General features: G+C 36.8%; 118 protein-coding genes and 3 tRNA genes (2 of these 121 only partly in view). 79 read left to right on the forward strand and 42 right to left on the reverse strand.

What is annotated here, in order from left to right; genetic code table 11:
• The 11 genes from FW768_RS17290 to FW768_RS17340 all read right to left on the reverse strand — a co-directional run.
• Positions 1–815 carry the 5' portion of a retropepsin-like aspartic protease gene (locus FW768_RS17290; RefSeq protein WP_153397559.1) on the reverse strand. 298 nt of this gene lie to the left of the window's left edge, so the window shows 815 of its 1,113 coding nt (coding positions 1–815); it begins with the start codon at positions 813–815; its stop codon lies off the left edge, out of view.
• 82 nt (positions 816–897) lie between these two features.
• Positions 898–1,284 (reverse strand): hypothetical protein, encoded by a 387-nt coding sequence (locus tag FW768_RS17295; protein ID WP_153397561.1) that lies wholly within the window; start codon positions 1,282–1,284, stop codon positions 898–900.
• A 349-nt stretch (positions 1,285–1,633) separates the two neighbouring features.
• Complete coding sequence (locus tag FW768_RS17300; protein WP_153397561.1) at positions 1,634–2,020, reverse strand: hypothetical protein; 387 nt, start codon at positions 2,018–2,020, stop codon at positions 1,634–1,636.
• Positions 2,021–2,369: 349 nt separating this feature from the next.
• Entirely contained in the window at positions 2,370–2,756 is a 387-nt protein-coding gene (locus FW768_RS17305; protein ID WP_153397561.1) for a hypothetical protein, read from the reverse strand.
• 349 nt (positions 2,757–3,105) lie between these two features.
• Complete coding sequence (locus FW768_RS17310; protein WP_153397561.1) at positions 3,106–3,492, reverse strand: hypothetical protein; 387 nt, start codon at positions 3,490–3,492, stop codon at positions 3,106–3,108.
• Positions 3,493–3,952: 460 nt separating this feature from the next.
• Positions 3,953–4,024 (reverse strand) — tRNA-Glu (locus FW768_RS17315).
• Between the two features lie 67 nt (positions 4,025–4,091).
• A tRNA-Glu gene (locus FW768_RS17320) sits at positions 4,092–4,163 on the reverse strand.
• A 10-nt stretch (positions 4,164–4,173) separates the two neighbouring features.
• Complete coding sequence (rpsT, locus tag FW768_RS17325; protein WP_153397563.1) at positions 4,174–4,428, reverse strand: 30S ribosomal protein S20; 255 nt, start codon at positions 4,426–4,428, stop codon at positions 4,174–4,176.
• Positions 4,429–4,495: 67 nt separating this feature from the next.
• A complete protein-coding gene (locus tag FW768_RS17330; protein ID WP_153397565.1) occupies positions 4,496–4,816 on the reverse strand; it encodes a hypothetical protein in 321 nt (106 codons plus the stop codon).
• A gap of 11 nt (positions 4,817–4,827) precedes the next feature.
• A tRNA-Glu gene (locus FW768_RS17335) sits at positions 4,828–4,902 on the reverse strand.
• A 468-nt stretch (positions 4,903–5,370) separates the two neighbouring features.
• On the reverse strand, positions 5,371–6,660 hold the full coding sequence (locus tag FW768_RS17340) for an N-acetylmuramoyl-L-alanine amidase family protein (protein WP_153397567.1): 1,290 nt from the start codon (positions 6,658–6,660) through the stop codon (positions 5,371–5,373).
• Between the two features lie 53 nt (positions 6,661–6,713).
• On the opposite strand from FW768_RS17340, the gene FW768_RS17345 reads away from it, so the two are divergent.
• The 3 genes from FW768_RS17345 to FW768_RS17355 all read left to right on the forward strand — a co-directional run bounded on the left by FW768_RS17345 (position 6,714) and on the right by FW768_RS17355 (position 10,208).
• Entirely contained in the window at positions 6,714–9,299 is a 2,586-nt protein-coding gene (locus tag FW768_RS17345) for a putative LPS assembly protein LptD (protein ID WP_153397569.1), read from the forward strand.
• Between the two features lie 73 nt (positions 9,300–9,372).
• Positions 9,373–9,753, forward strand: a complete 381-nt coding sequence (locus FW768_RS17350) for a RidA family protein (RefSeq protein ID WP_062700765.1) — start codon at positions 9,373–9,375, stop codon at positions 9,751–9,753.
• Positions 9,753–10,208 carry a hypothetical protein gene (locus FW768_RS17355; protein ID WP_153397571.1) on the forward strand — a complete coding sequence of 152 codons (456 nt, stop codon included), beginning with the start codon at positions 9,753–9,755 and terminating at the stop codon, positions 10,206–10,208. Before FW768_RS17350 ends, FW768_RS17355 begins: the two co-directional genes overlap by 1 nt.
• 63 nt (positions 10,209–10,271) lie before the next feature.
• Here FW768_RS17355 and FW768_RS17360 read toward each other — a convergent pair whose 3' ends face one another.
• The gene (locus tag FW768_RS17360) at positions 10,272–11,807 is read right to left on the reverse strand and encodes a trypsin-like peptidase domain-containing protein (RefSeq protein ID WP_153397573.1); all 1,536 of its coding nucleotides are present in this window, start codon (positions 11,805–11,807) and stop codon (positions 10,272–10,274) included.
• 337 nt (positions 11,808–12,144) lie between these two features.
• On the opposite strand from FW768_RS17360, the gene trhO reads away from it, so the two are divergent.
• A complete protein-coding gene (gene trhO / locus FW768_RS17365; protein ID WP_153397575.1) occupies positions 12,145–13,500 on the forward strand; it encodes an oxygen-dependent tRNA uridine(34) hydroxylase TrhO in 1,356 nt (451 codons plus the stop codon).
• Between the two features lie 127 nt (positions 13,501–13,627).
• Positions 13,628–14,173, forward strand: coding sequence for a 5-formyltetrahydrofolate cyclo-ligase (locus tag FW768_RS17370; protein ID WP_317163075.1), 546 nt, complete (start codon positions 13,628–13,630; stop codon positions 14,171–14,173).
• On the opposite strand, the gene FW768_RS17375 is transcribed toward FW768_RS17370, so the two are convergent.
• Positions 14,122–14,709, reverse strand: coding sequence for a hypothetical protein (locus FW768_RS17375; RefSeq protein ID WP_153397579.1), 588 nt, complete (start codon positions 14,707–14,709; stop codon positions 14,122–14,124). The genes FW768_RS17370 and FW768_RS17375 overlap by 52 nt on opposite strands.
• Positions 14,693–15,859 (reverse strand): hypothetical protein, encoded by a 1,167-nt coding sequence (locus FW768_RS17380; protein ID WP_153397581.1) that lies wholly within the window; start codon positions 15,857–15,859, stop codon positions 14,693–14,695. The genes FW768_RS17375 and FW768_RS17380 overlap by 17 nt, the downstream gene beginning before the upstream one ends.
• A 183-nt stretch (positions 15,860–16,042) precedes the next feature.
• Between FW768_RS17380 and FW768_RS17385 the strand changes: the two genes are divergently transcribed.
• Positions 16,043–16,384, forward strand: coding sequence for a hypothetical protein (locus tag FW768_RS17385; protein WP_153397583.1), 342 nt, complete (start codon positions 16,043–16,045; stop codon positions 16,382–16,384).
• 226 nt (positions 16,385–16,610) lie between these two features.
• On the opposite strand, the gene FW768_RS17390 is transcribed toward FW768_RS17385, so the two are convergent.
• Both FW768_RS17390 and rmuC read right to left on the reverse strand, forming a co-directional pair.
• Complete coding sequence (locus FW768_RS17390) at positions 16,611–17,378, reverse strand: TrmH family RNA methyltransferase (protein WP_153397585.1); 768 nt, start codon at positions 17,376–17,378, stop codon at positions 16,611–16,613.
• Positions 17,379–17,455: 77 nt separating this feature from the next.
• The gene (gene rmuC / locus FW768_RS17395; RefSeq protein ID WP_153397587.1) at positions 17,456–18,961 is read right to left on the reverse strand and encodes a DNA recombination protein RmuC; all 1,506 of its coding nucleotides are present in this window, start codon (positions 18,959–18,961) and stop codon (positions 17,456–17,458) included.
• 135 nt (positions 18,962–19,096) lie between these two features.
• Here rmuC and FW768_RS17400 point away from each other — a divergent pair, with 135 nt between their 5' ends.
• From FW768_RS17400 to FW768_RS17420, 5 genes are all read left to right on the forward strand, one after another.
• Positions 19,097–19,771, forward strand: a complete 675-nt coding sequence (locus FW768_RS17400) for a response regulator transcription factor (RefSeq protein WP_153397589.1) — start codon at positions 19,097–19,099, stop codon at positions 19,769–19,771.
• 2 nt (positions 19,772–19,773) lie between these two features.
• Positions 19,774–21,135: a sensor histidine kinase gene (locus FW768_RS17405; RefSeq protein WP_153397591.1), complete on the forward strand. Its 1,362-nt coding sequence runs from the start codon at positions 19,774–19,776 to the stop codon at positions 21,133–21,135.
• Between the two features lie 481 nt (positions 21,136–21,616).
• Positions 21,617–22,891 (forward strand): TolC family protein, encoded by a 1,275-nt coding sequence (locus FW768_RS17410; protein ID WP_231128721.1) that lies wholly within the window; start codon positions 21,617–21,619, stop codon positions 22,889–22,891.
• A gap of 9 nt (positions 22,892–22,900) precedes the next feature.
• The gene (locus FW768_RS17415) at positions 22,901–24,016 is read left to right on the forward strand and encodes an efflux RND transporter periplasmic adaptor subunit (protein ID WP_153397594.1); all 1,116 of its coding nucleotides are present in this window, start codon (positions 22,901–22,903) and stop codon (positions 24,014–24,016) included.
• Positions 24,016–27,114 carry an efflux RND transporter permease subunit gene (locus FW768_RS17420; RefSeq protein WP_153397596.1) on the forward strand — a complete coding sequence of 1,033 codons (3,099 nt, stop codon included), beginning with the start codon at positions 24,016–24,018 and terminating at the stop codon, positions 27,112–27,114. Before FW768_RS17415 ends, FW768_RS17420 begins: the two co-directional genes overlap by 1 nt.
• A gap of 61 nt (positions 27,115–27,175) precedes the next feature.
• On the opposite strand, the gene FW768_RS17425 is transcribed toward FW768_RS17420, so the two are convergent.
• From FW768_RS17425 to FW768_RS17450, 6 genes are all read right to left on the reverse strand, one after another.
• A complete protein-coding gene (locus FW768_RS17425; RefSeq protein ID WP_153397598.1) occupies positions 27,176–27,931 on the reverse strand; it encodes a DUF5995 family protein in 756 nt (251 codons plus the stop codon).
• Positions 27,932–28,031: 100 nt separating this feature from the next.
• Positions 28,032–28,283 (reverse strand): hypothetical protein, encoded by a 252-nt coding sequence (locus FW768_RS17430; protein WP_153397600.1) that lies wholly within the window; start codon positions 28,281–28,283, stop codon positions 28,032–28,034.
• Positions 28,284–28,439: 156 nt separating this feature from the next.
• Positions 28,440–29,591, reverse strand: a complete 1,152-nt coding sequence (locus tag FW768_RS17435) for an alpha/beta hydrolase-fold protein (RefSeq protein WP_153397602.1) — start codon at positions 29,589–29,591, stop codon at positions 28,440–28,442.
• A 52-nt stretch (positions 29,592–29,643) separates the two neighbouring features.
• A complete protein-coding gene (locus FW768_RS17440) occupies positions 29,644–30,114 on the reverse strand; it encodes a YciI family protein (RefSeq protein ID WP_153397604.1) in 471 nt (156 codons plus the stop codon).
• Positions 30,115–30,181: 67 nt separating this feature from the next.
• Positions 30,182–31,360 (reverse strand): nicotinate phosphoribosyltransferase, encoded by a 1,179-nt coding sequence (gene pncB / locus FW768_RS17445; protein WP_153397606.1) that lies wholly within the window; start codon positions 31,358–31,360, stop codon positions 30,182–30,184.
• A 92-nt stretch (positions 31,361–31,452) separates the two neighbouring features.
• Positions 31,453–31,929, reverse strand: a complete 477-nt coding sequence (locus tag FW768_RS17450; protein ID WP_153397608.1) for a Dps family protein — start codon at positions 31,927–31,929, stop codon at positions 31,453–31,455.
• A gap of 172 nt (positions 31,930–32,101) precedes the next feature.
• On the opposite strand from FW768_RS17450, the gene FW768_RS17455 reads away from it, so the two are divergent.
• From FW768_RS17455 to FW768_RS17500, 10 genes are all read left to right on the forward strand, one after another.
• On the forward strand, positions 32,102–33,733 hold the full coding sequence (locus FW768_RS17455) for a hypothetical protein (RefSeq protein WP_153397610.1): 1,632 nt from the start codon (positions 32,102–32,104) through the stop codon (positions 33,731–33,733).
• 109 nt (positions 33,734–33,842) lie between these two features.
• Positions 33,843–34,256, forward strand: a complete 414-nt coding sequence (gene rpsL / locus FW768_RS17460; RefSeq protein WP_002983146.1) for a 30S ribosomal protein S12 — start codon at positions 33,843–33,845, stop codon at positions 34,254–34,256.
• Between the two features lie 23 nt (positions 34,257–34,279).
• Positions 34,280–34,756, forward strand: a complete 477-nt coding sequence (gene rpsG, locus FW768_RS17465) for a 30S ribosomal protein S7 (RefSeq protein ID WP_034677991.1) — start codon at positions 34,280–34,282, stop codon at positions 34,754–34,756.
• A 6-nt stretch (positions 34,757–34,762) separates the two neighbouring features.
• Complete coding sequence (gene fusA / locus FW768_RS17470) at positions 34,763–36,880, forward strand: elongation factor G (RefSeq protein ID WP_153397612.1); 2,118 nt, start codon at positions 34,763–34,765, stop codon at positions 36,878–36,880.
• A 16-nt stretch (positions 36,881–36,896) separates the two neighbouring features.
• A complete protein-coding gene (gene rpsJ, locus FW768_RS17475) occupies positions 36,897–37,202 on the forward strand; it encodes a 30S ribosomal protein S10 (RefSeq protein WP_002661363.1) in 306 nt (101 codons plus the stop codon).
• A gap of 135 nt (positions 37,203–37,337) precedes the next feature.
• A complete protein-coding gene (locus FW768_RS17480) occupies positions 37,338–38,165 on the forward strand; it encodes a GLPGLI family protein (protein ID WP_153397614.1) in 828 nt (275 codons plus the stop codon).
• A 141-nt stretch (positions 38,166–38,306) separates the two neighbouring features.
• Positions 38,307–40,526, forward strand: a complete 2,220-nt coding sequence (locus FW768_RS17485) for a TonB-dependent siderophore receptor (protein WP_153397616.1) — start codon at positions 38,307–38,309, stop codon at positions 40,524–40,526.
• A 17-nt stretch (positions 40,527–40,543) separates the two neighbouring features.
• Positions 40,544–41,161: a hypothetical protein gene (locus tag FW768_RS17490; protein ID WP_153397618.1), complete on the forward strand. Its 618-nt coding sequence runs from the start codon at positions 40,544–40,546 to the stop codon at positions 41,159–41,161.
• Positions 41,162–41,343: 182 nt separating this feature from the next.
• Positions 41,344–42,537, forward strand: a complete 1,194-nt coding sequence (locus FW768_RS17495; RefSeq protein WP_153397620.1) for a PepSY-associated TM helix domain-containing protein — start codon at positions 41,344–41,346, stop codon at positions 42,535–42,537.
• Between the two features lie 291 nt (positions 42,538–42,828).
• A complete protein-coding gene (locus FW768_RS17500) occupies positions 42,829–43,329 on the forward strand; it encodes a low affinity iron permease family protein (RefSeq protein ID WP_153397622.1) in 501 nt (166 codons plus the stop codon).
• Positions 43,330–43,421: 92 nt separating this feature from the next.
• Here the strand turns inward: FW768_RS17500 and FW768_RS17505 are convergent, their stop codons facing one another.
• The 7 genes from FW768_RS17505 to FW768_RS17535 all read right to left on the reverse strand — a co-directional run bounded on the left by FW768_RS17505 (position 43,422) and on the right by FW768_RS17535 (position 53,331).
• Positions 43,422–46,145, reverse strand: a complete 2,724-nt coding sequence (locus tag FW768_RS17505) for a hypothetical protein (RefSeq protein ID WP_153397624.1) — start codon at positions 46,143–46,145, stop codon at positions 43,422–43,424.
• A gap of 76 nt (positions 46,146–46,221) precedes the next feature.
• Positions 46,222–47,193 carry a hypothetical protein gene (locus FW768_RS17510; protein WP_153397626.1) on the reverse strand — a complete coding sequence of 324 codons (972 nt, stop codon included), beginning with the start codon at positions 47,191–47,193 and terminating at the stop codon, positions 46,222–46,224.
• Between the two features lie 82 nt (positions 47,194–47,275).
• Positions 47,276–48,442 (reverse strand): T9SS type A sorting domain-containing protein, encoded by a 1,167-nt coding sequence (locus FW768_RS17515; protein ID WP_153397628.1) that lies wholly within the window; start codon positions 48,440–48,442, stop codon positions 47,276–47,278.
• Positions 48,443–48,649: 207 nt separating this feature from the next.
• Entirely contained in the window at positions 48,650–49,450 is an 801-nt protein-coding gene (locus FW768_RS17520; RefSeq protein ID WP_153397629.1) for a TorF family putative porin, read from the reverse strand.
• Between the two features lie 18 nt (positions 49,451–49,468).
• Positions 49,469–50,200, reverse strand: coding sequence for an MIP/aquaporin family protein (locus FW768_RS17525; RefSeq protein ID WP_153397632.1), 732 nt, complete (start codon positions 50,198–50,200; stop codon positions 49,469–49,471).
• Positions 50,201–50,225: 25 nt separating this feature from the next.
• Positions 50,226–51,722: a glycerol kinase GlpK gene (glpK, locus tag FW768_RS17530; RefSeq protein WP_153397634.1), complete on the reverse strand. Its 1,497-nt coding sequence runs from the start codon at positions 51,720–51,722 to the stop codon at positions 50,226–50,228.
• 10 nt (positions 51,723–51,732) lie between these two features.
• Positions 51,733–53,331, reverse strand: coding sequence for a glycerol-3-phosphate dehydrogenase/oxidase (locus FW768_RS17535; protein WP_153397636.1), 1,599 nt, complete (start codon positions 53,329–53,331; stop codon positions 51,733–51,735).
• Between the two features lie 116 nt (positions 53,332–53,447).
• Here FW768_RS17535 and FW768_RS17540 point away from each other — a divergent pair, with 116 nt between their 5' ends.
• The 30 genes from FW768_RS17540 (at position 53,448) to FW768_RS17685 (ending at position 69,673) form a co-directional block, all read left to right on the forward strand.
• Positions 53,448–54,212: a DeoR/GlpR family DNA-binding transcription regulator gene (locus FW768_RS17540; protein ID WP_153397638.1), complete on the forward strand. Its 765-nt coding sequence runs from the start codon at positions 53,448–53,450 to the stop codon at positions 54,210–54,212.
• A gap of 471 nt (positions 54,213–54,683) precedes the next feature.
• Complete coding sequence (rplC, locus tag FW768_RS17545; RefSeq protein ID WP_034678007.1) at positions 54,684–55,310, forward strand: 50S ribosomal protein L3; 627 nt, start codon at positions 54,684–54,686, stop codon at positions 55,308–55,310.
• Positions 55,301–55,930: a 50S ribosomal protein L4 gene (rplD, locus tag FW768_RS17550; protein WP_153397640.1), complete on the forward strand. Its 630-nt coding sequence runs from the start codon at positions 55,301–55,303 to the stop codon at positions 55,928–55,930. The genes rplC and rplD overlap by 10 nt, the downstream gene beginning before the upstream one ends.
• Positions 55,931–55,933: 3 nt before the next feature.
• The gene (gene rplW / locus FW768_RS17555; protein WP_153397642.1) at positions 55,934–56,224 is read left to right on the forward strand and encodes a 50S ribosomal protein L23; all 291 of its coding nucleotides are present in this window, start codon (positions 55,934–55,936) and stop codon (positions 56,222–56,224) included.
• Positions 56,225–56,246: 22 nt separating this feature from the next.
• Positions 56,247–57,068, forward strand: a complete 822-nt coding sequence (gene rplB, locus FW768_RS17560; protein ID WP_062700831.1) for a 50S ribosomal protein L2 — start codon at positions 56,247–56,249, stop codon at positions 57,066–57,068.
• A gap of 2 nt (positions 57,069–57,070) precedes the next feature.
• Positions 57,071–57,349: a 30S ribosomal protein S19 gene (gene rpsS, locus FW768_RS17565; RefSeq protein ID WP_002983209.1), complete on the forward strand. Its 279-nt coding sequence runs from the start codon at positions 57,071–57,073 to the stop codon at positions 57,347–57,349.
• Positions 57,350–57,351: 2 nt separating this feature from the next.
• Positions 57,352–57,750, forward strand: coding sequence for a 50S ribosomal protein L22 (gene rplV / locus FW768_RS17570; protein WP_002983214.1), 399 nt, complete (start codon positions 57,352–57,354; stop codon positions 57,748–57,750).
• 7 nt (positions 57,751–57,757) lie between these two features.
• On the forward strand, positions 57,758–58,507 hold the full coding sequence (gene rpsC, locus FW768_RS17575) for a 30S ribosomal protein S3 (protein ID WP_153397644.1): 750 nt from the start codon (positions 57,758–57,760) through the stop codon (positions 58,505–58,507).
• Between the two features lie 98 nt (positions 58,508–58,605).
• Positions 58,606–59,031: a 50S ribosomal protein L16 gene (rplP, locus tag FW768_RS17580; RefSeq protein ID WP_062700835.1), complete on the forward strand. Its 426-nt coding sequence runs from the start codon at positions 58,606–58,608 to the stop codon at positions 59,029–59,031.
• Positions 59,032–59,043: 12 nt separating this feature from the next.
• Entirely contained in the window at positions 59,044–59,229 is a 186-nt protein-coding gene (gene rpmC, locus FW768_RS17585; RefSeq protein ID WP_062700837.1) for a 50S ribosomal protein L29, read from the forward strand.
• 12 nt (positions 59,230–59,241) lie between these two features.
• The gene (gene rpsQ / locus FW768_RS17590) at positions 59,242–59,496 is read left to right on the forward strand and encodes a 30S ribosomal protein S17 (protein ID WP_042720938.1); all 255 of its coding nucleotides are present in this window, start codon (positions 59,242–59,244) and stop codon (positions 59,494–59,496) included.
• A gap of 2 nt (positions 59,497–59,498) precedes the next feature.
• Positions 59,499–59,867 carry a 50S ribosomal protein L14 gene (rplN, locus tag FW768_RS17595; RefSeq protein WP_007839504.1) on the forward strand — a complete coding sequence of 123 codons (369 nt, stop codon included), beginning with the start codon at positions 59,499–59,501 and terminating at the stop codon, positions 59,865–59,867.
• A 21-nt stretch (positions 59,868–59,888) separates the two neighbouring features.
• On the forward strand, positions 59,889–60,215 hold the full coding sequence (rplX, locus tag FW768_RS17600) for a 50S ribosomal protein L24 (RefSeq protein ID WP_047427597.1): 327 nt from the start codon (positions 59,889–59,891) through the stop codon (positions 60,213–60,215).
• Between the two features lie 13 nt (positions 60,216–60,228).
• Positions 60,229–60,780, forward strand: a complete 552-nt coding sequence (gene rplE, locus FW768_RS17605) for a 50S ribosomal protein L5 (protein WP_062700841.1) — start codon at positions 60,229–60,231, stop codon at positions 60,778–60,780.
• A gap of 3 nt (positions 60,781–60,783) precedes the next feature.
• Entirely contained in the window at positions 60,784–61,053 is a 270-nt protein-coding gene (gene rpsN / locus FW768_RS17610) for a 30S ribosomal protein S14 (RefSeq protein ID WP_002983233.1), read from the forward strand.
• A gap of 146 nt (positions 61,054–61,199) precedes the next feature.
• Positions 61,200–61,598 carry a 30S ribosomal protein S8 gene (gene rpsH, locus FW768_RS17615; protein WP_153397646.1) on the forward strand — a complete coding sequence of 133 codons (399 nt, stop codon included), beginning with the start codon at positions 61,200–61,202 and terminating at the stop codon, positions 61,596–61,598.
• A 17-nt stretch (positions 61,599–61,615) separates the two neighbouring features.
• The gene (gene rplF, locus FW768_RS17620; protein WP_153397648.1) at positions 61,616–62,161 is read left to right on the forward strand and encodes a 50S ribosomal protein L6; all 546 of its coding nucleotides are present in this window, start codon (positions 61,616–61,618) and stop codon (positions 62,159–62,161) included.
• Between the two features lie 15 nt (positions 62,162–62,176).
• Positions 62,177–62,530 (forward strand): 50S ribosomal protein L18, encoded by a 354-nt coding sequence (gene rplR / locus FW768_RS17625; RefSeq protein WP_027371711.1) that lies wholly within the window; start codon positions 62,177–62,179, stop codon positions 62,528–62,530.
• Between the two features lie 20 nt (positions 62,531–62,550).
• Positions 62,551–63,072 carry a 30S ribosomal protein S5 gene (gene rpsE, locus FW768_RS17630; protein ID WP_034703137.1) on the forward strand — a complete coding sequence of 174 codons (522 nt, stop codon included), beginning with the start codon at positions 62,551–62,553 and terminating at the stop codon, positions 63,070–63,072.
• 11 nt (positions 63,073–63,083) lie between these two features.
• Positions 63,084–63,260 carry a 50S ribosomal protein L30 gene (rpmD, locus tag FW768_RS17635; RefSeq protein WP_029297759.1) on the forward strand — a complete coding sequence of 59 codons (177 nt, stop codon included), beginning with the start codon at positions 63,084–63,086 and terminating at the stop codon, positions 63,258–63,260.
• A 19-nt stretch (positions 63,261–63,279) separates the two neighbouring features.
• Entirely contained in the window at positions 63,280–63,729 is a 450-nt protein-coding gene (rplO, locus tag FW768_RS17640) for a 50S ribosomal protein L15 (RefSeq protein WP_153397650.1), read from the forward strand.
• A gap of 9 nt (positions 63,730–63,738) precedes the next feature.
• Positions 63,739–65,118, forward strand: coding sequence for a preprotein translocase subunit SecY (gene secY, locus FW768_RS17645; RefSeq protein ID WP_153397652.1), 1,380 nt, complete (start codon positions 63,739–63,741; stop codon positions 65,116–65,118).
• Between the two features lie 3 nt (positions 65,119–65,121).
• Positions 65,122–65,337 carry a translation initiation factor IF-1 gene (gene infA / locus FW768_RS17650; protein WP_034684855.1) on the forward strand — a complete coding sequence of 72 codons (216 nt, stop codon included), beginning with the start codon at positions 65,122–65,124 and terminating at the stop codon, positions 65,335–65,337.
• A 114-nt stretch (positions 65,338–65,451) separates the two neighbouring features.
• Entirely contained in the window at positions 65,452–65,568 is a 117-nt protein-coding gene (gene rpmJ / locus FW768_RS17655) for a 50S ribosomal protein L36 (protein WP_007839480.1), read from the forward strand.
• A gap of 9 nt (positions 65,569–65,577) precedes the next feature.
• Positions 65,578–65,955 carry a 30S ribosomal protein S13 gene (gene rpsM, locus FW768_RS17660; RefSeq protein WP_002983260.1) on the forward strand — a complete coding sequence of 126 codons (378 nt, stop codon included), beginning with the start codon at positions 65,578–65,580 and terminating at the stop codon, positions 65,953–65,955.
• Between the two features lie 12 nt (positions 65,956–65,967).
• Positions 65,968–66,357: a 30S ribosomal protein S11 gene (gene rpsK, locus FW768_RS17665; protein WP_153397654.1), complete on the forward strand. Its 390-nt coding sequence runs from the start codon at positions 65,968–65,970 to the stop codon at positions 66,355–66,357.
• Positions 66,358–66,376: 19 nt separating this feature from the next.
• Complete coding sequence (gene rpsD / locus FW768_RS17670) at positions 66,377–66,985, forward strand: 30S ribosomal protein S4 (protein WP_062700853.1); 609 nt, start codon at positions 66,377–66,379, stop codon at positions 66,983–66,985.
• Between the two features lie 33 nt (positions 66,986–67,018).
• Positions 67,019–68,014, forward strand: coding sequence for a DNA-directed RNA polymerase subunit alpha (locus FW768_RS17675; protein WP_045491108.1), 996 nt, complete (start codon positions 67,019–67,021; stop codon positions 68,012–68,014).
• A 6-nt stretch (positions 68,015–68,020) separates the two neighbouring features.
• Complete coding sequence (gene rplQ, locus FW768_RS17680; protein WP_068940268.1) at positions 68,021–68,542, forward strand: 50S ribosomal protein L17; 522 nt, start codon at positions 68,021–68,023, stop codon at positions 68,540–68,542.
• Between the two features lie 306 nt (positions 68,543–68,848).
• Entirely contained in the window at positions 68,849–69,673 is an 825-nt protein-coding gene (locus FW768_RS17685; protein ID WP_153397656.1) for an N-acetylmuramoyl-L-alanine amidase, read from the forward strand.
• Positions 69,674–69,729: 56 nt separating this feature from the next.
• On the opposite strand, the gene FW768_RS17690 is transcribed toward FW768_RS17685, so the two are convergent.
• The gene (locus FW768_RS17690) at positions 69,730–70,164 is read right to left on the reverse strand and encodes a hypothetical protein (RefSeq protein WP_153397658.1); all 435 of its coding nucleotides are present in this window, start codon (positions 70,162–70,164) and stop codon (positions 69,730–69,732) included.
• A gap of 181 nt (positions 70,165–70,345) precedes the next feature.
• Between FW768_RS17690 and FW768_RS17695 the strand changes: the two genes are divergently transcribed.
• The 9 genes from FW768_RS17695 to FW768_RS17735 all read left to right on the forward strand — a co-directional run bounded on the left by FW768_RS17695 (position 70,346) and on the right by FW768_RS17735 (position 81,443).
• A complete protein-coding gene (locus FW768_RS17695; RefSeq protein ID WP_153397660.1) occupies positions 70,346–70,978 on the forward strand; it encodes a response regulator in 633 nt (210 codons plus the stop codon).
• A 6-nt stretch (positions 70,979–70,984) separates the two neighbouring features.
• Positions 70,985–71,695, forward strand: a complete 711-nt coding sequence (locus FW768_RS17700; protein ID WP_153397662.1) for a hypothetical protein — start codon at positions 70,985–70,987, stop codon at positions 71,693–71,695.
• A 627-nt stretch (positions 71,696–72,322) separates the two neighbouring features.
• Positions 72,323–73,117: a sensor histidine kinase gene (locus FW768_RS17705; protein ID WP_185152001.1), complete on the forward strand. Its 795-nt coding sequence runs from the start codon at positions 72,323–72,325 to the stop codon at positions 73,115–73,117.
• A 24-nt stretch (positions 73,118–73,141) separates the two neighbouring features.
• Entirely contained in the window at positions 73,142–73,747 is a 606-nt protein-coding gene (locus FW768_RS17710) for a hypothetical protein (protein ID WP_153397666.1), read from the forward strand.
• Positions 73,748–73,934: 187 nt separating this feature from the next.
• The gene (locus FW768_RS17715) at positions 73,935–74,966 is read left to right on the forward strand and encodes a YEATS-associated helix-containing protein (RefSeq protein WP_153397668.1); all 1,032 of its coding nucleotides are present in this window, start codon (positions 73,935–73,937) and stop codon (positions 74,964–74,966) included.
• A gap of 200 nt (positions 74,967–75,166) precedes the next feature.
• Positions 75,167–76,459, forward strand: a complete 1,293-nt coding sequence (gene eno, locus FW768_RS17720; protein ID WP_153397670.1) for a phosphopyruvate hydratase — start codon at positions 75,167–75,169, stop codon at positions 76,457–76,459.
• 81 nt (positions 76,460–76,540) lie between these two features.
• Positions 76,541–77,827, forward strand: coding sequence for a citrate synthase (locus FW768_RS17725; protein WP_153397672.1), 1,287 nt, complete (start codon positions 76,541–76,543; stop codon positions 77,825–77,827).
• A 311-nt stretch (positions 77,828–78,138) separates the two neighbouring features.
• Positions 78,139–79,197, forward strand: coding sequence for a helix-turn-helix domain-containing protein (locus FW768_RS17730; RefSeq protein ID WP_153397674.1), 1,059 nt, complete (start codon positions 78,139–78,141; stop codon positions 79,195–79,197).
• A gap of 80 nt (positions 79,198–79,277) precedes the next feature.
• Positions 79,278–81,443, forward strand: coding sequence for an outer membrane beta-barrel family protein (locus tag FW768_RS17735; RefSeq protein ID WP_153397676.1), 2,166 nt, complete (start codon positions 79,278–79,280; stop codon positions 81,441–81,443).
• A 38-nt stretch (positions 81,444–81,481) separates the two neighbouring features.
• Here the strand turns inward: FW768_RS17735 and FW768_RS17740 are convergent, their stop codons facing one another.
• The 3 genes from FW768_RS17740 to FW768_RS17750 form a co-directional block, all read right to left on the reverse strand.
• A complete protein-coding gene (locus tag FW768_RS17740; protein ID WP_153397679.1) occupies positions 81,482–81,649 on the reverse strand; it encodes a hypothetical protein in 168 nt (55 codons plus the stop codon).
• 261 nt (positions 81,650–81,910) lie between these two features.
• Entirely contained in the window at positions 81,911–82,402 is a 492-nt protein-coding gene (locus FW768_RS17745; protein ID WP_153397681.1) for a hypothetical protein, read from the reverse strand.
• 157 nt (positions 82,403–82,559) lie between these two features.
• The gene (locus FW768_RS17750; RefSeq protein WP_153397682.1) at positions 82,560–83,057 is read right to left on the reverse strand and encodes a hypothetical protein; all 498 of its coding nucleotides are present in this window, start codon (positions 83,055–83,057) and stop codon (positions 82,560–82,562) included.
• Between the two features lie 288 nt (positions 83,058–83,345).
• Here FW768_RS17750 and FW768_RS17755 point away from each other — a divergent pair, with 288 nt between their 5' ends.
• The 4 genes from FW768_RS17755 (at position 83,346) to FW768_RS17770 (ending at position 88,419) form a co-directional block, all read left to right on the forward strand.
• The gene (locus FW768_RS17755) at positions 83,346–84,260 is read left to right on the forward strand and encodes a dimethylarginine dimethylaminohydrolase family protein (protein WP_153397684.1); all 915 of its coding nucleotides are present in this window, start codon (positions 83,346–83,348) and stop codon (positions 84,258–84,260) included.
• A gap of 48 nt (positions 84,261–84,308) precedes the next feature.
• The gene (locus tag FW768_RS17760; RefSeq protein ID WP_185152002.1) at positions 84,309–85,598 is read left to right on the forward strand and encodes a hypothetical protein; all 1,290 of its coding nucleotides are present in this window, start codon (positions 84,309–84,311) and stop codon (positions 85,596–85,598) included.
• 3 nt (positions 85,599–85,601) lie between these two features.
• Positions 85,602–86,525: a citrulline utilization hydrolase CtlX gene (gene ctlX / locus FW768_RS17765; RefSeq protein WP_153397687.1), complete on the forward strand. Its 924-nt coding sequence runs from the start codon at positions 85,602–85,604 to the stop codon at positions 86,523–86,525.
• Positions 86,526–86,664: 139 nt separating this feature from the next.
• A complete protein-coding gene (locus tag FW768_RS17770; RefSeq protein ID WP_153397689.1) occupies positions 86,665–88,419 on the forward strand; it encodes a discoidin domain-containing protein in 1,755 nt (584 codons plus the stop codon).
• Between the two features lie 88 nt (positions 88,420–88,507).
• On the opposite strand, the gene FW768_RS17775 is transcribed toward FW768_RS17770, so the two are convergent.
• The 6 genes from FW768_RS17775 to recJ all read right to left on the reverse strand — a co-directional run bounded on the left by FW768_RS17775 (position 88,508) and on the right by recJ (position 97,420).
• Positions 88,508–89,368, reverse strand: a complete 861-nt coding sequence (locus FW768_RS17775) for an alpha/beta hydrolase (protein ID WP_153397691.1) — start codon at positions 89,366–89,368, stop codon at positions 88,508–88,510.
• 181 nt (positions 89,369–89,549) lie between these two features.
• A complete protein-coding gene (locus FW768_RS17780) occupies positions 89,550–91,856 on the reverse strand; it encodes an outer membrane beta-barrel family protein (protein WP_153397693.1) in 2,307 nt (768 codons plus the stop codon).
• A 46-nt stretch (positions 91,857–91,902) separates the two neighbouring features.
• Positions 91,903–94,158 (reverse strand): outer membrane beta-barrel family protein, encoded by a 2,256-nt coding sequence (locus FW768_RS17785; RefSeq protein ID WP_153397695.1) that lies wholly within the window; start codon positions 94,156–94,158, stop codon positions 91,903–91,905.
• A gap of 461 nt (positions 94,159–94,619) precedes the next feature.
• On the reverse strand, positions 94,620–94,964 hold the full coding sequence (locus tag FW768_RS17790; RefSeq protein ID WP_153397697.1) for a DUF3817 domain-containing protein: 345 nt from the start codon (positions 94,962–94,964) through the stop codon (positions 94,620–94,622).
• 79 nt (positions 94,965–95,043) lie between these two features.
• Positions 95,044–95,628: a nicotinate (nicotinamide) nucleotide adenylyltransferase gene (nadD, locus tag FW768_RS17795; RefSeq protein ID WP_153397699.1), complete on the reverse strand. Its 585-nt coding sequence runs from the start codon at positions 95,626–95,628 to the stop codon at positions 95,044–95,046.
• Between the two features lie 79 nt (positions 95,629–95,707).
• Positions 95,708–97,420, reverse strand: coding sequence for a single-stranded-DNA-specific exonuclease RecJ (recJ, locus tag FW768_RS17800; protein WP_153397701.1), 1,713 nt, complete (start codon positions 97,418–97,420; stop codon positions 95,708–95,710).
• A 107-nt stretch (positions 97,421–97,527) separates the two neighbouring features.
• On the opposite strand from recJ, the gene FW768_RS17805 reads away from it, so the two are divergent.
• Together FW768_RS17805 and FW768_RS17810 are read left to right on the forward strand one after the other, a co-directional pair.
• Positions 97,528–98,340, forward strand: a complete 813-nt coding sequence (locus FW768_RS17805; protein WP_153397703.1) for a M48 family metallopeptidase — start codon at positions 97,528–97,530, stop codon at positions 98,338–98,340.
• 193 nt (positions 98,341–98,533) lie between these two features.
• Positions 98,534–100,249 (forward strand): T9SS type A sorting domain-containing protein, encoded by a 1,716-nt coding sequence (locus FW768_RS17810; protein ID WP_153397705.1) that lies wholly within the window; start codon positions 98,534–98,536, stop codon positions 100,247–100,249.
• Positions 100,250–100,320: 71 nt separating this feature from the next.
• Here the strand turns inward: FW768_RS17810 and FW768_RS17815 are convergent, their stop codons facing one another.
• The gene (locus FW768_RS17815; protein WP_153397707.1) at positions 100,321–101,943 is read right to left on the reverse strand and encodes an ABC-F family ATP-binding cassette domain-containing protein; all 1,623 of its coding nucleotides are present in this window, start codon (positions 101,941–101,943) and stop codon (positions 100,321–100,323) included.
• A gap of 121 nt (positions 101,944–102,064) precedes the next feature.
• On the opposite strand from FW768_RS17815, the gene smpB reads away from it, so the two are divergent.
• From smpB to FW768_RS17845, 6 genes are all read left to right on the forward strand, one after another.
• Positions 102,065–102,523 carry an SsrA-binding protein SmpB gene (gene smpB, locus FW768_RS17820; protein WP_153399965.1) on the forward strand — a complete coding sequence of 153 codons (459 nt, stop codon included), beginning with the start codon at positions 102,065–102,067 and terminating at the stop codon, positions 102,521–102,523.
• Positions 102,524–102,600: 77 nt separating this feature from the next.
• Positions 102,601–104,094, forward strand: a complete 1,494-nt coding sequence (locus FW768_RS17825) for an OmpA family protein (RefSeq protein WP_153397709.1) — start codon at positions 102,601–102,603, stop codon at positions 104,092–104,094.
• A 94-nt stretch (positions 104,095–104,188) separates the two neighbouring features.
• Positions 104,189–104,929 (forward strand): YebC/PmpR family DNA-binding transcriptional regulator, encoded by a 741-nt coding sequence (locus FW768_RS17830; protein WP_153397711.1) that lies wholly within the window; start codon positions 104,189–104,191, stop codon positions 104,927–104,929.
• Between the two features lie 139 nt (positions 104,930–105,068).
• The gene (locus tag FW768_RS17835; RefSeq protein WP_153397712.1) at positions 105,069–105,893 is read left to right on the forward strand and encodes a UDP-2,3-diacylglucosamine diphosphatase; all 825 of its coding nucleotides are present in this window, start codon (positions 105,069–105,071) and stop codon (positions 105,891–105,893) included.
• Complete coding sequence (locus FW768_RS17840) at positions 105,894–106,871, forward strand: glycosyltransferase family protein (RefSeq protein WP_153397714.1); 978 nt, start codon at positions 105,894–105,896, stop codon at positions 106,869–106,871.
• Between the two features lie 161 nt (positions 106,872–107,032).
• Entirely contained in the window at positions 107,033–107,638 is a 606-nt protein-coding gene (locus FW768_RS17845) for a TetR/AcrR family transcriptional regulator (protein ID WP_153397716.1), read from the forward strand.
• Positions 107,639–107,675: 37 nt separating this feature from the next.
• Here the strand turns inward: FW768_RS17845 and FW768_RS17850 are convergent, their stop codons facing one another.
• Both FW768_RS17850 and FW768_RS17855 read right to left on the reverse strand, forming a co-directional pair.
• Positions 107,676–107,966, reverse strand: coding sequence for a GNAT family N-acetyltransferase (locus FW768_RS17850; protein ID WP_153397718.1), 291 nt, complete (start codon positions 107,964–107,966; stop codon positions 107,676–107,678).
• 104 nt (positions 107,967–108,070) lie between these two features.
• Positions 108,071–108,820, reverse strand: a complete 750-nt coding sequence (locus FW768_RS17855) for an RDD family protein (protein ID WP_153397720.1) — start codon at positions 108,818–108,820, stop codon at positions 108,071–108,073.
• Positions 108,821–108,848: 28 nt separating this feature from the next.
• On the opposite strand from FW768_RS17855, the gene FW768_RS17860 reads away from it, so the two are divergent.
• The 7 genes from FW768_RS17860 to FW768_RS17890 form a co-directional block, all read left to right on the forward strand.
• Positions 108,849–109,832: a stage II sporulation protein M gene (locus tag FW768_RS17860; protein WP_153397722.1), complete on the forward strand. Its 984-nt coding sequence runs from the start codon at positions 108,849–108,851 to the stop codon at positions 109,830–109,832.
• Complete coding sequence (locus tag FW768_RS17865) at positions 109,816–110,781, forward strand: DUF4013 domain-containing protein (RefSeq protein WP_153397724.1); 966 nt, start codon at positions 109,816–109,818, stop codon at positions 110,779–110,781. Before FW768_RS17860 ends, FW768_RS17865 begins: the two co-directional genes overlap by 17 nt.
• A complete protein-coding gene (locus tag FW768_RS17870; RefSeq protein ID WP_153397725.1) occupies positions 110,774–111,574 on the forward strand; it encodes a DUF4129 domain-containing protein in 801 nt (266 codons plus the stop codon). Before FW768_RS17865 ends, FW768_RS17870 begins: the two co-directional genes overlap by 8 nt.
• A gap of 15 nt (positions 111,575–111,589) precedes the next feature.
• Positions 111,590–112,747, forward strand: a complete 1,158-nt coding sequence (locus FW768_RS17875) for a DUF4350 domain-containing protein (protein WP_153397727.1) — start codon at positions 111,590–111,592, stop codon at positions 112,745–112,747.
• A 120-nt stretch (positions 112,748–112,867) separates the two neighbouring features.
• Entirely contained in the window at positions 112,868–113,899 is a 1,032-nt protein-coding gene (locus tag FW768_RS17880) for an AAA family ATPase (RefSeq protein WP_153397729.1), read from the forward strand.
• Positions 113,900–113,941: 42 nt separating this feature from the next.
• Positions 113,942–115,264: a DUF58 domain-containing protein gene (locus FW768_RS17885; RefSeq protein ID WP_153397731.1), complete on the forward strand. Its 1,323-nt coding sequence runs from the start codon at positions 113,942–113,944 to the stop codon at positions 115,262–115,264.
• 45 nt (positions 115,265–115,309) lie between these two features.
• Positions 115,310–115,343 carry the 5' portion of an OsmC family protein gene (locus tag FW768_RS17890; protein ID WP_153397733.1) on the forward strand. Its footprint extends 386 nt past the window's final position, so the window shows 34 of its 420 coding nt (coding positions 1–34); the start codon lies at positions 115,310–115,312; its stop codon lies off the right edge, out of view.

The raw sequence follows: 115,343 nt of genomic DNA on the forward strand, positions 1-115,343 counted from the left end.
TTATTGATAAAATCAAGGGTTATCAAATAATTCTGCATAAATCGAGTGCCTATAAGATTTCTTGCACTGGTACTGCTGTCTATTATTTGATTGCCAAATGAGGTATTATTCATTTCAACTTCCATTAGATCCACTTGTCGCTCACCTTTACTTACACTGTTAATAGATTGTGCCAAAAATCCTTCAAAAATTAAAAAGTTATCATCTTTTACTAAATTGTATGTCTGCTGGTTTAGCGTAAGTCCCATGCCGGAGCCGGAATCAAATACATATTCTATGTTCTGGTTTCTTATTGTAAGATTAACTTTCGGAACCTCTGTAAAACTTTCCGTAATAAATGGAAATGCTGTTGTGTTTGAATAAATGCTGTTATCCGCTTTATCAAAAGTTACAATTTTCTTATTTTTAAAATCAAGCTGCCATATCTTATCTTTCATCAGATTAGCCCCGAAAATTCCGCTTATTTTCATGCAGGCACGAGAGCTTATCCAACCTATATCAGCAAATGAAAAGTTTGCCTCTTTGATATTTAAATTAGAGACCTGTATATTTTTTATTGAAAAGACATCCATCTTTGATTTTACATTGTTTCCGTCTATCCCTTCAAAAATAATTTTGGTTTTCTTTGAAGCAATCTTGTCTCTAAGCTCTGACGATATAATCGTGAAAGCACCTGTGTCAAAAACAAAATTATGAAGCTCGTTTTCAATGGTTACTTTAATAACCATTTTGCCTTCTATCATTTCAAAAGGTATTGTTGCTGCTTTTAAAAAGAAAGGTAAAAGGAAAGTGATGATAAAAAGATATTTTTTCATTTTTAGGTTATTACATATAACAAATATAATACATTAAAAAAAGACTGCCTAAAGGCAGTCTCTGAATGGGTTTAAATAATTGTTACCACTCCCAGGTATAAGATATATTACCACCTACAGTAGTAGCACCTGTTTGAGGATTTGTCGTCGTGGTGATACCGACTGAAAGTTTCTTTTTCTTCTTACCTCTGGCAGCAAATGCTGAAGGAGGCGTGGTGTCCTGCATTTCAATAGGAACTTGTCCTAAAAGTCCAATTGCTAAACTAAACCCAGTGATTCTTAAATCTGCAATTTCAAGAGAAGACAGGTATTCGTTTTGTTCGTCGGTTAGTTCGAAGTTTTCTCGGATGAATAAAGCTGGGTCTTTCGCTACATTATCAGAAATCATAAGTCTTTCCTCAAAAGGTAATTCGTTAATTTCTGCTTGTTTTGCTTGTACTCCTTCCGGAGTGAATGGCATTCTTTCCATAATAAATAATAGTGTTAGGTTAATTGGTTAAAAAAGTAAATAACAGTGAGCGCTATCCTGTTGTTTTCTAAAGCAAAGATATTGCTGCGCAGCGACAGAACTCGTCGTATTAAAATTGATTACAAGAAAAAATAAAAAATTATTGAAAGATTTGCTGTAAGGTGAATATGATTGCGTATTGCAATAATTTGAATTGACACATTAAAATATATTAATGTAAAAATGTCCTAAAACCTATCCGCTGTACACCTCTTGATGCCAAATGAAACCTCTGATTTCCACATCAAAAGTATTTTGTATTCTGAAAAAGACTGCCTAAAGGCAGTCTCTGAATGGGTTTAAATAATTGTTACCACTCCCAGGTATAAGATATATTACCACCTACGGTAGTAGCACCTGTTTGAGGATTTGTCGTCGTGGTGATACCGACTGAAAGTTTCTTTTTCTTCTTACCTCTGGCAGCAAATGCTGAAGGAGGCGTGGTGTCCTGCATTTCAATGGGAACTTGTCCTAAAAGTCCAATTGCTAAACTAAACCCAGTGATTCTTAAATCTGCAATTTCAAGAGAAGACAGGTATTCGTTTTGTTCGTCGGTTAGTTCGAAGTTTTCTCGGATGAACAAAGCTGGGTCTTTCGCTACATTATCAGAAATCATAAGTCTTTCCTCAAAAGGTAATTCGTTAATTTCTGCTTGTTTTGCTTGTACTCCTTCCGGAGTGAATGGCATTCTTTCCATAATAAATAATAGTGTTAGGTTAATTGGTTAAAAAAGTAAATAACAGTGAGCGCTATCCTGTTGTTTTCTAAAGCAAAGATATTGCTGCGCAGCGACAGAACTCGTCGTATTAAAATTGATTACAAGAAAAAATAAAAAATTATTGAAAGATTTGCTGTAAGGTGAATATGATTGCGTATTGCAATAATTTGAATTGACACATTAAAATATATTAATGTAAAAATGTCCTAAAACCTATCCGCTGTACACCTCTTGATGCCAAATGAAACCTCTGATTTCCACATCAAAAGTATTTTGTATTCTGAAAAAGACTGCCTAAAGGCAGTCTCTGAATGGGTTTAAATAATTGTTACCACTCCCAGGTGTAAGATATATTACCACCTACAGTAGTAGCACCTGTTTGAGGATTTGTCGTCGTGGTGATACCGACTGAAAGTTTCTTTTTCTTCTTACCTCTGGCAGCAAATGCTGAAGGAGGCGTGGTGTCCTGCATTTCAATGGGAACTTGTCCTAAAAGTCCAATTGCTAAACTAAACCCAGTGATTCTTAAATCTGCAATTTCAAGAGAAGACAGGTATTCGTTTTGTTCGTCGGTTAGTTCGAAGTTTTCTCGGATGAACAAAGCTGGGTCTTTCGCTACATTATCAGAAATCATAAGTCTTTCCTCAAAAGGTAATTCGTTAATTTCTGCTTGTTTTGCTTGTACTCCTTCCGGAGTGAATGGCATTCTTTCCATAATAAATAATAGTGTTAGGTTAATTGGTTAAAAAAGTAAATAACAGTGAGCGCTATCCTGTTGTTTTCTAAAGCAAAGATATTGCTGCGCAGCGACAGAACTCGTCGTATTAAAATTGATTACAAGAAAAAATAAAAAATTATTGAAAGATTTGCTGTAAGGTGAATATGATTGCGTATTGCAATAATTTGAATTGACACATTAAAATATATTAATGTAAAAATGTCCTAAAACCTATCCGCTGTACACCTCTTGATGCCAAATGAAACCTCTGATTTCCACATCAAAAGTATTTTGTATTCTGAAAAAGACTGCCTAAAGGCAGTCTCTGAATGGGTTTAAATAATTGTTACCACTCCCAGGTATAAGATATATTACCACCTACGGTAGTAGCACCTGTTTGAGGATTTGTCGTCGTGGTGATACCGACTGAAAGTTTCTTTTTCTTCTTACCTCTGGCAGCAAATGCTGAAGGAGGCGTGGTGTCCTGCATTTCAATGGGAACTTGTCCTAAAAGTCCAATTGCTAAACTAAACCCAGTGATTCTTAAATCTGCAATTTCAAGAGAAGACAGGTATTCGTTTTGTTCGTCGGTTAGTTCGAAGTTTTCTCGGATGAACAAAGCTGGGTCTTTCGCTACATTATCAGAAATCATAAGTCTTTCCTCAAAAGGTAATTCGTTAATTTCTGCTTGTTTTGCTTGTACTCCTTCCGGAGTGAATGGCATTCTTTCCATAATAAATAATAGTGTTAGGTTAATTGGTTAAAAAAGTAAATAACAGTGAGCGCTATCCTGTTGTTTTCTAAAGCAAAGATATTGCTGCGCAGCGACAGAACTCGTCGTATTAAAATTGATTACAAAAAACTTTTAAAAAATTTTTGAAAGAATTGCATCAGATATATCAAAAAAAAAATTATTATCATAGTAATTCTTTTACTTAAATATCAGTTCAAATAAATGGGTAAAAGAAGAAGTATTCTCAACCGACAGAAATGCCTAGGTAATTGATGTTTACAATAATAAAAGAGTATAACTTTCCTTATATTAAGTATTCTTGGAACGCGAAGAGTTCTAATATCAGATAGGGATTCTGTTTCAAAAAGGAAAGGTGATTCCAATTGAAAAAACCAGAATCAATGGTATTTTTAAATAAAAAAACAGCTTCTGATGTCAGAAACTGTTTTTTATTAATTTGTAGCCCGTAGGGGAATCGAACCCCTCTTACCAGAATGAAAATCTGAGGTCCTAACCGATAGACGAACGGGCCCTCTATCTTCCACTACCGAAGTAATGTGTTAGTTTTTGTTTTTATAAGTATCAACTCTTAATATTTGTAGCCCGTAGGGGAATCGAACCCCTCTTACCAGAATGAAAATCTGAGGTCCTAACCGATAGACGAACGGGCCTACTATAGTATTACGCTAATTTATTAACGTGTTTTGTCAATTTGCTTTTCAAGTTAGCCGCTTTGTTCTTGTGGATAATGTTTTTCTTAGCTAATTTATCCAATAATGCGATAACTTTTGGCAGTTGCTCTGTAGCTACAGCTTTGTTTTCTTCACTTCTTAAAGCTTTCAATGCTGTTCTAGCAGTCTTGTGATAATATCTGTTACGAAGTCTTCTAGTTTCGTTTTGTCTGATTCTCTTTAATGCTGATTTATGATTTGCCATATCGTTCAAATGTGAGTGCAAAACTATAAACTTTTTTTCAAACTACCAAATTTATTTTCAGAAATTTTTAATTTTCTTCTGACAGGTACTTTCTGAGTTTATCTATTGCTTGTTCTATTTTTAAATTTTCCTGTTCTTTTTCTATTTTTTTGATTGTGTTTCCCAACATAATCAAAGCATTGTTCCATTCTCCAGTAGTATTGGTGAAAGTAAGGTTATCTATTGCTACTTCAAAAGCAACCCTTTCTCCGGTCCTGTAAAGTCTGAAACTTATTTTATCATCCCTGCCTGTAATCCCGTCTTCATTGATTTGTAAATCATAACTTTTTGGGTTAGAGTGGATTTTCTTAAAAAGCAATTTCGCTTCTTGTATTTTTAAATCCGGCATGATATCAAATTTGGTAGCCTATAGGGGAATCGAACCCCTGTTGCAAGAATGAAAATCTTGAGTCCTAACCACTAGACGAATAGGCCAAATTTTGAGGTTGCAAAAGTAATGATTAAGTTTTTAACTTCAAAATTATTTTTAATGTTCATTGTATATTTTATGAGTGATAATTTATAAATAACTGATGTTGATATTGTTATGTTAAATGCTTTTTTACAAGGGAACCAGCCTTTTCTTAGAGCGGTAAAAAGCCCGCAAAAGACTGGCGCCATGTTAAAGTATAAATTTATAAAGAATTTTGAATTAAAAGATCTTTAATCCGGAGAAAATAACTTTAAATAACCTGAAATCAAATTAGCTAAAAAAGATGGCAATCTATTATTGATGAGTTTCAAAACTTCCCTCTTCCAGCTTCCGAGTTCTATAAATTCAACAATTCTTATCCCTCTGAGGTTACATAATTTTAATCTTTACATTAAAGAATGGGGGTCAATAGCAAAGCGGCCATACTTTATAGCCGCTTTGTTATATTTTCATTTGAAAAAGAGATTATATTACTTATACACCTTTTGTATCACCGTATTCTTTATTCCTTTTGCATCAAGGTCTTTCTGAAGTTTTACAGCATCTTCCAGAGTGTATACTTTTCCGTAAGTATAGTAGAATATACCGTTATCTTTATTCCTTTCGACATCTTTAAGTGTCTGAAGGATAAATGAATTTCCGTTCAGTTTTTCGCCGGTATAGACTTCTATTGTATAATAGCCTGTAAGAAGTTTCTGGTTCGGCATAAATCCTACTGCAAAAGCATTTCGGAAGCCTGCATCTTTGGCTGTTCTGAGGTTGATGTCTTTTACAGAAGCCATATTGGTTACTCCGTAATAGTATTTATATTGTCCGTTTTCTTTAAGAGGAAGAATATAGTTCAGTCCCTTTAAAGCCGGATCTCCGTCGTTGTATTTAGTTGGAGAGCTCATCAGTAATATTCTGAAGTCATTTTTCAATGGAGACTCTGCGGGTCTTTCAGGTTCTGGTTTTTTGGTAACAACAGGTCCTCCTGATTTTCTATCGAGAGCTTTTTTATAATTAATAACCGCATTGTAGATGTTTTCTGCAACTTCGTCTTTTCCTTTGTCAGAATTCAGATATTGGGCATCATCATAATTGTTAACAAATCCTGTCTCGATTAATACAGACGGCATGGCACTTCTTCTTAAGATGTGAAGATTTTCCTGCTTTACCCCCCTTGAAAAACGTCCGCTTGCCGCGAAATTGGTTTCAATAAAGCTTCCAATAGTCAAACTGTTTTCCAGATATTTACTTTGCTGAATTTTAAGAGCAATTAACGATTCCGGAGAAGAGGCATCATAAGAGGCAAAGGTTTCCTTATCCCTTTCATCAAGGTAGATTACATTGTTTTCCTGCTTCGCTACTTCCAAGTTTTCTTTATTTTGTGCAGGCCCCTGAACAAAGGTTTCCGTTCCTTTTGCTGTAGCCGATTTGCTTGGTGAAGAATTAACATGCACAGAGATAAATAAATCAGCTTTGTTTCTGTTGGCAATATTGGTTCTGTCCGTTAATGATGGGTATTCATCAATCTTACGGGTATATATTACTTTGAAATCTCTGTTTTTTTCAAGCATGGCTCCCAGTTTAAGAACAATGCCTAAAGTAACATCCTTCTCCATTACCAATCCTATATCAGAATAATTCCTGGTAGCTCCATGATCACCTCCCCCGTGTCCGGCATCTAAAACGATGATAAATTTCTTTTGCGAAAAAATAAAAGTGCTGGTAAGGATAAGGAGAAATGATAAAATTATTTTAAAATTTTGTTTGTGCATCTTACAGTTTTAAAAATTATATTAATTTTGAGCCTTAATTATATAGAATAAAATTGGCCAAAACCGTCCTCAAAAATATATTACAAATTTTAATTATCCTAATTTTTAACAATTTTTTAGCACAGAAAACGTCTGAAAAGTTGCCTAAAAATGCGGTTAATGATACTATTTCCAAAAAGGATACCATAGTTGTAAAGAAAGAAGCTTTAGAAGATGTTCTTCGTACAAAAGCCGATGACCAGAGAAGAGATGTTCCTAAAAAAATGACATTTCTGAACAGAAAAGCCCAGGTGAAATACCAGGATATGCAGATTGATGCAGATTATATTTCTATTGATGATAATAAAAATGTGATCTATGCCCGCGGAAAACTGGATTCATTAGGGAAAATCATCGAACCTGTAATAACCATGCAGGGCGGAAAAAAATATGAGACCAACGAATTCAGTTATAATACTAAAACCAGACAGGCTATTGCCTACAATGCCAGAACTGAAGAAAGCGAAGGGGTAATTACCGCACAGAAGACTAAAAAGTATAACGATTCTGTGTTCGCCATGAGGAATGCAGATTATACAACCGATGATTATTATATCAAGAAAAAAGATACGGTATCGGATTATTTTATGAGGGCTTCCAATATTAAGCTGATCAAATCCAAAGAAAAATCTCAGATCGTTACCGGTCCTATCCAGATGTATATAGAAAAGGTTCCAACACCTTTAATCCTGCCGTTTGCCGTTCTTCCGTTTTCAGCAAAAAGAGCTGCCGGAATCCTGATTCCGAGTTTTGGGGAAAGGGAAGATGTAGGATTCTTTCTTAACGGACTTGGATACTACCAGCCGATTGGGGAACATTTTGACCTTAAAGTACTCGCAGATATCTATACCAAAGGAAGCTGGAATATACGTCCACAAATGAATTATCTGAAAAAATACCGGTATTCCGGAAGTTTTACGGCAGATGTTGGAACAATGATCAGAGGAATTAAGGGACTGGATGATTATACCAAAAACAGTACCTATAGAATTACCTGGAATCATTCACAGGATACAAAAGCCAATCCATTCCTTACATTCAGTGCTTCTGTGGATATTGTAAGTACCAAGTTTTATAATAATCCGCTGAACAATAACTATATTTTCAACCAGAACGTGCTGAATACACAGCAGAACTCAACGGTAACCCTTACCAAGAGATTCCTGAAACTGCCTATGACCATTACGGGAACAGCTTCTTATGCCCAGAATTTTGCAACGGGACTGTCAGACCTTCGTCTTCCTCAGATGAACGTGGCTATTAACCAGTTTTACTTATTTAAATCTAAAACAGGAGTAAGACAGGGACTTCTTGAAAATATTACCGTAAATACAGGCTTTAACCTGACTAATTTTGTCAACACTCAGGAAAATGAGCTTTTCACTAAAGCGATGTGGGATAAAATGCAGACAGGACTTAAAAATAATATTGCGTTAGGAACCAATACAACCCTGGCAAAATATTTTACATTCAGTTTAAGTGCGAATATTGATAACGCATTAACGACAAAAACCCTGAACAAATATTATGACCCTGTAAAAAATGTTGAAGTAGACGAAATACAGAAGAATGTTGCAGGGTATTCCACTTTCTCTACAACAGCCAGTCTTCAGACAACATTGTATGGTGGAATGAAGTTTAAAAAAGGATCTGCTATACAGGCGATAAGACATATGATGACACCAAGTATCGGGTTTACTTACTCTCCGGATTTCGGAAGTCCGAACTTTGGATATTATAAAAACTTTTACAATGCGCAGGGAGCTCTTACCCCATATTCCATCTTCGAAAAAGGAATTGTAGGAACGCCTCCAAGCGGAATGCAGGGAGCTCTGGGATTGAGTATCGGGAACAACGTCGAGATGAAAGTAAGGTCTAAAAAAGATTCTACGGGAGTAAAAAAGGTTAAGATCTTTGAATCTTTGAATTTCTCCGGAAGCTATAACTTTGCAGCGAAAACACACCCATGGTCTGTATTTACATTCAGCGGACAGTCTTCTTTCTTTAACAACAAACTTAGCGTTAATACAAGTCTTGCTTTAGAGCCGTATAGAATTGCTTTTGCTCCGGGAGAAAATGTTGGGGTCAGAACAGAAGATTTTGGACATTTCAGTGTACAGGGCTTCAATGTTCAGATGTCGTATCCTCTAAGCAGCGAGCTGTTCGGCGAAAAGACAGATTATGCTAAAAAGTATGCCTCAAAAGGAGAAGTAAGAAATGAGAATTATTATTTTGATGATGATAATTACGCTCATTTTGATCAGGCGTGGACTTTGAATGTTAACGCCAATTATGCTTATTCAAAAGGGACTTCAAGATTAGGAAATAAAATCGCTTCCATAGGACTTGACGGAAGTATCAAGCTTACTCCTTACTGGAATATCAACGGAAGTACACACTACGATCTTGTATCCAAAGAACTGGCCTATACAAGGATTGGATTTTCAAGAGACCAGCGAAGTTTTACAATTAATTTCAACTGGGTTCCTTTCGGACAGTATAAAGTATATGATTTCTTTATCGGAATCAAAGCCAATATCTTAAGCGATGCACTGAAGTACAAAGACAGAAGCTTCACGCAGCCTAATGCCCCTTTCTAAGATCGGATTGGCATTTGAAAATATAAATTTTATATTTGCATCCAGATAAAATTCTAATAAAAATAAATTCTAAATGAAACAAATAATCAACACAGTGAACGCGCCTGCAGCTATCGGACCTTATTCACAAGCTAATATGGCCAACGGAGTATTGTATATCTCCGGACAGATTCCTGTAGATCCTGCAACTGGTAAATTGGTGGAAGGAATTGAAAAAGAAACGCATCAGGTAATGAAAAATCTTGAAGCGATCCTTACGGAAGCCGGAATGACTTTTAAAAACGTTGTAAAGGCTACTATCTTCTTAAAAAGTATGGATGATTTTGCTGTAATGAATGATATTTATGCATCATATCTGGATGCAGACAGCTACCCTGCACGTGAAACGGTACAGGTATCATGTCTGCCTAAGAACGTTGATATTGAAATTTCTATGATTGCACATCAGGATTAATGAATTTTATAAGAAATACAATTGCGGTGCTCGTAGGCCTTGGTATAGCTGGGCTTATTATTACTCTTGGTATAAGAGCGTTTCCGCAATGGATCACTTTCGATGCTTTTGCTCCGTTTGAGCACTGGCAGCATTTTCTTTACAGTATGAAGGATGATAATGCCTTCTTTGGGTTCCTGCTTTTTATTTCAGGATTGGGAACTACCATTGGAGGTGTGGCTACAGCACTCATTGTGAAGTATGCTAAGGTAGCATATGCCATCCTTATCGGCTTTATTATGCTTTTCATCGCTATGCTGGATGTTATCATATTTCCTTATCATCCTACCTTTTATAAGATCTCTATTTTCCTTACGTTTTTCCCGTTCTCATGGGTAGGGGGAAAAATTGTAGAAGTAATTTATGAGCGGAATAAAAAGAAAAGAATCGCTGAGAAAATGAACAAAAACAAATAAAAAAACGCTGCATCAACTGCAGCGTTTTTTTTATTAATATGAAAAGACTATTGTCTGTATTGATTAAGGCATTTTGAATCCTTTGGTATAGATTCTTCCATAGTCGTCTACAAATTTCACCTGTACATTCCCCTGATACTTATCCAGGATTTTTTCTATATCCTTTTGTGAATTGACCGGTTTTCCGTTGATCTCTATGATGATATAATTATCTACGATACCTATTTTGGCCATTTCACCGCCTTCTGCTACAGCTTTGGCAACTACACCGCTGTTCAGTCCGTATTCTGTTTTAAATCTTTCGGTAAGCGGATCAAACTCAGCACCAATCTTTTCAGTTACGCTAAGGTCTGCTTTTGTTCTGGTGGAAGTTCCTCCTTTCTGATCTCTTAGAGTAACACTGGTCGTAGCTTCTTTACCATTTCTTGAATAAGTTACCACAACTTTATCACCAGGACGCTTGCTTCCGATTGACATTGAAAGATCGGCAAAATCTGTGATGGCATAAGTGTCTATTTTAGTAATGATATCTCCTTTTTTCAGACCGGCATCTTCTGCTCCGCTATTCTCCCCAAATCCTAAAACATATATTCCGGATCCTACCTTCAGAGTGGTTTTATTTTGCTTGTTATAAGCTGCAACTTGCTGATCATTCGATAGGTCTAATGATGAAACGCCTAAGAATCCTCTCTGTACAATTCCGAATTTCTTGATGTCCTCAACAATCTTTCTTGCCAGATTAGCTGGAACTGCAAATCCATATCCCTGATAATACCCTGTTGTAGACTGAATGGCAGAGTTGATCCCGATAAGGTCTCCAGCTACATTTACCAAAGCTCCTCCTGAGTTACCCGGGTTGATTGCGGCATCAGTTTGAATAAAGCTTTCAATAGGATTGGCTGCTTTCCCCTGGCTTCCCAGAATTCCGATTCCTCTTCCTTTTGCTGAAACAATCCCTGCAGTCACGGTAGAGTTAAGCCCAAGCGGGTTTCCTACAGCAAGTACCCATTGTCCTACCTCAATATTGTCTGAATTGGCAAAATTAAGATAAGGAAGTCCTTTTTCTTCAATTTTTAGTAAAGAAATATCTGTATTAGGGTCTGTCCCTACAAGTGTGGCGATGTATGATTTTTTGTTGCTTAATACAACTTCCAGTTTATTGGCACCTGCTACAACGTGATTGTTCGAAATGATGTATCCGTCGGGAGAAATAATCACCCCTGAACCCATTCCTGAAGGCATATTGTCCGGAGCCTGCTGCTGCCTTTGTTTCTGCTGGCCTCTACCTCCACCTCCAAAAGGATCTCCGAAGAAGAAATCAAACAGGTCCTGCTCAGAAGCTCTGCTGCTCGTTCTGCTCTGATAATTTTTGATCGTTACCACAGCCGGAACCGTAGTCTTGGCTGCTTTTACAAAATCATCACCCACAGCTCCCGTATTCATTCCTACAAATGATGCAGTAGGTGCTGCTGTTGTGAAAAAGGACTGGTCGCCGTTGTTATTATGCTGTCCAAAATATTGTATTGTCCCAACGGTAGTAGCTCCAGAGACAACTCCCACTACTGCAAATGGTAATAGTTTTTTTAAAGTACTCTTCATTGTATATCTTTCTTTTTTTATGTATTAATTTCTGTTTTATTGTAAGCAAATTTAATGCTAAATAAGTATGCAATTAATGCTAAGTGTTTCAATTTTAACTAAAATTTAACGGCTATTGTGTGATTTTATATATTATGTCATAATTGCAGCCGCTCCAATTAACAAAACTTAAAAATTTATTAAAGATAAAGTGGACGATATGTCCTGTACAAGGTACGATGTAAAAATATAATGACAAAATGATCCTCTGTAAAAGGCTGCTTGTTCCTCCATCATTACTTTACCGGAAAATGATTATCTTTGCAAAAATATTTTTCTCACTTAAAACGTTTATAGCATGCAACTGTATAACACCTTAAGCGCAGAAGAAAGAGCTCAACTTATTGATGAAGCCGGTAAAGACCGTCTTACTTTGTCTTTCTATGCGTATGCCAAAATTGAAGACCCAAAAAAATTTCGCGACGAATTATTTATAGCCTGGAATGCCCTTGATGCACTCGGCCGTATTTATGTTGCTCACGAAGGAATTAATGCTCAGATGAGTGTTCCCGCGGATCAGTTTGAGGCTTTTCGCAATACGCTGGAATTTTATGATTTTATGAAAGGAATTCGTCTGAATGTAGCCGTTGATCAGGACAATTACTCTTTTTTAAAATTAACGATAAAAGTTCGGAACAAAATTGTTGCAGACGGTTTGAATGACGATACTTTTGATGTTACCAATAAAGGAATTCACTTAAAAGCAAAGGAGTTCAATGATCTGCTTGAAGATCCTAATACGATTGTAGTAGATTTCAGAAATCATTACGAAAGCGAGGTAGGTCATTTTGAAGGCGCTATTACTCCCGATGTTGAAAACTTCAGAGAAAGCTTACCAATCATCAATGATCAGTTACAGGATTATAAAGAAGATAAAAACCTATTGATGTACTGTACAGGCGGGATCCGTTGTGAAAAAGCCAGTGCCTACTTCAAACATCAGGGCTTTAAAAATGTATATCAGCTGGAAGGCGGAATTATCGAGTATACCCGCCAGATTAAAGAAGAAGGTATAAAAAGTAAATTCATCGGAAAGAATTTTGTATTTGACCACCGGTTAGGAGAAAGGATTACAGACGATATTATTTCACAGTGCCACCAATGTGGTAAGCCTTGTGATAATCATACCAATTGTGCCAATGATGCCTGCCATTTATTATTTATCCAATGTGATGAATGTAAAGCAGCCATGGAAAACTGCTGTTCTACAGAATGTTTAGAAACCATACATCTGCCTTTAGAAGAGCAGCTGAAATTAAGAAAAGGACTGCAGGTTGGGAATAAAGTGTTCAGAAAAGGGAAATCAGATGCTTTGAAGTTTAAAAATTCTGGAGACTTACCAACAAAACCTCTGGCAAAAGCTGAAACAAAGAATATCCGCCAGAAAATTGCTGTTAAAAAAACTTTAATCGGCAAGGCAGAACACTATTATTCAAAATCAAAAATCGCCCAGTTTTTACTTGAAAACAGTGAACTTTCAGTAGGGGATAAAGTATTGATTTCAGGACCAACGACTGGTGAACAGGAAGTTGTCATTACAGAAATGTATGTGCAGGGAGGACCTTGTAAGACTGCGAAACCAGGAGATCAGATCACTTTTGAACTTCCGTTCAGAGTTCGTCTGTCTGATAAATTATATAAGATTTTATCCTAAAGACCCTCATTATGTCCGGAATTATTTCTTTGGTTCAAAGATATAGACGGTAATAAGATATTGGTCCGTGATTAATGAATGATTATTTGATGTCATTATGCAAAAATCTGAACTAAGAAAAAAATACATGCAAAAAAGAAAAGCCTTGTCTTCCGATGAGGCTTTCGTGTTATCAGAAAATATATTCAGCAGATTTTTAGATTATTTCAATCCGAAGGACGGTCAGAAAATACATATTTTCATTCCTATTGAGAAGTTTAATGAGATTAATACACAAATCTTCATTACTTATTTTTTTGAACAAAATATCAGGGTTTATGTGCCTAAAATTGTTGAAGATAAACTTATTGCTATTGAGATTTTTGAAGATTCAGCCTTTGAAACCAATAACTGGGGAGTTTCAGAGCCTGTTTCTAATGAAGATTCGGGAGAAACTAATTTTGATTTTGTGGTTACGCCTTTACTGTATTGTGATCCTAATGGAAACAGAATTGGGTACGGAAAGGGATTTTATGACAGCCTTTTTCAAAATATTTCGCACAATGCAAAAAAAATCGGGGTCAATTACTTTAACCCCGACGAATATGTGGATGATATCTGGGAAAATGATATCCCTTTAGACTATTTGGTGACGCCTGAAGAAGTACTGTCTTTCTTCAGCGGGGCAGAGTAGAAATCCAGGAAATAGAATTTAAACTCTTTCTGCATTTTAGACGGAGTTAATAACAGAATATACTGGGCATTTTTTTCAAAAGTTCCTAATGATTTCTTTTTGTCATCGAAATATTCCACATTGAATCTGGCATAATCTAAGGTGTCTTTTTTATAAAACTCTTTATAAACATTCAGGTTATTTACTTTTATCGATTTTACTTTCAGACTATCTAATTCTCTGAACAGTTTTTTAAATGTCAAAGAATCCGGCTTGTGAAAATAGCTTTCCATCTGGGAGTAAATGGCGGTGTCTATTTCCGTATTTCTGTTTCCGGTCAGATAAAGAGTGGAGAGGTCAAGAAGTTCCTGTACTTTTTGCTGAGTAATGGAGTTGATGATCTGCATACTGTCTATCTGTACAGCAGGGTAGCTTTTAGTATTGTTGCTGTTTCTTAATTTATCAAGATCGCTGACTGATTCTGTTTTTTTGTTATTGCAGGCAGCCAATGCAATAATAAGTACTGCTAGAAGTAAAAAGTTATTTATTTTTTTCATCTGTGGATGCAATTTTAAATTTGATAGATATTATTTTTCCTTTTTTATCCTTAATCATTTCTATAAGATTCAGGTTTTTTAAAGAAGTAGTAGGAGTGGTTACCAACGTGATATACTTTTGTTTGTCAAGTCTTTCAATCCCGTAAATATTATTATCATAAATCTGATAAATGACCGCGGTATTGCTGATCAGGTTTTCCAGCTGGCTTCTTTTCTGTTTAAGCAGTTCCGGGTTTCCTTTGGCATCTTTTACCGAGAAATAATAAGCCGCCATTTTATAATCATCCGGTTTCAGCTCTATACGCTCTTCTTCCGGAGCATTTTCCAGGCTTCTGGTTACAGTAAGTGGCTCATACAGGGGAGAGGTGATTACCATTTTCAGGTTTTTATCCTTTGTGGAATAATAAAAGCACTCATTAGGTTTTATTTTATACAGGATGGGAGATTCATTGTCTTTCATCACCATAATATTAAGAGTATTGATCGCAGAAGTTCCCCTGTCCTTATCTACAAAACAATATTTATAGGTTTTGGAAAAAATTTCATCTTTAAAACCAAGAAGTCCTGTAATCGTAATTAAAACTGAAGAGATAATAGCCCAAACATGTTTTTTAAAGAAATTTTTCTTTGGTAATGCTTGTGTTGTTTCAGTATTTTCAGTTGTTGATACTTTTTGATTAACTGGTTGATTTTCAGTATTGTGTTTTTGTAAATCAGTGTTTTCCTGAGGTTTGCTTTCTGTTTTTTGAGGCTGAATTTCAGTTTTTGGAAGTTCCGGAGCATTTGTAACTGTTTTTTCCAGTTCATTGATTTCTTCTTCCTCAGTTTCTTCATTTTCCTGAAGCAATTCACCGGCAAAAAGATGCTGTTTTTTGAACTCGTACCATGAATCATATCCCGCATAAATACTCAGTAAATTGAGCATATCAATTCTCGGTAATTTGGTTACAGGTGAGTTTTTGAAATAAGTGTAAAATGACTTCTCACTGATGTTGCCTTTCGCTTTTTTGCGCAGGTCTTCCTGGAAATAGATAATGTCAATCCCCTTCCATTTTGAAATATCATCATGGGAAGGAGTGTATTCTTTTAAATATTGTGCCTGAACGTCCTTTTTAAGCTGTTCAAAATGCAATAGATCTAAATCTGTCAATTTTTTGTTTAATAATTAATTTGTTGATTATCAGTTATGTTTTTTTGTAAAACTATTTTACAAAGGTATTACAATTATTTTTCATAAACAACTTTTCTATCTGCTATACCTTTGTCTTGTTCAAATAACAGAACAGAAGAAAATTTTATAAAACAATATTAACAAAATTAAATTTAATTTATTATGAAAAAGTCATTATTCGTAGCTGCTATCGCTGCAATCTCTCTAGTTGCTTGTAAAAAAACTGAAGCTACTGCTACTGAAGGAACAACTGATTCTTCTGCAGCTGCTACTACTGATTCAGCTGCTAACGTAACTGATTCAGCTGCTAAAGTAATCGATTCAGCTGCTACTGCTGGTGTTGAAGCTACTAAAGATGCTGCTGCTGCTACAACTGCTGCTGGTGCTGATGCTGCTAAAGCTGACGCTAAAGGAGCTGCTGATGCTGCTAAAGGAGCTGCTGCTGATGCTAAAGGAGCTGCTGATGCTGCTAAAGATGCTACAAAAGAAGCTGCTAAGAAATAATTTTAGCTTAAGCTTAAATAATAAAAGAACCGTTTCACCCAGTGAGACGGTTTTTTTATGCTTTGTTGTTATTTATCTTTGTTTAACAGTGTGGCTAAAAAATAATTTCTTTTAAGTTTTACGCCTGATGTATTGTTATGGGGAAATTCTTAAAAGAAGCAGCCAGTTTTTATTCCTCAGGCTGATACAACTTCTTCCACCATCCATCTTCCTTCCTTTCTGAAATTTATCCTTTCTTCTGTCTTAAAGATTCATAACACGTTATGGCTACGGCATTGCTCAGGTTCAAAGAATCGATGCTTCCTGCCATTGGAATCAGGGTGTTTTTTCCTTTTCCGATCCAGAAATCACTTAATCCGGAATGTTCAGTGCCAAATAATACAGCAGAACGTTGCGTGAAATCTCTTTTATAAAGATCTTCAGCGGTTTCATCCATAAGAGTAGTGTAGATATTGAAGCTGTTTTTCTTAAGAAATTCAAGAGTTTCCTCATTTTCAGCCTGGTAAACTTCCATTCCGAAAAGACAGCCTACGCTGGATCTGATGACATTTGGGTTGTAAAAATCGGTTTTTCCGTCTGCTACAATCAATGCATCAATACCGAAAGCTTCACAGCTTCTTAAAATAGCCCCTAGGTTTCCCGGTTTCTCTACACCTTCCACGATAATAATCGTAGCATTTTCTTTCGGACTAAATGAAGATAAAAGGGTTTCTTTCGCCATATAAATTCCTATGATTCCCTCAGAAGTTCCTCTGTAAGCTATTTTTTCATATACTTTTTCACTGACGTAATGAATTTTCGCATCAGGAAGTTTTCCTTTAAAGATATTTTCACAGATGAAAAACTCTACAGGTTCAAAACTGTAGGTTAATGCCCTTTCATTTTCCTGCTTTCCTTCTACAACAAAAACTTTTGATTTTTTACGGAAACGGTTGTCAGCTAAGAGTTTAGTGACATTTTTTATTTTATCGTTCTGAAAGCTTTCTATCAACATTCCGCAAAATTATGCAAAATTTATGATTGATGCAGGCTAGCTTTATAAAAAGAATCTTTCAGGCTCAATTATGGTTTTTATAATTGTGGGTTATCTGTTTCTACAATATTACCGTTATCAATAAGGCTTGGCGGAAGGTCTTTTTTATTTTTAATCCCCAATGATTTCAATTTCTGGGTCTGGATGATCAGATTGTCATTGCCGGTGTGAAGCTGCTTGTAAGCATCATTATAGACATTTTTGGCCTGATCGAGGTTTCTCCCCACCTTTTCGAGGTTTTCCACAAAACCTACAAACTTATCATAAAGTTTGGCCCCTCGTTCAGCAATTTCCAATGAGTTTTTGTTCTGATATTCACGTTTCCAGAGATCTGCAATAAGTTTCAGAGAAGTAATCAGATTGCTTGGATTTAGCAATAAGATCCTTTTTTCATAAGCATAGTTCCAAAGATTTTGATCGGCCTGCATGGCTGCAATATAAGCAGGTTCACTTGGGATGAACATCATAACAAAGTCCAGAGACTTTCCGTAATCATCATAAGCTTTCTGGCTCAGCTGCGTAATATGGTTTTTAATGGAAGCGAGGTGCTGGCTCAGTTTGATGTTGTACACATCCGGATCACTCTCGTCAACAAGATCTGTGAAAGCGGTCAGAGATACTTTGGAGTCAATGATTACATTTCTTTCGTCGGGATATTTTACAACAGCATCAGGACGCATTTTTTTTCCGGAAAACTCAGAAAAGAGAGCATTATTGTCTTCATCGCGCAGCTCATGTTCCAGAAAATATTCCCTTCCTTTCACCAACCCTGATTTTTCAAGAATACTTTCCAGAATCATTTCACCCCAATTCCCTTGGGTTTTGCTTTCACCTTTCAAAGCACGGGTTAATTTTTTGGCATCATCAGAGATCTGCTGGTTAAGTTCTGCAAGCTCTTTTACTTTTTCAGCCAGAGAAAAACGTTCTTTATTTTCTTTTTCATAGGCTTCATTAACTTTGTTCTTTAAATCCGCTATTTTTTCCTGAAAAGGTTCAAGAATGTTTTTTAGGTTATTTTGATTAAGTGTTGTAAATTTTTCTGTCTTTTCTTCTAAAATCTTATTGGCCAGATTTTCAAACTGTAGTTTAGATTCTTCCTGAATTTTTATAATCTCTTCCTTTTGGGTTTCCAATGATTGCTGAAGGCCTTCATTTTTGGCTGTAAGCTCTGCATTTTTAGCAAAAATGTCCTGCTTTTCAATGGCCAGTGTTTCTATATGAGATGTTTGCCTGATGTTAAGCTGTTTTAGTTCCAGAAATTGGGTATTTAGTGAAGTATGTTCTGCGGAGAGTCTGGCAAATTCATTTTTAAGGTCATTCAGCAGATCCTGGTTGAGCAGATGCTGTTCTTTTTCTTTAGCATTTTCTTCGTTCAGTTCCTTGATCTTCTGAAGAGCATTAGTAAAATCAGCAGTGCTTTTAATATATAAATTATTTAGCTCGTCATAGGAAGTTCTGGAAACCGATGATGATTTCAAAACAAAATATAAAATCAAGGCACCCAGCAGGCCGCCGGTAATACATCCGATAATTAAATAGGTCATCTCCATTTTTCAAAATTATGAAAAAAGGGCGGATGTTGGAGATGAATGCACAGAGCTTTAAAATGGGTTTGGTTTTATTTCTGATTTTTGTTCTAAAGCCAGAATGGTTATATTTATGGGAAATTTCAGAAACACATGAATATTTTATTGGTAGAAGATGATCAGAGAATTAGTAATTTTCTTATAAAAGGACTTTCGGAAGCGGGATACCATATCACCCTTGCAGATTCCGGGGAAAAAGCAAGAGAAGTTCTTACTACTTATGATTTTGACATTATACTGATGGATATTATGCTTCCCGGGCTGGATGGGATACAGCTTACCCAGATGATTCGGTTTAAGGGAAATTATACTCCGATTCTCGTGTTAAGCGCATTGAACAGTCCGGATGATAAAATTAAAATGCTGGATCTGGGTGCTGATGATTACTTATCCAAACCTTTTCATTTTGATGAGCTTATTTCAAGAATTAAAGCATTAACCAGAAGAAATAAACTGAGTTATCAGAAGGAAAACCAGCTTTTGTCATGCGGCAGTGTTGTTATTGATACAGATCTGCATAAAGTAACCCAGAATGATAAGGAAATTGAACTGTCTCCTACAGAATATAAGCTCTTTACATTCCTGATGGAAAATAAAAACAAAGTGCTGAGCAGAACGCAGATTCTCCATAATGTGTGGGGAATTGATTTCGATAATGCAACGAATATAGTGGATGTTTATATTTCTTATGTCCGCAATAAAATTGATGAGACCGATCAGAAAATTATCCACACCGTAAAAGGAACAGGATATTTAATTAAAGACTGAAAATGACCCTCAGAAACCGGTTTACCCTTATTTCAAGCCTTTCTTTCGGCATCGTTTCTATTGTCACATTTGTGGTGATATTTTTTGCCTATTACGACAGTACGAAGATCTTTTATTTTGAAAAGCTTAGGAATACAGCACTTATTTCTGCTATTTATTACCTTGAAAAGGATGAGCTGCCGAAAGACAGACACGCACAGATCAAAAAAGAATATAATCATCTTATTCAGAATAACAGAGTAGCGGTTTATAATGATAATAACGAAGTTACCTTCGGGCATAATCTGAATGATCAGAATATCAAATCCCGGCATTTACAGACTGCCAGAAATAATAAAGGCGTGCAGTTTATGGCTGACAACAGCTTTTATTCGGGAATCTTTTATCCGGATAATCAGGGAAATTTTGTTGTTTTTGTGAAATCTTCAGACGATTCATTCCGGTCTCAGATGATCAGGCTTTCTGTAATTATGCTTTCCGTACTTGTGCTGGGACTGCTGGCTATTTATTTTCTGAGCAGGTATCTTTCAAAAATTGTTTATAAACCGGTTTCCAATGTTGTGGAACGCATCAGTAATGTGGATTATAATAATATTTCAGCAGCCATTACTTCTACGAATACCAATGATGAAATAGAAGAGCTGATTAAATCGTATAACAAATTATTAAGCCGGATTTCAGAAAGCATGCTCCTGCAGCAGAACTTCATCAATTATGTTTCCCATGAATTTAAAACTCCTTTGGCTGCTATTTCCGGAAACCTTGAAGTGTTCGCCCAAAAGGACAGAAGCCCTGAAGAATACAGAAAAGTTGCTAAAGAATCTCTGGATAATGTCTATGAGATTGAAAATATCCTCAATAATCTTTTACTGATGTCCGGAATGGCTAAACTTGAAGCTTCCCATCAACAGGTGAGAATGGATGAGCTTGTCTGGAAAATTTATGCAAAACTGGAGTCTAAAGCCAAAGAAAAGCAGTCATCCATTACCATACAGCTTCAGGTTACCCAGCCTGCTCTGTTGGAAATTCCGGGAAATGAAACCCTGCTGTACCTGGCTTTGTATAATATCGTGGAAAATGCGGTTAAATATTCTCAGCATGCTCCTGTTGTCATTATTTTATCAGAGGAGAATAATCATCTGGTTATTGAAGTAAAAGATGAAGGAAGAGGAATTCCGCAGGATGATCTCGTTAAAATCACCGAAACCTTCTACAGAGGTAAAAATGTGGATAATATTAAAGGCAGCGGCATTGGTTTATCATTATCTAAAAGTATTTTTGACCACCATCATATTGAGATGAAAATAGATTCTAAAGTAAATGTAGGAACCCGGGTTATTCTTTTGTTTCCGGCAAATGCCTAAAAACATCTGCCTACTCTAAGATCCGTAGGAGATTTGATTTATATTAATTCTTTATATTTTTTGGAACGCAAAGTTCTATGATTAATGCTATTGATTTTAGGAAGCTAAGTGTAGAATCAACTCCGTTGATCCGATGAAGCTGCTGACTAACCTTTGGTTCTTGTGATCCTTGAAATAGATGATCACAGGATTAAAAAAAAATGCTGAAAATCCTGGATTTTCTTGCGCCTTAAAACAGCGTAATGCTTTAAATATTTGCGTCTTTTGCGTTTTTCCAATAAAAAATCTGCTCAATCTGCCCGATTTGCGAGAATATAAAAAATGTCCGTTTAAATCTATGGAATCTTAAAAATATGAGTATTAATCATATTGAAAGAACATTCTAATCAAACTCTAATGTTGGACTAACCGAATTCTAATTCCATTCGAAATTGGGTCTAATCTTACACCGATAATTTTGTGGTCTTAAATAATAAGACCCTTGAAGAAATTTATTTTTACCCTATTGTATATTCACTGCTTCAGTTTCTTTTCGGCACAAATCTCCGATACGGTGAGCATTTCCCGAAAGGAAGCCGAAACCATCTTTCTGGATAAAAACCTTGATCTTATTGCTCAGAAGCTGGAGATTTCCAAAGCTGAAGCCCGTGCTGTTCAGGCTAAATACTGGCCGAATCCAAAATTAAGCATCAGTGAAGTCAACTTATGGAGAACGTATGATATTGAGGAACAGCCTGCCCTTATCGGGAACTGGGGGAAAAACAGTCAGATCTCAGCGGAAATTGAACAGGTTATTCAGACTGCAGGAAAGAGAAGGAAAAATATTGAGCTCCAGAAAATAGAAGTGGAAGGAGAGAAGTATGAATTACAGGAAGTGCTGCGTGAGCTTAAAAAGACTTTAAGAAATACAATGACGGAGATCCTGTATAATCAGGAACAGCAGAAGATTTATCAGGGCCAGATTTCCTCTATTGAGAAATTAACAAAGTCCTATAACAATCAGCTAAATCTAGGAAACATCAGCAAAGCAGAATATGTCCGCCTTAAAGCACAGGAAATCGAATTTAAGAAAAAACTGATCTCATTGAGACAGGAAATTGAAGACCAACAGGCAGAGTTGAAAGCCTTATTAATGATGCCTGCCCATTCTTATCTCGTCATTTCAGATCCATTTGCCATGCTGGATAAAGAACTTTCAGAACTGGAACTTTCCCAGTGGCTGGAAAAAGCAAAAGAAAACCGTCCGGATATTCTGATCTCTAAAAACAAAGAAAAACACGCTGAAAAAAATCTGGAAATCCAGAATGCTATGAAAACTCCGGATATAGCAGTTTCCATTGGCTATGACCGGGGCGGAAATATCATGAAAGATTTTATAGGTCTGGGTGTTTCTGTTGATCTTCCCGTCTTCGACAGAAATAAAGGAAACATTCAGGAAGCCAGGCTGGAAATTCAGAAAATGAAAAATGAAACTCAGAAGAATCTTTTGAAATCTGAAAATGAGATTGTTTCTGTTTTCAGGAATTATCTCCGGACACAGCAGGTCTCTGAAGAGATTGATGATACCTATGAATCTACACTGGATAGCTTATTAGTGAGCCATGAGAAGAACTTCCGACTGAGAAATATCAGTATGCTGGAATATATGGACTTTCTGGATACCTATATCAGCAATAAAATGATCATACTGGATACCAAAAAAGAACTTAATCAATACTACGAAAACCTGCAGTATGCTGTGGGACAGGACTTATAATATTTACCAATGAGAATGAATACGACCAGATATATCGCCGTTTTTTATCTATCTGCTTTAGTTGCCCTTACAGGTTGTAAAGATCAGCAGGAGAATAAAGAGGAAGACAAAAGCTACTGCATCAGCAAAGAACTTAAAAAAGATATTCAACTTGTAAAAGCTGAAATCCGTCCTATAGAGGAAAGCATTACACTGACCGGGGAAGTGGAAAGCAATTCAGATAAAACCGTTCCTTTTGTAAGCCTTGTGGACGGAGTGGTTACCGATACTTACTTTTCTTTGGGAGATTATGTGAAAAAAGGGCAGGTGCTGGCCAGTATAAAAAGTACGGCTGTTAATGAAATGCAGGATGATACCCAGACGCTACAGGCCCAACTGGCTGTTGCCAAAAGAAAACTTTCCTCTGTAGAAGCGATGTATAAAGATGATATTGCTTCCCAGAAAGATTTACAGGAGGCAAGATCGGAAGTAGCGATTTTACAGTCCAATATTTCCAAAACTCAGAAAAATATGCAGCTGTATTCGGCGGGAGGAAATACCATTCAGATTAAAGCTCCTGCTGATGGGTATGTTATTTCAAAAAATGTTTCCAAAGGAATGCCTGTTACCGCTGGCGGAGATCAGCTTTTTACGATTTCCAATCTGGATAAAGTCTGGGTAATGGCGAATGTGTATGCTACCAATATGAGAAATGTATACGTAGATCAGCCGGTAGTGGTGAGAACGTTGGCGTACCCGGATGAAAGTTTTTCAGGAAAGATCAATACGATTTCACAGGTTTTTAACGAAAATGAAAGAGTACTGAAGGCGAAAATTATCATGGATAATAATGGAATGAAGCTCAGACCGGGAATGTCCGCGGATATAGTTTTACCTATTCATTCACAAAATAAAAGCGCATTGGCTATTCCTGTTAAAGCCTTAATCTTTGACAATAATCAAAGTTATGTTGTGGTGTATAAAAAAGACTGTGAGCTGGAAATCAGACCTGTGACAGAAGTCGCATCCAACAGCCAGTATATTTATGTGGAAGGAAATCTGAAACCGGGCGAAACCATCATCGCATCCAATGGACTGCTGATTTATGAGAGTCTGAAAAATCAACTAAACAAAGGCGGGAAATAATGCGAAAATTTGTACAGAATATAGTTTCCTTCTCCTTAAAAAACTCACTGATTGTTCTTTTGGGAACTTTCCTGCTGCTGGCCGGAGGAATTTATTCCTATATCCATACCCCGATTGAAGCATTTCCGGATGTTACCAATACCAGAGTAAGAGTGATCACCCAATGGCCGGGAAGAAGTGCCGAAGAAATAGAAAAATTCGTCACTCTGCCGATTTCCAAGGAAATGAATGCGATCCCGAATAAAACATCAGTAAGATCTATTTCTTTGTTCGGGTTATCGGTTGTTACCGTGATTTTTGATGATCATGTTGACGACTTTTATGCCCAGCAGTATGCTTCCAATAAATTAGGGAATGTACAGCTTCCCGGCGGAGCAGAATATAGTATAGAACCTCCATCCGGAGCTACGGGAGAAATTTATCGGTACATCATCAAAAGTAAGCTGCCTATCAAAGAAGTTACTGCTATCCAGGACTGGGTGATCGAAAGAGAATTATTGGCGGTGCCCGGGGTGGCTGATGTGGTGAGTTTTGGAGGAGAAGAAAAAACTTACGAGATAAAGATCAATCCTACGGAACTGCATAATTATGACCTTTCCCCTCTGGATGTGTATGAAGCCGTCTCTAAAAGTAATATTAATGTAGGTGGAGATGTAGTATCGAAAGGAGATCAGGCTTATGTAGTGCGGGGGATCGGTCTTTTAGAAAGTAAAGAGGATATTGAAAACATTCAGATTGAGGTAAAAGGTTCTACACCCATTTTGGTAAAACATGTTGCTGAAGTTAAGGTGTCTGCCAAACCAAGGTTAGGACAGGTAGGATACAACAAAGAGAATGATGTGGTAGAAGGAATTGTGATCATGCTTCGTGGCGAAAACCCGAGTGAAGTGATTGCAAAACTGAAAGAAAGAATAGAACAGCTGAACGGAGGGGAACTTCCCGGAGATGTCCAGATTGAACCAATCATCGACCGTACAGAATTAGTGAATACAACTGTTCATACCGTTTCCAAAAACCTGATTGAAGGAGTAATTCTGGTTTCCGTTATCGTCTTTATATTCCTGTACAACTGGAGAACGACATTTATTGTAGCTTCGGTGATCCCTCTTGCTTTCCTGTTTGCTATTATTATGCTGAGAATTCAGGGACTTCCGGCTAACCTTATCTCCATGGGAGCATTGGATTTCGGATTGCTGCTGGAAGGAACGCTGGTTATTGTGGAACATGTCTTTGTAGCCCTCGAACATAAAGCTAAGAAAATTGGTCTCCGGCGGTTTAATAAAATTTCAAAACTTGGAATCATTAAAAGAAGCGCAGGAAGTGTGGCCAGTTACATTTTCTTTGCATTACTGATCCTTATTGTGGCTCTGATGCCGATTTTCTCCTTCCAGAAAGTAGAAGGAAAAATGTTCTCTCCACTGGCATTTACATTAGGATATGCATTGTTAGGATCATTGATTTTGAGTCTGACGTATGTTCCGGCAATGTGTAAGCTTTTGCTGACGAAAAATATAGAAGAAAAGGAAAACTTTATTTCAAGATTCTTCAGAGTGAATATCTACAGGATTTATGAGTTCAGTGACCGTCACAAAAAAGGATTTATCATTGGATTTGTAGCTTTACTGGCAATTTGCGGATGGAGATTTTCCAACTATGGCTCTGAATTTTTACCAAAACTGAATGAAGGCGCCATTTACGTTCGTGCTACCCTTCCCAACAGTGTTAATCTGGATGAGTCAGTACGTCTTACCAAAGAGATGAAGGAAGCTTTGATGAAATATGATGAAGTAAAATTCATCATGACCCAGACCGGGCGCCCGAATGACGGAACAGATCCTACAGGTTTCTTTAATATTGAATTTAATATCCAGCTGAAACCGGAAAACGAATGGAAGAAAAAAATATCCAAAGAGGAGCTGCTGGAACAAATGAGAATTTCTCTTGAAAAATATCCTGGAATGAACTTTGGTTTCAGTCAGCCGATTCAGGATAATGTGGAAGAATATGTGGCAGGCGTGAAAGCTCCGCTGGTGATCAAGATTTTTGGGAATGATTTATTTCAGCTTGAAAATTATGCTAATCAGGTGGCCAACTCCATCAGAACGGTTCCCGGAATTTCAGATGTCAATGTTTTTAAAAATATTGGGCTTCCGGAACTCAGAATTCAGCTTCATGATTCCAAGATGGCCAAATACGGAGTTTCTACAGCAGATGCACAAGCCGTTATCGAAATGACAATTGGAGGGCAGGCTGCCACCAAGTTCTATGAAAACGAGAGAATGTTTGATGTCATGCTGAGATTTGAAAAGCAATACCGCGATACTCCGGAAAAAATGGGCGATATCCTGATTCCAACCCAGGATAATAAAAAAGTCCCATTGAAAGAAATTGCGACGATTGATTATCATACCGGACCGTCATTTATTTACCGTGAAGGAAACAGCCGGTATATCGGGGTAGGATTTAACATTGAAGGCCGTGATCTGGGAAGTACAATCAAAGAAGCGAAGGCTAAAGTTGAAAAAGAAGTGAAGCTTCCGAAAAGTCATAAAATGACGTGGGCCGGAGAATTTGAAAGTAAGGAAAGAGCTGCAAAACAGCTGGCAATGGTTGTTCCTATTTCTTTGGTTCTTATTCTGATGCTGTTGTATTTCAATTTTGGAAATGTAAAAGATACGCTGATTTCTTCCATAACCCTGGCATTTGCATTTATCGGAGGATTTTTATCGCTCTGGTTTACCGGAACTATTTTCGGAATCTCTGCGGGAATTGGTTTTATTATTCTTTTTGGAGTAGCTACCATTGACGGTATCGTTCTGATTGGGGTGATGAAAGAAAATCTGCAAAACAGAATGTCTCTTAAAGAATCCATTGCCCAGGGAGTACAGAGCAGAATCCGTCCGGTAGTGATGATCGCTTTAATGGGATCGATGGGATTGTTGCCGGCAGCCATGTCTAACGGGATGGGATCAGAAATTCAGAAACCGTTAGCCATTATGATTGTAGGTGGTTTGATCATCTGTATGTTATTATCCTTTACCATACTGCCGATTATTTTTCATTACGCTTATCGTAAAAAGCATAAGGAAACCCTATAGTTTCTTTTATTTTGTTCATTCTTTGGCCGGAATCCGTGAGGAAGATTCCGGCCTTTTTATTTTATCCCTTTTTTGTGGATTCCAGGATTTCAATATTTTTAACAATATCACTGCTTTCACATTTTTTAAGCTCCTTTAGAAGAGCCGGAGTAAGAATCTTAGGATTTAAAATCTGTGAGGCTACCTTTGCCGCAGCATAATCTACAATATTAATCACCGATTCTCTAAGGAACAGCGGCGTATTGCAGGTTACCACAGCGGTTGCCCAGGAAGTTTCTCTTGCTTTTGAAATGGCGAAATCCAGAACTGCATTATCTTTTCCATTAGATAGTTTATCAATAAGATCTACGGGATAACATATTTTATTTAAAGAATCCTGAACGTTCTGGTTAATGGAAGCGATAATTATATTGATGGTGTCAAAATCTTTCTTCAAAGGATTGATTTTCCGGTAGGGCATAATGGAAGCCGCAGAAATCCCGAGATCCAGATTGATATGGGCATTCATCCCCAGAAAAATATGCTGTAAAATTAAAAGATTTTTGTTTTTAGACGCTTCAAATGCAGTATACCAGGCATTGGTACATTTCTTTCCTTTCCTGTAGCTTTCCCAAGCCTCCAGATACCTTTGGGCGAAAGCAATGTCAAGAAGAGTCATCCTTGGACCGTCTTCAAACTTTTTCTGTTGGATGCCTTTCAGAACCTGTGCGGTCATAGCCCGGTAGGTGCAGGCAAAATATCCGGCAGGACTTTGATTTTCCTTGCACCAGATGATAATTTCATCCAGTTTTTTCAGAACTTCTTCAATGGTTTTCATGGTGTGGTTTTTATCCGATTAAAGATAATGAAAAAGATAAATACAGAAAGTAAAAAAGCCATCCGTTGGGATCGCTTTCTATATTGGTTTTAATAAAATTCTATGGAAACAGAGGTAGTGGATCAATAGTTCCGATAGGCTCCAGAACCCGTGGCTTACAGTATCCGGTATTGACTTCACATCTTCCGTTGACGCATATATAATCAGTCATGGTGGTTGATCCGTCAGGACATCTGATCATGGCTTCACCGTGGCATCCGCCGTTACACAATATAGGATATAAATACCCTCCGCCTCCGGATATTTCTTTCAGTTCAGTTCTCGAAAGTTTAGATACGTTCATTTTTTTCATGGGATCATTTTTATGAGGTTGTTTTGTATGGTGTTGAAAATGAACATCTAATATAGTTAAAATAAATCACAATTGTGTTATATAATATATTTTTTTGATGCTTTTAAGAGGCAAAAGGCTATTTTTTCCAAATAAGAAAACCCATGTTAGTTGATGTTATTTTGTTATTTCCTGTAATTCTGTTTCTAATTCCTGCTTTTCTTTTTCTGTATACAGTTCAGAATTCACCAAAGAAGTCTTAAATTTTTCAACTGTTTGAAGATAGTTCTGTTTTAGTTGAATTTGAGCTTTTATGATATATAAAAAACCTTGTGAGAAATTGGGGTAAGTATCCAACAATATTTGCCAGGCTTGAATGGCTTTGTCGTATTGTTTTTCATTATAAAAAAACCATCCCTTACCATTTAAGACTCCAATTGAAAAATTGAGTTTGGTTCCGTAGCTGGATACTATTTTTTGCTCAAGAGATTTTTTAATACTTAAATCTTTTTGCCTAGTGGATAAATATTCTGCCTGAATAGCAGACCATTCTTCAAATAGATCATAAAGTGCAGTATTTATTAATAAACCAGGCGTTGCATTGTGATCAGCTGCTTTAAAGCGATACCCTTTAATATCTAAAAAAGGATTAGGAATATTCTTTTTTATAACAGAATCCATCTTAGCAAAATCTTCAGGATAATCGTTACCAATTCCGAAGCGATAATATTTTTTGGATGTATATGAAAGACTGTTCATTTTGCTTATTGAATCCGTTAAATCAATATTTTTCTGAAAGAAAAAAGGGCTCATTGAAATTACACCGTTCAAATCATTGATCCTTGTACTAAAAAGGGAAGTTGTGAAATAGCCATATCTTGAATGACCAATTAATATCCTGAATTTTGAAGCCTTGTACTCTTTTTCGGCAAAGGGGATAAGTTCCTCAAAAATGAATTTTTCATTTTCAAGCGCAAGTCCATTTGAATCAGAGGTTTTGTACTGTGTTTCATTATAGCGGTAACGTTGTTCAGATTCCACGCTGATTATTACAGATGATGGCATCTGTTCATTACTTGTAAGATAATCAATGGTATTGATGATATAATTATGACTTCTTTTGTTTTGCCTGTCGAATACAATAATTAATGGGAAATTGTTTTTTATTCCATTTTGCCACTCTACCGGAACGGTTATAGAAACTTTTTTTCCAAATCCAAGATTTTTTGAGTGGATGGTTGTGTCTTTCAGCTTTTTATATCTTTCATAGTTTTGCGCAAATAGGGTGGTGGTAAATAAAATAAAAAGTAAGGCAAATCTTTTTGGCATCTCAGTTTAATTTGAATAGTTAGATGAATCCATATTAATGAAGTCTGGGTTCTTATGGATTTTCCTTCGAGATTTCCTCATGATGCTTCAGGTATAAAGGCAGCGCTGCAGAACCATACCATGGAAAAATCTCATAACTGAAAACACCGGCCTGTACCGCGGGATCTGTTTTCACCCATTGCTCAGCTTCTTCTTTAGATTTGGTGTTGAAAATAAACATACCGCGATAGTTTTCTTTATTCTTTTCTAAAAAAGGTCCTGCCACAACAATCTTTCCTTCATCGGCAAGTCTGGTGATATTTCCCATGTGTCCTTTCATCAGTTCTCCCATTTTGGCTTTGTCTTCAATTTTAGCGGTTCCCGTGGTCAGCATAACAATGGTATAGGCCTTCATCCCGTATTGGTCCGCGCCTAAAGAAGTTGCCAATTCCTGATTGAATTTTACTTTTTCTTTATTCTTCTCCTGAGCGAAGGATAAGGTAGTCATCAAAATACTAAGGGTTATAAAAAATTTTAATTTCATAGATGTTTAATTATAATGTGAATAGCTGAAATCTGGCATCTTATGTCTGAAATCTAATATCTAAGTTCTAATCTTTTATTCTCAAAAATTCTTTGGCCAGTTCAATCATTTTCGGATCTCCGGTGTATTTTCCGTGTTCATCGGATAATTTTACCGTAGGAATCCACTCCTGGTTGGGAGCCTGAACGCCGATCAGTTTCATAACGATATTCATTGGTTTTAGACCAACATCATTAGTAAGATTCGTTCCTATTCCGAAAGAGATTCCTATTTTCCCTCTGCAGTAGTTGGTAATTTCTGCCACTTTTTCAAGATTCAGGGCATCTGAGAAAATAATGTATTTAAACATAGGATTGATGCCGTTTTTCTGATAATGGGCAATGGTTTTATCTGCAAATTCCAACGGATCACCGCTGTCGTGGCGTACCCCATCAAACAGTTTTGCAAATTTCTTGTCAAACTGCTGGAAGAATACATCCGTAGTGTAAGTATCAGACAGTGCTACTCCAAGATCACCTCTGTACACATCTACCCAATGTTCCAGAGCCAGTTCATTCGCCATTTTAAATCCGTATTCTGCGGCGTGAAACATAAACCATTCATGAGCGTGGGTTCCGATGGGTTTTACTCCGTATTTCATCGCAAAATGAACGTTTGAACTTCCGATAAATGTAGAGTCTCTTTTCTGCGTCAGGGCTTCCATAACCAGATTCTGTACCTTATAAGAATGTCTTCTTCTTGTCCCGAATTCGGCAAAAGTTACTCCAAGTTTTCCCAGTGAATCTGCTTTCTCAATGGTTTTGCTCATCACTTCTTCGTTGGAATCTCTTTCCATGTGGTTCATCTCATAATGAAGTTCGCTGATCAGAGCTAATAACGGAACTTCCCAGAGAATAGTTCTGTACCATAGCCCTTCAACGGTTACGCTGAGGTCATTTCCTTCCTGATGAATCTTTACTTCAGATGGATCATAATGGTAGCCTTCCAGAAAATCGAGGTAAGGAAGGTCAATGTACGGGCAGGTCTTTGCCATGAATTTTTTTTCGTCTTTTGTCAGCTTTAATTCTGCCATTTTATTGACGGCTTCTTTCAGTGCTGCATCAAAGCCCGGCGGGAAATGATGTTTTCCCCTGTTGATGAATTCATATTTTACAATGGAATTCGGAAATAATTTTACCACCGCATTCTGCATGGTTATTTTATAGAAATCGTTATCTAAGATAGAGTTTAATCGAACGTCGTGCATAATATGTGTAATTTTAACGCAAATATAATCATTAAAAATAAAAATCGTCTAAATGTAAGACGATTTTTTATTATTCGGATGATTTTTGCAGGTTACTTCCCTAAATAAGAGTTGTACATCCATACTTCTTTTTCCTGTTCTGTGATGTAGTCGCTCATCTGGGAATTAGTTCCTTCATCTCCTGCTTTATCCGTAATATCCAGAAGCTCTCTCTGAAGATCAATAACCACTTTGAATGAATTTAAGATAAGTTCAACGCTTTTTGCTGCATAAGTCACTTCTTTGCTTTCTTTAATAGTAGCCACTTTAAGGTAATCGGAATAATTATGAGCAGGAGTTGCACCCAGTGTAAGGATTCTCTCCGCGATCTCATCGATCTTTAATACCAGGCTGTTGTAAAGTTCCTCAAACTTCGGGTGAAGGGTAAAGAACTGATCTCCTTTGATATTCCAGTGCGAACCTCTTGTATTCTGATAAAATACGGAATAGTTAGCTAAAAGGATATTTAATTTTTCTGAAATGTTTTTACAGTCGGCTTCTTTCAGGCCGATAATGCTTGCATTTTTCATACGTTTATTTTTTATACTAACAAATTTAGAAAATATTGTGCCGAAAAGCCCTTATTACCAATAGATGATAACTATAAGAAAATGTTTTAAAATAGTTTGGAAATATGAGCCGAAAAGAAAAAGACAGAGGTAAGGAGAAACAATTTCTTTCTTAAATATCAGTTTACACCACATGATGCTTATCTTTGATGACTTTATACCTGGTTTTAAAATGAAATCATTCCGAAATATAGGATTACGAAGCTTTCTGATGTCTTTTGCTGTCTTTTTTACGGTCTCTTTACTGTACTATATCAGTTCAGTTCTGAAAACAGACGGACATTATGTATATCTTCTGGATGATGCTTACATTCATCTTGCAATGGCGAAGAATTTTGCATTGTATGAAGTCTGGGGAATGACCAGGTATCAGTTTTCCTCCACTTCTTCATCGCCTCTTTTTACCTATATGCTTAGTGTTCTGATTGAGATTTTTGGAGACAATGATCAGATTCCTTTGTACTTTAATGCAGCTTTCAGTATTGGTATCCTTTATTTTCTTTCCATATATTATGGGGATATTCTCAAGGAGGTAAAAAGAACCGTTTTAGCGGTACTCTTTACTGTATTTTTCATTGTTCTTCCGCTGCATTTCCTTTCGGGAATGGAGCACGTCTTTCAGATATTCCTTTTTGTAATTAATATTTTCTGCTTTTATCGTCGGGACCAGAACAAGGCTGCGGAATACGGCTTTTATTTCAGCCTTTTATTGATGGGACTGATCCGTTTTGAAAGTATGTTCTATTTTGTGATTCTGGCTGTTATGTTTGCTGTTATAAAGAAGTGGAAGGAGGTGGTGCTGGTTTTAGTGTTGGGATTAATGCCTATTACTGTATTTTGTGCTTTCAACTACCAGCAGGACGGCTACTTTTTCCCCAATTCCGTGATTGTAAAAGGAACAAAGTTGAGTTTTGATTCCAATATAGTGTACCAGCTTAAAGTCATTCTGCTGGATAATTTTCTGCTGAATATCAGTTTTTATAAAGTGGGTGTTTTCCCTGTTTTACTGTCCCTTATTTTTATTTACAGGGATTTCAAAACGAAAACATTTAAAAAAGTATTGGAAGATAACTTCCTTCTGATTGTATTTTCCCTGCTAATGATTTGTCACTCCATGTTTGCAGATCTGAAAGGGCTTTTCCGTTATGAAGCCTATATTCTTACAGGATTCTGTATGGTTCTGATACCAAAGCTTAAAGGATTGTTTTTCGATTTTACCCATTATATTAAAAAAGAAAGGATAATCAGTGTATTCATTGCTGCAAATGCTGTACTTCTTATATATAAAGGAAGTGTTGCCCATAAAGTGATGAATAACGGAGGGAAGAATATTTATGAACAGCAGGTGCAGTCTGCGAAATTTCTGAATCTGTTTTATAACAGCTCTAAAGTGGTTGCTAATGATATTGGCGCGGTAAGCTATTATACGGATATTCATTTGCTGGATATTGCCGGACTCGGGTCAGTGGAAACCGTTCCTTTTAATGAAAACAAAGGAAAGTTTGACAAGAGGTTTGAAGATTTTCTTGCCCGATATTGTTTTGAGAATAAATATGATCTTGCAATAGTATATGAAGGCTGGCTTCAAGGGCATGTTCCTCCACACTGGAAAAAAGCAGCGGTCCTGAAGATAGGAGAGAAGATAACCGTAGCAAGACAGGAAGTATCTGTTTATTCTATCAATGAAAAGAATCTGGTACAGCTGAAACAAAATATCAGAAAATTTAACTGGAATAAAAACGTTACCGTCACAATCACCGAATAAATGTAAGTGTCTGTTAATTAATTTTTAATAAAAAAGATTATTTGCAGATAACTGCTTGTTAATTAAAAAAAAATTATTATTTTTGCACCCTAAAATAAAAAGCAATTAAATGCCTACTATTCAACAATTAGTAAGAAAAGGAAGAGCCACGCTTGCCAAGAAGAGCAAATCGGCTGCCCTTGATTCTTGTCCACAAAGACGTGGTGTATGTACGAGAGTATATACTACTACACCGAAGAAACCTAACTCTGCACTTAGAAAAGTAGCAAGGGTAAGACTTTCTAACGGTAAAGAAGTGAATGCCTATATCCCGGGCGAAGGACATAATCTTCAAGAGCACTCGATAGTATTGGTTAGAGGCGGAAGGGTGAAAGACCTACCGGGAGTACGTTACCACATCGTAAGAGGTGCATTAGATACCGCTGGTGTAAATGGAAGAACTCAGAGAAGATCTAAGTACGGAGCTAAGAGACCTAAACCAGGACAAGCAGCTGCTGCTCCTGCAAAAGGAAAGAAAAAATAATCATTAAATAAGGTACAAAAGCAATGAGAAAGACAAAAGCGAAAAAAAGACCGTTGTTACCAGATCCAAAGTTTAATGATCAATTGGTAACGAGATTCGTAAACAACTTGATGCTTGACGGTAAGAAGTCAATCGCATTCAAAATATTCTATGATGCATTAGATATCGTAGAAACTAAAAAAGGAGAAACGGAAAAAACTGCCCTTGAAATCTGGAAAGATGCACTTACAAATGTAATGCCTCACGTAGAAGTACGTTCTAGAAGAGTAGGTGGAGCTAACTTCCAAATTCCTATGCCAATCAGAGCTGACAGAAAAATTTCTATGGCAATGAAATGGTTAATTAGCTACTCTAAAAAGAGAAATGATAAGTCTATGGCTTTGAAATTAGCTAATGAAGTAGTAGCTGCTTCAAGAGAAGAAGGTGCTGCTTTCAAAAAGAAATCTGATACTCACAAAATGGCGGAAGCTAATAAGGCTTTCTCACACTTTAAATTCTAATTAGAAATGAGTAGAGATCTTAAATTTACAAGAAATATTGGTATTGCCGCTCACATTGATGCTGGTAAAACTACTACTACAGAAAGAATCTTATTCTATACAGGTGTAAACCATAAAATTGGAGAAGTTCACGATGGTGCTTCTACAATGGACTGGATGGAGCAGGAAGCAGAAAGAGGGATTACTATTACTTCTGCTGCAACTACTTGTTCTTGGAACTTTCCAACAGATCAGGGAAAACCTGTTGCAGACACTAAACCTTACCACTTCAACATTATCGATACACCGGGACACGTTGACTTCACTGTAGAAGTAAACAGATCTTTAAGAGTATTGGATGGATTGGTATTCTTATTCTCAGCAGTAGATGGAGTAGAGCCTCAGTCTGAAACAAACTGGAGACTTGCTGACAACTACAAAGTTGCTAGAATGGGATTCGTAAACAAAATGGACAGACAGGGTGCTGACTTCCTTAACGTGGTAAACCAGGTTAAAGATATGTTAGGATCTAACGCGGTTCCAATCGTTTTACCAATCGGTGCTGAAGAAGATTTCAAAGGTGTTGTTGACTTAATTAAAAACAGAGCGATCATCTGGGATGAAGCAGGACAAGGAGCTACTTTCGAAGTAGTGCCAATTCCTGAAGACATGAAAGATGAAGTTCTTGAATATAGAGAGAAACTTGTAGAAGCTGTTTCTGAGTATGACGAAACTTTGATGGAGAAATTCTTTGAAGATCCGGATTCAATTACAGAAGAAGAAATCAATGCTGCATTGAGAGCTGCTACTATCGATTTATCTATTATCCCAATGACTTGTGGTTCTTCATTCAAGAACAAAGGAGTACAGTTTATGTTGGATGCAGTATGTAAATACTTGCCTTCTCCATTGGATAAAGATGATATCAAAGGTACTGATCCAAGAACTGACGCTGAAATCACAAGAAAACCATCTGTAGATGAGCCTTTCGCAGCTTTAGCATTTAAGATTGCTACTGACCCGTTCGTGGGAAGATTAGCATTCTTCAGAGCATACTCTGGAAGACTTGATGCAGGTTCTTATATCTTGAACACGCGTTCAGGAGATAAAGAAAGAATCTCAAGAATCTATCAGATGCACGCTAATAAGCAGAATCCAGTAGAATATATTGAAGCTGGTGATATTGGTGCTGCGGTAGGATTCAAATCTATCAAAACTGGTGATACAATGTGTGACGAGAAAAACCCAATCGTTCTTGAATCGATGGTTTTCCCTGATCCGGTAATTGGTATCGCTGTTGAGCCTAAAACTAAAGCTGACCAGGATAAAATGGGTAACGCTCTAGCTAAATTGGCTGAAGAAGATCCAACGTTTACAGTGAGAACTGATGAAGCTTCTGGACAAACAATTATCTCTGGTATGGGTGAGCTTCACTTGGATATCATTGTAGACCGTATGAGAAGAGAATTCAAAGTTGAAGTAAACCAAGGACAACCTCAGGTAGAGTACAAAGAAAACTTAACAAAAGTTGCCAGCCACAGAGAAGTTTACAAAAAGCAATCTGGAGGTAAAGGTAAATTTGCTGATATTGTATTTGAACTAGGACCTGCAGACGAAGGTAAAGTTGGTTTAGAATTCATCAATGAGATCAAAGGTGGTAACGTTCCTAGAGAATTTGTTCCTGCCATTGAAAAAGGCTTTAAAGCTGCAATGAAGAACGGTCCTTTGGCTGGTTTCGAAGTTGAAGGTATTAAAGTGGTTCTTAAAGACGGATCTTTCCACGCGGTGGATTCTGATGCTCTTTCCTTTGAAATGGCTGCTAAGTTAGGATTTAAAGAAGCGGGACGTGCTGCTAAGCCAGTAATTATGGAGCCTATTATGAAACTGGAAGTTGTAACTCCGGAAGAATATATGGGTAACATCATTGGTGACCTTAACAAGAGAAGAGGTACCATCAGTGGTCAGGAAGAGAAAAATGGAGCTATTGTAATCAAAGGTTCTGTTCCACTTTCTGAAATGTTTGGATATGTAACAACTCTAAGAACACTTTCATCAGGAAGAGCTACCTCTTCTATGGAATTAGAGAAGTACCAGGCTACTCCACAAAACGTTGCTGAAGATATCATCGCTAAAGCAAAAGGTTAATTTTTAAATTAAAGAAATGTCACAAAGAATCAGAATAAAACTAAAATCTTACGATTACAACTTGGTAGACAAGTCTGCTGAGAAAATCGTAAAAACGGTAAAGGCTACTGGTGCTGTTGTAAACGGACCAATTCCATTGCCAACGAATAAGAGAATCTTCACAGTGTTGAGATCTCCGCACGTAAACAAGAAAGCAAGAGAGCAGTTCCAGTTATCAGCTCACAAGAGACTAATGGATATCTACTCTTCTTCTTCTAAGACTGTTGATGCTCTAATGAAATTAGAACTTCCTTCAGGTGTAGATGTAGAAATTAAAGTGTGATAACTGCATACTTTGCAATGATTATAGAATCCGTTCCTTTTTAGGAACGGATTTTTTGCTTCCAATTTTTAAAAAGATTCTTATATCTTTAGCGGGATTCATAAATTATCGATATTTTTGGCTCAAACTTTTACCGTGAAAAAACTCTTCTTCTTATTATTTCCTTTACTGTTTAGTGCACAGACACATCGCTTTGTTTACCTGTTTCAATATAAAAAAGATTCATTGGCACAAGATTTTACTAAAGCCAATATGATTCTGGACGTTAATCCTGATGATGTCAAATTTTATCCTTACTCTTACGCTCAAACAGATTCTCTGAATACTATCCGTGGCCAGAAAAGATCAAGATGGGATGATGATCTTCCTGCCATTATCAGGAAGAAGGATTCTTTTGAAAATACTTCATTGATTTTGCTGAATGATTTTTTTTCTTTAAAATCAACGGATAAAATGAACTGGAAGCTTTTAAGTGATACAAAAGTTGACGGACAGTATAATTTGCAGAAAGCAACCACAAATTTTGGAGGCAGACAATGGATCGCTTGGTTCTGCAAAGACATCAATTTAAGCGAAGGACCCTATAAGTTCCGTGGGCTTCCGGGGCTCATCTTTGAAATAGAAGACAGCAACAGGAATTATATTTTTAAACTGGCTAAAAGTATGAAGTTTCCCAAGACTTATGAAACCCCGTTCCTGGAGAGTTTTATTGGAAAGAAACCTCTTCTTGTGACGGAGAAGATCATTGCAAAAAAGCAGCTGGAACTCTACAATGATCCACTGCATGATGTTGCAGAAGCATTCAAATCAAATACCAATCCCGACAATACATTTTATGTTTTAGGAGTACAGATCAAAAGTTTGGACCAGTTAAAAGGAATGTCTGATGAAAGAAGAAAAATGATGCTCAAAGAAAACAATCCCATCGAAATTGATAAAGCCGTAAAATATCCTTTGAATTAAAGAAAATAGAAATACCCGATTACAACCCTCCTTTTCACAGGAGGGCTTTTTTATGCCGAAATATCTGAAAAGTGAGATATATCAGATTGAATTGTTTATTTAGAATTAATAAAAATAACTAAATTCGCCAAAAATTATCAGATGAATAAAGTAGTATCCTTTTCTCTGCTTGTACTGGGTGGGGTTTTTGTAAACGCACAGCAAGTGAATGATTCTATTAAAAAATCAAAAGAAATTGACGAGGTAGAATTGTTCGGTGAAAAAAAGAAACAGCCGGCAGGACTTGAAACGGTAACCAGGCTCCCTTTGAAAACCAGAGATCAGATCCAAAGTATTTCTGTTATTTCCCATAAGGCCATTGAAGAATTAGGAGCACTTACGGTAACTGATGTTGCCAAAAATGTACCGGGTGTTACCCTATTTTCAAGCTATGGTGGAGGAAACGAAAGTATGTCAATTAGAGGTTATAGAGGAGTTCCTGTTTTAAAAAATGGAGTTCAGATGGATTCTGACTTCCGTACTGCAGGAATGATTACCGATATGCAGGGAGTTGAGAATATTCAGGTTCTGAAAGGTTCGGCAGCAGTTACCCAGGGAATAGGTGACGGGCTGGGATCAGCAGGAGGGGTAATCAATGTAGTAACAAAGAAACCTAACTTTATCAATAGCGGTAATATCGGTTTTAGATATGGAAGCTGGGATTTTTACAGACCGACTGTAGATGTTCAGAGGGTTTTAGATTCTCAGGGAAGAGTTGCTGTAAGATTTAATGGTGCCTATCAGAATAATAACTCTTTCAGATCTCATGTAGAAGGTGAAAGAATTTACATTAACCCATCAGTCGCTTTCCGTCCGGATGATAAAACTCAAATTGTTGTTGAGCTGGATTATCTTCACGATAAACGTACACCGGACAGAGGAACCATCAATCTTGCGGACGCTAATGTGGAAGCTCTTTATAAGATGCCTAAAGGAGCATTCCTAGGATATACAACCGACTTTACAAAAGTTCAGTCATTTAACTTTTCTACAACAGCAGAAAGAAAACTTACTGACAAATTGAAGCTGAGAGCAGCTTTTATTTCAGCAGAAAGAGAGGTAAACAGTGAAGCTTCATCTATTGCCCATGCCAAAAATACTCCCTGGACAGAACGTTACAGAACAATTGGGAAAAGCAGAAGCATTGATGCTAATAAAGTATTTCAGGCAGATTTCATAGGACAGGATATTCAGACCGGATTTATTAAACATACATTCCAGGTTGGGGTAGATTGGAAAGAAAGTGAAGTAACGACCTACGCCTTTAATGCCTATAAAAACTCTATAACAGCAGCAAACATTATTAATGCTGGTAATCCGCTTGATTCTTTTGATGTAATGCAGGGGATTTCAAATACTTTACCTGTCAATGTATTGTATCAGCAGTCTAAAGATCCGGGAGTGGTGAAAACACCAACTTTTGGGGCTATGGCACAGAATGTAATGTCTTTTGGTAAATATTTTAAAGCGCATGCCGGTATCCGATATAGCATGGTAAACGGATCTGATAAAAGTACAAGTAACGCATGGAATCCATCATTTGGATTAATGTTCTTCCCTATGGAAAACCTTAATGTTTTTGGATCATATACTACCACTACATCATTGAGAACAGTTAACAATGTTCTTTTATCCGGAGGAACAGTAGGTCCTTCTACAACTAAACAGTGGGAAGCCGGAATTAAATCAGACTGGTTTAATGAACGTCTTAGATTCAATGTTACCCTATTTGATATTAAGACAGATCATCTTTCATTTACAATTCTTGATGAAAACTATAACCCTGTTGTAATCGACAAACAGACCATGTATGGTCTGGCAGGAAACCTTAGAAGAAAAGGAGTTGAAGTAGAGCTTATCGGTAGAATTTTACCAAACCTTCAGGTAATGTCCGGATGGGCTTATCTGGATGCTCAATATGAAGACAGCCCGGCTTACGTTAATGGGTCTGCACCAATGAATGCACCTAAGCATACTGCGAACGGTTGGTTAAATTATAAATTCAATACAGGAGCTTTAACGGGGCTTGATGTAGGAGCAGGAATTTACTATGTAGGTAAAAGACCGGTTGATGAATGGACGCAAAAAACCTTTACTGCAGGCCATGCAAATAGTGTAAAGCCAGGGGAAAAACCTTTTGATATGCCGGAATATACTACGGTAGATGCTCAGGTGGGTTATACCCTTAAAAATGGTATTGGTATGAGGGTATTCTTCAATAATATCTTTGATGCAGTAGGATATAGCTCTTACTTCAGAGGAGGATATATCGATCAGATTCAGCCTAGAAACTTTGCCGTTCAGGTCAACTATAAATTCTAATCAAAAAATCATCTATTATGAAAAATATGAAAACTTTATTATTCGCATTTGTTATCGGAGCAGCAGTTATTTCTTGTTCCGGCGACAAAAAGAAAGGAATTGATTACAACCAGTTCAAAACAGAAGTGAAACTTACGGCTGAACAGGAAAAGAGTTTTGACGAGATTACTAAAAAATATCAGGACCTTCAGGAGCAGAATTATCAGGCTGCCAAAGCTCAGGGTGGAAATATGGACAGAGTGGCTTTAAGCATCAAGAACGAAGAGCTCAGAGCACAGCAGTCTCTTGAAATGGCTAAAGTTTTAGAGGCTCCACAAATGGAGAAATTCAACAAATTTGTTGATGAAAATTCAAGGAAAAGGCCAAGATATGACAATGCTCTTTTAGAAAGAATTAAAACTGAAGCTCAGCTTTCAGAAGAAGAATTCAAAGTGGTGAATGCCGCTAATGATGCCTTTGAAAAAGCATTCAATGATGCTCATGATGTATACCACGGAAACAATGACCTGGCTAAAGAATACTGGGAAAAGTTTGATGCCCAGAGAAAAGCTGCCATTGAGAAAGCGTTAACGCCGGAACATTACGCGAAATTCCAGGAAATCGTAAAAGATGTTCAGTTCAAAGGAAGAAAGTAATTTCTGAGACTTAAAGCTGGAAGAGGTAAGCCGAAAGTAATATGAAATTAAGGGATCTGATGCCTAAACTTCATCATCTATCTTCATTTCCACCTCTCTCAAATCAAAAACATTCATTTCAAATTTTAATAAAAAACATTAAGACGGCATCCCTGTCTTAATGTTTTTGCTGTTAAACCATTATGAAACCATTATTTAAAAGTCTTTACCGGAAAAAGAGAAAGAATGAATCATTCACAAAATACCTGATGTGGCTCATCCATCTATGGCTAGGACTTTTGTCAAGCATCATTGTTTTTATAATGTGTCTTACCGGATGTTTATATGCCTTCAAAAATCAGATCACCGATCTTTACAATAAAGATAAAGTGTATATAACAGCTGGTACGGAAGCTAGAAGCCCGGATCATATTCAGACCGAATTATCAAAAAACGGTAAAGAACTTACTTCCCTGCTCATCCCTGAAAGTAAAAGCAGAAGTTATGTAGTTTCCTATCGGGAAAATCAGCTTGATAAAAGTGCTTATTACAATCAGTATACCGGTACAATTCTCGGGCAGGCAGATACAGGGGCCAATCATTTTTTTGAAGTGGTACTTGATATTCACCGGAACCTGATGATGGGAAATGCCGGACGCCAGATCGTAGGGGCCTCCGTCTTGATGTTCTGCGTACTGCTGATCTCCGGGCTGATTCTCTGGCTTCCCAAAAAACTGAAATTTTTAAAACAGGGGCTGACGGTAAAATTCAAAGCTAAATTTCAGCGTGTCAATTATGATCTACATAACACTCTTGGATTTTATACCTTTTTAATGCTGTTTTTCATAGCGGTTACCGGATTGTATGTAACCTATCCCTGGGTGAAAAACGGACTCATTGTAAGTCTTGGAGGATCTTCAATAGACAATATTGCAAAAGAAAAAGATAATGGTGATGATCCTTTCGGAGGACTTCTGGAAGATATGCTTCAGAAGCAGGATGAAAAGAAAAATCTCAAAGATGCTTCGTCTGCTTCTATTGATAAAATCCTGAAAATGGCAGATCAGCATCTTCCATACACCGCAGTTACCAGTATTGAACTCCCAAATAAAGACAATCCAAGATATGTAGTGATCAAAACCAATACGCAGAACTTTTTAGGGATGATGCTTCCGGATGAAGTTACTTTTGATAAAACCGGAGTTTTAAAAACAAAAGAATTATTTTCCGACAGACCTTTAAATAAACAGTTCACTGCTCTGGCTAAACCGCTCCATACCGGTGAAATTATGGGACTTCCGAGTATTATTCTATATTTCATCATATCGCTTATCGGATGTTCATTTCCCATTACCGGATTCCTGATCTGGTGGCATAGGTTTAAGAAAACGAAATAACAAGGAAGGAGGAAAGAAAGGAAGATGGAGGCTGGAAGAGGGAAGTTTAAGCAGTGTGTAATATGAAATTTCAGCTTTGATGATGAATAGTTGAGTGAGATAAATATAAATTCAGATCATAAGTTTTCTGATATTTTTATTGAATAGAAGAACTATTGTAATAGACTTAACCGTTTACACTTCCATCCTCCCTCTTCCAGCTTCCATCCCTAAAAACAACTCCCATCTTAAAATCATTCCATTGCCGGTTCATACTAATTTTATACATTTATATATAAAAGAATCTACAGTATGAGCGATAAAAATCATAGTTTTTTTGAAAAATTTTCAGACTGGGCCACCAAATTTACAGGAAGCTCTTATGCTTTTATCGGAGCAGTGTTGGTCGTATTGTCATGGGCCGTTTCAGGCCCCGTTTTTGATTATTCCGAAACTTGGCAGCTTGTCATCAATACCGGAACTACGATCATTACCTTTTTAATGGTTTTCCTGATTCAGAAAGCTCAGAATAAAGACTCAAAAGCGATCCAGATTAAGCTGAATGAGCTCATCGCTGCTCATGGAAAAGCGAGTAACAGAATTGTAGATATTGAAGATCTGACGGAAAAAGAACTAGACCAGCTTCATTGCTTTTATGAAAACCTGGCCCAGCTTGCCAAAAAAGATGCTGATATTCATACCTCACATTCTATAGATGCAGCCCAGATAAATCAAAATATCAAACATGCAGCCTTTAAAATGAAACATGAAGAATGGCTTCAGAAACAGCAACAAAAAAAGGAATCAAATTGATTCCTTTTTTATTTGTCAATGAGAAAAGAGGTTATCGAAGCCCTGCTTCTGTCTTTCAGACTTCAAGAAACTTCCGGCTTCCCCTTTCTCCCCTATCTTTTCATAAAGTAACTGAAATAACTGCAGCTTCCCATCAGGTCTCTGGAAGCCTGTGTGTCGGCATATTGGGCTTTCAGCTGAGCGAAATAGGTTCTGTATTTCTGGTTTTTCAGATTGTCCAGTTCAGTCTGATGAGCCTGTTCTTTTTCAGACCATTTAGGATCGGAATAATCAATATTAGCTTGATTTTTCTCCCCGTACTGGTAATATTTCCCCTGTTCTGCACTCGCCATCTGGAAAAGAATTCTGGCTTTCTGCTCTTTGTCCGTTGAAAGCTTAAGGGCCTTTTGATAATAGCCGATAGCCAGATCAAAATTATCAGGTTCAATATAAGAGGTATCCGTAAAGTTCTTATAATAATATTGATATGGGTTCTTTCTGCTTGTGCTCCAGAAATCATATTTTCCTCCGTTGCTGTTGTCAATATCCATCACAAACAGTTGGCGGTAATATCCCAGAATAGAAGTATTGTAAAGTAAATTTCCGATCAGCTGATCTGCTTTTGCTGCCTTTTCGCCTGTTCCTGCTCCTATCTTTTTCAATTGAATAAGTGCATCTGCCAGTTCCACTTTATTCATGGTACTTTTGATGAAAGGGAAATCCGAATAATTTTCAGCCTTCATACTTTCAGTATCTGGACTACCAAAACTTTCCCACACATTATGTCCGAAAACAAGATCTGAAATATTTTTAAAGCCGTTGTATTCACCCGGAGCATACTGTTTCTGGGTGATCTTCTGACCGTCTTTTTCTGTCCATTCATAGTTTTCTCTTGGGATCCCTGTAAAGCTTTGCGCTTTTTCATAATAGGATTTAGCCTTTTCAAAGTCAGCCAGTTTCATGGCTCTGTCACCATAAATCGTATTGAAGAAAGCATCAATATTTCCTACACTATCCATGTTTTTGGCGATGATCTGCTGTTCAAACTGGGTTTTATTCGACTTTCTGTAAAAGTCTTCAACGCTTTTTACCAGACTTGAGTTTGGGTTGTACTGAAGATCAGAAAGCTTATTGTTCATTAAATATGACTTTCCGTCCTCTCCCTGAAGGAAATACCTGTTGGCAAGAACATCTTTAAGGAATGATGCGGTGGAAGGTGCTTCGCCGTAATAATCATAATCGGTATTGGCGGTATCCTTTTTCACTTCTTTTTCCACAAAATACTCTGCGTAATCTTTCATCAGATGATCTTCGTAAGCGGCATCAATTTTAGGCTGGGCAACAATATCGTTAAGAACTTTCATTCTCTTGATCTGCTCCAGGTATTCAGGATTGGTTGTCTTAATGTCATTCAGGATTTCCGTACTCTCTTTATAATCTTTCTTTAAAAACTTAAGATAGGCATCTGCAATCTGCCAATACTCATCTTTAGACTTTTCTTTGGTTTTTGAAGTGAATTTTTCCAGCTCATCCAAATAGTTTTTGGCGGCGTCATCATATCCGTAACCTGTTGTATAAAAAGGAATTCTGTTGGGGTTGTTCAGTAATTCATCATCGCTTTGGTCTGCTTTTGCATTTCCTGTTTTATCAGATTTGGAACCGCCGAATAAATTTTTAAAGAACCGTACAATTTTCTGCCAGAAAGAAAGTTTCACTTCCTTCACTTCAGGGGCTGTTGTTCCTGTATTAGCCTCTTTTGAATTGGTATTGCCATCGGTTTTTCCTCTGGAAACAGCAGGGCTCGTTGAGGCATCTGAAGAGTAATAATAAGTTGGAAGATAACTTCTTTCCAGCTCATTGATGCTTCTTACAGCCATGACCTTCAGAATCTCAGAGTCAGGGTTGATCTCATACATCTTTTCCATAATAGGAATCGGATTGTTGAAATCTTCATAGCCTAAAAGGAAATAAGCCATATTCTTTTCTTCATTCGTATTCGCTCTTTTCATGATATTACTGAAAGAAGCGGTATCCGAAAGCTTCATCGAAACAAAAGAAGATTCCTTACGGTCTTTCGTGTTCATAAAAACCTGAAAGAAATTCCAGTTGGCATCACTGTTCATTTCAAGGCCTCTTTGGGCTCCGGCCAGCTGATCAAGAGCCATAAAATAGACTGCACCTTTCAGTTTGATCGGTTCTACATAGGTTTTGAAAGCCTGCACTGCTGCATCATAATTTCTTGTATAATGGTTGAAACGGACCAGCTGATAACCGTAACGCTGTTTGATCTCAGGATTTTTTACCGAATTATATAAAGATGTTAAAGCTGCAATGGTTTTAGGGTAGTCGAGAGAAGTAGCGTTCTCTTTATTATCGCTTCCGCCGTAATAGAATGAATTCTCACTTTCAACATAATTGATGCTCATATAAGGTTCCAGATATTTGGCCTCAATCAGGTAGTCAATCCCTTCACGGTACTTCTGGTAAAACCCTGTCCCCAATTTCTGCAGGAGAGGGTTGGCTGGGTTTCCGTTTTTTAAAGCATTCAGATCGTTCATGCTGATCTTATATACCAGGTTTTGCGTTTCAGCATAGTTCAGCTGATTATTGAAGAACTTTTTCCAGGTGTTCAGATTGTCATCAGGAATCAGAGCGGCATTGTATCCGGTATAAAACCGGCTGGAATAATTATGCAGAAACGGAAGATAGGATTTGTCCTTAATAATACTTTGGGTAAAAAGATTAAAGTAATCATAATCCGGATCCGACCATGCGCAGGCTTCCGATTTCGTATAGAAAAGAGACAGTACTGCCAGTGAAAGAATATACTTTTTCATATAAATTCAGGTGTTTTTAGTGTTGTCATGAATAATTTTTTTGTTTTCAGAAAATATCTGTAACAGTTGGAGAGGATTAAAAATTCCTACCCGCTACAAATTTACCATCTAATTGATAATAAATGATAGTAAAATCAGGTATTTTTTTCTCCAGAAAATGGATAGCCTCTTGAAGTTGTTCCTCGGAAATTTCCTCAATCTTTATTTTGAAGCCTTTGTTTAAATAGTTTCTGAAATAAAATCCGTCTTTCATAATCTCAACTTCATTATCTGATATTTTTTTGAAATGGGGATTTTCCAGATCCTTTTGAGACAGGGCGTTAATCAGGCGGTGCTTACCAAGATGGTTGGTAACGATTCCCCAGGAATAAACAGGAAGTGCCACCTCGATTTTTTTTATAGGATAATCTTCAAGCTTTGAAAGATAATTTTTTAGAGTAACCACATCCAGAATGGAGTTCTTATCTGAATTTTCCAACGGTGAAGAGGTAGAGTAGCACATCAGGTAAACTTTATCTACGGGAGGTATTCCGGTGTTCTTTTTGTCCTTTACCTGATGAAGCCGGAGGGTGCAGGTGATTTCCTTTCCGGAGATTCTTTTCAGTTCCTTTAAAAATTTAAAATAATCATCCCGTGTTCCGGCAGTCCAGTCGCAGTCAATCTGGATTTCATTATTGATTTTGAGCTGATACTCGCCGGCTTTCTTTTTAATCATTTGATGTATACTTTCCGCAAGAAATGTAATCTCTTCTGCGGAAATATGCAGCATTGATTGATTGGTAATGAAAACTACAGGAACGATTTTTTTGTCGGTTTGGAAACTGTTGTCTTTTGTAATGACGGCCACCGGCTGAAATTTTCCTCCAACTTTATCAACATCAAAAAAACGGGTATAGAGAAAAGGTGATTGAGCTTTATCTAATGTCTTTTTTTCTTCCTGATCCAGCTTCAGATGGGTTTTCCAGTAATAAAATGTGTAAGGATGAGGCTGCTTTTTACTGCATGAGAATAAGATGAATAATAAAAAGAAGATGAAGATTTTTTTCATATCCTAAAAGTAAGAAAATATAATAAAAAAAGATGCTGTCTCACTATGGAGACAGCATCTTAGTCTATCAACGTTCAAAGAATTAATCCTGAATAAGCATTTTTTTCGTATCAATAGTTTTACCGTCAACAGATAGCTTGTATAAATACATTCCTGATTTTAAATTGTTTACTGCAATGTTCCCTTCACCAGTTTCTCTTATGGGAAGAGATTTTATCAATTGTCCGGATACTGAATAAATTTCTATAGTATTGTTTTTACTGCCATTGGGAATATAATATTTAATGTTGGTTTCTCCTTTTGTAGGATTAGGCACATTCTGATACAGTCTGGCGCTGTTACCCGATGAAATATCTTTTATTCCGGATTGTTTTAGTAGTAGGCTTTTTAATTCATCAACCTGCAGCTTGAGATCATCAATCTGGTTTTGCAGTTCAGTTACGGTTGGGCCATTAGCCTGCTTTGCTAAAGCGGTAGAAGCTACCATAACATTTCCGTCAGCATCTACTACCAAAGCATTACCGGATCCGTTGGGAAGATCCTGTAGCCGAACAGTTCCTACCGTATGAAAATTAGCCGTTGGAGCCGTTGTACGGACGCCGACCTGCTGATCTTTAATCAGCATTGTTGAGTTTTTAGAAAGCCCAAACATAATTGAAAATGGAATCGAGTTGGTTAGTTTCGTGGAAGCATGTGTTCCTGATCCGATAACAAAAGAACGGTTTCCTGTTGCAATAAGATCCACTCCGAATCCCCCGGAATATTCAGAGGTTAGATCCACCCCAACTCCAACGGCAAACTGATTGGAAGCCCGGACCGTATTGTTCCATCCCAGGGCTATTGATTTTGATGCATCATTTAATACGGTATTGCTCTGTCCTGCGACAAGATTTGCACCTCCGGCTGTTTGTAAGCTGTTTCCCCAGCCGCCTACTAGAGAGCTGTTGGCATTGGGGCCAAGCATGTTTTGCGATCCGGTAATAATACTACCCTTAGCTTTTACTCCGTTAGAGTAGTTTACTGCGTCTACAACAAAAGATCCGGGGCTCGTCAAAAAAGCTTGCCCTGGATTAGAAAGGGCACCGCCGGTTCTTAAATAGAAATAGCTATGGTCAGTTGTTCCTGCATAATTCGTACTGGTGATGCCTGAATTTCCTGTGATCTCCCATTGTTGAGCATTCATTACTCCGGCGGATAATATCATTGCCCCGGCAATAATATTTTTAATGTTTAATAGATTTCTTTTCATGATAATAAGTATTTTATGGTTAATGTTTTACTAATTTATTTAAATACTGAATCAGATACAGCTTATAGCTAATAAGTGCGCATGTTGTCCTAACAACTGCTTCAAAAAATTCAATAAATGCGTTTTACCTTTAATATTCTTTAAATAATAAAAGACCACTTCGGAGTGAAATGGTCTTTATATAATTAATTCCGTTTTCTTTTGAGATTAAAAAACAGTTGCTGCCAGTTGAATTCTTGCGAATTTGTTAGACGGATTCCACATCGCCATCATAGAAACCGGAAGACTGTAATGATCGGTAATCTTAATGGTTTTGCCTGCTTTTACGCCTACGTTGACAATGTCAAAGCTGTTCTTGCCGTTTCCATATAGAAAATGTTTGTCATTTAGGGCAAATCCTCCTCCAACAAAAGCATCCAGATTGACCTTCCCGCCGGAAATTACCGGGTAGCTGACCTGAACATAGGTGGAGTATTTGTTTCTGTCATAGCTTCCGTCATCTTTCAGAACAACTTCTCCGGCATTAGCCCCTCCGTAAAGCATAAGGTCTGCTTCTACATTTAAAGGAAAAGAAGGTCCGAAAGTATAATTGGTTCTCAGATCAATGATGTGAGCGGTTCTTCTTCGGGAGTAACTGAAAATATCATCTGCTGCAACAGCAGTGTTGATATTCCTTGAGTTGTAGAGATCCCAAAGTCCGATATAAAAGCGTCCGTCTGAATATTGAACGTAATAATTAATTTCTTTATAATGGGTATTGTCTTTGTCATCAGCCAATGCGGAAGCTCCCCATATTCCGACCTTCCATTTCTTTTCAGCATCTAAAGCATAGGAAAGGTTTCCCATAACAACGGGTTTATCTGTAATGATCAGCCCTCGCCATAAATGGTTATTCTGAATGTTTACAGTGAAATCTAACCGGCTTTCTTTCTTGTTTTCCGTGTCTTCCTGGGCAAAAAGATTCCCTGTGCCTAGTAAAGCCAGGCCTATATAAAAGAGTTTTTTCATTGTGTAAACGATCTGTGGTTATCTTAACGCTCCATACAATAAAGCGGCTAGAATTGCTCCGATGATTGGCCCTGCAATAGGAATCCAGGCATAGCTCCAATCACTGCTTCCTTTTACCGGAAGAATGGCGTGCATGATTCTTGGTCCAAGGTCTCTTGCCGGATTGATGGCGTATCCGGTTGTTCCTCCCAAAGACAGTCCAATTGCCCAGACTAATAAAGTTACAGGGAGTGCTCCCATACTTCCTAATCCTATTTTTGCGGTAGGATCATTATTTAAAGTAACGCTTGGATCTGCGAAATGGAAAATAACAAAGACCAAAACAAAAGTTCCGATAATTTCACTGATTATGTTTGAAACAGGCTTCCTGATGGCGGGAGCTGTACTGAAACAGGCCAATTTTGCATCTTCATCTTCTGTAATGGCAAAATGATCTTTATTAAACAGCCAAACCAGAAAAGCTCCCAGCATTGCGCCGATCATTTCTCCGGCAATATAGGAGGGAACCAGATCCCATGAGAATTTTCCTGCAAAAGCTAAACCTAAAGTTACAGCTGGGTTCAGATGTGCTCCGCTGACTGGTCCGGCAACTGTTACACCAACAAAAACGGCTAAAGCCCAAGCAGTGGTAATTACGATCCATCCGGAATTGTTTCCTTTGGTATCTTTCAAAACAACGTTGGCTACTACGCCGTTTCCTAAAAGTATCATCAGCATGGTCCCGATGATTTCTGCTACAAATGGAGTCATAGTTTTAATTTTGTTTTCAATGGGATTAATCTTCAATCCAGTTTTGTGCTCGCGATACAGCTTTGCTCCAGGTATGGATCATTTTATCTGCCTTTTCCTTTTCAAGTTGCGGATGGAAATCTTTATCCACAATCCATTGGGCCTGAATTTCATCAATATCTTTCCAGTATCCTACGGCAAGACCAGCCAGATAAGCAGCGCCAAGGGCAGTCGTTTCCAGTGTTTTGGGTCTGGTAATTTTAAATCCGAAAAGATCAGACTGGATTTGCATCAGAAGATCACTTGCTGAAGCTCCGCCATCTACTCTCAGTTCAAGGCTGGCTCTTCCGGAATCTGCTTCCATAGATTTTACAATATCATATACCTGAAATGCTATTCCTTCAAGGGTAGCTCTGGCAATATGCCCGTCAGTGGTTCCGCGGGTAATGCCTACAATAGTTCCTCTTGCGTATTGATCCCAATAAGGAGCCCCCAATCCTGTAAGAGCCGGAACGAAATAAACGCCTCCGTTATTTTCAACACTTGCGGCCAAGCCATTCACTTCGTTTGAAGAGTGAATAAGTTTAAGACCGTCTCTCAGCCATTGAATAGCTGCTCCGCCTACAAATACACTTCCTTCAAGAGCGTAGTTAACTTCATTATTGATTTTCCAGGCAACAGTGGTCAGCAGATTATTTTTAGAGGATACCGCTTCTTTTCCGGTATTCATCAATAAGAAGCATCCTGTTCCATAAGTGTTCTTAACCATCCCGGGAGTGATGCACATCTGTCCGAATAAAGCGGCCTGCTGGTCTCCTGCAATTCCTGCAATCGGAATTTTGGTGGAGAATAGAGTGGTTGCTGTCTCTCCGTAAATTTCACTGCTCTGCTTTACTTCGGGAAGAATAGATTTTGGAATGTCAAATAATTCCAAAAGTTCTTCATCCCATTCCAGGGTGTGAATATTCAGAAGCATGGTTCTGCTGGCATTAGATACATCAGTGATGAACATTTTCCCACGGGTAAGCTTCCATACCAGCCAGGTGTCAACTGTTCCGAAGCATAATTGGCCTGCTGTGGCTTTTTCTCTTGCACCTTCTACATTGTCCAGAATCCATTTTAATTTGGTAGCTGAAAAATAAGCATCCAGTACAAGGCCGGTTTTCTCTTTGATGATTTCGGCGTGTCCCTGTTCTTTCAGTTCATCGCAATATTTGGAGGTTCTCCTGTCCTGCCATACAATGGCGTTATAAACAGGCTCACCGGTTTCCTTATCCCATACTACAGTAGTTTCTCTCTGATTGGTAATTCCTATGGCGGCAACTTCCAGTCCGGAAATTCCGGCTTTGGCAATGATTTCCGCGGCTACAGAAATTTGAGAAGACCAGATTTCATTGGGGTCATGTTCCACCCAGCCCGGGGTGGGAAATATTTGTTCAAAATTTTTCTGGGATATATATTCTATAGCTCCACTGTGATTGAATAGAATTGCTCTGGAAGAGGTTGTTCCCTGATCTAAAGCGAGAATCAGTTTTTCTTTCATACCGGATTGTTTAGTTTTTGTTGAATGTTTGAGGAGAATAAGGGGTTAGCAGATATCCTTTTGCTAAATCAATAAATTCTTCTGTGTGCTGCTGAATCCATTCTTCAGAATATCCTTTTTCTTCGGCGATGAGCTGTGCAATGGATTGTGCGCTGTCTATGGCTGCTCTTGCATCTAAAAACAGAAGACGTACTCTTCTGGCGAGAATATCTTCAATGGTTTCTGCCATTTCATGTCTTATGGCCCATACCGCTTCCGCGATAGTGAAGGCATGATCCGGATGGATCTTCTGTGCAAACCTGGGATTGCTGTTTTGTAATGCTTTTATAGCAGGAATATCAGATCCATATACATACAGATGGCTGCTGCGGTCAACCAGTTCAGCTTGGATGTTGCCATGAATAGACATATGTTCTGTCTGCGAAGGCCCTGCTTTCAACTGTAAAATTTCTACAGATTTATCAACAGTATCTTCGGCCATTTTCCGGTAGGTGGTCCATTTTCCTCCAATGATGGAAACTAATCCTGTGTCCGAGGCAATAACCTTGTGACTTCTGGAGACTTCTTTTGTGCTTTTGCCTCCTTCTTTTGGTGCTGCAAGGGGTCTTAGTCCTGCAAATACAGATTTTACATCTTCGCGGGTTGGCTTCTTTGACAGGTATTGTCTTGCGGTTTCTAAAACGAAATTAATTTCTGATTCCAGGGCGTGAGGCTCAAAGCTTGGATTTTTCAGTAAGGTGTCTGTTGTTCCTACAAGAGCACGGTCATGCCACGGAACAACAAAAAGAACTCTTCCGTCTGATGTTTTGGGGATCATAATGGCATCATCACTTTTCAGGAATGATTTATCCAGAACAAGATGGATTCCCTGGCTTGGTACAACGTATTTTCCATGTTTTGGATTATTCATATTCAGAATCTCATTCGTGAATACCCCTGTTGCGTTGATCACTGCCTTTGCACGAAGTTCATATTTTTTCTGAGAAAACTGGTCTTCAGCCATAACACCGGATATTTTTCCGAAATCATTCTTCAGAAGGCCGGTTACTTTCATATAGTTAACAGCGCTTCCTCCTTTTTCTATGATGGTTTGTGTCAGGTTAATGGCAAGTCTCGCATCATCAAACTGTCCATCCTGATAAACTACTCCGCTGGCCAGACCATGCTGCTCAATGGTTGGAAGTTTTTCAATCGTTTTCGATTTGTTGATGTATTTTGTTTTTCCTAAGCTTAGTTTTCCGGCGAGAAAATCATAAATGGAAAGCCCTATTTTATAATAGATGCCTCCCCACCATGTATAGTTGGGAATAATGAAGGACTGATTTTTTACGACATGGGCTGCATTTTGGGCCAAAAGTCCTCTTTCTTTTAATGCCTCTTTTACCAATCCTATATCCCCCTGTGCCAGATATCTTACACCTCCGTGTACCAGTTTGGTACTGCGGCTTGAGGTTGCTTTTGCAAAATCGTGGGATTCAAGAAGGAGGGTTTTAAATCCTCTGCTTGCTGCATCCAGTGCTGAGCCTAGACCACTGGCTCCACCTCCGATGACAATGAAATCCCATTCCTGAACACTGGCTAGTTTACTGATTTCTTCATTTCGTTTCATAAATGTTTCGTTTATGTTTCGTTTTCAAATTTATAAATTAAAAACGAAACCAAAACAAAATAAATGAAATTTTAACACTTTCGAAAAAAAATGGTATTTTTGATGAAACAATAAGAATGGAAAAGTTAATACCAAGGCATGATGAAATACTAAAAGAGCTGGATGAGAAAGGCCATGTGCTGGTACAGGATCTGTGCGAAAAGTTCAATGTTTCTTCAGTTACGGTCCGAAAGGATCTGAACTATCTCGAAAGTTTAGGGCTGCTTTTCCGTAATCATGGAGGTGCCAGCAAACATGTAAGGTATGCTTATGAAAGAAATGTGAATGAAAAGGAGAACATTAATGTAGAAGCCAAACAGGGAATTGTAAAAGCTGCCGTAGAACTTATTCAGGAAAATGACTGTATTATATTGGCTTCAGGAACTACCATGCATTATCTTGCCCGGATGCTTGGGAATTTCGGAAGACTTACCGTTCTTACTTCTTCGCTCAGGGTAGCGCTTGAACTGTGTAATAATCCTGAAATTAATATTATCCAGCTGGGTGGGGAAGTTCGGAAAAGCTCCACTTCAATTGTGGGTTCAATTTCTGAAGGAATCTTAAAACAGTTTTCCTGCAATAAACTTTTTCTCGGAGTGGACGGAATTGATCTTGATTTCGGAATCAGTACTTCGAATGCTGCAGAAGCTCATCTGAATCAGGTGATGATAGATTGTGCAGACCAGGTAATTATTCTTGCAGATTCCACAAAGCTGAACAAAAAAGGTTTTGGTAAAATAGCCTCTCTGGATAAAGTAGATTATTTAATCACAGACGATGGTATTTCTGCGGAGCATAAGGCCGGGCTGGAAGAAGTAGGCGTTACTGTAATCATAAAATAACCTCAGTTCGGAATAAGAGAGTATCTGGTTAATGAAGATTTGAAGCTGTGAGATGGAAGAGGGGAGTTATAAAGGTTATTAAGGATAACTGTTTATCTGCTTTACTCTTTTTATGATATTAAAATTTTATAGTGGCTATCAATACCTATAACAAAAAGTAACTTCCTGCCTCTTTCTTCCAGCTTCCAGCCAACTTCCTTGGCTCAAGCTCAGGTTAGAATAGTCTTCTTTCTGATTTCTTTTTTAAAATTCCAAATAATCCGGGCGGAAATTTCACCTGAGTTTTTTCAAAATCATCTAATTGATTAAAAATCAAAATATTTTGCTGTAAATATTTGTCAGTTATAAAATTATTCATAAATTTGCACACTCATTTTAGGAGCGTAGTATGCCTATATCAGAATTAGAAATTACTTCAGACTTCCGAAAAATGGGGATAAATAAAGGATAAATTTTATTATAATATAAACAATGTCAGGTATTATTGGTAAAAAAATCGGTATGACATCTTTGTTTAACGAAGAAGGGAAAAACATTCCTTGTACAGTTATTCAAGCTGGTCCATGCTCGGTTTTACAGGTCAGAACCATAGAAAAGGACGGCTACAAGTCAGTTCAATTGGGTTTCGATGACAAGAGTGAGAAGAACGTAGGTAAAGCGTTAGCTGGTCATTTCAAAAAGGCTGGTTCTGCTCCTAAAGCTAAATTAGTAGAATTCTACAGAGAATTCGTTGATGAAGTGAAAGTAGGAGAAGAAGTAAAAGTTGATTTATTCTCTGAAGGAGAATATGTTGACGTAACAGGAACTTCAAAAGGTAAAGGTTTCCAAGGTGTTGTTAAAAGACACGGATTTGGAGGTGTAATGCAAGCTACTCATGGTCAGCACAACAGACTTAGAGCTCCAGGTTCTATCGGTGCTGGATCGGATCCTTCGAGAGTATTCAAAGGAATGAGAATGGCGGGTAGAATGGGAGGTAAGCAGGTAACTGTACAAAACCTTCAAGTATTAAAAGTGGATCAAGAACAAAATCTTTTAGTAGTAAAAGGTGCTGTTCCGGGAGCTAAAAATTCTTATGTAATTATCAGAAAATGGAACTAGTAGTATTAAATACATCAGGAAAAGAGACCGGAAGAAAAGTAACTCTAGACGAATCAGTATTCGGAATTGAGCCAAATCAGCACGCGGTTTACTTAGAAGTTAAACAGTACCTTGCTGCACAAAGACAAGGGACTCATAAAGCAAAAGAAAGAAGCGAAATTACTGCTTCTACTAAAAAGCTTAAGAAGCAAAAAGGATCAGGATCTGCTAGATATGGTGATATTAAATCTCCAGTATTCAGAGGTGGAGGTAGAGTATTTGGACCAAAACCAAGAGACTATAGATTCAAATTGAACAAAGCTCTTAAGAGATTAGCGAAAAAATCTGTTCTATCTCAGAAAATGAGAGACAACAGCATCAGAGTTCTGGAAGATATGAGCTTGAACGCTCCTAAAACTAAAGATTTCATCAACGTATTAAATGCTTTGGCATTGAACGATAAGAAAGCTTTATTTATCCTTCCTGAAGCTAACAAGAATGTATATTTGTCTTCAAGAAACTTACCTAAAGCTAAAGTAATGAACTTCAACGAAGTAAGTTCTTATGACTTAGTAAACGCAGGTGAAGTTGTATTCTTCGAAGGTGCAGTTGAAAAATTCCAGGAAAATTTAAAGAAATAAATCATGTCAGTTATTATTAAACCAGTTATTTCAGAAAAGGCTAATTACCTTACAGATTTAAGAGGTTCTTATTCTTTCTTAGTTAGCCCTAAGGCGAATAAAATCGAGATCAAAAAGGCTGTTGAAGCAGCTTACGGTGTAAAAGTAGCAGACGTTAACACAATGATTTATGCTCCGAAGGTTTCTTCAAAGTACACTAAAAAAGGTCTTCAAGTAGGAAAGACAAACAAATTGAAAAAAGCGGTAATCAAACTTGCTGAAGGTGAGGTTATCGATATTTTTGCTGTAAATTAATTATTAATTATAAATAATAGTAATGTCTGTTAGAAAATTAAAACCTATCACCCCGGGACAGAGATTCAGAGTTGTAAACAATTTTGAGGAAATTACTACCAATAAGCCAGAGAAATCTCTTACAGTTGGTATTAAAAAGTCAGGTGGACGTAACCAAACAGGTAAAATGACCATGCGTTACACCGGAGGTGGACACAAAAAGAAATACAGAATTATTGACTTCAAGAGAAATAAATTTGATGTTGAAGGAACGGTAAAAACTGTAGAATACGATCCAAACAGAACTGCTTTCATCGCTCTAGTTGAATACGCAGACGGAGAGAAGAGATATATCATCGCTCCAAACGGTATCAAAGTTGACCAGAAAGTTATTGCTGGTGAAAACGTTGAACCAAACGTAGGTAACGCAATGAAATTGAAAAACATTCCATTGGGTACTGTAATTTCTTGTATCGAAATGAAGCCTGGACAAGGTGCTATTTTAGCAAGAAGTGCTGGTTCTTCAGCTCAATTAACTTCAAGAGACGGTAAATATGCAATCATTAAATTGCCTTCAGGAGAATCAAGAATGATCCTTACTGAGTGTATCGCAATGATTGGTTCAGTTTCCAACTCAGACCACCAGTTAACTGTATCTGGTAAAGCAGGTAGAAGCAGATGGTTAGGTAGAAGACCAAGAACAAGAGCGGTTGTAATGAACCCAGTAGATCACCCGATGGGTGGTGGTGAAGGACGTTCTTCAGGAGGTCACCCAAGATCTAGAAACGGTAAGCCAGCTAAAGGTTACAAAACTAGAAAGAAAAACAAAGTGTCTAACCGTTACATCGTATCTAAAAGAAAATAATTATGGCAAGATCACTTAAAAAAGGACCATTCATTCATCATACTTTAGATAAGAAGGTTCAGGCAAATATAGAGTCTGGTAAGAAGACAGTTATCAAAACTTGGTCTAGAGCATCGATGATCTCTCCGGACTTCGTAGGACAAACTATTGCTGTACACAACGGGAAATCTTTTATCCCTGTATATGTTACAGAAAATATGGTTGGTCACAAGTTAGGCGAATTTTCTCCAACAAGATCTTTCAGAGGTCATGGTGGTAACAAAAACAAAGGAAGCAGATAATCATGGGATCAAGAAAACAAGATAGTTCAATCGCAAGAAAAGAAGCTAACAAAGACGTTGTAAAAGCTTCACTAAATAATTGCCCGTCTTCTCCAAGAAAAATGAGATTAGTTGCTGATATCATTAGAGGAGAGCAGGTAGACAAAGCACTTTATATCCTAAAATATTCTAAGAAGGATGCTTCTAACAAGTTAGAAAAATTACTTCTTTCTGCTATGGCAAACTGGCAGGTGAAAAACGAAGGTGCGGATATTGAAGAAGCAAACCTTATCGTTAAAGAAATCTTCGTGGATAGTGCAAGACAATTGAAGAGACTAAGACCAGCTCCACAAGGTAGAGGGTATAGAATCAGAAAAAGATCTAACCACGTTACATTAATCTTAGGTAATAAAGAAAATTAATCAAGGTATGGGACAGAAGACAAATCCAATTGGTAATAGATTAGGTATCATCAGAGGATGGGATTCTAACTGGTTTGGTGGAAACGATTATGGAGACAGAATCGCGGAAGACTACAAAATCAGAAGATACCTTGAGGCTAGATTATCTAAAGGTGGTATTTCAAAAATCTATATTGAAAGAACACTAAAATTAGTAACAGTTACAATTACTACTGCTAGACCGGGACTTATCATCGGTAAAGGAGGTCAGGAAGTTGATAAATTGAAAGAAGAATTGAAGAAACTTACAGGTAAGGATATTCAAATCAACATCTTCGAAATCAAAAGACCTGAACTAGATGCAGTATTAGTTGCTGATAGTATTTCTAAGCAGATTGAAAACAGAATCTCTTACAGAAGAGCTGTTAAAATGGCTATGGCAAGTACTATGAGAATGGGTGCTGAAGGTATCAAAGTTCAGATCTCTGGTAGATTGAACGGTGCTGAAATGGCAAGAAGCGAATCTTTCAAAGAAGGAAGAATTCCATTGTCTACTTTCAGAGCTGATATTGATTATCACTGGGCTGAAGCTCACACTACTTACGGTAGACTAGGAGTAAAAGTTTGGATCATGAAAGGAGAAGTTTATGGTAAAAGAGAACTTTCTCCACTAGTGGGACAACAGAAAAAAGGAGGTCCTGCAGGAGGAGGAAACAGAGGTGGAGACAGAGATAACAGAAGACCTAGAAAAAACAACAACAATAACAATAATAATTAAAATTTTAGATTAGAAATTTTGAATTTTAAATTACCGTTACTTTTTTAAAATTAAAAAAAATCTAAAATCTAAAATCTAAAATCTAAAATTTAGAAATTATGTTACAACCAAAAAGAACCAAATTCCGTAGAGTTCACAAGATGAAGATGAAGGGGAATGCCCAGAGAGGTAGTCAACTTGCTTACGGAACTTTTGGAATCAAAGCTATTGAAGGAGCTTGGATCACTGCAAGACAGATTGAAGCTGCGCGTATCGCTGCGACAAGATATATGAAGAGAGAAGGTCAGTTATGGATCAAAATTTTCCCGGATAAGCCTATTACTAAGAAACCAGCGGAAGTACGTATGGGTAAAGGTAAAGGTGCCGTTGAATATTGGGTAGCTGTAGTAAAACCAGGTAAAATTATGTTCGAAGTAGGAGGTGTTCCTTACGAAGTTGCGAAAGAAGCTCTTAGACTTGCTGCACAGAAATTACCGGTAGTTACTAAATTCGTAGTTGCTAACGATTTTGTTAAACCTCTATAATCTTTGAATACAATGAAACAAGCTGATATTAAAAATTTAAGCGCAGGGGATATTCAAGCGAAACTTGCTGAACTGAAAGCACAATATTCAAAACTGAAATTGGCTCACAAGATCAGCCCAATTGAAAATCCTATTCAAATCAAAGATTTGAGAAGAACAATCGCAAGACTAAACACTGAGTTAACTAACAAACAATAATTTCATTTTACAATGGATAGAAATTTAAGAAAAGAAAGAATCGGAGTGGTTTCCAGCAATAAAATGGAAAAAACCATTGTTGTTAGTGAAACTACAAGAGTAAAGCACCCGATGTACGGTAAATTCGTTTTGAAAACGAAAAAATATACTGCACACGACGAGAACAACGAATGCACAGAAGGTGATACAGTTCTTATCCAGGAAACTAGACCTTTGAGCAAGAACAAAAGATGGAGATTAGTAAGAATCATTGAAAAAGCTAAGTAATAATGTTACAAACAGAATCAAGATTAAAAGTTGCTGATAATACAGGTGCAAAAGAAGTACTAGTTATCAGAGTTCTGGGAGGAACCAGAAGAAGATATGCTTCAGTTGGTGATAAAATCGTTGTTACTATCAAGGATTCTACACCATCAGGAAACGCTAAAAAAGGTCAGGTATCTAAAGCTGTAGTAGTAAGAACTAAAAAAGCGGTTAGAAGAAAAGATGGTTCATACATCAAATTCGAAGACAATGCTTGTGTATTGCTAAACGCAGCAGGAGAAATGAGAGGAACACGTGTTTTCGGACCGGTTGCTCGTGAGTTGAGAGACAAAGAATATATGAAAATCATTTCATTAGCTCCTGAAGTACTTTAATTTTTAAAATTTTTAAACAAAATGTCAAAGTTAAAAATAAAAAGAGGAGATAACGTAATCATTACTACTGGTAAGAAAGATATCAAAGGTAAGACTGGTGAAGTTATTGAAGTGATCAAAAAAGAAGGAAGAGATCCAAGAGTAATCGTTGCAGGTCTTAACATCGTTAAAAAACACGTTAAGCCTTCAGCTTCTAACCCTCAAGGTGGAATTACTGAAAAAGAAGCTTCTATTCATATCTCAAACGTAGCTTTAGTTGGTAAAGACGGAAAAGCTATCAAAATCGGTTACAAAATCGAAGGAGATAAGAAAGTAAGAATCAACAAAAAAACGGGTGAAACTTTATAATTTAAATTAACACATGGAATTTATAGCAAGACCCAAAAAAATATATCAAGAGAAAATTGTTCCTGCAATGATGGAAGAATTTGGGTACAAGTCAATCATGCAAGTACCTAAATTAGAGAAAATCGTTATTTCACAAGGTTTAGGTGATGCTACTGCAGATAAAAAAATCATTGATTATGCTGTAGAAGAATTAACGATGATTACTGGCCAGAAAGCAGTAGGAACTATCTCTAAGAAAGACGAAGCTGCTTTCAAGTTGAGAAAAGGTATGCCTGTAGGAGCTAAAGTAACATTAAGAGCTCAGAGAATGTATGAGTTCTTAGACAGACTTACTTCTTCTGCTTTGCCACGTATCAGAGATTTCTCTGGTATTAAAGCAGATGGTTTCGATGGTAGAGGTAATTACAACTTAGGTATTACTGAGCAAATTATCTTCCCAGAAATCGCAATCGACAAAGTGAAAAAAATCCAGGGGATGGACATCACTTTCGTTACTACTGCGAAAACTGATAAAGAAGCTAAAGCATTATTAACTCACTTCGGTTTACCATTTAAAAAGAACTAAGAAATGGCTAAAGAATCAATGAAAGCGCGTGAGCGCAAAAGAGAAGCACTAGTTGCTAAATACGCTGCTAAAAGACAAGCTCTTAAAGAAGCTGGTGATTATGAAGGACTTCAGAAATTACCTAAAAATGCTTCTCCTGTAAGATTACACAACAGATGTAAACTAACAGGTAGACCAAGAGGATACATGAGAACGTTCGGAATTTCCAGAGTAACTTTCAGAGAAATGGCAAACAACGGTCTTATCCCAGGAGTAAGAAAAGCCAGTTGGTAATAATTACTAATTAAAATCGGGACAATTAAGTTGTCAAGATACTAAAGATAAAAAATATCAGACCGAAGATTTCTGAAGTCTGATATTTTACTCTTCAAGTCTTTTCAAAACTGATTGTTCTTTAACCAATAATTTATAAAAGAAAAATGGTAACAGATCCAATTTCAGATTTCCTAACAAGAGTAAGGAACGCACAAAGCGCAGGCCACAAAGTGGTGGAAATTCCTGCATCGAAAATCAAAAAGGAGATTACTAAGATCTTATTTGATCAAGGGTATATCTTAAACTTTAAGTTTGAAGATAACGCTGTTCAAGGTTCGATCAAAATCGCTTTAAAGTACGATAAACAAACCAACAAACCTGCTATTAAGTCTATTCAGAGAGCTTCAAGACCAGGTTTAAGACAGTACAAAGGTTCTGATGAACTTCCAAGAGTACTAAACGGTTTGGGTATAGCTATCATCTCTACTTCTAAAGGAGTAATGACTGATAAGAAAGCTAGAGAAGAAAAAGTAGGCGGTGAAGTAATCTGCTATGTTTATTAATTTTTAATCAGAGGAAAATGTCAAGAATTGGTAAAGCAATTATAACAATTCCAGCTGGAGTTACAGTAACTGAAAATAACGGTACTGTAACAGTAAAAGGACCTAAAGGAGAACTTTCTCAGGAACTTACGGCAGGAATTACTTTAGAACAGAAAGATGGTGAACTTAATGTAAACAGACCATCTGATTCTAAACAACACAAAGCGCTTCACGGTTTATACAGAGCGTTGATCAACAACATGATTGTTGGTGTTGCACAAGGTTTCGAAAAGAAACTAGAACTAGTAGGGGTAGGATACAGAGCATCTCACACAGGTCAAAAACTTGAGTTAGCTTTAGGATTCTCTCACGGTATCGTATTAGAACTTCCTAGCGAAGTAAAATTAGATACATTGACTGAAAAAGGTAAAAACCCAATTATTACTTTAGCGTCTCATGACAAGCAACTTCTAGGAATGGTTACTGCAAAGATCCGTTCTTTCAGAAAGCCTGAGCCATACAAAGGAAAAGGTGTAAGATTCGTAGGGGAAATTGTTAGACGTAAAGCTGGTAAATCTGCTTAATAAATTATAAGTATTATGGCATTAAGTAAATTAGAAAAAAGAATAAGAATCAAAAGAAGAGTAAGAGGGAAAATCTCTGGTTCTTCTGAATTGCCAAGATTATCTGTATACAAAAGTAATAAGGAAATTTACGCTCAGTTAATCGATGATAAAAATGGTACAACTCTAGCATCAGCTTCTTCAAGAGAAAAAGGTGTAGACGCTAAAGGAACCAAGACTGAAGTTTCTGCTGCTGTAGGTAAAGCTATCGCTGCTAAAGCAATCGCTGCAGGAATTGAAAGTATTGTATTTGACAGAAACGGTTTCGTATACCACGGTAGAGTAAAAGCTCTAGCTGATGGTGCGAGAGAAGGAGGACTTAAATTCTAATCATAAAAATTTCGGAAAATATGTTAGGACTAGATAATATAGAAAGAGTAAAACCGGGAGGATTAGAATTAAAAGATCGTCTCGTAGCTGTTAACAGAGTAACAAAAGTAACCAAAGGAGGTAGAGCTTTCGGATTTTCTGCTATCGTTGTAGTAGGTAATGAAGACGGAGTAATCGGTCACGGTTTAGGAAAATCTAAAGAAGTAGCTTCTGCAATTGCTAAAGCTGTTGAAGATGCTAAGAAAAACCTTGTGAAAGTTCCTGTAATGAACCACACTATTCCTCACCAAACTACAGCAAGATACGGTGGTGCAGATATCTTCTTAAGACCTGCTTCTCACGGTACAGGACTTATCGCCGGTGGTGCGGTAAGAGCGGTATTGGAATCTGCTGGTATTCACGATATCCTTTCAAAATCTAAAGGATCTTCTAACCCTCACAACGTGGTGAAAGCTACTTTCAAAGCGTTATTGGATATCAGAAGACCTGAAGAGATTGCTAGAATGAGAGGAGTTTCTCTAAGTAAAGTGTTTAACGGTTAATAATTAAAACAATGGCAACAATCAAAGTAAAGCAAGTAAGAAGCGCTATTGGAAGAACAAAAACCCAAAAGAGAACGCTTGAAGCATTAGGATTAAAGAAACTTCACCAAGTTGTAGAACACGAAGCTACTCCTTCTATCTTAGGAATGATAGCTGCAGTTAGTCATTTACTTGAAGTTCAAAAATAATTTTTAAAATAATTTTAAAATGAATTTAAACAACATAAAACCAGCTGCAGGATCTACTTTCAATTCAAAAAGAATTGGTAGAGGTCAGGGTACTGGAAAAGGAGGTACATCTACAAAAGGACATAAAGGACAGAAAGCAAGAGCTGGTTATTCTCAGAAAATCGGTTTCGAAGGTGGACAGATGCCTTTACAAAGAAGATTACCTAAATTCGGTTTCAAAAACATTAACAGAAAAGAGTTTAGAGGAATTAACCTTGATACTATCCAAACATTAATCGAGAACAAATCCATCACTGGAGATATCACGAAAGAAGTTTTAGTAGAAAACGGTTTAGTTTCTAAAAACGAATTAGTGAAAATTATGGGTAGAGGAGAATTGAAATCTGCGGTTTCAATCTCTGCTGACAAGTTCACTAAATCTGCTGAAGAGCTTATTGCTAAGGCAGGTGGAAAAGCAATTACCTTATAATACTTACTAATGAAAGAATTTATACAAACACTTAAAAATATTTGGAGCCTAAAGGAACTAAGAGAAAAAATTCTCTTTACGTTAGGTATTATCCTTGTGTATAGATTCGCATCTTATATCTCACTTCCCGCAATTAACCTTGCAGAAGTGGGAGATCTCTTAGAGCATTATAAAAATCAAGGCGGTAACAAGCAAGGAGCAGGTCTCCTTGGCTTGCTTTCGTCGTTTACGGGGGGAGCTTTCAGCCACGCTTCCGTAATGGCGTTGGGTATCATGCCTTATATTTCTGCTTCTATTATTGTTCAGTTGATGGGGATGGCTATTCCTTATCTTCAGAAGCTTCAGAAAGATGGAGAGTCAGGTAGAAATACATTGAATCAGATTACAAGATGGTTAACTATTGGTGTTTGTTTAGTACAGGCTCCTTCTTATTTAACCTCAATTACTCAATTATTCTTACCGTATGCTCAATTCCAGTCTGCATATTTTGTAGAGCCAAATTCTATCATGTTCTGGTTACCAAGTATTGTTATCCTGGTTGCCGGTTCGGTATTCGCAATGTGGTTGGGTGAGAAAATCACCGACAAAGGTATCGGAAACGGTATCTCTATCCTTATTATGGTGGGGATCCTTTCAAGATTACCTGAAGCATTCGTACAGGAAATGGCCGTGCAGAACGGAAAAGGAGGAATGGGATCTATCATGATCCTTATTGAAGTATTATTCTGGATGTTGGTTGTTCTTTTAGCAGTAATCCTATCGGTAGCTGTTAGAAAAATTCCAATTCAGTATGTAAGCAGAGCTCAAGCAAGAGGAGGTGTAAACAGAAATCTAATGCAGGGAGCAAGACAATGGATCCCATTGAAAGTAAATGCTGCTGGTGTAATGCCGATTATCTTTGCTCAGGCATTGATGTTCGTACCAGGATTATTAACAAAATTCGATGAGTCCAATACTTTTCTTGCAGGTTTCAAGAATGTTTTTAGCTGGCAGTACAACGTATTGTTTGCGCTATTAATTATTATCTTCTCATTTTTCTATACTGCGATTACAATTCCGGTAAACCAGATGGCTGATGATTTGAAGAGAAATGGAGGTTTAGTACCGAAAGTAAGACCCGGTAAAGAAACAGCTGATTATTTAGATGATATTTTATCAAAAATTACCTTGCCAGGTGCAATTTTTTTATCTATCTTTGCAGTCCTTCCGGCAATTGTGCATGGAAGCTTTGTTCAGACAGATGCGTTTGCCCTATTTTTCGGGGGAACGTCACTATTGATTATGGTGGGAGTAATTTTAGATACTGTTCAACAGATTAATACATATCTGCTGAACCATCACTATGATGGCTTAATGCAGTCTAAATTGTCAAGAACGACTGGATATTAATTTATGGCAAAACAAAAACATATTGAACAAGACGGCGTTATAACGGAAGCTCTTTCGAACGCCCAGTTCCGTGTAGAGCTGGAAAATGGGCATATCCTTATTGCTCATATCTCTGGTAAAATGAGAATGCATTATATTAAACTTTTACCTGGAGACAAGGTAAAACTAGAAATGTCTCCCTATGATTTAACGAAAGGGAGAATCACATTTAGATATTAAAAAACAAATGCCAAATGGAATATTTATTCCATTTGGCTCTTGTTGAAAAATAAATACTATCAGAAATGAAATCGCAAGATTCCATTTAACATTAGTAAAAATAAATACTATCAAATGAAAGTTAGAGCATCAATTAAAAAAAGAAGTGCTGACTGCAAAATCGTACGCAGAAAAGGTGTACTGTTTGTAATCAACAAAAAGAACCCAAAATTTAAACAAAGACAAGGCTAACATTAAATTATGGCGAGAATTGCAGGTATTGATTTACCAAAAAACAAAAGAGGTGTTATCGGTTTAACTTACATCTACGGAGTTGGAAGAAGTACTTCTTCCGAAATCCTTAAAGCTGCCGGTATCAGCGAAGACAAGAAAGTCAACGAATGGAATGACGATGAATTGGCTGCAATCAGAACCTATATCTCTGAAAACGTAAAAGTTGAAGGAGAATTGAGATCTGAAGTGCAATTGAACATCAAGAGATTGATGGACATAGGATGCCAACGAGGAATACGTCACAGACTAGGACTACCTTTAAGAGGCCAGAGAACGAAAAATAACTCTAGAACCCGTAAAGGAAAGAGAAAAACTGTTGCTAACAAGAAAAAGGCAAGTAAATAATCGTTAGGAATTATGGCAAAACAATCTAAAGTAGTTAAAAAAAGAAAAGTAAAAGTTGAAGCTATTGGTGAAGCGCATATTCAAGCTTCTTTCAATAACATCATCATTTCTTTAACAAATAAAAACGGAGAAGTTATCTCTTGGGCATCTGCCGGTAAAATGGGTTTCAGAGGTTCTAAAAAGAATACTCCATTTGCTGCTCAAATGGCAGCAGAAAATTGCTCTAATGTTGCTCACGAAGCTGGGTTAAGAAGAGTTAAGGTGTTTGTGAAAGGTCCTGGTGCAGGTAGAGAATCTGCAATCAGAACGATCCACAATTCAGGAATTGAAGTTAGTGAAATCGTTGATGTGACTCCTATGCCACACAATGGATGTAGACCACCGAAAAGAAGAAGAGTTTAATTTTTAGAATTTACCCATTATGGCAAGATATATTGGACCTAAAACTAAGATTGCTAGAAAGTTTGGTGCTGCAATCTACGGAGATGACAAAAACTTCGAAAAAAGAAAAAACCAACCGCCAGGACAACACGGTCCTAACAAGAGAAGAGGTGCTAAAAAATCAGAATATGCAGTTCAGCTAGCTGAAAAACAAAAAGCTAAATATACTTACGGTATTTTAGAAAGACAGTTTGCTAACTTATTTGAAAAAGCACACAGAAGTAAAGGAGTAACAGGGGAAGTTCTATTACAACTTTGCGAATCTAGACTGGATAACGTAGTATACAGATTAGGTTTTGCTAAAACAAGATCTGCTGCTAGACAATTAGTTTCTCACAGACACATCACTGTGAACGGAGAAATTCTTAACATCCCTTCGTATTTGGTAAAAGCTGGTGATGTAATCGCTGTAAGAGAAAAATCTAAATCTCTTGAAGTTGTTACAGATGCATTAGCTTCTAAAGCAAATTATGAGTGGTTACAATTCAACGATGAGAAGAAAGAAGGTACCTTCATTTCTGCTCCTGAAAGAATCCAGATTCCGGAAGACATCAAGGAGAACCTTATCGTCGAACTTTACTCTAAATAATTTTTTAATCAAATTTTTGCTCAACCCAATAATATGGCAATTTTACAATTCATAAAACCCGATAAAGTAATTTTACTTAACTCTGATGAATTTAAAGGTCAATTTGAATTCAGACCTTTAGAACCAGGTTTCGGGCTTACAATCGGTAATGCTTTGAGAAGAGTGTTGCTTTCTTCTCTGGAAGGATACGCTATTTCATCTATCAAAATAGAAGGTGTAGAGCACGAATTTTCAACTATTCCAGGAGTAATCGAAGACGTTACTGAAATTATTCTTAACCTTAAGCAGGTTAGATTAAAAGCTTCAGCAGAAGGCCAGGCTAACGAGCAGGTGGTTGCTAAAGTTTCAGGTCAAACGGTTATTACTGCTGGGGATTTAGGAAAGTCTATCAACGGATTTGAGGTGCTGAACCCGGATCTTGTGATCTGCAACCTAAATACTGATGTAACTTTCGAAATTACTTTCAATATTGAAAAAGGTAGAGGGTATGTTCCTTCTGAACAAAATAAATCAAACAATGCACCAGTAGGTACTATTGCTATTGATTCTATTTTCACGCCGATTAAGAAAGTACAATACAGCATTGAAAATTATCGTGTAGAGCAAAAAACAGACTACGAAAAACTTGTATTAGATATAGAAACTGACGGGTCTATCAGCCCTCAGAATGCTTTAACTGAAGCTTCTAAGATATTAATTTATCACTTCATGCTGTTCTCTGATGAGAGAATCACGCTTGAAACTGAAGCCGTAAAAGCGTCTATCCAATACGATGAAGAAACGCTTCATACAAGACAACTTCTTAAGTCTAAATTAGCAGATATGGATCTTTCCGTAAGAGCCCTTAACTGTCTGAAAGCAGCTGAAGTAGAAACTCTTGGAGAACTGGTTTCTTACAGTAAGTCTGATTTGATGAAATTCAGAAATTTTGGTAAAAAATCTTTGACAGAACTAGAAGAATTAGTGCATTCAAAAGGTCTTAACTTCGGTTTCGACGTTGCAAAATATAAGTTAGACGCTGATAAATAATTAATAATGAGACACGGTAAAAAATTCAATCACTTAGGAAGAACAGCTTCTCACAGAAGTGCTTTACTTTCTAATATGGCTTGTTCTCTAATTGAGCATAAAAGAATCAACACTACTGTAGCTAAAGCTAAAGCTTTAAGAGTATATGTTGAGCCTCTATTAACAAAAGCAAAAGAAGATACTACACACAACAGAAGAGTAGTATTCTCTTACCTTCAAAATAAATTTGCGGTTGCTGAATTATTCAGAACTGTAGCTCCTAAAATCGCTGAAAGAAACGGTGGTTATACAAGAATCATTAAGACAGGTTTCAGACCAGGTGATGCTGCTGATATGGCTCTTATCGAATTGGTAGATTTCAACGAGCTTTACAACCCTAATGCTGAAGAGAAAAAAGCTACAAGAAGAAGCAGAAGATCAACTGCTGCACCTAAAAAAGCAGAAGCTGTAGTAGCTGATGCTCCTGCAGTAGAAGAGAAAGTAGAAGAAGCTAAAGCTGATACTACTGAAGAAAAAACTGAAGAATAATATTCATTCAGATATCAATGAAAAACCATCCGTGATCGGATGGTTTTTTTTGTTGGTTTGTCCCACTCTAAAAAGGTTGACTAAAAAGCATAAATATATCTCTAGCAAACCTGAAATAAATAAGATAAACGAAAATTTTGTTAAAAACGTTCATCATTATTTATCCTTGTTTAACCTCGTGGCTAATAAAAAATCGGCTGACTTTGATTTTTATCTCGTAATTATTTGAGGAGGAAGAATACCCCTAAAGTGTAATTGACTGATATTTTAAAATAAAAGAAATTTGAGTTTCTAAAAATACCGATCATGAAAGTTTTAAAAGACAAATTATCAAAAACAGTTTCAGGAGAGAGCATCAGTTTTACAGATACTCCCAATAAGGAAGGAAATATTGTTCCGGAATATATCATTATTCATTTTACTGCCGGAAGAAGTGCAGAGAGTTCCGTAAGCTGGTTCAAAGATCCTGCAGCTAAAGCTTCTGCTCATCTTGTCATAGACAGGGAAGGGAAGATTACCCAAATGGTAGACTTTAACAGAAAAGCATGGCACGCCGGAAAAAGCCGATGGGCAGACCGCTCAGGATTTAACGATTTCTCTATAGGAATAGAACTGGATAATCCCGGAAGGCTTACCAATGTGAATGACAGATTCTATGCATGGTTTGGAAAGGAATATCCAAAAGAATTTGTGGTCAGAGAAAAACATAAGCATGAAGAGAATGATTCCTATTGGCATAATTTTACAGAGAAGCAGATCGATTCCTGTTTCCGGGTTTGCAAACTACTGATGGAGACTTATAACATTAAAGATATTCTGGGACATGATGATATTGCGCCTTTCAGGAAAAATGATCCCGGACCTGTATTTCCAATGGAAAGCTTTAGGGCAAAATTGTTAGGAAGAGAGGATGACACTGCGGACATTTATCAGGTGACGGCAGATCAGGTTAATATAAGAAAAGGAGCCGGAACTGAGTTTGATTCAATCATGAAGCTTAAAAAAGGAACTCAGGTAGAATTTATCAAAAGCAAGCTGGGCTGGTTCTATGTCTATGTTTTACTGAAACCGGTAAACGGAGAAGAACCTGTATACGGCTGGATCAACAGTGATCTGTTGAAGAAAATATAACTTACATACACCATAAATAAAAGTCCCCCAATTTTCATTGAGGGACTTTGCTGTTTCTATATCTTGGTTCTCTTCAGTTCGATCACATTATTGCCTTGTTCAAGGTGAAGGCTGTCTCCTTTTACCCTGGCTGTCATATCGTCTTTTTTATAGACGGTTTCACCATCCTTGGTTTCTGTTTTAGGAAGGGTGAATGTTTTCTTATTGCTGGTAATGGCCACCGTATTTTCCTTAGGATCATTCTTGAATACAACTTTTACCAGTGTTCCGTCTGTTGCTTTATAAACGAAATCTGTTTTTTCTGTTTTCTGACCGTTTACTTCAGTTGTAGAAGAACTCTGCGTTATCGAATCAATTTTCCCGTTGTTGTCAGTGATTACTGTTTCAGAGCTGTCGGTTTTGATGATGCTCTTGTTTCCGCTTTCACTTTTTTTACAGCCAACTAATGATAATACAGCTGCTGAAACTGCTATTAAAAGCCCTTTTTTCATGATATTTTATTTTTTTTAATGGGTTGGGTATAAATTGTTTTAGAATGGTAATCAAAAATTGATTAAATTTAATAGAAACAAAAAGTAAACCAACAGCCATGAATTCAAGCCTTAAAATTACACAAAAGTGTAATTGATTCCGCTCTGTTTTCTTCAGAAATTTGTCTTAAACAAAAAAACAATGAGCATTTCCATAGCCATAGTAGAAGACGAAAAAAACTACAACAATGCGTTGAAGAAGGTCATCAATTACCAGGATGATATGAAAGTTGTCGCCCAGTTTTTCGATGGAAGCGAAGCCCTGAAAAATCTCTCCGATATTTCCCCGGATGTCGTGATGATGGATATCCAGCTTCAGGATATGCTCGGCATCGAAATTATTGAGAAACTGAAAAAGGATATGCCGAATACCCAGTTTATCATGTGTACCAGTTTTGAAGATGATGAAAAGATCTTCAATTCCCTTAAAGCTGGTGCAATGGGCTACCTGATTAAAGGAGAAAGCATGGACAAGATCCTTTCCTCAATCCGGGATGTCTATAACGGTGGTGCCCCCATGAGTTTTTCCATTGCCCGCAAAGTACTCAGCCATTTTGAGAGAAAACGTCCCGAGATAAAAGATTTTGAAGAGCTTACTGCAAGAGAAAAAGAAGTGCTGGAACTTCTTTCACAGGGACTTTTGTATAAAGAGATTGCTGATAAAAAATGCATCAGCACAGACACCGTAAAAAAACACGTAGGAAACATCTACAGGAAGCTGCATGTCAGCAATAAAGTAGAAGCCATTAATAAATTTAACCAATTTAAAAACTAAAAGATTATGAAAGTAAAAAATTTATTGATATTATTTTTCACTTCGGTGTTGATATTATCTTGTAACAAAACATCATCAGAGAGCAAAGAAAATGCTTCTCAATTAAATGATACTGTATCTATACCAAAAGATTCAGCATCTCAGACAAAAAATAATACTAAATATACTCCACGTGGTGGTACGTTCGGAGCATTAGATGAAGATGGACATAATTCACTTAGAAATGACTATGATAAGATTTTTAATGGATCTAATTTACAGACAAAGGTCTTTGAGATCAATAGCGCTTCATTTAATGAAGTGGTGAACAAATATAATACATCTAAAAAATTTCTTGATATTTATTTTATTTTGGATAAAACGGGGCAAAGAAATCTGATGTTTAAATTTACCAGTGAGCCTAAAGGAGAAAATTTTGTGTTGAAAAGTGGTGATCATCAGTATATAATTGTTAATAAAGATTTACAACCTGCAGACAGTGAGAAGTTATTAGATTTGAATGGGAAATTTGAAACCAAGTATGCAAATGAATTAGGATTATCACCTAGCCAACCTACAACGATTCTTGTAAGAGATGTTTTAGCTGATATAAATGATGTTTATGGTACATTAAAGATTTACCCATGTCTTGATAGTGGTAGAATAAGTCTTACAAGTGAATATAAAGATGCATCAGGAAAGACAATTTATGGTAACCGAGGATCATTATATCCTTAATCATGATACTTTATATATACTTTTTTATTTTTTTTTGCTGTGTGGTATTTTCACTGGCACAAAAGATTAAGGGTATCAATAATGATTATCTTTATATTTATTTAACGTTGATATTTTTAATAGATTTCAGCGTTTTACTTTTTGCAAAATTTTTTAAAACTGATATCACGGGAATTTATTTTTTTTCTGATTTAACTACTATACTTTTTACCTATTTATATTTTGTGCTGCAATTTTCCAAGGAGAGAAAAATACTAGTGTTAACTGTCCTATGTTTAGTTTTTCTATTTTTAAATATAGCGAACTGGTCAAAAAAAAATTACGAAGATTCCTGGGGGCTGATAAGTTGTTTTTACACCATTTTTGTATGTCTGTTTGGATTTTATAAAATAATTGAAAGCAGTTCAAGCTCGGATAAAAAAATTCAAGATCTTCCATTTTTTTGGTATGGTACTGCGATGCTTTTATGGTGTGTAATTTTTTTATTAAGAATAGTTCCAAGGTTCTATTTTCAGAATACAGATAAGCTATTTATGGACGGAGTAAGAAATTTCTTTGGTGTTATAAACATTATTACTTATTGTTTGTTTTTTTACTTATTGTTAAAGTATAATAAAAATAAAAGAAATGTTGTATTTTGATAATCCTATTAAAACTACATATATTGTCACAATAGTAGTATCATTATTGTTGGTGAGTTTCATCGTTTTTGTGATTGTAACTTATAATAGACGTCAATTATTAAATCTCAAAGAAAAACAACTTCAACAGGCTGAATACGAAAACCAGCTCCTCCAAAAAGAACTAGAAAAACAAAAATCCATAGAAAAAGAACGGGAACGAATCTCCCATGACATGCATGACGATCTCGGAGCGGGAATCTCAGCATTGAAACTTCAGGCGGAATTCCTCAAACAAAAAGCAGAGGATGAAGATCTTCAGAATGATATTAATGAGCTTTTGAAAACCTCAGAAGAAATGAATCTTTCCATGCGGGAAATGCTGTGGAGCCTGAACTCAGGGAACGATACGCTGGGAAACTTTATAGACTATGCCGTGCAATATGCTGATGGCTTTCTGAAAAGAACCAAAATAAAACTTTGGACAGAAAGTATAGACGTCATCACTGAAACCCCGATTTCTACGGAATTGAGACGAAACCTGTTCCTATGCCTCAAAGAAGCGGTGAATAACGCATACAAACACAGTCAGGCAGATACCTTGAAAATTTCTTTTTTTCAGGAGAAAAACGTTTTCCTGATGAACATTAAAGATAATGGAAAAGGAGTCCCTGAAGAACATGCTGAAGGAAACGGCCTCCGGAATATGAAACGCAGAATGCAGGAACAGGAAGGAGAGTGCCAGATGGTCACCTCTGAATCAGGAACCCATCTGATTTTCAAAATTTTATTATATATTTAAATATAAAACCTAAAAACAAATAACATGGAAACACAAGCTGTATTGAATGATTTGAATAATCATAAAATAAGCACAGAGCTGATGACAAAAATGAGAAATGGATTTTTAGAATCAGATTTAGCCCGGAATGAAAAACTCAATAAACATTTTTCCCTATCTCAGGAATGCCTTAAGTTTATTCAGTCACAGGAAGAATGCAAAGAACTTATTGTAGAAATATCTGAAATCAAAGGAGAGTTGGAACTCTTAGTGAGTTTGGATAGAGAGTCGGAAATAAGATATAATTTATTCAATGTAGAAGCTCCAAGGGAAATACAGAACGACGAGTATAATATCTATAAGAATGATTTCGAAAAAAATAGTTCCGTGATATTAGATCATTTTATTTCTAAAGCAACTCAGGGATTGAAAGAAAAGAATACAAGAAAAATTTTTCTCCCTAAAGATCTTTTTATGAATGATGCTCAGATCATTCTATTGCCTGCATTGGTCACTCTTTTTGATATGGGAGATGAATATGAATTAAAATATTTCCAGCAGCTTACCTATGTCATCAATATAAAACCCAATAATAGCTGGGACATAGAGGAGTGGTTTGACAGAAATGGTTTATGCCCTCCAGGCTGCTAATATTTTCCGGAATTCAATATCATCATTAAAACTATAATAAAAGCATCATTTCATTGAAGTGATGCTGTTTTGTTTTTAGAATCACCCTTTTGTGTAATTGACATGGAATCTTTTTAGAAGGAAATTTGAGTAAACCAACTAAGGCATGGAAACTCCCTTCCTGAATTAATTTAAAAAAATAAAAACCATGGATTTATCGTATATCACATTGATAATGCTGTTTACAGGCATTTTAGGAGGTGTCGTCAATTATTATTCCGACGCTAATAAACAGACAGGAAACGAATCAACAGTCAAACTGAGATCAAAAGGTGTGTGCATCCTTTTTGGAATTGCAGCCACTATTCTCGTTCCTTTGTTTCTCAAATTTGCAGAAAGTAAGCTTCTGGATGGAATTCGGCTTCATGATAAGGCTTCACAATCGGAACAGAAATCGCCAGTCGGTATTAAAGCAAAACCGGCCGCTCATGTAATGTCAAAATCGGATTCTCTGCAGTCTAAACCTCAGATTAAAGAACCCATAACAGCAAAGCAGGACCAATCTAAAAGCACTTCTGAAGAAAATTCTTTAGCTTCCGATTATCTGATCTGGACGGCCTATTGCCTTCTTGCCGCATGTGCCGGAATGAGATTTATTGATCTTCTGATGTCCCGGGTAATTTCTAAGGAGTATATCAAGCAGGCAGAAACTACGATTAATGAGCAGAATAAAGAAATCAAAGATCTGAAGAAAGAATCAGTAATTGCCGAAAATAATTACAAAGTAAGCGAGCCTCTTCAGCTTCAGATGGCATCACAGGCCAGCGTCCTTAAAAGCGGTATCAGTACGGGAGAACAAAGTAAAATGTTACTTTCCCAGCTTCCACCGATTACTCATGCCAACGATCCGCAGAAAGGACGATTTGGTGGGAAGAACAATGTTAACGGGAAGACACTTAGTGTAGATTATGATTCATACATTATACCGGGATTTCTCAACCTGACTATTAAAGTTTCTGCCGATGAAGGAGAATTAACCAGTGACGTTTATCTGTTCCTGCACAACTCTTTCGCCAGATCCATCATCCATCTTGAAGGTTACGGGAAAAAAGAAGTGGAATATAAGATTCCTTCTTACGGAGCATTTACCATAGGAGCCATTCTGGATAACGGAGATACCCTTTTGGAGCTTGACATCGCAGAGCTGAAAAACTTTCCGGAAAGCTTCAGGAACAGATGAAACCACAACCTATTTATTTAAACCTGTAAACGCTCCAATATTCCGCAATATTAGAGCGTTTTTATTCTTTTGAACTGTTTGATTAACATAATATTAAAATTAACTAAAATTTAACTTGGATATGATCGATAAAATACTTTCTGAGTACCTCGAAAAATTCAAAAAATGATTAAATTTGTAGGAACTATAAAAAATAAAAAATGAGTGCAATTTCTTTCATAGAAGCGAGACAAATTCTGGATTCCAGAGGTAATCCTACCATTGAAGTAGATGTATTTACGGAAAGCGGTGCCATGGGGCGCGCAGCAGTTCCTTCAGGAGCTTCTACCGGTGAACACGAAGCCGTAGAATTACGTGACGGAGGTTCGGAATACATGGGAAAAGGAGTTCTGAAAGCAGTTGAAAATGTAAGAGAGGTAATTGCAGAAAACCTTATCGGGCAGCCTGTTTTTGAGCAGAATTTTATCGATAAGATCATGATTGATCTTGACGGAACTGCCAATAAAGGAAATCTAGGTGCGAATGCAATTTTAGGAGTTTCTTTAGCGGTTGCAAGAGCTGCAGCTGCTGAACTGGGAATGCCTTTATATAAATATGTAGGAGGAGTAAACGCCAATACACTTCCGGTTCCTATGATGAATGTTATCAACGGTGGTTCGCACTCAGATGCGCCTATCGCATTCCAGGAATTTATGATCATGCCGGTAAAAGCAGATTCTTTCTCTCATGCATTGAGAAAAGGAACTGAAATTTTCCACAACCTGAAATCGATTCTTCATTCAAGAGGGCTGTCTACCGCGGTAGGTGACGAAGGAGGTTTTGCTCCTACTTTCAAAGGAACTGAAGATGCTTTGGATACACTGCTTCAGGCTATCGAAAAAGCAGGATATAAGCCTGGTGACGATATTATGCTGGCATTAGACTGTGCTGCTTCAGAATTCTACAAAGACGGAATTTATGATTACAGAAAATTCCAGACTGCGGATGCTGCTCAGTTCTCAAGCAGCGAGCAGGTTTCTTACCTTGCCGAATTGGCTGCTAAATACCCAATTATTTCTATTGAAGACGGTATGCAGGAAAATGACTGGGAAGGATGGAAAATGCTTACGGATAAAATAGGAGACAGAGTACAGCTTGTAGGAGACGATTTATTCGTAACCAATGTTGAAAGATTGTCAAGAGGAGTAAAAGAAGGTATTGCGAATTCAATCCTTGTAAAAGTAAACCAGATTGGTTCTCTTTCTGAAACAATGGCTGCCGTGCAAATGGCTCAGAATAACAAATTCACTTCCGTAATGTCTCACAGGTCAGGAGAAACTGAAGACGCTACCATTGCAGATCTTGCAGTAGCTATGAATTGCGGACAAATCAAAACAGGTTCAGCTTCAAGATCAGACAGAATGGCGAAATACAACCAGCTTTTAAGAATTGAAGAAGCATTGGGCGATACTGCAATTTTCCCAGGTTTAGAAGCATTTAAAATAAAAAGATAATTGAATTTATAAATAACGGCAAGCGATAATTTTTGTTTGCCGTATTTTATGGAAAGTAGTATATTTAAAAAAAAATAAATAATGTCAGACAACAAAGTAATATTGAATTACGCAGGTAATTCATATGAATATCCCATCGTGGATAGCACTATCGGGGACAGAGGGATTGATATTTCAAAATTAAGAGACCAGACAGGTTTGATTACTCTGGATTTAGGGTACAAAAATACAGGAGCTACAATTAGCGACATCACTTACCTTGATGGAGATAAAGGAGAATTATTCTACAGAGGTTATCCAATCGAACAGATTGCTGAAAAATCTAACTTCACAGAAGTAATGTACCTTTTATTACACGGTGAATTACCAACTGCTGGTCAGTTTACTTCTTTCGAAAACAACATCAAAAAATATAACTTCGTAGCAGAGGAGATGAAAAAAATCATCGATGCTTTCCCTCGTTCTGCTCACCCTATGGGAGTTTTATCTTCTTTAACTTCCGCTTTAACTGCATTCAACCCGAAAGCCGTTAACGTAAACTCTAAAGAAGAAATGGATCACGCTGCTGAGCTGATGATCGCTAAATTCTCTCACCTTTGTGCGTGGACTTACAGAAAAACTTTAGGTTTACCGCTTAACCATGGAGATAACAGCCTTAACTACGTAGAGAACTTCTACAAAATGGCTTTCAGATTACCTAACGAAGAATTCGAAATCGATCCGGTTGTAGCTGGAGCTCTTGATAAATTATTAATCCTTCACGCAGATCACGAACAAAACTGTTCTACTTCTACAGTAAGAATGGTAGGTTCTGCTCATACAGGTCTTTTTGCATCTATCTCTGCAGGGGTTTCTGCACTTTGGGGACCACTTCACGGTGGGGCAAACCAGGCTGTAATCGAAATGCTTGAGCTTATCGAAAAAGATGGTGGAGATGTTAACAAATGGGTAGCAAAAGCAAAAGATAAGAATGATAGCTTCCGTTTGATGGGCTTCGGACACAGAGTTTACAAAAACTTTGACCCAAGAGCGAAAATTATTAAAAAAGCTGCTGACGATATCCTTAACGCATTAGGAATTCAGGATAAAGCTCTTGATATTGCAATGCAGTTAGAAAAAGTAGCTCTTGAAGATGAGTACTTCGTAGAAAGAAAACTATATCCAAACGTAGATTTCTATTCAGGAATTATCTACAGAGCATTAGGAATTCCTACAGAAATGTTTACTGTAATGTTTGCATTAGGAAGACTTCCTGGATGGATCTCTCAATGGAAAGAAATGAGATTAAAAGGAGACCCAATCGGAAGACCAAGACAGGTTTACCAAGGTGCTCAACAAAGAAACTATGTAGATATTTCAAACAGATAATATTTGTTTCTATTATACAAAATCCCAAGTAAACCTTGGGATTTTTTGTGTTCATGCCAGACCGTTTTTCCCGTTTCCACTCATACTTATCAAGCCAATATTTTTAAACTCTCTGGTCTATTGTGGATAACCGTTTCTATCGGTCTAAAATGATATATACGGAATTCTTTCATAGAAAATTTGTATGTCAATGAAATTGAATTCAATAATTTATTAAATTTACTCTCACTGAATATGAGTTTCGATGAAAACGAAATGATCAGAATTAGGTGCTCTTTTTTGTGATATTATAATAAAAAAACTAATTGATAATGACCTTTGGACAGCAGATGCTATTTTTCTTCAGTGCAGTAGGAGCTTTCAATGGGCTTTTGCTGGGCATTTATCTGTTGTTTGTCAAAAAACTGAAATACATCCCGGATTTTTTCCTTGGCCTTCTGCTTTTGATGCTGAGTATAAGGGTTGGGATTTCTGTTTGTATTTATTTTTATCCGGACTGGCCTAGAATCATTCCCCATTTAGGATTGGCCGCCTTGTTCTTTACAGGTCCGGCTTTGTATTATTATGTCAGATCTTCCTATCAACAAACATTTGATTTCAGGAAATGCAGCACTTCTTTTGGTATAATGACTCTTGTTTTAGGGATCGTAGGGTTGTTGTATTTAGCCTTTCCCATTACCTGGGATCATTATTTCGGAACCTTTATTTATACAGTTTGGTTTATCTTCGTTTTCCTTGCTGCATATCAGTTCTATGTTTTCTCAAAAGGAAATGCAAAAAGCTCCGGTAAATTCGTTTTTCCTGTACTCATCAGTAATGTGATCATCTTCTTAGCCTATCAGTTGATTTCCACTGGCTGGGTTCAAATTTACTGTGCAGGAGGAAGTCTTGTATTTTCGTTCGTGTTCTATGCGAACTTTTTGATCCTCTTCAATAAGAAATACAATCACGAACCTGTAAAGGAAATTAATAAATATTCCAATAAAAAGATATCAGGAGAGCTGGCAGACAGTTTTACTTCCAGGTTGGAAAGATTGATGAGTTCAGGGGAATTGTATAAAAACCCTAACTTGAAATTGGGTGATCTGGCCATGGAAATGAATATGTCCGCTCACCAGCTCTCTCAATTATTGAATGACAATTTGGGTAAAAGCTTTTCAATCTATATCAATGAATATCGAATCAATGAGGCTTGTGAAAAGATAGAAAACGGGTCTTATCTCAAGATAGAGGAGATTGGATATGAGGTGGGATTCAATTCCAAGTCAACATTTTTCTCTACTTTCAAAAAAATAAAAAATACTACTCCCATGCTATATAAGCAGTCGCAAATGCCTGTGGAGTCAGAACTTCAGAGTTCAAATTTATAATTTCGTACTGCTGAATTTCAACTTCAAAACCTCAAATTTAACGGGGCCACCTACTTTTGATTTCATAAAATTTAGAATTTATGTTAATCAAATTACGGTTTCTTTTGCTTACCTTATTTCTGTCACTTTTCTGTAAGGCGCAAACCCCTCAAAGAAGATCACAGGATTCTCTTAATCCTACAAAAACAAACCATATTTCAGAAGTGGTCATCCAGCCTTCATCACGTAATACCAGATTGAGTGAGGGAAACAGGATAGTGCCCATATCCGGGAATAAAGAATTCAAGACTTCCCTTAACCTTCTTGATGTATTGAAGAAAACTCCTGGAGTTACGGTGGATCAGGAAGGTGGAATATTCATAGGTGGCAGGGTTGCTCCCGCAATTTTTGTGGATGGAAAACCTGTTGTAATGACCAATCAGGAATTACAATCTTATCTAAGAAGCTTATCACCCGAAATGGTGGAACTCATTGAAGTGAATACCAACCCTTCTGCAAAATATGATGCGGAATTTAAAGGCATCATTGATATCAGGTTGAAAAAGAATATAAACCTCGGATGGAGAGGAAATTATAATGGGAATATATACGTCAATAAGTTCAATTATAAGGAGAATTCATTAAACCTTTCCTATAATGCAGATAAAGTGACCTATCATCTTCAGCTAGGCTATAATAATGGGATATCCACCTATCGATATAACGCACTTCAATATCTGGCCAATACGAACATCATGAGAACAGATACCTATCATGAGGACGAAGGAAGTGTGTATGCGGTACAAACAGGAGCAGATATCAAACTCAATGATGAAAATAGAGTAGGGATAAATCTAAGGGGAAATTTCCGGAAGAATGATCGTGTCCGCCGCGGTTCCTTGTATACAATGGATAAAAGTGAAACCTATCAGGTCTTTAATACGGAAAGTGAAAACCCTATGGACTATTCACAGGATAATTATGGGATGACACTTGATTATTCCTTTCAGCATAAGGGATTCAAAATGAATTTTCTTGGGAACTATCTTTCTGTGAAGAACAGGCAGAAGGATGATTTCCTTAATAGGGATAAGGCTTCATCAACACTTTTATCCTACTGGAAATCGGATTTGTTCAATAAGATTGATATGTACACGGGGCAGGTTGATATTTCGCAGAAAATTGGAAATGCAGATGTAGAGGCAGGGTTTAAGTATAGCTATTCCAATACAAACAATAACAACAGGTATGATACTTTATCAGTAAATAACCAATTCAGATTCGATCCTGAAAGAAGCAATATTTTTTCTTACAAGGAGAAAATAATAGCAGGTTATTTGGCGTACAGACAAAAATTTGGAAAGCTTTCGATGAATGCCGGTATCAGATTTGAAAATACGGAGAGTATTTCCAATGCGGTCATCAGTGATTCCATCGTTTCAAGAAACTATCTTGAATGGCTGCCATCCTTAAGTCTGAATTATAATTTCAATAAATCCAGTGAACTTTCCCTTTCCTACAGCAGGAAGATAACAAGACCCATTTTTTCACAGTTGAATCCATTCAGATTTTATTACAGCCCTCTGAATTACTGGATCGGAAATCCATATTTGCAGCCCTCATTTACCAGCCAGATTAAGGCTGCCTATCGTTATAAGAATTGGATAACGAATCTTACGGTGGGTAGAGAAAAGGATGTGATGACCCGCTATCCGCTTTATAATCCAACAACCAATGTGTTGGAATATTTAGGAACTAATCTTCCTTACAGAGATTTTGCAGTGCTGGAAACAAGTTTGCCGGTAAAAGTGACCCGTTGGTGGAATATGACAGGACAAATTGCAGGATATTATAATTACGAATTCAGGCCTTATCTTGAGAATGTCTTTGCATTAAACATTTACAATTATGAAATCAGGTTGAATCAGGTTTTCACTCTTCCCAAAGGGTATACGGTTAATTTGTTTGCCAATTATGAATCGAGGACCGGGAATAGTCTCTACATCATAAAACCGCGATATACGGTTGATTTGTCTATACAAAAGGCATGGTTCGATAATACATTGAATACTAAGATTGGTTACAATAATATTTTTGATTCTTATGAACAACATTTGGAGTTCCGGCATAAACAAATCATGGATAACCGTTTAACCCATTGGTGGGATAGCAGCCGTTTCTTGTTGTCTGTGAGCTATAATTTTGGAAGTTCAAAATATAAGAGTCAAGAAATTCCAAGAGTTGAAGATGAAAGCAGAGCCAGATAAAAATAAAACCTGCTTGAAAAAGCAGGTTTTTTGATATCTTATGGACACATACATCTGTCGCAAGTCCAGATATAGCATTTTCCTGTGACATCATCCCATTCACAGCATCTTCTGTTTCCTGGTGGAATGGCTCCTCCCATAACGGATTTCTGTTGCTCTCTTCCTAATTTCTGTGCGTTTTTCAGCACCGGATTTTTCTTGTTCATGATTTTGTTCTTTTGATGTTAATAATTAAGTTTTAAAATGATAACTCTTTTTTAGAATTATATCACTAATTTATGAATTTAAATTAAGGTGTTGTCATTTTTTTCAATCTGTATGTAGATGAAAAATAGTCAGTTGTAGATAGATTAGTAGGGCGGTTTTTCATTGAAAATATTAAAAAATAAACCCTGTTTGCAAAAACAGAGTTTATTTTTCGTAATGAATATTGATTAGTATAGGAATGATAATAATAGTCAGCCCGCTTAAAATTGTTTAAGGGTGATCTGATAAAGAACATGGGTACCTGAGTAGATTGCTTTTAGACGAAATTTTCTACCTCCTGAGATTACCTCTGTTTCAGTCCCGCTATTGGCAGCTAATATGTGTGCATTAGTGAAGGGAGCCACAAATGAAAAAGGGCCTGTACCATCATTCCATATTACCTTTAAATGAAAGAGCTCAAAGGTTTGGCCTGTATTCGGGCTCGGGCTCGGAGCAGAAAGATAAGCAACCGTTCCCCCGTTGGCAATATGCTTGCTTTCAAGAACAGGGGTTGTCTGAGTAGAACTGTTAGGAGGGGTAATAATGTGATTATGACGATCATAATCTGCTTCTACTTTTATAGATATTGGCGTAGGGTTGATTCCGCCTGCCTCTCCAACGTATTTGACACTAAAAGAATTTTGGGCGAATAAACCGGTTATTGATACCAATGTTAATAAGCCGGTTAAAAAAACAGTAAGAGTTTTTTTCATAATAAATAAAATTTAAGGTTATAAAATTTTGATATTGCTAATGTGGTTGTAATTGGGAAATAAAATAGGTTATATAATTGACTGGCATTCAGTTATAAACATATTAACCCAAACTGTAAGTATTATTGAATTTATCTTTAAATACTAATCAGTCTGCTTAATAGGTTAGGAGAGTGATCTGATAGGTAACATGGAGGTCTGAATGAATTGCTTTCAGACGTATTCTGGCCCCTACTATTGTTAAATCTATTTCATTACCATTATTGGCAGATAATATCTGTGCATCATTGAAGGTAAACACCCTTGAAATGGGAAACCCATTCTGAAGGGAATTCCATGTCACTTTTAAATGATACAGATCAAACATCTGAGCTGTAGTCGGATGGGGAGTTGGAGCGATAAGGTAAGCTGCCGTTGCCCCGTTAGCAATATGTTTGCTTGCAACAACATGAGTTGTCTGGGAAGAACTGTTAGGAGGGTTAATAATGTAGTTGTGACGATCATAATCTGCTTCTACTTTTATAGAGTTAGGCGGAAAAGTGTTAATGCCTGCCTCTCCAACATATTTAACACTAAACGAATTTTGTGCAGACAAACTGGTTACTGATACTACTGTTAATAAAACAGTTAAAAAAAGAGTAAGGGTCTTTTTCATAATAATAAGATTTAAAATTAATACTGCTAATGTAGTTGTAACCGGGAAGTAAAGCTAGTTATATCAAGTAAGTGCGCACACTTTAGGGATAAGCGCGTAAACCCAAATTGTAAGTGAGAATTGCATGGTGGTAATTTCTGTATATAGTGTATTCTGCGGATAAAATAACTGTAAATAAAACCTTCTTTAGAGTAATCGGAATATTGGATAAAATTATAAGGATTAAGCAATTCAAAAGTTTTCCAGATAGAGACCTTTACTTATATTTGTAGTATTGCATAAATCTTTATGAGACTAAATATTAAAAACGAAACGGGAAGGCTGAAGTCAGTAGTGCTGGGCCAGCCTAATTCAATGGGAGCAGTTCCCACCCTTGCGGAGAGCTATGATGCCAAGTCATATTACTCCATTGAACACAACATTTATCCTAAAGAAGAGGATATTATCAATGAAATGAATGCTTTTGAAGCAGTGCTGAAGAAGTATGATGTAGAAGTGCTCCGTCCAAGTATCATCAAAGATTACAATCAGGTCTTTTCAAGAGATGTGGCTTTCGTGATTGATGACAAAATGATCATTTCCAATGTGATTGCAGACAGAGCAGACGAACAGGAAGCCTATAAAAATGTTTTTGAAAAAGTAGCCTGGAGAAAAATTATCAACCTTCCGGAAACAGCCCATATTGAAGGAGGTGATGTGATCGTTTGGAATGATTTCCTTTTTATTGGTACTTGCTTCAGCGAAGATTACAGAAATTATAAAACAGCGAGAACCAACGAATACGCCATTGAAATTTTAAAAGAATATTTTCCGAAGAAAAGAATCATTGATCTTGAACTGAAGAAAAACGATAAAATTCCGTTTGAAGGAATCCTTCACCTGGATTGTACATTCAATCCTGTTGGAGAAGACAAATGCCTGATCTACAAGAACGGGTTTGTGGATGAAAGTGATTACCGTTTAATCATAGATATTTTCGGAGAAGAAAACTGTTTCCATCTTAACGACGAAGAAATGTTTGAAATGTTTCCGAATATTTTCTCCATTTCTCCGGAAGTAGTGGTTTCAGACAAAGCATTCACAAGAATGAACAACCATCTGAGAAATGAATGGGGAATGACCGTAGAAGAAATTCCTTACAGAGAAATTTCTAAAATGGGCGGATTGCTGAGATGTTCTACCATGCCATTAGTAAGAGAGTAATGCACTTTGGTTAGGTTATTTTCAATATTGATGATTTTTCTCTCGGTTATGAAAGTTGATGCACAGCTTTTTGACTGGAAGAAGATCTATTCCGGAGATCTTAAAGCATACAGACAGTATAATATTAAGACTGCTGTTTTAAAGAAAAACGGAGAAGCCATCAACAGAATTGAGATACTGGCCGATAAAAATGAAATCATTACCTCAAATACTACCGGAACCTCCTGGCTCATTTATGACAAGCAGAATAGGTTATCCCGTATACTTTCTAAAAATACAGAGTATAGAGTTTCATATTCGGATAACGGAATGATACAATCGATAGAAAGGGAATACAAAAATGGATACGGAATAGATATTTTAAAAAATTACCGGCCAGATCTCAATCATCCGAAAAATATTAATTATGAAAGGAATTTTCTGGATATAAAAACCGGGAAGAATGAGTTTTATAAGAAACGTTTTGTTTTCAATTCAAAAGATTCATTAATGAGCTTTAATGAAAATCTTTATGAAGGAGGGTATTACAGATCTTATCAAAATGGAACAATTGTAAGAAAAATGCCTCGTGAAGGAGGCTTTGAAATAGATTCTTCTTATTATGTGTCTCCCAATAGACTGAATGGCTATCATTTTATACGCAATAAAGAGAGAGACAGCATTACCAAGAGTCAGGATTCCATCTACATCGAAACTTACTTTCGGGGTAAAATAGAAAGCAAAGTAGTAAAGCATAATGACTTGCTATACAACGAAGAGCTTTTTATTCCGGATCATGTAAAGAATAAATATATCTATTATACAGCAGATGATGAAAGATATGTTCTCTGGGAAATAAGAACTACGCAGGCTAATGGGAGATTAAAAAGTAAATATCCATTAAAAAAATATTATGATCTGATTGATGGAAAATTAATCAGAAATAAAAGGAAGATTAAAAATGAGATAATCAGAATGCGGGGATGCGGTGGAGGTATACCTTATAAGAGATTGGAAAGCCGGATGGCAGAAAATGCAATTTTTTCACCTTCTGTTTTATTTTCAAAAGAAGTCAGCCGCCGTGCTTCAGATCAACTTGATTTTTTTGATGTTCTTTCGAACGAAATGGAGATTTTTTATAATAAAATGAGATCAGACGAATCGGTAAAGAAGGAAGATTACTTAGGAAACAATACTTCTTTATCTCCGGGGTTCTATAAATTTCTGACAGAGTTTATCTGCAGGGAAGATTATACCGTTGAAATAACAGATGGAAATGGAAAGACCTTTATCAGAAGATTCTTTGAACACCCGGATGAATTTTCAATTATTTTAAATATTTTTAGTAAACAAGAATAAAAAATGCAAACAACAGATACCGTATTAATGATAGAACCGATTGCTTTCGGTTACAATGCAGAAACTGCAAAAAACAATTATTTTCAGGTAGAACAGACAGGTTCTGATATTCAATCAAAGGCTTTGGCAGAATTCAATACTTTTGTCGGCAAACTGAGAGGAAAAGGAATTAATGTAATCACCATTAAAGATACACTGGATCCTCATACACCAGATTCTATTTTCCCGAATAACTGGGTAAGCTTCCATAAAGACGGGAAAGTGGTTTTATACCCGATGTTCGCTTCCAATAGAAGAGTAGAACGAAGAGAAGATATTATTGAAAGTATCGAAAACCAGGGTTTTGAAGTAGCAGAAATCGATGACTGGTCGTTTTCAGAAACACAAGGGCATTTTCTGGAAGGAACAGGAAGTATGATCTTTGATCATGATAATAAAATCGCTTACGGCTCAGTTTCTTTAAGGCTTGATGAAAAGCTGTTTAGGGAGTTCTGTTCAAAATACGGATTCTCTCCGGTTGTTTTCCATTCTTATCAGACTGTAGGTTCAGAAAGGCTTCCTATTTACCACACCAACGTAATGATGTGTGTAGCTGACAAATTTGTGGTCATCTGCCTTGACTGTATTGATGATGAACTGGAAAGAGAAAAAGTAATTGAAACCATCAAAAATTCAGGAAAAGAGATCATCGAAATTTCTGAAGATCAGATGCAGCAGTTTGCAGGAAATATGCTTCAGGTTCAGAATAAGGATGGAGAAAAGTTTCTGGTTATGAGCCAGACAGCTTATCAGTCTTTAAACACAGATCAGGTCGCTGCCATAGAAAAGTACTGTGAAATTATTTATTCAGATCTGAATACCATTGAAGTAAACGGAGGAGGAAGTGCCAGATGTATGCTGGCTGAGGTTTTCCTTCCAAAAAAATAATGAATTTCAACAAACAATACACTTCCGGGCTGGTTTCAGTCCGGAAGTTTTTTATGGAACAGATTCTGCCTAAGTAAGTTTTAGAATGGGAAACCAAAAAAAGTTAATTAACTTTGTCCTGAATGTTTAAAATCTAAAAATGAGACAATATTTTTTATCATTAGCAATTCTTCTCGGAATTTTTGTGGGAGGGCAGCAGAAGACCTTCTGTAATCCAATCAATATCGATTATGGATATACTCCTTTTGAAGTCTTTTCAAAACAGGGAAAACACAGGGCAACAGCCGATCCGGTGATCGTTAATTTTAAAAATAAATTATTCCTTTTCTCCACCAACCAGGAAGGATACTGGTACAGTGATGATATGCTGGACTGGAAATTTGTCAAAAGGAAATTCCTCAGAGATAACAAATACACTCACGACCTTAACGCACCGGCAGTTTGGGCCATGAAAGATACCCTTTATGTGTACGGCTCCACCTGGGAACAGGATTTCCCCATCTGGAAAAGTACAAATCCTACCAAAGATGACTGGAAAATAGCAGTGGATACTTTAAAAGTAGGAGCATGGGATCCCGCATTTCATTATGATGAAGATAAAAATAAGCTTTATCTGTACTGGGGATCCAGCAATGAATGGCCTTTACTGGGAACAGAAGTAAAGGTAAAAAACCTTCAGTCCGAAGGTTTCGTAAAGCCAATCATTAAATTAAAACCTGAAGACCATGGCTGGGAAAGATTCGGGGAATATAATGATAACGTTTTCTTGCAGCCTTTCGTGGAAGGTGCCTGGATGACAAAGCATAACGGAAAATACTATATGCAGTACGGTGCTCCGGCTACAGAATTCAGTGGATATTCCGATGGAGTTTACGTCAGCAAAAATCCGTTGGAAGGATTTGAGTACCAGCAGCACAATCCGTTTTCCTATAAACCCGGAGGTTTTGCAAGAGGAGCCGGACATGGCGCCACTTTTGAAGACAATTATAAAAACTGGTGGCATGTTTCAACCATCTTTATTTCCACTAAAAATAATTTTGAACGAAGACTGGGAATCTGGCCTGCAGGTTTTGATAAAGATGATGTGATGTATACCAATACAGCCTACGGAGATTATCCAACCTATCTTCCGCAATATGCCCAGGGCAAAGACTTTACAAAAGGACTTTTTGCAGGATGGATGCTGCTGAATTACAATAAACCCGTTCAGGTTTCATCAGTTTTGGGAGGATACCAACCGAATTTTGCCGTAGATGAAGACATTAAAACCTACTGGAGCGCAAAAACCGGAAATTCAGGAGAATGGTTCCAGACCGATTTGGGTGAGGTTTCTACCATTAATGCGATTCAGATCAACTATGCCGACCAGGATGTAGAGTTTATGGGTAAAACCTTAGGAAAAATGCACCAATACAAAATCTACGGGTCCAATGACGGTAAGAAATGGAATGTAATTGTGGATAAAAGTAAAAATACGAAAGATGTCCCTCATGATTACATTGAACTGGAAAAACCTGCAAAAGCAAGATTCCTTAAAATGGAAAATCTGAAAATGCCGACCGGAAAGTTTGCTCTGAGTGGTTTCAGGGTATTCGGAAAAGGAGCAGGTGAAAGACCGAAGAAGGTAGACGGATTTGTTCCGCTAAGAGCAGATCCTAAAAAATATGGGGAAAGAAGAAGCATCTGGATGAAATGGCAGCAGAACCCTGATGCAGATGGCTACGTGATCTATTGGGGGAAATCTCCGGATAAATTATACGGAAGCATCATGGTATACGGAAAAAATGAATATTTCTTTACGGGTGCCGACAGAACAGATGCCTATTATTTCCAGATTGAAGCTTTTAATGCCAACGGTGTTTCTGACAGAACAGAAATTGTAAAATCTGAATAAAGTGGAATGCTGAGATCACTAAAAAGTTTGAACTCCTTTGCGGCCGTTAAAAATAAAAATAAATAAACGTTCTGAAACCTCAGAACGTTTATTTTTTCTCCGGCTGTTTCAAAAATTGATCAATGGCATTAATCAGGAATACATTATTAGGCGCTTTATCCCAATCCAGATGTCCGCCGTTAAATTCATAGGATTCATGTCTTACATGATGTTTACTTAACACAGAATCCAAAATCCTCTTTTGGCTCAAAGGAACAACATGGTCTGTATTTCCGTAGTATGACAATGTAGGTGCAGAGGCAGAATCAATCCAATGAACAGGGCTGGCATAAGCTATGCGGGAGATTCCCGATTTTGGAACCCTTGGATCAACAAGTCTTCTTTCTACAAATGAATATTCCTGATACTTTTTAAACCCTGGATCCGAAAGGGCTGTCGGACCAACAATATTAATCACCGCTTTCACTTTTTTCTGGATATCCGTCTGGTAGGCGTACAGCATCGATAAATGCCCGCCGGCACTATTCCCGAGAAGAATAAGCTTAGGATTGTACCTGAGCTTTTTCTCTAAAAATACCGCAACATCTTTAATATCAGAAATTTGATTGGGTAGGGCATATCGCTCTTGTGAAGCAAGTCTGTAATTCATATTCACAAAAATATGATCCGGAAACTTCTGCATCAGGGAAAGAGTAAAAAAAGTAAGCTGAGACTTATCTCCGGCACGCCAGCCCCCACCGTGAATAATGATGAACACCTCTCTTTCTTTTGTAGATTTCTTTTCAGGAATATAAAGGTCCATGATCTTTTCCGGATCATCTCCGTAGTGAATATTCTGCTCTTTATTGAAATCTGCACCTTTGCCAAGCGTAACCTTTTTCTCTTTACATCCGGTCCAGAGAAAAAATGCTAATAAACAAAGGAGAGTAACTTTGAAATTCTTTTTCATATGGATAAAGATAAAAAAGACTTTGATATTTGTTTCTGTTTTATAAAAACTCCAGCGGGCGAAGCCCGCTGGAGTTCAGTCTGTAAAAAATATAATTGAGTTGATTATGAATCCTTAAAAAAACCGCCGGCCTTTCCGGCGGTCACACCACAAAATAATTAAATATGAAGAAAGATAACTCTTATCTTGTTCTGCTCTTGATGGCATCCGATGCCCCTTCAATGTCTCTTACTTTTTTTACCTTCTGGTTTCCGAAGTTATAGGTAAGACTTACCGTTACCCCTCTTTTGTACTGGTCGTTTCTGATGTAATTGTAGTTTCCGTTAGGCTGGTAATCTTCAATTTCTATAATATTGGTTCTTAAAACATCATTAAGGTTCACAGCAAAGGTCCAGTCGTTCCAGTTTTTCTTGATGCTCAGATCCAGGCTCATCAGATTTTTCAGCATTCCGAGTTCAATCTGCTGCTTATCCACAAAGAAATAATTCACACCCAGAAACCAGGTCTTCTTTTTATCTAAACGGAGCGTATTATTACTCGTAACAATTAAACTTGTTGACTTTACAGTATTGGTATATACCAGCGGCTTTCCTTCTTTATCTACAAATGTTTCACCGGTTGTTGGATCTCCGGCCAGAGAACCGTTATTGATATTATGCTGAATTCCTGCGTTGAAGTTCAGAGTTAGATATTGTTTAAAGAAGGTCTTCTGAACGCCAACCATGGCAGACATCTCCTGCTTATCCCCAAAATTGGTTCTGATGTATCGAAGTACGCTCTGGTCACTTATTTTCCCGTCAACAGATTTGGTGTACCCCTGTAAAGGAACCTGTGTGATCTGGTCTTTAAAGTAAGAATGATTAAGAATCAGGAAATAAGAATTTTTATACATGTAGGTCAGTTCCTGATTGTAAGTGGATGAAGCTTTTACAAACGGATTGTTTTGCGTATAATTATATTCCGTGATATAATTTCTTACCGGATTCAGCTCCCAGAAACTTGGTCTTCTCATTCTGCTGGAGAAGGCATACGATATATTGTTTTTATCATTGATCGCATAATTGAAGCTTAAATAAGGTAAAAAATTATTATAATTTCTTTCAATAACCTGATGTCTTTGTGATTCTACCTGATGGTAAGGGCTGTCTGCCGTTCCCAGGCTGTTGGTGATTTCATATCTAGCACCTATTTTTCCGGAAAATTTATCAGAGAATTTCTTCTCAAAAGTTAAATAAAGTCCGTAAATATTTTCAACATAAATAAAATGATTGAGTTCAGGAGTTGTCGTTACTTTTTCCAGATCTCCGTTACTGTCGTAAACATAATCATAGGTTAAATTTTTAGTGTTGTTGTCGGTTTTTGTTTTATTAAAATTTCCTCCCGCGGAAAAGGTAAAGTCATTTTTAAACTTCTGAATATAATCAACAGTTCCTGAGAAGTTGTTGATGATCTGTGGGATATCCTGAACGATGGTTTTACCGGTTCTTGAAAAATCAGCCCAGTTATTTTTACCGGGAAGCATGGTATTGTTATTGGACAGCTGAAATCTTTTATAAATAAGATAAGCTGCATTTACATTTAATTTACTTCCAAGAGAGTCAATTTTTAATTCATAGTTAAGGTTAACCGAATTATTATAATTTCGGGAATTTTCTTTGTTTTTTGTTCTGGTGTAGCTGGTTATTATATTTCCATGATCATCAGGCTGTGTCAATGTATTAAATAAATCAATCGTAGAATCATAGCTTTTGTTAGCCCATGAGTTCCATGATAAGGCTAAATTGTTCTTTTCATTCAGCTGATAATCGATATTTAAATAGCCGCCAAGATTTTTATTCGGATCATCAATATTCCCAACAGATTCATTTTTCAGCAGATCTGTTCCATTCCTTAAAATGTAGCTTTGAGGCTGGATATTTTCTCCACCGTTCAGATTGGCACTGATTCCCAGTTTGTCCTTTCTGTAATTTACAGAGAAGCTTGCCTGGCTGTTATTGAATTTATTCTGGGTATTGGACATCCTCATATTTCCGTTGGTGCCGTCGCTCATTTTTTTCTTCAGAACAATATTGATGATTCCGTCTGATGATTCCACCTGGTATTCACTTCCCGGAACGGTAATCACTTCAATTTTCTGAATGTTTTCTGCGGGCGTATTTTTCAGGAACTGAACCAGGGATTCAGCATCCATATTGGTTTTTCTTCCGTTGATGTAGATCAGCGCGTTATTTTTACCGGCGATCTTCAATGTTTTATCATCCGTAGAAGATAAAAGAGGCGTCTGCTTCAGAAGGTCGAAAGTAGTATTCCCTTTGGCAACAGGAGAAGCTGCCACATCATATACAAAGCGGTCACTCTGCTTTTTGAATACCTGTTTGGTAAGAGTAATTCCTTCTATCGATTTGGTCTTTACCGTATCGGATTTCTTTTCTTGGGCTAAAACAATGCTTCCCGATATGGCTGCTGCTAATATGATGATCTTTTTCATGTCTTTAGTATTTGAGGTGTGGTTGAGTTAAATTTTCAGGATAGTTTTAAGTTCTTGATTTCACAGCATCGTTGGCTGATTTCATCTCTCTGGCTTTTTTCAGTTTCTGGTTTCCGAAATTATAGGTAACCCCGAGATTCAGAAGTCGCGAATACCCGAAATTGATTACATTATTATAGCTTCCGTTAGGCTGGATGCCGTTTATTTTGTTATAATTCTGGTTGAACAGGTCATAAACTTCCGCTACTACAGTCCATTCACCAATGATCTTTTTCAGGCTGATGTCAAAACTCTGTCTTGTTCCCAAAGTTCCACTTTCAATCTTTACTTTGCTGCCGTAATAGTAGTTGATCCCTAAAAACCAGTCTTTTTTCGACGATAGCCGGATCGTATTATTGATATTGGCAGACATATTGAAGTTTTTAATATCAATCACATAAGGTTCAAGCACTTCGGTATATCCGGCAGCAGGAACAGAAGTAGGATCTTTCGTTATAGTACCGCTATACATGCTGTAGCCAAAATTTACAGAGTAATTGGTTGTCCAGATCTCTTTAAACCAAGGCTTATTCATACCTAAGGTCAGACCAAGCTGCTTGTTGTTGCCGTAATTGGTTCTGATGTAGCGCAGGAATCTGGTAGTTTCTATAACTGGATCCCCGTTTTCATCAAGAATGATATTTCCTTCTTCATCTTTTTTTGGTCCCGTTATCGTTCCCTGTAAAGGCATCTGGTTGGATGCATCCTGTACATAGCTGAAGCTTAGGTTGGCATAAAAAGCATTCTTAAACATATAACTGATCTCCTGGTTATAATGCTTGGATGCCTGAATGAACGGATTATTCTGCGTATAATTATTAGGCGTAAAATACGTTCTTGAAGGATTCAGTTCCCAGAAGCGAGGTCTCTTAATTCTGCTGGAAAAAGTATAGCTGATATTATGATCTGAATTGATCGCATAATTGATGTTCAGATAAGGAAGGAGATTATTGTAATTTCTGTCAAAGCTGTCTTTTCCCAGAATATCTCCGCTGCTTCGGGTCATTTCAAAGCGCGTTCCTATTTTCCCGGATAGCTTCTCGTTCAGTTTTCTTTCATACGTAATATAAGCGCCGAGAATTCTTTCCTTATAGATGAAATGATTGGTCTGGTCAACATCCATTACAGGCTTGCCCTGGATAATATCGTCCTGTCTCGTATCATTATCCGTATTGGTATGATTATAACTGATTCCCATCAGCCAGGTATTTCCGGCAGCTGTTTTTTTTAGATAATCAATATTCCCGGCGAAATTATTGATGATCTGCGGAACAGACTGCTGAAGCGCTGAATATTCGTTTCCTTTCACATTACTTAAAGGAAAACTTTCGTTCGTACTCATTTTATCCCTGTTGAACCATAAATAAGAAAGGTTAGAGGTAAACTTACTTCCGATGCTGTCTGTTTTTATTTCATAATTTAAATTGAAAGAATGATTTCTCGTCTGGGCATCCTCATGATTAACCGTTCTGTTACGAAGAACCCCGTTCTGCAGATTCGTAACATCAAGAATAGAGTTGAAACTCTTATTGTATCGCATGTTATAAGTGAAACCTAAACTTTGCTTTGGATTAATTTCATAATCAATATTGATATTGCCTCCGTAATATTTATTAGGATCATCATTAGCACCGTAAGATTCATTTCTGAAAGTAGCGTCACCATTGGATAGTGTGTATCTCTCCCTGTCTGTCCAGCTTCCCATGTTGAAATTGGAATTGAGCGATATTTTACCTTTTCTCATATTAAAAGAAGCTCCTGCCGAAGGATTATTATAATACCCCTGCTCATTATTCATCTTCATTGTTCCGTTGTAACCATCACTTTTCTTTTTCTTCATTACGATGTTAATCACTCCTTCATTAGATTCTACCTGGAATTCACTGCCGGGTACCGTAATCACCTCAATCTTTTGAATATCTTCTGAAGGCGTTCCTTTAAGCATCTCAATCAATGCCTGGGAGTCCATATTCGTTTTTTTGTTGTTGATATAAATGACCACATCAGATTTTCCCATGATCTTTAACGATTTCCCATCGATGCTGGAAAGCATAGGTGTTTGCTTAAGAAGATTAAAAGAATTCGTTCCTTTAGCAATAGGAGAGGATGCTACATCATAAATAAAACGGTCGCTCTGTTTTTTGAAAACCTGCTTCTTGATATTGACAGCTTCAATGTTTTTTACTTTCACAGTGTCTTTAGACTGCTGGGCAGCGGCAAATCCACTGAAAAATAGGGCGGCAATAAGAATTTGAGTTTTCATGATCATTATTTTTTAAGTGTTAATAGCTTGTATGATTAGTTATTTAACATTACAAAGATATATAATAAATTTAGTATCATGCAATACAAAGTACTTAAAATGTGTTGATTTATTTTTTAATCAATTGATTTTCAGTTACTAAAAATTATTGTTAGAAAATTAAATACTTCGAATTTCTATACTATTAGACAATTAAATGAAATGAAATGTTACATCAGGATAATAAATTTCTATAATTTTTTGAAAAAAAGTTAATTTTATTTAAGTTACAGAACGTGAAATTTCCAATACAATGCTGCATTGTATTGCCTTTTTAAAGTGAAAATGAGTTGTCGATAAATTGGAAACTATTCTGTTACAAAAATAAGAGAGAATGACTAACTTCTTCAGATTCCGGTTATTTTAGTTTTGGGGATAAAAAAGAATTTTTCTGGCTTAGCTGTGACGGCCTAGCCAGCGGATTATTGTTCACGGTCTTTTTTTGCTAAGGATTTATCTACCCAAACCGTAGCAAAAGGAAAAAAAGCAGCTAAGAGAGCAAAAACAAAATCCTCATCATCCCATTTGAAAATTCTTCTGGCAGGAATACAGAATAAAAGATAAAGCGTAAAAAATAAACCGTGAATATTTCCAATGATGATAATGAAAATAGTAGCCAGAAGACCCTCATCATCATATCTTTTCCAGATCATCGCCACCCCGTAAAGAAGAAAACAGGTAATAGCCTCTGCCAGGCAGATCTGTTTAAACCATTTGATGATCTTTTCTTCGGGATACTTTGAGAAATATTTTTCGATGAACTCCATACTTTACGTTATAAATGATGAAAGTGGCAGCCAGTCCATTACGCTATGGTTTTTGCCTCTTATTTCGTGAATGGCAAAATTACTTATAAAAACTGCTTCCGTCCAAATATTCGAATACTTCCGGTGGAAGCATTGGACGTATATTTTTACCATCTTTGATCATATTTCGGATCTCTGTTGCAGAAAGTTCTATTACAGGTGCCTGAATCATTGAGATATTCTCATGCTGCAGGTATTCAGAATCTTTTTTCTCTCCTTCAAAAACACGCGGATAAACAATAATATGATGGTTCTGGATCAGAATATCAGAATTTTTCCACTTATGAAGACCGTCCAGGTTATCCTCTCCCATGATCAGGCTGAAAGAATACTCAGGATATTTTTCATGAAGATAGGTAAGGGTGTCAATGGTATAACTTGGCTTCGGAAGTGAAAACTCTACATTGGAAGCCCTCATTTTCGGGTAGTTCTTTACCGCAAGCTGTACCATATCCAGTCTGTTATGGTCTTTCAGTAAAGATTTTTTATCCTTGAACGGGTTTTGCGGACTTACCACAAACCACAATTCATCCATATCCGAATTTTCCAGTATGTAATTCGCCAGGATAAGATGCCCGATATGGATGGGATTAAAAGAACCGAAAAATAGACCGACTTTTTTCATTTTGTAATGAGGGGTTAGGTTGCAGGAGTTAGGACTTAGGAGTTTGACGTTTTGTAATCTAAATCCTAGTCCCTATCTCTCAATCCCTGAATTTGACATCTTTTATGTTGAGATAATGAGTAACATTTCCTTTCCAGTGATTTTCCTCCAACGTAAATGCCAGATCAAAGTTTCTGGTTTTAAAATCTTCAGCAAACTGCCCGAGTTTAAAGCCTACACATTCTATATTTCTTCCCGTAGCTTCCTGCTTGATATAGAATTTAAGGTGATTGTTGTCTTTACCCATCGTTTTCACATAACCGGAAAGTTTTTGGTTGGTCAGTGTAAAGATAGGTTTCATATTGTGAGGTCCGAAAGGAGCCAGTTTTCTATGAAAATTGATAAAATCCCTGTTGATTTCATCAACTTTAATTTCAGTATCTATTGAGATAGAAGGTTCTTTCTGATGGTCCTGAATTTTTTCCGAAACAATACGTTCAAATTTTTCTTTAAATGCATCAAATTTTTCTTTCTCCATGGAAAGTCCGGCAGCAGCATGATGTCCTCCGAATTTCAGGAAATATTCAGAACACATATCAAGAGCTTCGTGAACGTCAAAGTCTGAAACAGATCTTGCAGAGGCCACCATTTCTCCGTTATTTCCGTCTGTAAATACCAATGTTGGTTTATAATAGGTTTCAATCAGTCTTGAAGCTACAATTCCAATCACGCCTTTATTCCATTCAGGATGATAAACAATGGTGGTGTGTTTTGTTTCCTGCTGGGATTCAATAATCTGGTTAAGAGCGGAAAGTGTGGAATTCATGTCCAGTTCACGCCTTTCATCGTTGAGGTTCATGATGTCGCTCACAATCTGGTTAGCATGTTTCAGATTATCAGAGACCATAAGTTCCACAGCGGCTTTACCATGAGAAATTCTTCCTGCCGCATTAATTTTAGGGGCAATTTCAAAAACAATATTTGAAATTTCAAAATGCGAAAGTTTATCTTCAGGAATTAATAATCTTAATCCCATATTTCTGGTTTTTCTTAGAATCTTTAATCCCATTTTGGCAAGCACTCTGTTCTCACCGGTCATAGAAACAATATCTGCGGCAATAGAAATCGCCAGCAAATCGGTAAGCTCGAATAATTCAGCTTCCGGAATTTTATAAATAGTATTCAGACCCTGGCATAGTTTAAAACCTACACCGCATCCTGAAAGCTCTTTGAAGGGATACCGGCAGTCACTTCTCTTCGGATCCAAAACAGCCACAGCGTTCGGAATTTCCTCTCCGGGAAGGTGGTGGTCACAGATAATGAAGTCAATTCCAAGACCTTTGGCATATTTCACCATATCAATGGCTTTGATACCACAGTCTAAAGCAATAATCAGTGAAAAGCCATTTTCTTTAGCAAAATCAATACCTTCGGTAGAAATTCCATACCCTTCAGAATTCCTGTCGGGAATATAATAATCCAGGTATTTTTTCTCAACAATTTTGCTGAGGTAAAGGTACATCAGGGCTACAGCTGTAGTTCCGTCTACATCATAATCTCCGTATACCAGTATTTTTTCTCCGTTTTCAATGGCATTGGCAATACGCTCTACAGCTTTTTGCATATCGGCCATTAAAAAAGGATTGTGAATATCGTTAAGGTTGGGTTTGAAAAATTCTCTGGCCTTTTGATAATTGTCAATTCCTCTTAGAACGAGAAGTTTAGATTCAAAAGTACCAAAACCAAGTGACGAACTTAGTCTGTCCACAACTTCCTCATCGGGTTCAGGCTTATAAATCCATTTTTGACTCATTTCACAAAACTAAGGAAAAAAAATAGCATTCTGAAATGATTGTAAATGAAGTTTTGTCTTCAGGGTTGTTAAAAAATATCTATCTTCGCAGTCCAAATTAAATGATTATGAAAAAAATTACAATCTGCCTTATGATTTTAGGGGCAATGCATTCGGTCTCAGCACAGAAAATCAATCTTGGGAAAGCAGCGGGAATCGTTTCCAAAGGAGCAAAAGCACTTACTTTTACTAATGAAGATGCTGTTAAACTTTCAAAGGAGTCTGTAGAATGGATGGACAAAAACAATCCTGTTGCAGGTCCTAAAGACCCTTACACCGTTCGATTGAACAAGCTTTTCGGAAAGCACAAATCACAGGACGGACTTAATCTGAATTATAAAGTTTATAAAGTGAAAGATATCAACGCGTTCGCTTGTGCAGACGGGAGTGTGCGTGTGTTCTCTTCTTTAATGGATATTATGACAGATGATGAGATCCTTGCGGTGATTGGTCACGAGATCGGTCACGTAAAGAATCAGGATACTAAAGATGCTATAAAAGCTGCCTATATGAAAGCTGCAGCATTGGATGCCGCTTCATCTGCTTCAGGTGCGGTAGCCACACTAAATGACAGCCAGATAGGACAAATGGCTAATGCGTTTCTTGATGCTTCTCACAGCAAAAAGCAGGAATCAGAAGCCGATACGTACTCTTATGACTTTATGAAAGCTAATAACTATAATGTTGTGGGGGCCTATTCTGCATTTAAAAAACTGGCACTTCTTTCAGAAGGAAGCACACAGAGCGGTTTTGAGAAAATGTTTAATTCTCACCCAGATAGTGAAAAAAGAGCCCAGGCGATCAAGAAAAGAGCAGAAAAAGACGGGTTGTGGAAAGATCCGGGAACTGTATCCATTCCTAAAACAAAACTGACTAAATAATTTATTTAACTAATAAATAAAAAATACCCTCAATACCTTTAGAGGGTATTTTTATAATGGTAACCAGGATATTTTTTTACGAATTCCTAATATACCATAGACTAACACTTACTGAAGTAACGATGATACTTATTATTTAGGATAATGGGTATTGATCGGAATATCTAAGTTAGTTGAAATTAAAAACATAAAAATGAAAACAAAATTATTATTTCTTATTTTCCTGGTGGTTGCACTAGGAACCAGAGCTCAGGTTGTACATATTCCTGATGCCAATTTTAAAGCAAAGTTATTAACTTCTTCTCCGACTAACTCAATTGCTAAGAATCTGTCCGGAAATTATTTTTCCATAGATGCTAACCATGATGGAGAAATCCAGGTAAGTGAGGCACTGCAGGTAGGAGAGATAGAGATTATTGATCCGTATACAGATATTCCCATTCATGACTATGACGGAATTTTATCATTTACTAACCTCAAGAGTATAAAAATAGATTATTGGAACGTACCCAGTAATTCTTTTACCATTTCGGGTCTCAATTCTTTACAAAACTTGGATGTTGAATTCGAAAATTATGACCCTGGAAACCTCATTCTGAGCGACTGTATGCTGCTGAAAAATGTGAGAATTTATGGGATTACTCTCACTGCACTCAATAATACTCCGGTTATTGAAAATCTATCGGTCAACGGTTTCTCCATGCCTTCATCGACCATGAACTCTATTGAAGGTCTAAGTAATTTGAAGCACTTGGAACTAATAGATTTTATAGATTTAATATCAGGTTTAACATTAGATTTGAGCGGTCATGATAATTTATTGAGCTTGTCAATTATAAATACCAGTTTAGCGAATGTTGATGTCTCCGGATGTGAATTGCTGCATACGATAACGTTAAATTCGGCAGATCCATTACAGTTTAATTATAATCCTACTATAAACATTAATTCCAGTAACTGTCCTAATTTAGTAAACTATTTTGTGGGACAGGGCTCACCTATTTCTGCTCATATTATTTCAGATAATTGCCCGGGACTGATTCATTTTATTTCTAATTATGGAGAAGTGTCATTATCACTAAATAGCTGTGTAAATTTAGAAACAATAGATGTTCGGAATCTGATTAGTCTTTCAGTACATAACGATATAAAACTGAATACAATTAAGGCCCTTCGGTTTCGGGATACTGCTTTAGACTTATCAGACAGTGGTTTACAAAGCCTAAAACATCTTGAAATTAGTTATGTTTCACCTTTTTTTCCAAGTACCAATGATCCGGGTAATCTAACATCTCTAAATTTACAGGGAATTGCAAGTTTAGAAGAATTACGCTGTGCTAATCATCAGATATCCAATCTAAATATTCAAGGCTGTACAAATTTACTTACCCTGGATTGCAGCAGAAATAAACTTACCAGTCTGGATTTAAGAGGGCAGACCGATTTTCAGGAATTATATTGTGGCAATAATTTACTTACTTCATTGTTGATAAAAAATGGGAAGAATGAAATAACAGATTTTTCCGATAATCCCAACCTGCAGTATATATGCTGTGATGACAGTCAGGTAGCAAATGTACAATCTCTTGTTGATGAATATGCTTATACCAATTGTGTAATCAACACGAATTGTGATGCCGTTTTAGCTAATGATGAAAATGTATCCAGAGCAGCGAATGATGATGCTGTCAGAATATATCCAATTCCTGTAAAAAGAGAAATGGTAATAGAAGCTTTTTCTACTATTCATTCAATAGAACTATATGATGCACAGGGAAGAATTATTCAGAAACAAATCAATAATTCTAAAAATGTAAAGATGAATATTGAAAGTAACCCTTCTGGAGTGTACTATTTAAAAATCAATACAGAAAAAGGAAGTTGGATTAAAAAGATTCTTAAAAACTAAGGTCTATATATATTAAAAAGCCCCTTTCAGGTCCTGAAAGGGGCTTTTAGTATGTATCTGAATGTATTATTTTAAGAATACATTTTTTCTCTTAATTCTTTTACTTTCTTGTCTGAAAGATATTCGTCGTAAGTCATTTCTCTGTCGATGATTCCTGAAGGAGTCAGTTCAATGATTCTGTTACAGACTGTCTGAAGCATTTCGTGGTCATGAGACGCTAGAAGAATGTTTCCTTTAAAGTTAGACAAAGAGTTGTTCAACGTTGTAATACTTTCAAGGTCTAAGTGGTTGGTAGGTTCATCAAGAAGAAGGATGTTCGCTTTCTGAAGCATCATTCTACTGAACATACATCTCATTTTTTCACCTCCGGAAAGAACTTTACATGATTTCAGAGCCTCATCACCGGAGAAAAGCATTCTTCCTAAGAAACCTCTTACAAATTCCTCGTGACGCTCTTCATCGTTTTTGGTGAATTGTCTTAACCAGTCAACTAAACTAAGGTCTTCCTGGAAGAAATTAGTATTGTCCAAAGGCATGTGAGACTGATTAGTTGTTACTCCCCATGCTACAGCTCCTTTATCAGCTTCAACGTTTCCAGCCAGAATTTCGAAAAACTCGGTGATTGCTAATGAGTTTTTAGAAAGAACAGCAACCTTATCTCCTTTTTTAAGGTTCAGGTCAATATTAGAGAACAGAAGCTCTCCGTCTTTTGTTTTTTCAAGACCTTTTACATCTAAGATCTGATCTCCTGCTTCTCTTTCCATCTCGAAAATAATAGCAGGATATCTTCTTGAAGAAGGTTTAATATCATCAATGTTCAGCTTGTCAATCATTTTCTTTCTTGCAGTAGCCTGTTTTGCTTTTGCAACGTTGGAACTGAATCTGGCAATGAAATCCTGAAGTTCTTTTTTCTTTTCTTCCGCTTTTTTGTTAGCCTGAGCTCTTTGTCTTGTTGCTAATTGAGAAGCCTGATACCAGAAAGAGTAGTTACCCGTATAAAGGTTAAGCTTAGCATAATCTAAGTCACCAATGTGCGTACAAACCGTATCTAAGAAGTGACGGTCGTGAGATACTACAATTACTGTGTTTTCATAGTCAGCAAGGAAATCTTCTAACCATGAAATCGTATCGATATCCAAGTCATTCGTAGGCTCATCCAGGATCAGTACATCAGGGTTTCCGAAAAGGGCTTGTGCCAAAAGAACTTTTACTTTGTCTTTATTTTCAAGTTCGCTCATCATCTGCCAGTGCATATCATCTTTGATTCCCACATTGGAAAGCATGGTCTGTGCATCAGATTCAGCCGTCCATCCGCCCATTTCATCATAGACTACACCTAATTCCCCAGCTTTGATACCGTCTTCATCAGAGAAGTCTTCTTTAGCATACAAAGCGTCCATCTCTTCTTTTATCTCAAATAATTTCTTATTTCCTCTCAAAACAGCCTCAAGAACAGTATATTGATCATAAGCAAAGTGATCCTGCTCAAGTACAGACATTCTTTTCCCTGGTTCCAGAGATACATGTCCTGTTGTAGGATCCTGCTTTCCTGTTAATATTTTAAGGAATGTAGACTTTCCTGCTCCGTTTGCTCCGATAATCCCGTAGCAGTTTCCTTTGGTAAACATAATATTTACCTCGTCAAAAAGAACTCTTTTCCCGAATTGTAAAGATAAGTTAGATACTGTTAACATATAGTTTTGTAAATTTGGCGCAAAAATACAAAAAGAATTTGGGTATTTTGTAATAATATAATAGTCAAGTTTTTAATTATGAGGTATTTTTTATATATTTCATTAACGAAATTTTAAAATGATGAAGATTGAAAAAACAGTCAATATATTAAATAGAAGAGCCCGCTTTGAATATGAAATTCTTGAAGAATTTGAAGCAGGCATGGTTTTGACGGGTACCGAAATAAAATCTTTACGTTCTTCCAAAGCATCTATCACAGAATCCTTCTGTCAGTTTATTGATGGGGAATTGTACATCATCAACATGATGATTGATGAGTATAAATTGGGCACTTTTTACAATCATAAGACAAAAAGGGAACGGAAATTGCTGTTGCACAAAAAAGAATTACTTAAGCTTGAAAAAAAGTTAAAGGATGCCGGGAACACAATTATACCTTTGAAATTATATATCACAGATAAAGGGAAAGCAAAGGTGCTGATAGCGCTTGGCAGAGGGAAAAAACTCTTTGATAAAAGGGAAGCGATAAAAGATAGAGAAAATAAACGAAACCTGGACAGAATATTAAAGAAAAGTTAAAAATCATTTAAAAAACTTTGTATATAAAGAAAAATTATATTTATTTTGCATTATCAATTATTTAATCATTTAATTCTATGAAAAATCTAAAATTAGGAATTTCAGCATTGGCGCTTACTGTTGCCTCTACTGTCTTTGCTCAGACTACCAACAATCCGTGGTTAATCGGAGTTGGTGCTCATGGAGAGAACCACAAGGCAGTACAGAACAAATTCGGTAATACGTTCGCTGCTAATAATCTAACGAAGAGAATGTTCAATTTGAACAATTTCTCTATTACACCTCCATTATCTAAATTAACAGTTGCTAGAAACATCGGTAAAGGTTTAGTTATTGACTGGCAGACTACCGTAGGTAATGTAGACAATAAGAGATTCGGCATGGGGAAAGAATTTTTCCTAATGACAGGTCTTGGTTTCCAAGCTAAGGCAGCTGGTCTTTTATGGAATGAAGAGTCTTGGTTTGACCCATACTTAAGAGTTGGTGCAAACTACTTAAGACATGACTATACTTCACTTACATTCCCAAGAAACGACTACAAAGGAGAATCTGTTTCTAACGGAGATGGTGGTAACGAAAACGGTAAAGCAAACCACTTTACAGTTGCTACAGGTGCTGGTGTTAACTTCTGGGTAACTAAGAACTTCGGTCTTGGTGTTCAGGGAGATTACGTGTCAACTCCAGGTGATAAATCTACAGTTGCTAACTTCTGGCAAGCTTCCGCATCTATCTTATTCAGATTCGGAAACAGAGACAGAGATAAAGATGGTATCCTAGATAAAGATGACCTTTGTCCAGATACTCCAGGTTTACCAGAATTCCAGGGATGTCCTGATACAGATGGTGACGGAGTTCCAGATAAAGACGATCAGTGTCCAGAAGTAGCTGGTCCGGTTGAAAACAACGGTTGTCCTTGGCCAGATACAGATGGTGACGGTGTTATCGACAAAGATGATGCTTGTCCTTCAGTAGCAGGTCCTGCTGAAAACAGTGGTTGTCCTTGGCCAGATCAGGATAATGACGGTATCTTAGATAAAGATGACGCTTGTCCTACAGTACCTGGTGTTCCAGAATACAACGGATGTCCTCCTCCACCGAAAAAACCAGACGTAACAGTTGTTAACGAGACATTGAAAGATATCTTGTTCGACTTCAACAAAGCTACGATCAGACCAGAATCTAGCGGTAAGTTAGATACAGCTGCTAAGATCATTAAAGATGCAGAAGAAACTAACTTCTTAGTAGTTGGTATGACTGATAAGAAAGGTTCTGCTTCTTACAACTTGAACCTATCTAAGCAAAGAGCTGCTGCTGTAGTTGCTGCTTTAGAATCTAGAGGAATCAACCCTAACACACTTAAGTCTGTAGGTATCGGTTCTCAAGAAGCTGTTGAGCCTGCTACTGCATCTGATGCTGTAAGACAGAAAGACAGAAAAGTTATCGTAAGAGCTATCTCTGGTGCTGACTGGGAAACTTACAAGAAAAATGACATTACTGTAGCTAAGCCAGTTAAAAAGGCTGTTAAAAAAGCTCCAGCTAAGAAAAAAGCTCCGGCTAAAAAGAAAAAATAATTAATTTTTCTAAATAATAAATACCTCCAATTTTTTGGGGGTATTTTTTTTTTGTTCACTTTTAATTAATTTTGTTGAAAATTTAAAAATAAAAATGGGAAGAGCATTTGAATATAGAAAAGCTTCTAAAATGGCCAGATGGGATAAAATGGCTAAAACATTCTCTAAAATAGGAAAAGATATTGCCCTGGCTGTAAAGGCGGGAGGATCAGACCCTGAGGCAAATCCGGCTTTAAGAAGATGCATCCAGAATGCAAAAGGTGCCAACATGCCGAAAGATAATGTGGAAAGAGCAATCAAAAAGGCAAGCGGTGCTGATGCAGAAAGCTATGAAGAGATCACATACGAAGGATACGGGCAAGGAGGTGTAGCATTTTTCGTAGAATGTACTACAAATAATCCAACAAGAACCGTAGCGAACGTAAGAGCTGTTTTTAATAAGTTTGACGGAAATCTTGGTAAGAATGGCGAATTGGCATTTATTTTCGACAGAAAAGGTATTTTTACCATTGATCTGGCTCAGATTAAAATGGATTGGGATGATTTTGAAATGGAAATGATTGACGGTGGAGCAGAAGATGTTGAAAAGGATGAAGAAGAAGTAATGATTACAACAGCTTTCGAGGATTTTGGTTCCCTGTCTCACAAATTAGACGAATTGGGGATTGAAGCAAAGAGCGCGGAACTTCAGAGAATTCCTAATAATACAAAAGAGGTTAATGCAGACCAGTTCAAAGCCAATATGAAAATGCTGGAGCGTTTTGAGGAGGATGATGATGTACAGAACGTGTATCATAATATGGAAATTACAGAAGAGCTGATGGACTCATTGTAAAAAATAATATAGCATTCATATACAGTTAACTTTCAATTAGTTTCTTTGTATAAAATTATGAAACGTCTGCTCTGTTTCTATTCAATAAGAATATGAAGACGTTCCATCCGGCCAAATTAAAAAAGCTGAAAATATACGGATGAAAAGAAACGTAGAATTAGTTGTTATATCGGATGTTCATTTGGGAACTTATGGATGTAAGGCTAAAGAATTGTTGAGGTATCTTAATTCTATCCAGCCTAAAACTTTAGTTTTAAATGGGGATATTATTGATATCTGGCAGTTCAAAAAGTCTTACTTCCCTAAACCTCATTTGAAAGTGATCAGGAAGATCCTTTCATTGGCTACTAAAAACACAGATGTTTATTATATCACAGGAAATCATGATGAAATGTTCCGTAAGTTTACCGATTTTGAATTGGGGAACCTTAAGGTCTGCAATAAGATTTGCCTGAATATGGACAAAAAAAAGACCTGGATTTTTCATGGAGATGTTTTCGATGCTTCCGTTCAGCATTCCAAGTGGATTGCCAAACTTGGCGGCAAAGGATACGATCTTTTGATCATGGTCAACAATGCCGTTAATTGGTTTCTGGAGAAAATGGGCAGAGAAAAATATTCATTTTCAAAAAAAATCAAAAATAACGTGAAAAAAGCGGTAAAATACATCGGAGATTTCGAGTTGACTGCTTCTGAACTGGCTATTGATAATCATTATGACTATGTGATATGTGGCCACATTCATCAGCCTCAGATACGCGAAGTGATCACTAAAAAAGGATCCTGTACCTATTTGAATTCCGGAGACTGGATCGAAAATTTATCCGCACTGGAATATGATAATAAAGAATGGAAGATTTTTTATTATGATGAGAATAAACATCTGCTTAAAGATGACGAGGCTGAAGAAATCCCGGATATGGATAGTTCTGAGCTTCTGAAAATAGTAACCAATTTTACCTAGATGAAAATTCTGTATGCATTTCAGGGAACCGGAAACGGACATATGGCCAGAGCACAGGAGATTATTCCTATTCTCAAAAAATATGCTTCGGTGGATACTTTAATCAGTGGCCACCAATCACAGTTAAAGGCAGGCTTTGATATTAACTTCCAACATCAAGGGATTTCCCTTCTCTATAACAAAACCGGCGGATTATCCTACCGTAAAACATTTACTGAAAATCATTTCTTAAAAGCAGTAAAAACAATCAGGGAACTTGAACTTTCGCAGTACGATCTTATTATTAATGATTACGAACCTCTAACAGGCTGGGCTTGTAAAATGAGGAAGCTTCCGATGATTGAACTTAGCCACCAGGCTTCCATGAGCTTTTCGGAAACACCCAAACCCCAAAAGAGAGATTTTTTAGGAGAACTGATTTTGAAGTACTATGTTCCCAGTGAAAAGAAAATAGGTTTTCATTTTGAGAGGTATCACCCTCAAATCAAAAAACCGGTAATCAGGAACAAGATCAGAAATTTAAATCCTGAAAAAAAAGGATATTATCTGGTTTATCTTCCCAGTTTTGCAGACGAAAATATTATTAAAGTCTTAAAGCAGATTCCGGTAGAGTGGAAGGTATTTTCAAAATACAGCAAAGCCCAGGTTAAAGTAAAAAATGTTGAAGTTTTCCCTATTGACGAAGTGCAGTATCTGAAATATTTTGAAAGCTGTGAGGGGATTTTATGCAATGCAGGCTTCGAAACTCCTGCGGAAGCACTTTTTATGGATAAAAAGCTGTTTGTTATTCCTATTCACAATCAATACGAGCAAGAATGCAATGCGGCTGCTCTGGATCTCATGGGAATCCCGAATTCTAAAGTGCTGAATTTTCAGGAAATTATGAAATGGGTGGCTTCAGATCATCACTTAAAAGTAAGTTATCCTGATGATATTGAAGAAATCCTCGTGAATGAAGTGCTGACTTTTAAAAAATAGCACAAAATGTTATTCTCAATTATTCTTATTTGTGTTTAAATAAAAAATATCATTACCTATTATATTACTATTTCTTTAATATTAATTTGAAAAGTTTAGTATGTTTTATCAATTTTCATTTAAATAAATAAAAAAATGCAAATTGCAGATAAAACGAAGGGATGAGAAAAATTAAAAAAACTAGAAAAGAGGTAGAGGGGCCTATTAGAAATAAGGAAGTAACAAAAGGCAAGCTGATTAACGCTCTTGGAGAGATTATAAAAGAAGAAGGGTTTTCATCTGTTAATCTTGTGAAGATTGCAAAGATTGCAGGCTGCGATAAAAAGCTGATTTATGAATATTTCGGAGACTTAAATGGATTGGCAGAAGAGTATTTTAAAAAACGCAATTTCTGGGGAAAACTATTCAGCCAAAATAATCATACAAAGACCAATACGTCCTGTCGATTTCTGGAAAAACAATTTGAATGTTTGATGAATGACGGAGAAATGCGTGGAGTTATTGCCTGGGAATTGAGTAAAGAACTTCCGATACTGAAAGATCAGTCTCAGAAAAGGGAAAAGCAGATCGAAAAAGTGGTTGGAAATAAAGAAGGAAACTTCAGAGCAATAGAAGCCATTTTAATGGGCGGTATCTATTATCTCACCATACATTCTCATACGAACGAAAGTACTTTTCGGGGAATTGATCTTAAGCAGCAAGAAGGGCAGCAGGAAATTATGGCTGCTGTTAAACAAATTCTTGATTGGGCCCATAAAGAAAATTAATTCATCCTTTTCTTTTGTGTAATTTATAGAAACCTCTTTAGTTCTTTAAGAATATATCTTCCACATCGCTCATCCTCATCATAACAGATCTTGCATAAGAACAATGAGGATAGACATTCCATTTATTTTCTCTGGCAAATTTTATAGCTTCCTCTACAAGATATTTTCCCATACCTCTGCCTTCAAATTCCGGATGAACCAGTACAAAAGAAATAATAAGTTTATTTTCTTCAGGAAAAATGGTATAGGTAAGTCTTCCCACCTCTTTTATCTCATTGTTCAGGGTAAGAAGACCTCCGTTGCCCGATCTGTTGTTTTCAAATGTCATAATCTAAACTTTGTGATTAAAAATACAAAAAATACGCCGTTTGTAAAATGATGAATGATAGATAATATGAATAACTGATCCAATATTAATTAACCATTCACCTGCTAATTGTCCTTCCCTGTATAATAGTTATAATCTTTAATGACCACGCTGATGAACTGTCTTTCAGTCATTTTAGCTGGATCTATCTCGAGTTTTAGAATGCTTTTAATCTTATCGGAAAGCTTGCTGATAATCTGCCGGTCATCCACTTTGAGCGCTTTGGTATAATTGTCTTTGATGATCCTCATATCATTGTCGGTTAAAGCAATAACCTGCGGAAACGAAGGAACATAATCCTGATGGATATTTTCTAAGATGGTATGAGAAATAGTAATATTGTTTTTTAAAGAAATTACAGCTGTACCGGAAGCGATGTCGCCCAATCGTTGGTTATTTTTAGAAACAATCATAGAGATTACCCCTATTGATCCTACAAATGAGGTGTCAATCAATCTGAAAACCCACCGGATCATATAATCACCAAAGCTGGCCTGGTATCCGTCAATCTTTACCACTCTGATTTTCATGAGTTTTTTACCGGGAGTCTGTCCTTCCATCAGACTTTCTAAAACAACCGGATAAATATAAACCGGAAAGGTGATCACAATATAAACCGCCATAACAGACCATTGGTCAAGTCCTCTCAAAAGATATCCCAGATCCAGAATATTAAAGAAAAGGTAGAATACAAAAATAACGTAGGCTACCTTGATCAGCAGATCAATGATAAATGCAAGCATTCTTTCCCCAACACTGGCAATATTGAAATTAATATTTACATTTTGTGAGGTATTTATCGCAATTTGAGACATAATTTTTATTATTTTAGCCTATACAATTATGAGAGAGGTTTATTTCATTAAACAAAATAAAGAAAAATGGTTGGGAATTGAACAGGTTATTCAAGGGAAAATTAAAAAAAATCCGGATGACCTGTCTTCGTTGTATATCAACCTGATCAATGATCTTTCTTTTGCACAGACTTATTATCCCAAAAGCAATACAACCGTTTATCTGAATCATCTGTCTTCTCAGATATTCCAAAAAATTTATAAAACCAAAAGAGTAGAGGAAAACCGGCTGGTTTATTTTTTCAAAACAGAAGTTCCTTTGCTGGTTTATCAATACAGGAGGTATCTGATGTATGCTTTTCTGTTTTTTATCTTCTTTACCTCTATAGGAGTACTTTCTGCAGTCTATGATAAAGACTTTGCCAATATTATTCTTGGAGAAAGTTATGTGAATGAAACCATAGAAAATATTAAAAAAGGAAATGCTGTAGGAGTATATCAAAGCGGATCTACGTGGGGAAGTACTATCGGAATTATTTTTAATAACATTGGAGTAGGGGCAAAATTATATATTTACGGAATCACCGGAGGGGTAGGAACTCTATTCGCTCTTCTTTCCAATAGTGTAATGCTGGGATCATTTCAGTATTTTTTCTATGATTACGGAGCGTTGAAAGATAGCGCAAGAGGAATCTGGCTTCACGGGGTTTTTGAGATCTTTGCCATGGTGGTGGAAGCCATGTGCGGGCTGATTCTTGGAGCAAGTATTCTTTTTCCGAGAACATTTTCAAGATTCAATTCTTTTAAAAGAGGTTTTCAAGATTCATTTAAAATATTTCTGAGTACCGTTCCATTTACAATCTGTGCCGGAATTATAGAAGGTTATGTAACGAGACACGCTTTAAAAATGCCACTGGCAATGAATCTTGTTATCATTTTCAGTTCACTGGCTATTATAGGATTTTACTATTTTGTATATCCTTCAATAGTGCATAAACAAACTAATAATCAGATCAATGATACAGTTTTATAAAAAAAGAGAATTTGGAAGTTTTATCAGTGACAGCTTTAATTTTTTCAAGCTGTATGGTAAGAATTATTTCAAGAATTATTTTCTGATCAATGGATTGCTGCTGATTTTGGCAGTTGCTGTCATTATTTTTGGATTCAGAGAAATCTTCGGACAGATAATGGGTTCCAATCTAAGTGGAGAAACGTATTATTTTGAAAGATATTTTGCAGAAAATTCAGGAATGCTGATTGTTGCAGGAGTATTAGTATTTCTTCTTTTTGCTCTATTGGCCGTTATCAATTATCTGTTTCCCGTCTTTTATATGAAAAGAATTGCAGAAGGTGCCCAAAAGGTAAAAACAGATGAGATTTTAGGAGATTTTAAAAGAAATGCAGGCCGGATCTTTAAGATGTGTATTGGCATGACCTTTATTGTATTACCGGTGCTGATGATTGTAATGGGCTTTTCTTATGTATTGCTGATTATTTTTATCGGGCTTTTCCTGATATTACTTGTTTATCCCACTGCATTCAATGTAACCTCATTCCTGATGTATGATTACTTTAATGCTGATAGAGGCTTTTTAGAGAGCTTGAGCTATTCCGTAAGAGCGCAATTTTCTTATCCGAATGGAAATGAGAAATCACCTTACTGGAAATATTGGGGAGCAACATTGATCATGTTTATCATTATGTATGCTGTAATGATAATATTTACCTTTGTACCTGTCTTTTTTCTGTATGGATCATTACTTACCACTGCTCCGGACGGAAACTTTGAAGAAAACCCTTTTGCAGACGGGTTCATAGGAATTCTTGTCTTTGTATTATATGGATTATCAACACTTCTTTCTCTTTTTCTTTCGAACCTGATGTATGTAAATGCAGGTTTGATGTATTACGACAGCAGAACAGATCTTCATCAGAAAGTTGAACTGGCAGAAATAGATACAATTGGTCTCAATGAATAAACTGCTTATTTTTTTATTACTCTTTTTCTCCATAGGTTCCGTTTACGCACAGGATGATGACGGATCAGCAACTGTGGTGGAAGAATATATGGGAGACTCTGTTGATACAGGACATTACCATAATATGCTGCGTGCGGATTCCGTCCTGATCCTGAAGCCGGTTTCAGAAAATACAGTCTACGCAAAAAAGTTCAAAGAAAATATTCCGTCGAGATATAAAGGAAACGAATTTGATTATTCCGTATCTAAACCACGGGAGTCTTTCTTTCAGAAACTGATGAGGAAAATAGGTAAAATCCTTGAGAGCATATTTGGGGAAACTGTTTTTAGTAAATCAGCTAAAGCTACTGATATTTTTATCCGGCTGTTTGCCATTATTCTTGTAGGATTTCTGCTTTATTTTATCATTAAATATCTGATGGGGAAAGAAGGGAATTTCTTCTTTGGCAGAAAAAATAAAAAGTTAGATATTGAGGCCGAAGAGCTTTATGAAAATATCCATGAGATTAACTTTCCCGAAAGTATTGCCCACTTTGAAAGAGAAAGAGACTACCGTTCAGCGGTTCGTTACCAGTTTTTACTGACCCTCAAGAAATTAAGCGATAAAAAGCTGATCAACTGGAATCCCGAAAAAACAAATAAAGATTATACAGCCGAACTAAAAGCCCTTCATCTGAAAGCCGAATTTTCCGAACTCTCTTACATCTTTGATAATGTCTGGTATGGAGAATTCAATATCGATGAACGGAGCTATCTGAAATTTAAAGATCAATACCAGGCATTTAAACCGTAACTAAACGAATTAATCATGAACAAAACCTTCAAAATATATGCTGTCATATTCATCATTGTGATGATTATTCTGGCATTGCTTGAAGTCAATAAAAAAGAAACAACAGACTGGCGGAAAAATTTTGATATCAATGAAAAATCTCCATTCGGACTGTTTGTTTTTAATAATGAGGCTAAAGATTTATTTAAAGGAAAACTGAAAAAGATTGATCAGACACCTTATGACTATTACAACAGCCATAAAGGAAAAGCTCACAATATTGTGGTCATCGAACATGAGATTGATAAAGAATCATGGAATAAAATTCTGGATCAGGTCTCAAAAGGATCTGATGCAATGCTGATTGTAAGCCGTATGCCTAAAGAGATTTCGGATAGTATAGGGTACTACGACTCCGATATTTCTTTCGCAGAAGAAAATGTACTGAAGTTAACGGACAAAAAATACCAGAATGATTTCATTCACTTAGATAAATTCCCGTCGGGAAGAGGATTCTCATATATCAAGCCCCAGATAGAAATTCTGGGAAAAACTGTTGAAAAAGAGAATACAGATCAGGTCAATTTTATAAAAACCAAATTTGGAAAAGGAACCATTTATGTGCATTGTGAACCATTATTTCTTACCAATTACTATCTTTTAAAACCAGGAAATAGCAAATATGCACAGGATGTCTTTTCATATCTTCAGGATAAAGAAACGCTTTGGTTTGTAGATGGAAATACAAAAGTATCACGCTTCTTCATGAGAGTTGTTTTATCCAATCCTGCTCTTAAATATGCATGGTGGGTATTTTTGGGAGGATTGGTATTGTTTATTTTTTTCAACGCAAAAAGAAAACAGCGGATAGTACCTGTGATGGAGCCATTGAGAAATACTTCCGTAGATTTTGTGAAAAGCATAGGGAATCTCTATCTTCAGGAAGGAGACTTTCATGATATGATGGCCAAAAAATCCCAGTATTTTCTGAATAAAGTAAGAATGGACTTACTGATAGATACCCAAAATCTGGATATGGAATTTGCCAAGAAACTGCAATTGAAAACTGGAAAAAGCATAGAAATGATTGAGGAGGCAATCACTCTTATCCGAAAATCACAGGACCCATACGCCAGTGTAATGAAAGAAGATCTTGCAAGGATGAATAAACTCCTTGATGAAATATTGAAATAATAAAATGGATTAATAATGTATGACAGTTTTAATCATTGCTGAATTAGAAAAAAGTCCCAACGGGATGATTTAACCCAGGATAGAACGCAGTCCTATCATCTGTCATAAAAAATATAAAATATGGAAAATTTTGATAACGAAAACATAGAAAATAAAAGCTCTATCAATCTTAATAAAAGCGAAGACCAGTTTCAGTCCAGGATAGACATGATTGAGCTGCGTGCAAGCATTGATAAAGTAAAAGCTGAAATCGGTAAAGTCATTGTAGGGCAGGAAAACATGATTGAACACCTTTTGGCTGCACTTTTATCCAACGGGCACGTACTGATAGAAGGCGTGCCGGGAGTAGCAAAGACCATCACGGCAAAATTATTGGCAAGGACCATAGATGTAGGCTTCAGCAGAATTCAGTTTACTCCGGATCTGATGCCTTCCGATATTTTGGGAACTTCAGTTTTCAGCGTAAAGAACTCTGAATTTGAATTTAAAAAAGGACCCATCTTCTCCAACTTTATATTAATTGACGAGATCAACCGTTCTCCGGCGAAAACTCAGGCTGCATTATTTGAGGTAATGGAAGAAAGACAGATCACAATGGATGGAACCCGCTACATCATGGATGAACCTTTCCTTGTTGTTGCTACCCAAAACCCGATTGAACATGAAGGAACCTACAGGCTTCCTGAAGCCCAATTGGACCGTTTCCTCTTCAAAATCAATGTTGGCTATCCTAACCTGGAGCAGGAGATTGCCATCATTAAGAACCAGCACGAAAGCAAAAAAGAAGATAAAACGGAAGGTGTTAACCGTGTAATTACCGCTGAACAGCTGAAAAATTACCAGCATCTCGTAAAAGAGATTATTGTAGAAGCCCAACTGATGGAATATATTGCTAAAATCATCATCAATACCAGAGAAAACCAGTTCCTGTATCTTGGTGCCTCTCCGAGAGCTTCTCTTGCTTTGCTTACCGCCTCAAAAGCCTTTGCCGCATTAAGAGGAAGAGATTTTGTAACCCCGGAAGATATTAAAGAAGCAAGTTATGCTGTACTGAGACACAGAGTGATCGTTTCTCCGGAAAGAGAAATGGAAGGCCTTACTGCAGATGAAATTATCCGTCAGATTTTAGAAGGAATAGAAATACCTAGATAGGGATCATTTAAAATCTAAAACCTGCAGCCTACAACCTAATTAATGAAAAACCTATACATCAATACACGATTTTTCTTTGCGCTCATTGGAGTGGGGATCCTGTATGTCCTGGCATTTTTCTTTCCGTTTATGATGATCATTGGCCATATTGCACTGGTAGTCTGCTTCCTTGCGGTCATGGTAGATTATCTGTTGTTGTTTAATCAGAAAAATGGTCTGCAGGCACAAAGAATACTTCCGGAAAAATTATCAAACGGGGATGAAAACTTCATCAAAATTGATATTAAAAACAACTATGGTTTTAAGATCACAACCAAAATCATTGACGAAATTCCTTTTCAGTTTCAGAAAAGAGACTTTTTAATTCTGAAAACAATCGATTCCGGAAGAAACACTTATTTCCAATACAGCCTGGAACCTAAAGAAAGAGGAGAATATCATTTTGGAAGCCTGAATGTGTATGTTTCTTCACCTTTAGGATTGGCCGCTAAAAGATTTAATTTCCAGAAAGATGCTATGCTGCCTTCTTATCCATCTTTTGTACATCTCAGAAAATATGAACTGATGGCGTTACAAAGTGAATTTATGCTGGGAGGTATCAAAAAAATCAGAAAACTGGGGCACACCATGGAATTTGAGCAGATCAAAGAATATGTTCCCGGGGATGATATCAGAACCATCAACTGGAAAGCCACCTCCAAAACAAACAGACTAATGGTTAATCAGTTTCAGGATGAGAAATCACAGCGGATCTTTATACTGATTGATAAAGGAAGAACAATGAAAATGCCTTTCAACGGATTAAGTCTGCTTGATTATTCTATCAATGCTGCAATGGCATTATCTCATATTATTCTGAAGAAAGGAGACCGTGCCGGGATGATGACCTTTTCAAAAAAAACGGAAAATAAAGTGGCTGCAGAAAATAAATCAGGACAGTTAAGAAAAATCTCCGAAGCGCTTTATAACATCAAAACAGATTTTTTTGAAAGCGACTTCAACCGTCTTTACCAGGATGTAAAATATTCTCTGAACCAGAGAAGTCTTGTACTGCTTTTCACCAATTTTGAAACATTGGACGGACTGAACCGCCAGTTGAAATATCTCCGAGGAATTGCAAAAAATCACTTGTTGGTTGTTGTCTTCTTCAAAAACTCAGAGCTGCAGACCCTAATCCATAAAAATCCTGAAAGTATGCAGGAGATCTATGATGAGGTAATTGCTGAAAAATTTGAATTTGAAAAAAAACTGATCATCCAGGAATTACGGAAATATGGAATCTATACCGTATATACCCTTCCTGAAAATTTAAATATTGACGTTATCAATAAATACCTGGAGATAAAAGCGAGAGGAATTTTATAACTTTGCAACAAGCAACAAGCAACAAGCAACAAGCAACAAGCAACAATGAAAATAACACTCAACAGAATAAACGACGACT

The sequence above is a fragment of the Chryseobacterium vaccae genome, from assembly GCF_009602705.1.
Lineage (GTDB): Bacteria > Bacteroidota > Bacteroidia > Flavobacteriales > Weeksellaceae > Chryseobacterium > Chryseobacterium vaccae.

Coding starts and splice junctions, on each gene's coding strand:
- rpsD (WP_062700853.1), top strand. CDS start 66,377: ATGGCAAGATATATTGGACCTAAAACTAAGATTGCTAGAAAGTTTGGT.
- nadD (WP_153397699.1), bottom strand. CDS start 95,628: ATGAAAAAAGTCGGTCTATTTTTCGGTTCTTTTAATCCCATCCATATC.
- FW768_RS17300 (WP_153397561.1), bottom strand. CDS start 2,020: ATGGAAAGAATGCCATTCACTCCGGAAGGAGTACAAGCAAAACAAGCA.
- FW768_RS17490 (WP_153397618.1), top strand. CDS start 40,544: ATGAAAAATATGAAAACTTTATTATTCGCATTTGTTATCGGAGCAGCA.
- FW768_RS17495 (WP_153397620.1), top strand. CDS start 41,344: ATGAAACCATTATTTAAAAGTCTTTACCGGAAAAAGAGAAAGAATGAA.
- rpmC (WP_062700837.1), top strand. CDS start 59,044: ATGAAACAAGCTGATATTAAAAATTTAAGCGCAGGGGATATTCAAGCG.
- rpsC (WP_153397644.1), top strand. CDS start 57,758: ATGGGACAGAAGACAAATCCAATTGGTAATAGATTAGGTATCATCAGA.
- rpsK (WP_153397654.1), top strand. CDS start 65,968: ATGGCAAAACAATCTAAAGTAGTTAAAAAAAGAAAAGTAAAAGTTGAA.
- FW768_RS17540 (WP_153397638.1), top strand. CDS start 53,448: ATGGAAAAGTTAATACCAAGGCATGATGAAATACTAAAAGAGCTGGAT.
- FW768_RS17510 (WP_153397626.1), bottom strand. CDS start 47,193: ATGAAAAAAATCTTCATCTTCTTTTTATTATTCATCTTATTCTCATGC.
- FW768_RS17455 (WP_153397610.1), top strand. CDS start 32,102: ATGATGCTTATCTTTGATGACTTTATACCTGGTTTTAAAATGAAATCA.
- fusA (WP_153397612.1), top strand. CDS start 34,763: ATGAGTAGAGATCTTAAATTTACAAGAAATATTGGTATTGCCGCTCAC.
- rpsG (WP_034677991.1), top strand. CDS start 34,280: ATGAGAAAGACAAAAGCGAAAAAAAGACCGTTGTTACCAGATCCAAAG.
- FW768_RS17725 (WP_153397672.1), top strand. CDS start 76,541: ATGTCAGACAACAAAGTAATATTGAATTACGCAGGTAATTCATATGAA.
- FW768_RS17860 (WP_153397722.1), top strand. CDS start 108,849: ATGAGAGAGGTTTATTTCATTAAACAAAATAAAGAAAAATGGTTGGGA.
- rpsQ (WP_042720938.1), top strand. CDS start 59,242: ATGGATAGAAATTTAAGAAAAGAAAGAATCGGAGTGGTTTCCAGCAAT.
- FW768_RS17330 (WP_153397565.1), bottom strand. CDS start 4,816: ATGCCGGATTTAAAAATACAAGAAGCGAAATTGCTTTTTAAGAAAATC.
- rplC (WP_034678007.1), top strand. CDS start 54,684: ATGTCAGGTATTATTGGTAAAAAAATCGGTATGACATCTTTGTTTAAC.
- smpB (WP_153399965.1), top strand. CDS start 102,065: ATGAAGATTGAAAAAACAGTCAATATATTAAATAGAAGAGCCCGCTTT.
- FW768_RS17385 (WP_153397583.1), top strand. CDS start 16,043: ATGAAAAAGTCATTATTCGTAGCTGCTATCGCTGCAATCTCTCTAGTT.
- FW768_RS17520 (WP_153397629.1), bottom strand. CDS start 49,450: ATGAAAAAACTCTTTTATATAGGCCTGGCTTTACTAGGCACAGGGAAT.
- FW768_RS17830 (WP_153397711.1), top strand. CDS start 104,189: ATGGGAAGAGCATTTGAATATAGAAAAGCTTCTAAAATGGCCAGATGG.
- rplB (WP_062700831.1), top strand. CDS start 56,247: ATGTCTGTTAGAAAATTAAAACCTATCACCCCGGGACAGAGATTCAGA.
- FW768_RS17790 (WP_153397697.1), bottom strand. CDS start 94,964: ATGGAGTTCATCGAAAAATATTTCTCAAAGTATCCCGAAGAAAAGATC.
- FW768_RS17485 (WP_153397616.1), top strand. CDS start 38,307: ATGAATAAAGTAGTATCCTTTTCTCTGCTTGTACTGGGTGGGGTTTTT.
- rpsM (WP_002983260.1), top strand. CDS start 65,578: ATGGCGAGAATTGCAGGTATTGATTTACCAAAAAACAAAAGAGGTGTT.
- FW768_RS17375 (WP_153397579.1), bottom strand. CDS start 14,709: ATGAAAAAAATAAATAACTTTTTACTTCTAGCAGTACTTATTATTGCA.
- FW768_RS17710 (WP_153397666.1), top strand. CDS start 73,142: ATGGAAACACAAGCTGTATTGAATGATTTGAATAATCATAAAATAAGC.
- FW768_RS17405 (WP_153397591.1), top strand. CDS start 19,774: ATGACCCTCAGAAACCGGTTTACCCTTATTTCAAGCCTTTCTTTCGGC.
- FW768_RS17430 (WP_153397600.1), bottom strand. CDS start 28,283: ATGAAAAAAATGAACGTATCTAAACTTTCGAGAACTGAACTGAAAGAA.
- FW768_RS17810 (WP_153397705.1), top strand. CDS start 98,534: ATGAAAACAAAATTATTATTTCTTATTTTCCTGGTGGTTGCACTAGGA.
- FW768_RS17780 (WP_153397693.1), bottom strand. CDS start 91,856: ATGAAAAAGATCATCATATTAGCAGCAGCCATATCGGGAAGCATTGTT.
- FW768_RS17880 (WP_153397729.1), top strand. CDS start 112,868: ATGGAAAATTTTGATAACGAAAACATAGAAAATAAAAGCTCTATCAAT.
- FW768_RS17535 (WP_153397636.1), bottom strand. CDS start 53,331: ATGAAACGAAATGAAGAAATCAGTAAACTAGCCAGTGTTCAGGAATGG.
- ctlX (WP_153397687.1), top strand. CDS start 85,602: ATGCAAACAACAGATACCGTATTAATGATAGAACCGATTGCTTTCGGT.
- pncB (WP_153397606.1), bottom strand. CDS start 31,360: ATGCACGACGTTCGATTAAACTCTATCTTAGATAACGATTTCTATAAA.
- FW768_RS17750 (WP_153397682.1), bottom strand. CDS start 83,057: ATGAAAAAGACCCTTACTCTTTTTTTAACTGTTTTATTAACAGTAGTA.
- FW768_RS17850 (WP_153397718.1), bottom strand. CDS start 107,966: ATGACATTTGAAAACAACAGATCGGGCAACGGAGGTCTTCTTACCCTG.
- rpmD (WP_029297759.1), top strand. CDS start 63,084: ATGGCAACAATCAAAGTAAAGCAAGTAAGAAGCGCTATTGGAAGAACA.
- FW768_RS17715 (WP_153397668.1), top strand. CDS start 73,935: ATGGATTTATCGTATATCACATTGATAATGCTGTTTACAGGCATTTTA.
- FW768_RS17295 (WP_153397561.1), bottom strand. CDS start 1,284: ATGGAAAGAATGCCATTCACTCCGGAAGGAGTACAAGCAAAACAAGCA.
- FW768_RS17370 (WP_317163075.1), top strand. CDS start 13,628: ATGCAAAAAAGAAAAGCCTTGTCTTCCGATGAGGCTTTCGTGTTATCA.
- eno (WP_153397670.1), top strand. CDS start 75,167: ATGAGTGCAATTTCTTTCATAGAAGCGAGACAAATTCTGGATTCCAGA.
- rpsJ (WP_002661363.1), top strand. CDS start 36,897: ATGTCACAAAGAATCAGAATAAAACTAAAATCTTACGATTACAACTTG.
- rplF (WP_153397648.1), top strand. CDS start 61,616: ATGTCAAGAATTGGTAAAGCAATTATAACAATTCCAGCTGGAGTTACA.
- FW768_RS17785 (WP_153397695.1), bottom strand. CDS start 94,158: ATGAAAACTCAAATTCTTATTGCCGCCCTATTTTTCAGTGGATTTGCC.
- FW768_RS17505 (WP_153397624.1), bottom strand. CDS start 46,145: ATGAAAAAGTATATTCTTTCACTGGCAGTACTGTCTCTTTTCTATACG.
- FW768_RS17845 (WP_153397716.1), top strand. CDS start 107,033: ATGAGAAAAATTAAAAAAACTAGAAAAGAGGTAGAGGGGCCTATTAGA.
- FW768_RS17450 (WP_153397608.1), bottom strand. CDS start 31,929: ATGAAAAATGCAAGCATTATCGGCCTGAAAGAAGCCGACTGTAAAAAC.
- FW768_RS17745 (WP_153397681.1), bottom strand. CDS start 82,402: ATGAAAAAAACTCTTACTGTTTTTTTAACCGGCTTATTAACATTGGTA.
- FW768_RS17705 (WP_185152001.1), top strand. CDS start 72,323: ATGTTGTATTTTGATAATCCTATTAAAACTACATATATTGTCACAATA.
- FW768_RS17440 (WP_153397604.1), bottom strand. CDS start 30,114: ATGAAATTAAAATTTTTTATAACCCTTAGTATTTTGATGACTACCTTA.
- FW768_RS17425 (WP_153397598.1), bottom strand. CDS start 27,931: ATGAAAACCATTGAAGAAGTTCTGAAAAAACTGGATGAAATTATCATC.
- FW768_RS17310 (WP_153397561.1), bottom strand. CDS start 3,492: ATGGAAAGAATGCCATTCACTCCGGAAGGAGTACAAGCAAAACAAGCA.
- FW768_RS17695 (WP_153397660.1), top strand. CDS start 70,346: ATGAGCATTTCCATAGCCATAGTAGAAGACGAAAAAAACTACAACAAT.
- FW768_RS17675 (WP_045491108.1), top strand. CDS start 67,019: ATGGCAATTTTACAATTCATAAAACCCGATAAAGTAATTTTACTTAAC.
- rplQ (WP_068940268.1), top strand. CDS start 68,021: ATGAGACACGGTAAAAAATTCAATCACTTAGGAAGAACAGCTTCTCAC.
- FW768_RS17360 (WP_153397573.1), bottom strand. CDS start 11,807: ATGAAGAGTACTTTAAAAAAACTATTACCATTTGCAGTAGTGGGAGTT.
- FW768_RS17825 (WP_153397709.1), top strand. CDS start 102,601: ATGAAAAATCTAAAATTAGGAATTTCAGCATTGGCGCTTACTGTTGCC.
- FW768_RS17690 (WP_153397658.1), bottom strand. CDS start 70,164: ATGAAAAAAGGGCTTTTAATAGCAGTTTCAGCAGCTGTATTATCATTA.
- rplN (WP_007839504.1), top strand. CDS start 59,499: ATGTTACAAACAGAATCAAGATTAAAAGTTGCTGATAATACAGGTGCA.
- FW768_RS17735 (WP_153397676.1), top strand. CDS start 79,278: ATGTTAATCAAATTACGGTTTCTTTTGCTTACCTTATTTCTGTCACTT.
- rplD (WP_153397640.1), top strand. CDS start 55,301: ATGGAACTAGTAGTATTAAATACATCAGGAAAAGAGACCGGAAGAAAA.
- infA (WP_034684855.1), top strand. CDS start 65,122: ATGGCAAAACAAAAACATATTGAACAAGACGGCGTTATAACGGAAGCT.
- FW768_RS17755 (WP_153397684.1), top strand. CDS start 83,346: ATGAGACTAAATATTAAAAACGAAACGGGAAGGCTGAAGTCAGTAGTG.
- FW768_RS17730 (WP_153397674.1), top strand. CDS start 78,139: ATGACCTTTGGACAGCAGATGCTATTTTTCTTCAGTGCAGTAGGAGCT.
- FW768_RS17355 (WP_153397571.1), top strand. CDS start 9,753: ATGAATTTTATAAGAAATACAATTGCGGTGCTCGTAGGCCTTGGTATA.
- FW768_RS17420 (WP_153397596.1), top strand. CDS start 24,016: ATGCGAAAATTTGTACAGAATATAGTTTCCTTCTCCTTAAAAAACTCA.
- rpsN (WP_002983233.1), top strand. CDS start 60,784: ATGGCTAAAGAATCAATGAAAGCGCGTGAGCGCAAAAGAGAAGCACTA.
- rpsL (WP_002983146.1), top strand. CDS start 33,843: ATGCCTACTATTCAACAATTAGTAAGAAAAGGAAGAGCCACGCTTGCC.
- rmuC (WP_153397587.1), bottom strand. CDS start 18,961: ATGACCTATTTAATTATCGGATGTATTACCGGCGGCCTGCTGGGTGCC.
- FW768_RS17400 (WP_153397589.1), top strand. CDS start 19,097: ATGAATATTTTATTGGTAGAAGATGATCAGAGAATTAGTAATTTTCTT.
- FW768_RS17435 (WP_153397602.1), bottom strand. CDS start 29,591: ATGCCAAAAAGATTTGCCTTACTTTTTATTTTATTTACCACCACCCTA.
- FW768_RS17875 (WP_153397727.1), top strand. CDS start 111,590: ATGAACAAAACCTTCAAAATATATGCTGTCATATTCATCATTGTGATG.
- FW768_RS17865 (WP_153397724.1), top strand. CDS start 109,816: ATGATACAGTTTTATAAAAAAAGAGAATTTGGAAGTTTTATCAGTGAC.
- FW768_RS17870 (WP_153397725.1), top strand. CDS start 110,774: ATGAATAAACTGCTTATTTTTTTATTACTCTTTTTCTCCATAGGTTCC.
- FW768_RS17760 (WP_185152002.1), top strand. CDS start 84,309: ATGAAAGTTGATGCACAGCTTTTTGACTGGAAGAAGATCTATTCCGGA.
- FW768_RS17835 (WP_153397712.1), top strand. CDS start 105,069: ATGAAAAGAAACGTAGAATTAGTTGTTATATCGGATGTTCATTTGGGA.
- FW768_RS17305 (WP_153397561.1), bottom strand. CDS start 2,756: ATGGAAAGAATGCCATTCACTCCGGAAGGAGTACAAGCAAAACAAGCA.
- rplW (WP_153397642.1), top strand. CDS start 55,934: ATGTCAGTTATTATTAAACCAGTTATTTCAGAAAAGGCTAATTACCTT.
- FW768_RS17350 (WP_062700765.1), top strand. CDS start 9,373: ATGAAACAAATAATCAACACAGTGAACGCGCCTGCAGCTATCGGACCT.
- rplE (WP_062700841.1), top strand. CDS start 60,229: ATGGAATTTATAGCAAGACCCAAAAAAATATATCAAGAGAAAATTGTT.
- FW768_RS17390 (WP_153397585.1), bottom strand. CDS start 17,378: ATGTTGATAGAAAGCTTTCAGAACGATAAAATAAAAAATGTCACTAAA.
- FW768_RS17885 (WP_153397731.1), top strand. CDS start 113,942: ATGAAAAACCTATACATCAATACACGATTTTTCTTTGCGCTCATTGGA.
- FW768_RS17685 (WP_153397656.1), top strand. CDS start 68,849: ATGAAAGTTTTAAAAGACAAATTATCAAAAACAGTTTCAGGAGAGAGC.
- FW768_RS17840 (WP_153397714.1), top strand. CDS start 105,894: ATGAAAATTCTGTATGCATTTCAGGGAACCGGAAACGGACATATGGCC.
- FW768_RS17770 (WP_153397689.1), top strand. CDS start 86,665: ATGAGACAATATTTTTTATCATTAGCAATTCTTCTCGGAATTTTTGTG.
- glpK (WP_153397634.1), bottom strand. CDS start 51,722: ATGAAAGAAAAACTGATTCTCGCTTTAGATCAGGGAACAACCTCTTCC.
- FW768_RS17740 (WP_153397679.1), bottom strand. CDS start 81,649: ATGAACAAGAAAAATCCGGTGCTGAAAAACGCACAGAAATTAGGAAGA.
- FW768_RS17500 (WP_153397622.1), top strand. CDS start 42,829: ATGAGCGATAAAAATCATAGTTTTTTTGAAAAATTTTCAGACTGGGCC.
- FW768_RS17805 (WP_153397703.1), top strand. CDS start 97,528: ATGAAAAAAATTACAATCTGCCTTATGATTTTAGGGGCAATGCATTCG.
- FW768_RS17340 (WP_153397567.1), bottom strand. CDS start 6,660: ATGCACAAACAAAATTTTAAAATAATTTTATCATTTCTCCTTATCCTT.
- FW768_RS17775 (WP_153397691.1), bottom strand. CDS start 89,368: ATGAAAAAGAATTTCAAAGTTACTCTCCTTTGTTTATTAGCATTTTTT.
- rplP (WP_062700835.1), top strand. CDS start 58,606: ATGTTACAACCAAAAAGAACCAAATTCCGTAGAGTTCACAAGATGAAG.
- rpsS (WP_002983209.1), top strand. CDS start 57,071: ATGGCAAGATCACTTAAAAAAGGACCATTCATTCATCATACTTTAGAT.
- FW768_RS17515 (WP_153397628.1), bottom strand. CDS start 48,442: ATGAAAAGAAATCTATTAAACATTAAAAATATTATTGCCGGGGCAATG.
- FW768_RS17415 (WP_153397594.1), top strand. CDS start 22,901: ATGAGAATGAATACGACCAGATATATCGCCGTTTTTTATCTATCTGCT.
- rpsT (WP_153397563.1), bottom strand. CDS start 4,428: ATGGCAAATCATAAATCAGCATTAAAGAGAATCAGACAAAACGAAACT.
- secY (WP_153397652.1), top strand. CDS start 63,739: ATGAAAGAATTTATACAAACACTTAAAAATATTTGGAGCCTAAAGGAA.
- rplO (WP_153397650.1), top strand. CDS start 63,280: ATGAATTTAAACAACATAAAACCAGCTGCAGGATCTACTTTCAATTCA.
- rplV (WP_002983214.1), top strand. CDS start 57,352: ATGGGATCAAGAAAACAAGATAGTTCAATCGCAAGAAAAGAAGCTAAC.
- rpsE (WP_034703137.1), top strand. CDS start 62,551: ATGTTAGGACTAGATAATATAGAAAGAGTAAAACCGGGAGGATTAGAA.
- rplR (WP_027371711.1), top strand. CDS start 62,177: ATGGCATTAAGTAAATTAGAAAAAAGAATAAGAATCAAAAGAAGAGTA.
- FW768_RS17700 (WP_153397662.1), top strand. CDS start 70,985: ATGAAAGTAAAAAATTTATTGATATTATTTTTCACTTCGGTGTTGATA.
- rpsH (WP_153397646.1), top strand. CDS start 61,200: ATGGTAACAGATCCAATTTCAGATTTCCTAACAAGAGTAAGGAACGCA.
- rpmJ (WP_007839480.1), top strand. CDS start 65,452: ATGAAAGTTAGAGCATCAATTAAAAAAAGAAGTGCTGACTGCAAAATC.
- trhO (WP_153397575.1), top strand. CDS start 12,145: ATGCAACTGTATAACACCTTAAGCGCAGAAGAAAGAGCTCAACTTATT.
- FW768_RS17525 (WP_153397632.1), bottom strand. CDS start 50,200: ATGACTCCATTTGTAGCAGAAATCATCGGGACCATGCTGATGATACTT.
- FW768_RS17855 (WP_153397720.1), bottom strand. CDS start 108,820: ATGTCTCAAATTGCGATAAATACCTCACAAAATGTAAATATTAATTTC.
- FW768_RS17815 (WP_153397707.1), bottom strand. CDS start 101,943: ATGTTAACAGTATCTAACTTATCTTTACAATTCGGGAAAAGAGTTCTT.
- rplX (WP_047427597.1), top strand. CDS start 59,889: ATGTCAAAGTTAAAAATAAAAAGAGGAGATAACGTAATCATTACTACT.
- recJ (WP_153397701.1), bottom strand. CDS start 97,420: ATGAGTCAAAAATGGATTTATAAGCCTGAACCCGATGAGGAAGTTGTG.